Annotated in this window: 100 protein-coding genes (1 of these 100 only partly in view); 69 read left to right on the top strand and 31 right to left on the bottom strand. The window is 69.4% G+C overall.

Annotated features, from left to right (window positions below; all coding sequences use genetic code 11):
* Positions 1-122: 122 nt before the first annotated feature.
* The 3 genes from C0010_RS03970 to C0010_RS03960 form a co-directional block, all read right to left on the bottom strand.
* The gene (locus C0010_RS03970) at positions 123-1,541 is read right to left on the bottom strand and encodes a rhamnulokinase (protein ID WP_105565767.1); all 1,419 of its coding nucleotides are present in this window, start codon (positions 1,539-1,541) and stop codon (positions 123-125) included.
* Positions 1,542-1,723: 182 nt separating this feature from the next.
* Positions 1,724-3,772 (bottom strand): bifunctional aldolase/short-chain dehydrogenase, encoded by a 2,049-nt coding sequence (locus C0010_RS03965; RefSeq protein WP_105565766.1) that lies wholly within the window; start codon positions 3,770-3,772, stop codon positions 1,724-1,726.
* A 185-nt stretch (positions 3,773-3,957) separates the two neighbouring features.
* A complete protein-coding gene (locus tag C0010_RS03960; RefSeq protein ID WP_105565765.1) occupies positions 3,958-4,719 on the bottom strand; it encodes a DeoR/GlpR family DNA-binding transcription regulator in 762 nt (253 codons plus the stop codon).
* Between the two features lie 464 nt (positions 4,720-5,183).
* On the opposite strand from C0010_RS03960, the gene nagB reads away from it, so the two are divergent.
* The 3 genes from nagB to C0010_RS03945 all read left to right on the top strand — a co-directional run bounded on the left by nagB (position 5,184) and on the right by C0010_RS03945 (position 8,024).
* A complete protein-coding gene (nagB, locus tag C0010_RS03955; protein WP_105565764.1) occupies positions 5,184-5,954 on the top strand; it encodes a glucosamine-6-phosphate deaminase in 771 nt (256 codons plus the stop codon).
* Positions 5,942-7,087: an N-acetylglucosamine-6-phosphate deacetylase gene (locus tag C0010_RS03950; RefSeq protein ID WP_105565763.1), complete on the top strand. Its 1,146-nt coding sequence runs from the start codon at positions 5,942-5,944 to the stop codon at positions 7,085-7,087. The genes nagB and C0010_RS03950 overlap by 13 nt, the downstream gene beginning before the upstream one ends.
* Before the next feature lie 217 nt (positions 7,088-7,304).
* The gene (locus C0010_RS03945) at positions 7,305-8,024 is read left to right on the top strand and encodes a copper homeostasis protein CutC (RefSeq protein ID WP_105565762.1); all 720 of its coding nucleotides are present in this window, start codon (positions 7,305-7,307) and stop codon (positions 8,022-8,024) included.
* 267 nt (positions 8,025-8,291) lie between these two features.
* Here the strand turns inward: C0010_RS03945 and C0010_RS03940 are convergent, their stop codons facing one another.
* Positions 8,292-9,077, bottom strand: coding sequence for an IclR family transcriptional regulator (locus C0010_RS03940; protein ID WP_105565761.1), 786 nt, complete (start codon positions 9,075-9,077; stop codon positions 8,292-8,294).
* A gap of 30 nt (positions 9,078-9,107) precedes the next feature.
* Entirely contained in the window at positions 9,108-11,414 is a 2,307-nt protein-coding gene (locus tag C0010_RS03935) for an FAD-dependent oxidoreductase (RefSeq protein WP_105565760.1), read from the bottom strand.
* A 217-nt stretch (positions 11,415-11,631) separates the two neighbouring features.
* On the opposite strand from C0010_RS03935, the gene C0010_RS03930 reads away from it, so the two are divergent.
* Both C0010_RS03930 and C0010_RS03925 read left to right on the top strand, forming a co-directional pair.
* Positions 11,632-12,876 (top strand): MFS transporter, encoded by a 1,245-nt coding sequence (locus C0010_RS03930; protein WP_198410792.1) that lies wholly within the window; start codon positions 11,632-11,634, stop codon positions 12,874-12,876.
* The gene (locus C0010_RS03925; RefSeq protein ID WP_158685277.1) at positions 12,876-13,865 is read left to right on the top strand and encodes an NAD-dependent epimerase/dehydratase family protein; all 990 of its coding nucleotides are present in this window, start codon (positions 12,876-12,878) and stop codon (positions 13,863-13,865) included. Before C0010_RS03930 ends, C0010_RS03925 begins: the two co-directional genes overlap by 1 nt.
* 61 nt (positions 13,866-13,926) lie before the next feature.
* Here the strand turns inward: C0010_RS03925 and C0010_RS03920 are convergent, their stop codons facing one another.
* Positions 13,927-14,943, bottom strand: coding sequence for a LacI family DNA-binding transcriptional regulator (locus C0010_RS03920; protein ID WP_105565757.1), 1,017 nt, complete (start codon positions 14,941-14,943; stop codon positions 13,927-13,929).
* Between the two features lie 135 nt (positions 14,944-15,078).
* On the opposite strand from C0010_RS03920, the gene C0010_RS03915 reads away from it, so the two are divergent.
* The 3 genes from C0010_RS03915 to C0010_RS03905 are packed head-to-tail and all read left to right on the top strand — an operon-like array spanning position 15,079 to position 18,361.
* On the top strand, positions 15,079-15,786 hold the full coding sequence (locus tag C0010_RS03915; protein WP_105565922.1) for a ThuA domain-containing protein: 708 nt from the start codon (positions 15,079-15,081) through the stop codon (positions 15,784-15,786).
* Positions 15,759-16,847, top strand: a complete 1,089-nt coding sequence (locus C0010_RS03910) for a Gfo/Idh/MocA family protein (RefSeq protein ID WP_105565756.1) — start codon at positions 15,759-15,761, stop codon at positions 16,845-16,847. Before C0010_RS03915 ends, C0010_RS03910 begins: the two co-directional genes overlap by 28 nt.
* Entirely contained in the window at positions 16,844-18,361 is a 1,518-nt protein-coding gene (locus C0010_RS03905; RefSeq protein WP_105565755.1) for an alpha-N-arabinofuranosidase, read from the top strand. Before C0010_RS03910 ends, C0010_RS03905 begins: the two co-directional genes overlap by 4 nt.
* Positions 18,362-18,520: 159 nt before the next feature.
* Here C0010_RS03905 and rhaI read toward each other — a convergent pair whose 3' ends face one another.
* The 4 genes from rhaI to C0010_RS03885 all read right to left on the bottom strand — a co-directional run bounded on the left by rhaI (position 18,521) and on the right by C0010_RS03885 (position 23,794).
* Positions 18,521-19,684 carry an L-rhamnose isomerase gene (gene rhaI / locus C0010_RS03900; RefSeq protein ID WP_105565754.1) on the bottom strand — a complete coding sequence of 388 codons (1,164 nt, stop codon included), beginning with the start codon at positions 19,682-19,684 and terminating at the stop codon, positions 18,521-18,523.
* A 239-nt stretch (positions 19,685-19,923) separates the two neighbouring features.
* The gene (locus C0010_RS03895) at positions 19,924-20,910 is read right to left on the bottom strand and encodes a LacI family DNA-binding transcriptional regulator (RefSeq protein ID WP_105565753.1); all 987 of its coding nucleotides are present in this window, start codon (positions 20,908-20,910) and stop codon (positions 19,924-19,926) included.
* A 131-nt stretch (positions 20,911-21,041) separates the two neighbouring features.
* The gene (locus C0010_RS03890; protein WP_232531711.1) at positions 21,042-22,322 is read right to left on the bottom strand and encodes an MFS transporter; all 1,281 of its coding nucleotides are present in this window, start codon (positions 22,320-22,322) and stop codon (positions 21,042-21,044) included.
* A 362-nt stretch (positions 22,323-22,684) separates the two neighbouring features.
* Entirely contained in the window at positions 22,685-23,794 is a 1,110-nt protein-coding gene (locus C0010_RS03885; protein WP_105565752.1) for a 5-methyltetrahydropteroyltriglutamate--homocysteine S-methyltransferase, read from the bottom strand.
* 381 nt (positions 23,795-24,175) lie between these two features.
* Between C0010_RS03885 and C0010_RS03880 the strand changes: the two genes are divergently transcribed.
* The 3 genes from C0010_RS03880 to C0010_RS03870 all read left to right on the top strand — a co-directional run bounded on the left by C0010_RS03880 (position 24,176) and on the right by C0010_RS03870 (position 27,613).
* Positions 24,176-25,024 (top strand): alpha/beta fold hydrolase, encoded by an 849-nt coding sequence (locus C0010_RS03880; protein WP_105565751.1) that lies wholly within the window; start codon positions 24,176-24,178, stop codon positions 25,022-25,024.
* A gap of 205 nt (positions 25,025-25,229) precedes the next feature.
* Positions 25,230-26,279 carry a lipoate--protein ligase family protein gene (locus tag C0010_RS03875; protein WP_105565750.1) on the top strand — a complete coding sequence of 350 codons (1,050 nt, stop codon included), beginning with the start codon at positions 25,230-25,232 and terminating at the stop codon, positions 26,277-26,279.
* A 206-nt stretch (positions 26,280-26,485) separates the two neighbouring features.
* Positions 26,486-27,613 carry an AI-2E family transporter gene (locus C0010_RS03870; protein WP_232531722.1) on the top strand — a complete coding sequence of 376 codons (1,128 nt, stop codon included), beginning with the start codon at positions 26,486-26,488 and terminating at the stop codon, positions 27,611-27,613.
* 106 nt (positions 27,614-27,719) lie between these two features.
* Here the strand turns inward: C0010_RS03870 and C0010_RS03865 are convergent, their stop codons facing one another.
* Together C0010_RS03865 and C0010_RS03860 are read right to left on the bottom strand one after the other, a co-directional pair.
* Complete coding sequence (locus C0010_RS03865; RefSeq protein ID WP_105565748.1) at positions 27,720-28,283, bottom strand: hypothetical protein; 564 nt, start codon at positions 28,281-28,283, stop codon at positions 27,720-27,722.
* Entirely contained in the window at positions 28,280-28,756 is a 477-nt protein-coding gene (locus tag C0010_RS03860) for a hypothetical protein (RefSeq protein WP_105565747.1), read from the bottom strand. The genes C0010_RS03865 and C0010_RS03860 overlap by 4 nt, the downstream gene beginning before the upstream one ends.
* 174 nt (positions 28,757-28,930) lie before the next feature.
* On the opposite strand from C0010_RS03860, the gene C0010_RS03855 reads away from it, so the two are divergent.
* From C0010_RS03855 to C0010_RS03835, 5 genes are all read left to right on the top strand, one after another.
* Positions 28,931-29,350, top strand: coding sequence for a hypothetical protein (locus C0010_RS03855; RefSeq protein ID WP_158685274.1), 420 nt, complete (start codon positions 28,931-28,933; stop codon positions 29,348-29,350).
* Between the two features lie 56 nt (positions 29,351-29,406).
* Positions 29,407-30,753 carry a hypothetical protein gene (locus C0010_RS03850; RefSeq protein ID WP_105565745.1) on the top strand — a complete coding sequence of 449 codons (1,347 nt, stop codon included), beginning with the start codon at positions 29,407-29,409 and terminating at the stop codon, positions 30,751-30,753.
* Between the two features lie 184 nt (positions 30,754-30,937).
* Positions 30,938-32,125, top strand: a complete 1,188-nt coding sequence (locus C0010_RS03845) for a hypothetical protein (protein WP_105565744.1) — start codon at positions 30,938-30,940, stop codon at positions 32,123-32,125.
* Positions 32,122-34,335 carry a hypothetical protein gene (locus C0010_RS03840; protein ID WP_105565743.1) on the top strand — a complete coding sequence of 738 codons (2,214 nt, stop codon included), beginning with the start codon at positions 32,122-32,124 and terminating at the stop codon, positions 34,333-34,335. Before C0010_RS03845 ends, C0010_RS03840 begins: the two co-directional genes overlap by 4 nt.
* Entirely contained in the window at positions 34,329-35,681 is a 1,353-nt protein-coding gene (locus C0010_RS03835) for a CHAT domain-containing protein (RefSeq protein WP_105565742.1), read from the top strand. Before C0010_RS03840 ends, C0010_RS03835 begins: the two co-directional genes overlap by 7 nt.
* An 8-nt stretch (positions 35,682-35,689) precedes the next feature.
* Here the strand turns inward: C0010_RS03835 and pgm are convergent, their stop codons facing one another.
* A complete protein-coding gene (pgm, locus tag C0010_RS03830; RefSeq protein WP_105565741.1) occupies positions 35,690-37,330 on the bottom strand; it encodes a phosphoglucomutase (alpha-D-glucose-1,6-bisphosphate-dependent) in 1,641 nt (546 codons plus the stop codon).
* Positions 37,331-37,406: 76 nt separating this feature from the next.
* Between pgm and pheA the strand changes: the two genes are divergently transcribed.
* Positions 37,407-38,360 (top strand): prephenate dehydratase, encoded by a 954-nt coding sequence (pheA, locus tag C0010_RS03825; protein ID WP_105565740.1) that lies wholly within the window; start codon positions 37,407-37,409, stop codon positions 38,358-38,360.
* Positions 38,361-38,533: 173 nt separating this feature from the next.
* A complete protein-coding gene (locus C0010_RS03820; protein WP_105565739.1) occupies positions 38,534-39,169 on the top strand; it encodes a TNT domain-containing protein in 636 nt (211 codons plus the stop codon).
* 1 nt (position 39,170) lies between these two features.
* Here the strand turns inward: C0010_RS03820 and C0010_RS03815 are convergent, their stop codons facing one another.
* The 4 genes from C0010_RS03815 to C0010_RS03800 all read right to left on the bottom strand — a co-directional run bounded on the left by C0010_RS03815 (position 39,171) and on the right by C0010_RS03800 (position 42,761).
* Positions 39,171-40,103 (bottom strand): acetate and sugar kinases/Hsc70/actin family protein, encoded by a 933-nt coding sequence (locus C0010_RS03815; protein WP_105565738.1) that lies wholly within the window; start codon positions 40,101-40,103, stop codon positions 39,171-39,173.
* 75 nt (positions 40,104-40,178) lie between these two features.
* Positions 40,179-40,766: a hypothetical protein gene (locus C0010_RS03810; protein WP_105565737.1), complete on the bottom strand. Its 588-nt coding sequence runs from the start codon at positions 40,764-40,766 to the stop codon at positions 40,179-40,181.
* Positions 40,767-40,987: 221 nt separating this feature from the next.
* The gene (locus C0010_RS03805) at positions 40,988-41,719 is read right to left on the bottom strand and encodes a hypothetical protein (RefSeq protein WP_105565736.1); all 732 of its coding nucleotides are present in this window, start codon (positions 41,717-41,719) and stop codon (positions 40,988-40,990) included.
* Between the two features lie 106 nt (positions 41,720-41,825).
* Entirely contained in the window at positions 41,826-42,761 is a 936-nt protein-coding gene (locus tag C0010_RS03800; RefSeq protein WP_105565735.1) for a hypothetical protein, read from the bottom strand.
* Positions 42,762-42,974: 213 nt separating this feature from the next.
* On the opposite strand from C0010_RS03800, the gene C0010_RS03795 reads away from it, so the two are divergent.
* From C0010_RS03795 to C0010_RS03725, 15 genes are all read left to right on the top strand, one after another.
* On the top strand, positions 42,975-44,183 hold the full coding sequence (locus C0010_RS03795; protein WP_105565734.1) for a CaiB/BaiF CoA transferase family protein: 1,209 nt from the start codon (positions 42,975-42,977) through the stop codon (positions 44,181-44,183).
* Positions 44,180-45,307, top strand: a complete 1,128-nt coding sequence (locus C0010_RS03790) for an ABC transporter substrate-binding protein (RefSeq protein ID WP_105565733.1) — start codon at positions 44,180-44,182, stop codon at positions 45,305-45,307. The genes C0010_RS03795 and C0010_RS03790 overlap by 4 nt, the downstream gene beginning before the upstream one ends.
* An 88-nt stretch (positions 45,308-45,395) precedes the next feature.
* Positions 45,396-45,869: a MaoC family dehydratase gene (locus C0010_RS03785; RefSeq protein ID WP_174150244.1), complete on the top strand. Its 474-nt coding sequence runs from the start codon at positions 45,396-45,398 to the stop codon at positions 45,867-45,869.
* An 11-nt stretch (positions 45,870-45,880) separates the two neighbouring features.
* Positions 45,881-46,930 (top strand): LacI family DNA-binding transcriptional regulator, encoded by a 1,050-nt coding sequence (locus C0010_RS03780; RefSeq protein WP_105565732.1) that lies wholly within the window; start codon positions 45,881-45,883, stop codon positions 46,928-46,930.
* A gap of 36 nt (positions 46,931-46,966) precedes the next feature.
* Positions 46,967-47,821 (top strand): amidohydrolase family protein, encoded by an 855-nt coding sequence (locus C0010_RS03775; protein WP_105565919.1) that lies wholly within the window; start codon positions 46,967-46,969, stop codon positions 47,819-47,821.
* Positions 47,822-47,966: 145 nt separating this feature from the next.
* The gene (locus C0010_RS03770; protein ID WP_105565731.1) at positions 47,967-49,277 is read left to right on the top strand and encodes an ABC transporter substrate-binding protein; all 1,311 of its coding nucleotides are present in this window, start codon (positions 47,967-47,969) and stop codon (positions 49,275-49,277) included.
* A 96-nt stretch (positions 49,278-49,373) separates the two neighbouring features.
* Positions 49,374-50,327, top strand: coding sequence for a carbohydrate ABC transporter permease (locus C0010_RS03765; protein WP_105565730.1), 954 nt, complete (start codon positions 49,374-49,376; stop codon positions 50,325-50,327).
* Positions 50,327-51,253, top strand: a complete 927-nt coding sequence (locus C0010_RS03760; protein WP_105565729.1) for a carbohydrate ABC transporter permease — start codon at positions 50,327-50,329, stop codon at positions 51,251-51,253. The genes C0010_RS03765 and C0010_RS03760 overlap by 1 nt, the downstream gene beginning before the upstream one ends.
* A gap of 170 nt (positions 51,254-51,423) precedes the next feature.
* Complete coding sequence (locus tag C0010_RS03755; RefSeq protein WP_232531710.1) at positions 51,424-52,440, top strand: Gfo/Idh/MocA family protein; 1,017 nt, start codon at positions 51,424-51,426, stop codon at positions 52,438-52,440.
* Positions 52,437-52,790 (top strand): L-rhamnose mutarotase, encoded by a 354-nt coding sequence (locus tag C0010_RS03750; RefSeq protein WP_105565727.1) that lies wholly within the window; start codon positions 52,437-52,439, stop codon positions 52,788-52,790. Before C0010_RS03755 ends, C0010_RS03750 begins: the two co-directional genes overlap by 4 nt.
* A gap of 9 nt (positions 52,791-52,799) precedes the next feature.
* Positions 52,800-53,495, top strand: a complete 696-nt coding sequence (locus C0010_RS03745) for a FadR/GntR family transcriptional regulator (RefSeq protein WP_105565726.1) — start codon at positions 52,800-52,802, stop codon at positions 53,493-53,495.
* A gap of 74 nt (positions 53,496-53,569) precedes the next feature.
* Positions 53,570-54,406: a fumarylacetoacetate hydrolase family protein gene (locus C0010_RS03740; protein ID WP_105565725.1), complete on the top strand. Its 837-nt coding sequence runs from the start codon at positions 53,570-53,572 to the stop codon at positions 54,404-54,406.
* The gene (locus tag C0010_RS03735; RefSeq protein WP_105565724.1) at positions 54,403-55,149 is read left to right on the top strand and encodes an SDR family NAD(P)-dependent oxidoreductase; all 747 of its coding nucleotides are present in this window, start codon (positions 54,403-54,405) and stop codon (positions 55,147-55,149) included. The genes C0010_RS03740 and C0010_RS03735 overlap by 4 nt, the downstream gene beginning before the upstream one ends.
* A 160-nt stretch (positions 55,150-55,309) precedes the next feature.
* A complete protein-coding gene (locus tag C0010_RS03730; protein WP_105565723.1) occupies positions 55,310-56,521 on the top strand; it encodes an aminotransferase class V-fold PLP-dependent enzyme in 1,212 nt (403 codons plus the stop codon).
* A 25-nt stretch (positions 56,522-56,546) separates the two neighbouring features.
* Complete coding sequence (locus C0010_RS03725; protein ID WP_105565722.1) at positions 56,547-58,049, top strand: Na+/H+ antiporter NhaC family protein; 1,503 nt, start codon at positions 56,547-56,549, stop codon at positions 58,047-58,049.
* A 232-nt stretch (positions 58,050-58,281) separates the two neighbouring features.
* On the opposite strand, the gene C0010_RS03720 is transcribed toward C0010_RS03725, so the two are convergent.
* From C0010_RS03720 to C0010_RS14875, 4 genes are all read right to left on the bottom strand, one after another.
* The gene (locus C0010_RS03720; protein ID WP_105565721.1) at positions 58,282-59,259 is read right to left on the bottom strand and encodes an aldo/keto reductase; all 978 of its coding nucleotides are present in this window, start codon (positions 59,257-59,259) and stop codon (positions 58,282-58,284) included.
* Complete coding sequence (locus tag C0010_RS03715) at positions 59,252-60,532, bottom strand: L-fuconate dehydratase (protein ID WP_105565720.1); 1,281 nt, start codon at positions 60,530-60,532, stop codon at positions 59,252-59,254. The genes C0010_RS03720 and C0010_RS03715 overlap by 8 nt, the downstream gene beginning before the upstream one ends.
* Positions 60,533-60,862: 330 nt before the next feature.
* Positions 60,863-61,711, bottom strand: coding sequence for a hypothetical protein (locus tag C0010_RS03710; protein ID WP_105565719.1), 849 nt, complete (start codon positions 61,709-61,711; stop codon positions 60,863-60,865).
* Between the two features lie 11 nt (positions 61,712-61,722).
* Entirely contained in the window at positions 61,723-62,115 is a 393-nt protein-coding gene (locus C0010_RS14875; RefSeq protein WP_158685269.1) for a hypothetical protein, read from the bottom strand.
* Positions 62,116-62,549: 434 nt separating this feature from the next.
* On the opposite strand from C0010_RS14875, the gene C0010_RS03705 reads away from it, so the two are divergent.
* Positions 62,550-63,560, top strand: coding sequence for a hypothetical protein (locus C0010_RS03705; protein ID WP_105565718.1), 1,011 nt, complete (start codon positions 62,550-62,552; stop codon positions 63,558-63,560).
* Between the two features lie 153 nt (positions 63,561-63,713).
* Here C0010_RS03705 and C0010_RS03700 read toward each other — a convergent pair whose 3' ends face one another.
* Complete coding sequence (locus tag C0010_RS03700; RefSeq protein ID WP_232531709.1) at positions 63,714-64,763, bottom strand: LLM class flavin-dependent oxidoreductase; 1,050 nt, start codon at positions 64,761-64,763, stop codon at positions 63,714-63,716.
* Positions 64,764-64,932: 169 nt separating this feature from the next.
* Here C0010_RS03700 and C0010_RS03695 point away from each other — a divergent pair, with 169 nt between their 5' ends.
* Complete coding sequence (locus C0010_RS03695) at positions 64,933-66,741, top strand: cation:proton antiporter (protein ID WP_105565716.1); 1,809 nt, start codon at positions 64,933-64,935, stop codon at positions 66,739-66,741.
* 375 nt (positions 66,742-67,116) lie between these two features.
* On the opposite strand, the gene C0010_RS03690 is transcribed toward C0010_RS03695, so the two are convergent.
* Together C0010_RS03690 and C0010_RS03685 are read right to left on the bottom strand one after the other, a co-directional pair.
* Positions 67,117-68,565, bottom strand: a complete 1,449-nt coding sequence (locus tag C0010_RS03690; protein ID WP_105565715.1) for a dicarboxylate/amino acid:cation symporter — start codon at positions 68,563-68,565, stop codon at positions 67,117-67,119.
* 93 nt (positions 68,566-68,658) lie between these two features.
* On the bottom strand, positions 68,659-70,812 hold the full coding sequence (locus tag C0010_RS03685) for an acyltransferase family protein (RefSeq protein WP_105565714.1): 2,154 nt from the start codon (positions 70,810-70,812) through the stop codon (positions 68,659-68,661).
* Between the two features lie 278 nt (positions 70,813-71,090).
* Between C0010_RS03685 and C0010_RS03680 the strand changes: the two genes are divergently transcribed.
* From C0010_RS03680 to C0010_RS03640, 9 genes are all read left to right on the top strand, one after another.
* Positions 71,091-72,119 (top strand): DctP family TRAP transporter solute-binding subunit, encoded by a 1,029-nt coding sequence (locus C0010_RS03680; RefSeq protein WP_105565713.1) that lies wholly within the window; start codon positions 71,091-71,093, stop codon positions 72,117-72,119.
* Positions 72,116-72,625: a TRAP transporter small permease gene (locus tag C0010_RS03675; protein ID WP_105565712.1), complete on the top strand. Its 510-nt coding sequence runs from the start codon at positions 72,116-72,118 to the stop codon at positions 72,623-72,625. The genes C0010_RS03680 and C0010_RS03675 overlap by 4 nt, the downstream gene beginning before the upstream one ends.
* Positions 72,625-73,905 (top strand): TRAP transporter large permease, encoded by a 1,281-nt coding sequence (locus C0010_RS03670; protein WP_105565711.1) that lies wholly within the window; start codon positions 72,625-72,627, stop codon positions 73,903-73,905. The genes C0010_RS03675 and C0010_RS03670 overlap by 1 nt, the downstream gene beginning before the upstream one ends.
* Before the next feature lie 401 nt (positions 73,906-74,306).
* Complete coding sequence (locus C0010_RS03665; protein ID WP_105565710.1) at positions 74,307-75,485, top strand: endo-1,4-beta-xylanase; 1,179 nt, start codon at positions 74,307-74,309, stop codon at positions 75,483-75,485.
* Positions 75,486-75,672: 187 nt separating this feature from the next.
* Positions 75,673-76,953 (top strand): ATP-binding protein, encoded by a 1,281-nt coding sequence (locus C0010_RS03660; protein WP_105565918.1) that lies wholly within the window; start codon positions 75,673-75,675, stop codon positions 76,951-76,953.
* On the top strand, positions 76,895-77,296 hold the full coding sequence (locus tag C0010_RS03655) for an endo-1,4-beta-xylanase (RefSeq protein WP_332835777.1): 402 nt from the start codon (positions 76,895-76,897) through the stop codon (positions 77,294-77,296). The genes C0010_RS03660 and C0010_RS03655 overlap by 59 nt, the downstream gene beginning before the upstream one ends.
* A 186-nt stretch (positions 77,297-77,482) precedes the next feature.
* Positions 77,483-78,799 carry an ABC transporter substrate-binding protein gene (locus tag C0010_RS03650; RefSeq protein WP_158685263.1) on the top strand — a complete coding sequence of 439 codons (1,317 nt, stop codon included), beginning with the start codon at positions 77,483-77,485 and terminating at the stop codon, positions 78,797-78,799.
* Between the two features lie 86 nt (positions 78,800-78,885).
* A complete protein-coding gene (locus C0010_RS03645) occupies positions 78,886-79,764 on the top strand; it encodes a carbohydrate ABC transporter permease (protein ID WP_105565707.1) in 879 nt (292 codons plus the stop codon).
* Complete coding sequence (locus tag C0010_RS03640) at positions 79,758-80,669, top strand: carbohydrate ABC transporter permease (RefSeq protein ID WP_105565706.1); 912 nt, start codon at positions 79,758-79,760, stop codon at positions 80,667-80,669. Before C0010_RS03645 ends, C0010_RS03640 begins: the two co-directional genes overlap by 7 nt.
* Positions 80,670-80,671: 2 nt before the next feature.
* Here the strand turns inward: C0010_RS03640 and C0010_RS03635 are convergent, their stop codons facing one another.
* On the bottom strand, positions 80,672-81,535 hold the full coding sequence (locus C0010_RS03635; protein ID WP_105565705.1) for an AraC family transcriptional regulator: 864 nt from the start codon (positions 81,533-81,535) through the stop codon (positions 80,672-80,674).
* Between the two features lie 93 nt (positions 81,536-81,628).
* On the opposite strand from C0010_RS03635, the gene C0010_RS03630 reads away from it, so the two are divergent.
* The 14 genes from C0010_RS03630 to C0010_RS03565 all read left to right on the top strand — a co-directional run bounded on the left by C0010_RS03630 (position 81,629) and on the right by C0010_RS03565 (position 98,982).
* Positions 81,629-84,853, top strand: coding sequence for a DUF5107 domain-containing protein (locus C0010_RS03630; RefSeq protein WP_105565704.1), 3,225 nt, complete (start codon positions 81,629-81,631; stop codon positions 84,851-84,853).
* The gene (locus tag C0010_RS03625) at positions 84,850-86,160 is read left to right on the top strand and encodes a cellulase-like family protein (protein WP_105565703.1); all 1,311 of its coding nucleotides are present in this window, start codon (positions 84,850-84,852) and stop codon (positions 86,158-86,160) included. The genes C0010_RS03630 and C0010_RS03625 overlap by 4 nt, the downstream gene beginning before the upstream one ends.
* Positions 86,161-86,577: 417 nt before the next feature.
* A complete protein-coding gene (locus tag C0010_RS03620) occupies positions 86,578-87,465 on the top strand; it encodes a GntR family transcriptional regulator (protein WP_105565702.1) in 888 nt (295 codons plus the stop codon).
* Positions 87,462-88,481 (top strand): NAD(P)-dependent oxidoreductase, encoded by a 1,020-nt coding sequence (locus C0010_RS03615; protein WP_105565701.1) that lies wholly within the window; start codon positions 87,462-87,464, stop codon positions 88,479-88,481. The genes C0010_RS03620 and C0010_RS03615 overlap by 4 nt, the downstream gene beginning before the upstream one ends.
* Positions 88,478-90,073, top strand: coding sequence for an FGGY family carbohydrate kinase (locus C0010_RS03610; protein WP_105565700.1), 1,596 nt, complete (start codon positions 88,478-88,480; stop codon positions 90,071-90,073). Before C0010_RS03615 ends, C0010_RS03610 begins: the two co-directional genes overlap by 4 nt.
* Before the next feature lie 24 nt (positions 90,074-90,097).
* Positions 90,098-90,982 (top strand): 3-hydroxy-5-phosphonooxypentane-2,4-dione thiolase, encoded by an 885-nt coding sequence (gene lsrF, locus C0010_RS03605; RefSeq protein WP_105565699.1) that lies wholly within the window; start codon positions 90,098-90,100, stop codon positions 90,980-90,982.
* On the top strand, positions 90,979-91,347 hold the full coding sequence (locus tag C0010_RS03600; RefSeq protein WP_158685260.1) for a cupin domain-containing protein: 369 nt from the start codon (positions 90,979-90,981) through the stop codon (positions 91,345-91,347). The genes lsrF and C0010_RS03600 overlap by 4 nt, the downstream gene beginning before the upstream one ends.
* Complete coding sequence (locus C0010_RS03595; protein WP_105565697.1) at positions 91,344-92,351, top strand: ABC transporter permease; 1,008 nt, start codon at positions 91,344-91,346, stop codon at positions 92,349-92,351. The genes C0010_RS03600 and C0010_RS03595 overlap by 4 nt, the downstream gene beginning before the upstream one ends.
* Before the next feature lie 61 nt (positions 92,352-92,412).
* Entirely contained in the window at positions 92,413-93,699 is a 1,287-nt protein-coding gene (locus C0010_RS03590) for a sugar ABC transporter substrate-binding protein (protein ID WP_105565696.1), read from the top strand.
* Between the two features lie 8 nt (positions 93,700-93,707).
* The gene (locus C0010_RS03585; RefSeq protein ID WP_105565695.1) at positions 93,708-95,246 is read left to right on the top strand and encodes a sugar ABC transporter ATP-binding protein; all 1,539 of its coding nucleotides are present in this window, start codon (positions 93,708-93,710) and stop codon (positions 95,244-95,246) included.
* A 44-nt stretch (positions 95,247-95,290) separates the two neighbouring features.
* Positions 95,291-95,791 (top strand): VOC family protein, encoded by a 501-nt coding sequence (locus C0010_RS03580; protein ID WP_105565694.1) that lies wholly within the window; start codon positions 95,291-95,293, stop codon positions 95,789-95,791.
* A complete protein-coding gene (locus tag C0010_RS03575) occupies positions 95,788-97,137 on the top strand; it encodes an ABC transporter substrate-binding protein (RefSeq protein WP_158685258.1) in 1,350 nt (449 codons plus the stop codon). The genes C0010_RS03580 and C0010_RS03575 overlap by 4 nt, the downstream gene beginning before the upstream one ends.
* A gap of 22 nt (positions 97,138-97,159) precedes the next feature.
* On the top strand, positions 97,160-98,074 hold the full coding sequence (locus tag C0010_RS03570; protein WP_105565692.1) for a carbohydrate ABC transporter permease: 915 nt from the start codon (positions 97,160-97,162) through the stop codon (positions 98,072-98,074).
* Positions 98,075-98,202: 128 nt separating this feature from the next.
* Positions 98,203-98,982, top strand: coding sequence for a carbohydrate ABC transporter permease (locus tag C0010_RS03565; protein ID WP_105565691.1), 780 nt, complete (start codon positions 98,203-98,205; stop codon positions 98,980-98,982).
* 227 nt (positions 98,983-99,209) lie between these two features.
* Here the strand turns inward: C0010_RS03565 and C0010_RS03560 are convergent, their stop codons facing one another.
* The gene (locus C0010_RS03560) at positions 99,210-99,494 is read right to left on the bottom strand and encodes a helix-turn-helix domain-containing protein (RefSeq protein WP_105565690.1); all 285 of its coding nucleotides are present in this window, start codon (positions 99,492-99,494) and stop codon (positions 99,210-99,212) included.
* 328 nt (positions 99,495-99,822) lie between these two features.
* Between C0010_RS03560 and C0010_RS03555 the strand changes: the two genes are divergently transcribed.
* The 4 genes from C0010_RS03555 to C0010_RS03540 are packed head-to-tail and all read left to right on the top strand — an operon-like array spanning position 99,823 to position 104,177.
* Positions 99,823-100,809, top strand: a complete 987-nt coding sequence (locus C0010_RS03555; RefSeq protein ID WP_158685618.1) for a hypothetical protein — start codon at positions 99,823-99,825, stop codon at positions 100,807-100,809.
* A 57-nt stretch (positions 100,810-100,866) separates the two neighbouring features.
* Positions 100,867-101,193, top strand: a complete 327-nt coding sequence (locus C0010_RS03550; protein ID WP_105565688.1) for a nucleotide pyrophosphohydrolase — start codon at positions 100,867-100,869, stop codon at positions 101,191-101,193.
* Positions 101,180-102,970 (top strand): DUF2075 domain-containing protein, encoded by a 1,791-nt coding sequence (locus tag C0010_RS03545; RefSeq protein WP_105565687.1) that lies wholly within the window; start codon positions 101,180-101,182, stop codon positions 102,968-102,970. The genes C0010_RS03550 and C0010_RS03545 overlap by 14 nt, the downstream gene beginning before the upstream one ends.
* Positions 102,960-104,177, top strand: a complete 1,218-nt coding sequence (locus C0010_RS03540; RefSeq protein ID WP_105565686.1) for a hypothetical protein — start codon at positions 102,960-102,962, stop codon at positions 104,175-104,177. Before C0010_RS03545 ends, C0010_RS03540 begins: the two co-directional genes overlap by 11 nt.
* A 101-nt stretch (positions 104,178-104,278) precedes the next feature.
* On the opposite strand, the gene C0010_RS14870 is transcribed toward C0010_RS03540, so the two are convergent.
* Together C0010_RS14870 and C0010_RS03535 are read right to left on the bottom strand one after the other, a co-directional pair.
* On the bottom strand, positions 104,279-104,620 hold the full coding sequence (locus tag C0010_RS14870) for a hypothetical protein (protein ID WP_158685255.1): 342 nt from the start codon (positions 104,618-104,620) through the stop codon (positions 104,279-104,281).
* A gap of 125 nt (positions 104,621-104,745) precedes the next feature.
* Positions 104,746-105,570: a DeoR/GlpR family DNA-binding transcription regulator gene (locus tag C0010_RS03535; protein ID WP_105565685.1), complete on the bottom strand. Its 825-nt coding sequence runs from the start codon at positions 105,568-105,570 to the stop codon at positions 104,746-104,748.
* Between the two features lie 169 nt (positions 105,571-105,739).
* On the opposite strand from C0010_RS03535, the gene C0010_RS03530 reads away from it, so the two are divergent.
* The 6 genes from C0010_RS03530 (at position 105,740) to C0010_RS03505 (ending at position 112,107) form a co-directional block, all read left to right on the top strand.
* Positions 105,740-107,014, top strand: a complete 1,275-nt coding sequence (locus C0010_RS03530; RefSeq protein WP_105565684.1) for an ABC transporter substrate-binding protein — start codon at positions 105,740-105,742, stop codon at positions 107,012-107,014.
* A 93-nt stretch (positions 107,015-107,107) separates the two neighbouring features.
* Positions 107,108-107,968 (top strand): carbohydrate ABC transporter permease, encoded by an 861-nt coding sequence (locus C0010_RS03525; protein WP_232531707.1) that lies wholly within the window; start codon positions 107,108-107,110, stop codon positions 107,966-107,968.
* A gap of 3 nt (positions 107,969-107,971) precedes the next feature.
* Positions 107,972-108,880, top strand: coding sequence for a carbohydrate ABC transporter permease (locus tag C0010_RS03520; RefSeq protein ID WP_105565682.1), 909 nt, complete (start codon positions 107,972-107,974; stop codon positions 108,878-108,880).
* A gap of 28 nt (positions 108,881-108,908) precedes the next feature.
* Positions 108,909-109,814, top strand: a complete 906-nt coding sequence (locus C0010_RS03515) for a ketose-bisphosphate aldolase (protein WP_105565681.1) — start codon at positions 108,909-108,911, stop codon at positions 109,812-109,814.
* Positions 109,814-111,076 (top strand): ADP-dependent glucokinase/phosphofructokinase, encoded by a 1,263-nt coding sequence (locus C0010_RS03510; protein WP_105565680.1) that lies wholly within the window; start codon positions 109,814-109,816, stop codon positions 111,074-111,076. Before C0010_RS03515 ends, C0010_RS03510 begins: the two co-directional genes overlap by 1 nt.
* Positions 111,077-111,117: 41 nt before the next feature.
* Positions 111,118-112,107, top strand: a complete 990-nt coding sequence (locus C0010_RS03505; protein WP_105565679.1) for a hypothetical protein — start codon at positions 111,118-111,120, stop codon at positions 112,105-112,107.
* 73 nt (positions 112,108-112,180) lie between these two features.
* Here the strand turns inward: C0010_RS03505 and C0010_RS03500 are convergent, their stop codons facing one another.
* The 3 genes from C0010_RS03500 to C0010_RS03490 form a co-directional block, all read right to left on the bottom strand.
* Complete coding sequence (locus C0010_RS03500) at positions 112,181-112,774, bottom strand: PIN domain-containing protein (protein ID WP_158685253.1); 594 nt, start codon at positions 112,772-112,774, stop codon at positions 112,181-112,183.
* 39 nt (positions 112,775-112,813) lie between these two features.
* A complete protein-coding gene (locus C0010_RS03495) occupies positions 112,814-113,257 on the bottom strand; it encodes a helix-turn-helix domain-containing protein (protein ID WP_105565677.1) in 444 nt (147 codons plus the stop codon).
* Between the two features lie 208 nt (positions 113,258-113,465).
* Complete coding sequence (locus tag C0010_RS03490) at positions 113,466-114,626, bottom strand: ROK family transcriptional regulator (RefSeq protein WP_158685251.1); 1,161 nt, start codon at positions 114,624-114,626, stop codon at positions 113,466-113,468.
* A gap of 173 nt (positions 114,627-114,799) precedes the next feature.
* Between C0010_RS03490 and C0010_RS03485 the strand changes: the two genes are divergently transcribed.
* On the top strand, positions 114,800-115,085 hold the 5' end (the start) of the coding sequence (locus C0010_RS03485) for a peptide ABC transporter substrate-binding protein (protein ID WP_105565675.1). The gene runs 1,526 nt beyond the window's last position; only the first 286 of its 1,812 coding nucleotides appear in the window; the start codon lies at positions 114,800-114,802; its stop codon lies off the right edge, out of view.

Raw genomic sequence — 115,085 nt, 5'->3', positions numbered from 1 at the left:
GGAGGCAGGTGGGCCGCCGCCCGGCGCGGGAGGATTTGTGCCGTTGTCGACGCTCGGTGCCTCTGACGCCGACAACGGCACAAATTCGCTTCGGGCATGGCCCGCCGTCGCGGGTACTCGGCCTACGCTCGAGGCGCGTACCGCCGCGGCTCGAACGTCGCGGCGACGACGGCGCGGAGCTCGTCGAGGCCGCCCGAGACGATGCCGGCGGCGCGGGCCTGCACCAGCAGGTTTCCGACGGCGGTCGCCTCGACGGGGCCCGCCTCGACGGCGATCCCCGAGCGGTCGGCGGTGAGCTGGCAGAGCAGCTCGTTGAGCGAGCCGCCGCCGACGATGTGGATCGTCTCGACGTCGATGCCGCTGAGCTCGCTCGCCGTGCGCACGGCGCCCGCGAACGCCTCGGCGAGGCTCTCGACGATCGCGCGGGCGAACTCCGGCTTGGTCTGCGGCACGGGCAGGCCGCGCTCGCCCAGCCACGCCGTGATCCGGCCGGGCATGCCGCCGGCGGGCATGAAGACCGGGTCGTTCGCGTCGAAGACGCCCACCGGGCCGTCGACGCGGGCAGCCTCGGCCAGGAGCGCCGGCAGGTCGATCTTCTCGCCCTCCTCGCGCTCCCACTCCCGGATGGTCTCGCTCAGGATCCAGAGGCCCATCACGTTGTGCAGGAACCGGGTGCGGCCGTCGACGCCGCCCTCGTTCGTGAAGTTCGCCTCTCGGGCGGCGTCCGTGAGCACGGGGCTCTCGGTCTCGACGCCGACGAGGCCCCACGTGCCGCACGAGATGTAGGCGGCGCGGTCGGCCCTCATCGGCACGGCCGCCACGGCCGAGGCCGTGTCGTGCGAGCCGACGGCGACGACGGGCGCCGATCCACCGAGCTCCGCCGCGACGTGCGGCAGCAGTTGCCCGACGGTGTCGCCGGGCTGTACGAGGCGCGGCAGGATGCGCTCCGGCACGCCGAGCCGCGCCGCGAGCTCGACGTCCCACCGCTTCGTCGTGACGTCGAGCAGGCCGGTCGTCGAGGCGTTCGTCGCCTCCGCGACCTTCTCGCCCGTGAGCAGCCACCCGAACAGATCCGGGATCAGAAGCATCGCGTCTGCTGCGTCGAGCAGGCCGTCCTCGCGCTCGCAGGCGAGCTGGTAGAGCGTGTTGAAGGGCAGGAACTGCAGGCCGTTGCGCCGGTACAGCGCCTCGAAGGGCGCGACGGCGTGCACGGCCTCGACGCCCCGGGCAGTGCGCCCGTCGCGGTAGTGCATGGGCGTGCCGAGCATCCGGTCGCCGCGCATCAGCGCGTAGTCGACGGCCCACGAGTCGACGCCGATCGAGGCGATGTCGTCGGCGCCGCGGAACGCCTCGCGCAGGCCCGCGAGGGCGCCGCGGTAGAGGGAGAACAGGTCCCACTGCATGCCCGTGGGCGTCGTCAGCGGGTCGTTCGGGAAGCGGCCGACGGTGTCCATCCGGATCTGACCGCCCTCGAAGCGGCCGACGATCACGCGGCCGCTGGTGGCGCCGAGGTCGACGGCGGCGACGGAACCTGAAGTCATGAGTGCACCTTAGGGGAGAAGAAGGGGGCAGCGGCCGAGACGCGGGGTCGTCGGCCGCCGCCGGGAGGAGGGGCGTCGCGCTGCCCGGTGCGGCTCAGCCCGGTGCGGCGGGCTCGGGCTCGGCGACGCGCCCTGATCGGTCGTGTCCGAGCGGCCGGGCGCCCCGACCGTTCGGACACCGGCTACCGGACGAACGCCTGCGCGACGCCCGAGTCGACCGGGATGTGCAGGCCGGTCGTGCGGCTGAGCTCCGGGCCCGTCAGCACGTACACGGCGTCGGCGACGTTCTCGGGAACGACCTCGCGCTTGAGGATCGTGCGGTTCGCGTAGAACTGGCCGAGGTCCTCTTCCTTGACGCCGTAGGTCGCGGCGCGGTTCGCGCCCCAGCCGGACGAGAAGATGCCCGAGCCGCGCACGACGCCGTCGGGGTTGATGCCGTTCACGCGCACGCCGTGCTCGCCGAGCTCGACGGCCAGCAGGCGCACCTGGTGGGCCTGGTCGGCCTTCGTCGCCGAATAGGCGATGTTGTTCGGGCCGGCGAAGACCGAGTTCTTCGACGAGATGTAGATGATGTCGCCGCCGAGGCCCTGGTCGATGAGCACCTTCGCGGCGGCCTTCGAGACGAGGAACGAGCCCTTCGCCATCACGTCGTGCTGCAGGTCCCAGTCCTTCTCGGTGGTCTCGAGCAACGGCTTCGACAGCGACAGGCCGGCGTTGTTGACGACGAGGTCGACGCCGCCGAAGGCGAGCACGGCCTCGTTCAGGGCGGCCTGCACGGCCGCCTCGTCGGCGACGTTGGCCGCGACGCCGATCGCGACGTCGGTGCTGCCGAGCTCCGCCGCGGCGGCCTGCGCCTTGGCGAGGTCGAGGTCGGCGATGATGACGCAGGCACCCTCCTTCGCGAGACGAGTCGCGATGGCCTTGCCGATGCCGGATGCGGCGCCCGTCACGAACGCGATGCGACCGGCGTGGCTCTTCGGCTTCGGCATGCGCTGCAGCTTGGCCTCTTCGAGCGCCCAGTACTCGATCCGGAACTTCTCCTCGTCGGAGATGGGCGCGTAGGTCGAGAGCGCCTCGGCGCCGCGCATCACGTTGATCGCGTTGACGTAGAACTCGCCGGCGACGCGGGCGGTCTGCTTGTTCTTGCCGTAGCTGAACATGCCGACGCCGGGGATGAGCACGATGAGCGGGTCGGCGCCGCGCATAGCGGGGCTGTCGTCGGTCGCGTACGCGTCGTAGTAGGCGGCGTAGTCGGCGCGGTACTGCTCGTGCAGCTCCTTGAGGCGGGCGATCGAGTCGTCGATCGACGCGTCGGCCGGCAGGTCGAGGACGAGCGGCTTGACCTTCGTGCGCAGGAAGTGGTCGGGGCAGCTCGTGCCGAGCTCGGCCAGGGCGGGGGCCTTCTCGCTCGCGAGGAAGTCGGTGACGACCTCGGCGTCGGTGAAGTGGCCGACCATCGGGGCGTCCTGCGACGCGATGCCGCGGATCGTCGCGGCCAGCGCGGCGGCCTTGGCGCGGCGCTCGGCCTCGGGGAGGGCCTCGTAGCCGGCGCGGACGCCGCCGAAGGGCTCAGCCCTGCCGTTCTCGGCGATGTACTTCGCGGCGGTGTCGATGATCCAGAGCGAGTTCTTCTCGCTCTCCTCGCTCGTCTCGCCCCACGCGGTGATGCCGTGGCCGCCGAGGACCGTGCCGATCGCCTGCGGGTTGGCCTTCTTGATCTCGCTGATGTCGAGGCCCAGCTGGAAGCCGGGGCGGCGCCACGGCACCCACACGACCTTGTCGCCGAAGATCTTCTTCGTGAGCTCCTCGCCGTCGGCGGCGGTCGCAATGGCGATGCCGCTGTCGGGGTGCAGGTGGTCGACGTGCGCGGCGTCGACGAGGCCGTGCATGGCGGTGTCGATCGAGGGGGCGGCGCCGCCCTTGCCGTGCAGGCAGTAGTCGAACGCGGCGACCATCTCGTCCTCGCGGTCGATGCCGGGGTAGACGTCGACGAGCGCGCGCATTCGGTCGAGGCGGAGCACCGCGAGGCCCTTCTCCTGCAGCGTGCCGAGGTCGCCGCCCGAGCCCTTCACCCACATCAGCTCGACGGGCTCGCCCGTGACGGGGTCCGTCTCGGTGCCCTTCGCCGACGTGTTGCCGCCCGCGTAGTTCGTGTTCTTCGGGTCGGACCCGAGCCGGTTGCTGCGCGCGATCAGATCGGCGACGGCGGGGTTGGTCGATGCTTCGCTCATGATGCTCCCTGTTCGATTGTGTTGATTCTTACAAGAACTAACGCGATGTGCAAGAGGGCGGTCTGAGTGTGAGGGCGCCCGGGTGGACCCCTCACGTGTGCCCGATTGTGGGTGTGCGGCGGGCAGACCCACTTCTGGCGGCACCTGAGCGGGGCGGCGGCACCTGGGCGGGACCGTCGGCGGGGCTACCGGATGTCGACGAGCGCGCGGAACGGGTCGAGGCGGGCGTCGTCGGGGTCGAGCTCCGTGACGAGGGTGTCGATCTGCGCCGCCTCGAACGCCGCGGCGACGGAGCGGCCGCCGAGCTTGGCGGAGTCGATCAGGAGCAGCACGCGCGAGCTGCGCCGTGCGAAGACCTGCTTGACCTCGCTCTCGTCGAGCGAGGTCTCGCTCGTGCCGAGCTCGGCGTCGAACCCGCTCGACGAGTGCACGAACGCCTGGTAGAGCATCGATTCCGCGCCGCGGCAGGCGATGGGCCCGACGAGGCTCCCCGTCGACGGCTCCGGTTCGCCGCCCGTCAGCACGGCCCGCCCGGCGTGGCTCTGGCGCAGGGTCGCGTAGTTGTCGACGGAGTTCGTGACGATCGACAGCTTCGGCCGCGCGTCCAGGTGTGCGGCGAGCGTGCCGACCGTGCTGGAGGCGTCGAACGCGACGGCCCCGGATGTCGGTAGCAGTTCGAGCGCCTTCCGCGCGATCACCTGCTTCGCGCGGGGCCGGCGGGCGCGGCGCTCGCCGAAGTCGCGCGGCCGCTCGACGGCGACGGCGCCGCCGCGCACGCGCCGCAGCTGACCCGCGAGCTCGAGGTCGTCGAGGTCGCGGCGCACCGTCATCTCCGAGACGTCGAGTTCCGCGGCCAGCTCGGCGAGGCGCGCGGACCCCTCGGCCTCGATCGCCGCCATGATCGCGGCGCGGCGCTGCTCGCCGTCGACCGTGCGGTTCGTCGCCATCTCGCCCCTCGCCCGTTGGTGTTCGTTCCTGTGATGTTTTCCACCGTACGTCACATCATCCGGATCCGGTGCCGTCGGCGGTTCGGGTCGCCCGTGCACAGCGCAGTCGATCCGGTGCTCGGCCGGTCGCCGCGGCGCGGAACCCCGCGGGTGTCCAGCGGCCGGGTCGACGGATCTCCTGCGTTGTGCACGCCGGTGCCGTGGGAAGAAGCCGCGGCCTGCTCGGATCGCGGGGCGTCGGGGAGCGGGGGCGAGACTGCGCGGTGGGTGTCCAAGCCGTGCAGAGCGCAGTCGATCCGGCGCCCGGCCGGTCGGCGCGGCGCGGAACCCTGCGGGTGTCCAGGAGGGCGGGTCGACGGATCTCCTGCGCTGCGCACGCGTGCAGCGTGAGCCCCCGCGCCTCGTCGACGCCGATCCGTGCTCTGGTCTAGACCAGAGGTGCTCCGACGCGCTAGGCTCATCACATGCAGGTCATCGTCGTGGAGAACGCACAGGCCGTCGGCGAGTATGTCGCCGACACGATCATCCGGCGCATTGAGAAGGGCGTCCTGAAGGTGCTCGGCGTCGCCACGGGCTCGTCGCCCGTTCCGGTGTACGAGGCGCTCGAGCGGCGCGGCGTTCCGTCGCCCCAGACGCTCAAGGCGTTCGCGCTCGACGAGTACGTCGGGCTGCCGAAGGCGCACCCCGAGAGCTACCACTCGGTCATCGAGCGCGACGTGACGCGCCGCCTCGGCCTCGACCCCGCGAACGTGCGCGTGCCGGAGGGAGACTCCGACGACATCGAGCACGCCGGCGCGCGCTACGAGCAGGCGATCCGCGAGGCCGGCGGGGTCGACCTGCAGATCCTCGGCATCGGCGCGACCGGCCACATCGGCTTCAACGAGCCGACGTCGTCGCTCTCCTCGCGCACCCGGATCAAGACGCTGACGCCGCAGACCCGCAAGGACAACGCGCGCTTCTTCGACTCGCCCGACGAGGTGCCCCAGCACTGCCTGACGCAGGGACTCGGCACGATCATGGACGCCCGCGAGGTCGTGCTCGTCGCGCACGGCGCGAGCAAGGCCGACGCCGTCGCGGCGGCGATCGAGGGCCCCGTCTCGAGCATGTGCCCCGGCTCGGTGCTGCAGTTCCACGAGAACGCCTCCTTCGTCGTCGACGAGGCGGCGGCCGCGAAGCTGACCCTGCGCGAGTACTACGATTTCACGGTGCAGAACCGGCCGGAATGGCAGCGGTGACCGGCGTGCGCACGCTCATCCGGAACGTGCGCGCCGTCGGCGGGCCCCGTCCCGTCGACGAGGCGGCGCCCGGCTGGCTGCTGCTCGCGGGTGACGCCGCCGAGGCGGCCGGCGAGGGCGAGCCGGGCGACGTCACCGCCGACCGCACGATCGATGCCCGCGGCGGCTTCGCGACCCCCGGCTTCGTCGACATCCACACCCACGGCGGTGGCGGGCACAGCAACGAGGGCGGCGCCGACGAGATCCTCGCCGCCGCGGCCGCCCACCGCACGCGCGGCACCACCCGCTCGGTCGTCAGCCTCGTCTGCGCGCCCGTCGACGCGCTCGAGCGCAACCTGCGCATCATCGCCGGGCTCGCCCGCGAGCACGACCACATCCTCGGCAGCCACCTCGAGGGCCCGTTCCTCGCCGAGGCGCGCTGCGGGGCGCATGACACCGCCTTCATGATCGATCCGACCCCGGATGTCGTCGAGCGGCTGATCGAGGCGGCCGACGGCACGCTGCGCCAGATCACGCTCGACCCGCGCCGCCCCGGTTCGCTCGACGCCATCCGGAGGCTGCGCGCGGCGGGCGTCGCCGTGGCGGTCGGCCACACCGAGGCGAGCTACGAGGAGGCGTCCGCGGCGTTCGACGCCGGCGCCACCTTGCTGACCCACGCGTTCAACGCGATGCCCGGCCTGAACCACAGGGCGCCGGGCCCCGTGCTGGCCGCGGTGGACCGATCCGACGTCGTGCTCGAACTGATCCTCGACGGCATGCACGTCGACGAGCGGCTGGCGGCACGGCTGTTTCAGATGGCGCCTGGTCGCATCGCCCTCGTCACCGACGCCATGGACGCGGCGGTCGGCGAGGACGGCGCGTACGTGCTGGGCGGCCTCGACGTCGACGTGCACGAGGGGCGTGCCGTGATCGCCGGCACCGATACGCTCGCCGGTTCGACGCTCGACCAGGCGACGGCGCTGCGCATCGCGATCGGTGCGGGCATCGCCCCGGATGCCGCGGTCGCGGCGCTGACATCGACGCCCGCCCGCGCGCTCGGCGAGGCGGCGCCCGCCCTCGAGATGGGCGCCGCGGCGCCGGGCGGCGTGCTCGTCTTCGACGCGGACTGGTCGCTTCGCGAGGTCGTGGCCTGAGGCGGCCGCCGCGGCCATCCCGAGGGGGCGGTGACATGACGGCACCCGCACCGACCCTGCGGGCGTCGGGACCCGCACGGTCGGCAGCGCCCGCGCGTCGGGCGGGCCGACCCTGCGGGGAGACGCCCGTTCGGCGGGCATCGGGGCCCACCGGTTCATACTGAAGGCGCGCAGGGCGCCGCACCTCCCCATCCGCTCGTTCACACTCGGAGGATTCATGACAGCGTTCGAACTCGCGGTGCAGGACGCGCACGGAGCCGCGGTCGCTCAGCGCGTCGGCGCCGATCGGATGGAGTTGGCCACCGCCCTGTCGACGGGAGGGCTGACGCCGTCGGCGGCGCTCATCGAGCGCGCCGTCGCGACGGGCGTCGAGGTGCACGTGCTCGTGCGGCCGCGCGAGGGCGGGTTCGACTACGACGCTGCGGAGCGCGAACTGATCGTCGCGGACGTGGGCCGCGCCGTCGGCTTCGGCGCCGCCGGCGTCGTCATCGGCGGGCTGCGCGCCGGCGCCGTCGATGCCGACCTCGTGCGCGATGCGCTGGTCGCCGCGGGTGGCCGCGAGGTCACCTTCCACAGGGCGTTCGACCAACTCGCCGACCCCTGTTCCGCACTCGAGCAGCTCGTCGGCCTCGGCGTGACGCGCGTGCTGACATCCGGCGCCGCACCTTCCGCCGCCGACGCACTCGCGGCGCTGCGCGGCCTCGTCGAGCGGGCGGCCGGGCGCATCCAGATCATGGCGGGCGCCGGAGTGACGTCGGCGAACGCGGCGGAGATCGCCGCGACGGGCGTCGATGCCGTGCATGCCTCGGCGAAGCGCACCGTCACCGAGCGGCTCGCGGTGTCGCTCGGCGCCGCGGCGGCGGCCGGCACCGTCTCGTACGCGACGACGGACGAGCGGGAAGCCGCGGCGCTGCGCGGGATCCTGAAGCCCGGCTGAGGTTCGGCGGGTCGCAGTGCGCTCCGCACCGTCCGGATGCGTACCGTCGTCGACGTCCGGAGGGTGTGACGTCGATCACGATGTAGGCGTGCGGTCGACGGGTGCGGTGTCTTCTGGCCGGCCGGCGGGGCTCGTGTCGTCGGCCCGCGCCGTGCGGATTCGTACCGTCGTCGGTGTCCGGAGTCTGAAACGTCGACGACGCCGCAATCGTGTGCTCGGCGAGGGAGGCCCGCGGTACGGATCAGGCGGCTGACCCGCGCCCGCCCGTCAGGACGCGCTGCGCGGCGCGATGGCGGTGATGAGGCCGAGCCCGACGCTGATGCGGTCGGCGGCCTCGATGACGTCCTCCGTCAGCGCGTCCAGGCCGGCTTCGCGCATGAGGGACAGTCGCCCCGAGACGGAGATGGCCGCCACGACGCCGCCGTGCGCGCCGCGGATCGGAGCGGCGACGCACACGCGGCCGAGCGCGAGCTCCTGGTCCTCCAGGGCGGAGCCCTTCCGCACGACCCGGGCGATCTCCTGCGTGAGCGCGTCGTGCGACGCGATCGTGTGCTCGGTGTAGGCGGGCAGGTCGCCGAGGAGCTCGCGGCGCTCGGCGTCGTCGGTGCCGATCAGGAGGCACTTGCCGAGCGCGGACGCGTGCAGGGGCTGGCCCATGCCGACCATCGAGTGGTCCTTGCGCGCGTGCGCACCCTCGAAATGGCTGAGGTAGATGAGCTGGTCGCCGTCGCGGGTCGCGACGTTGGCGCTGAACCCCGTGCGGTGCGCGAGCTCCTGCGCGATCGCGCGCGACTGCCGGTAGACGGGCGACTGGTTGAGCCCCTCGCTCGCGAGCCGCAGCACCGTCGTGCCGATCGCGTACCCGGCGCCGTCCGGCTCCTTGGCGACGTAGCCCAGTTCGGTGAGCGTGGCGAGCAGACGGGTGATCGTCGACGGACCGAGGCCCGTCGCGCGGGCGATGTCGGAGCCGCGCATCGACCCCGATGCCGAGCCGCCGATCGCCGCGAGCACCGAGGCCGCGCGGGCGAACCCCTGCTGAACTTCACCCGCCATGTCGACCTCCGCCGCCCAGCCTATCGCCCGTCACCGCCACGGCATCGTCACCGATCGGCCGCTCGGCTCGCCGAACGCGCGCACGGCGCACAGGGTGACGTACGGCGACCCGTTGGTGCGCGAGACGCGGATCCGCAGCGCATCCGCCTCGACCGCGGCGAAGTCATGGATGCGGTGGCGGTGGCGATTGTCGGTCACGGACGCGAGGTTCCGCCAGGTGCCGTCCACGCGCGCCTCGACGACGTAGTCGGCCGGGAGTTCGGGCATCGTGCGGAACGGGGTGCGGTGGTGATGCAGGTTGATGAGGTCCTCGTCGACATCGTCGTTCCAGACGAGGCGCACCGAGCTCAGCGCGACGGGGGCTTCCCACTCGAGGTCGACCCCTTGGGGCGCCGCCAGGAGCTCGTCGGCCGAGACGGGCTCGCTCGACCACAGGTGCGGCCCGCCGAAGGGGCGCAGTACGCCGTCGGTGACGGAGGAAGGGTCGTACGCACGGGTCGCCGGTTCGACCTGCAGCGCGAACGATCGGCGCCGGAGCATCCGGGCGTTCCAATCGGTCACCGGCTGGCGCTCCGCCTCCGGGATCTGATCGTCGAAGGCCTGATCAGAGGTCAGCTTGCGGCCCATGGCGAGCACGCCGTACGGCCGCTCGTCGGTCAGGACCAGGCCGACGTGCGGGTTCGCTCGGACGACGACCACGGCCTGCGCGATCTCGTCATCAGGGCGCCAGGAGAACGCGGCGGATGCGAGGGTCGCGCCGGCGGCGAGCTCGACGGTCGTCGAGGCGAGCCGGCGCACGGGCACGGCGTTCTGGCCCCGACCCGTGTGCCACAGCTCGACCCCGAGGCGAGTGTCGGACGACGCCCGCACGTCGAACGTGATCGCGTCGATACCCGGGTCGGCGGGAACCAGCACCGCGACGTCGCGGTCGAGGGCGAAGGCGTCGCCGGTCGCGTGGGGGCGCGTCGTCACGGAGCCCAGCGTCGAGGTCGCCGTGACGGCTGCCAGGCGGGCGACGTCGTCGGGGTCGGAGCGCCGCACGCCGATGACGGGGGCGTCCTCGCGCAGCAGCGTGCACTGCAGCTCGTCGAGGCGATCGCGCCCCACGGCCCTGGGTGAGACGCCGCGGGCGGCCGCGATGGAAGCCGCCGTGCCCACGGCCTGCCCCTGCGTCGCGCACGTCGCCATGACGCGGGTCGAGCCGAACGCCACGTGCGACGCGGAGATGTTCCGCCCGGCGAAGAGCAGGTTCCCGACGTCGCGGGAGTAGAGGGATCGGTAGGGGATCGCGTAGGTGCCGTCGCTGTAGTGCTGCTTTGCGCCCACGGACTCGGCGTACACGCCCTCGACGGGGTGCAGGTCGATCGACCAGCCGCCGAACGCGACGGCGTCGTCGAAGGGCGTCTGGTTCACGATGTCGTGCTGCGTCAGGGTGTAGTCGCCCCACAGGCGGCGGTACTCGCGCTTGCCGGGCACGGAGCCGACCCATTCCAGCGTGAGGTTGTCAGCGTCGAAATCGCCGGAGTTCTTGATGTGATCCCAGATGCCGAACACGACGGCCCACAGCTCGTCGCGGATCCGTTCGTTGTCGTGGACCGTGTCGATCTCGCCTCCCCACTCGATCCACCAATAGTCGCAGCCGTTGTCGCCGGTCCGGATGATCCGGTTGCGGGGGATCGAGGTCTTCAGGATGTCCTTCGCGATGAGCGGGGGGACGAACGGCACGGGGCGGCCCGCGTCCTTCGTGTAGAAGAACATCGAACTGCCGAGCAGTTCCCGGTCGGCGACCTCGGGCGCCCACGGCTCGTCGTACTCGCTCCGTGCCTCGCGGCCGATGCGAGATGCGGCGCCTGCGAGGTGCGCCACCGTGCCGTCGCCGGTGCAGTCGATGAAGACGGGGGCCTCGAACCGCGTCGTGATCTCGCTGCCCATCGTCCAGCCCGTCACGGAGCGGATCAGCGGCCCGTCGTTCGACGGGCCGCCCATCTCGATCTCGCGGACGTCGGTGTTGAGGAACAGGCTCACGCCCGGTTCCGCGCGAACGGCGTCGAGGACGACCTGATCCCAGTAGTGCGGGTTGCCCTCCGGGTTGCGGTACTGGTTCTCGAGGAACAGCTCGCCCATCAGTCCCGTCTCGCGCGCGAAGCGCTGGGTGCCGTGCGCCGTCGCACCCACGACCCAGACGCGCACTTCGCTCGACGAGTTCCCGCCCAGCACGGGCCGATTCGTCACGAGCGCGACGTGCGACCCCAGCCGTGCGGCCGAGACGGCCGCCGTCACCCCGGCGAGTCCCCCTCCGATGACCACGATGTCGTACTGCTGTGTACGGTGCTGCATTGCTTCCACCTCGCCGGTTGTTTTCGCCCAACGATAGAGTACGTTCGCTCAGTGCACCAAGTCTTGCAATGAGTGGTACGCTCTCGAAAGCTTCTGGACAACGATGTAAGGGAAGAACATGGACCCGAATGCCGCGACCGGCGGTGCTTCAGCGCTCGCCACATCGAGCGACGTTCTCAGTGACGACGCTCGACGCGCACGACTTCGAAAAGTGATCATGGCGGCGGGAGTCGGCCATTTCGTGGAGTGGTTCGACTTCGGCCTCTACGGAACGCTCGCTTCGGTCATCGCGATCCACTTCTTCAAAGAGGGTGATCCGCAAGCGGCGCTTCTGTCGTCGTTCGCCGTGTTCGGCGCTGGCTTCATCATGCGGCCGCTCGGCGGCCTCTTCTTCGGCTCGATGGGCGACCGTGTGGGGCGGAAGAACACGCTCGCGCTCGTGATCCTGATCACGTCGGGAGCCACGCTGGTTATGGGGTTGCTGCCGACATGGCAGCAGGTCGGGATCATCGCACCGATTCTGCTCGTGATCGTTCGCCTCGTGCAGGGGTTCGCCGCGGGCGGGGAATCGAGCGGTGCCACGACGCTCCTGGCCGAATATGCGCCGTCGAATCGGCGGGGGTTCGTGTCGAGCTTCGTCGATGTGTTCGGCTTCATGGCCTTCGTCTTCGGTGCGGGGCTCGTGCTGCTGTTCACGCTCACGCTGGGTTCCGAGGCTCTCGAATCCTGGGGCTGGCGTGCGATGTTCGCGCTTGCCTTGCCGCTCGGCGTCTCAGGCTTGTACCTGCGCCGGCGGCTCGAGGACACGCCGGAGTTCCAAGCCATCAAAGCGAAGGGTGAGGTGACGAAGTCGCCGCTGCGCACCTCGCTCAGCCGCTGGTGGAAGGCTCTGCTGTTCTGCGTCGGCTTCGTCGTACTCAAGTCGGTCGGGCACTGGATCCTCCAGACTTTCATGCCGTCCTACTTGCAGACCGACCTCGGGTACGACCAGACGACGAGCTACGCAGTCACGGTCATCGGCCTGCTGGCGATCTCGGCGCTCGTTCCGCTGTTCGGGCTCGCGAGCGATCGGTTCGGGCGTCGGCCGATCATGCTGATCGGCGTCGTCGGCTTCGTCGTACTCACCTACCCGTCGCTCATGCTGATGGGCGCCGGCTCGTTCGCGGCGGCTGCGGTGGCAATGGTGCTCCTCGGCGTGTTCATGGCGGCGTACGACGGTGCCATGAGCGCGGCGATGACTGAACTCTTTCCGACCAACGTGCGCTACGGCTCGATGGCGATCGCGTATAACGTGGCCGTCGCGGCGTTCGGAGGGATCACGCCCTGGTTCTCGCAGAGTCTGATCGGTTGGACCGGAAATCCGTATGCTCCGGCGTTCTACGTGATGGCGGCCGCGCTCGTCACAGGGATCGTCGTCCTGTTCGCGCGGGAGACGGCGCACGATCCCCTCAAGGAGGCGTAGTGCGCATCGCAGTGACAGGCGCGTCGGGTCGCGTCGGAAGTGCCGTCGTCGATCTGCTTGCCGGAGCCGGGCACAGCGTGCTCGGTCTCGACCTCGTCGCTCCCCGCGAGCCCCGTGAGGGCGTCGAGTATCTCGTCGGCGACCTCGCGCAGCTCGAGCCCGCCGACGAGAGGCTTCGCACAGTGGAAGCCGTCGCGCACCTCGGTGCGCTCATGTCCTGGGAGCCGGCGGATGCGGATCGCCTCTTGCAGCACAATGTGATGGCGACGGCGAGCCTGGTGCGCGCGTTCGAAGGCGGACGCCTGGCGACCTTCGTGCTCGCGAGCACAGGTGAGGTGTACCCGGAGAATAGCCCGCATTACCAGCCTTTGGACGAGAGGCATCCCCGCCGTCCCACGACGTGGTACGGGTTGTCCAAAGTGCTCGCGGAGGAGGTCGTCGAGTTCGCCGGACGCGCGAACGGATGGCGCACGATGGCGCTCCGGTTCGCGCACACTCAGCGCCCAGCGGAACTGCTCGATCCGGACTCGTTCTTCTCGGGTCCGAGGTTCTTCGCGAGCCGGCGGTACCGCAAGGCACTTGCACTCGGAGATGCTGCGCTCGCGGCGCAGCTCGAGCAGTACGCGGACGACGACTCGACGCTCCTCGTCGCTCGCCGCGATGACGGACAACCTGTGCAGATGGGGATCCTCGCGACGGATGACCTCGCGGCCGGAATCGTACTCGCGCTCGAAGCATCGTGGGCGGGCCATGAAGCCGTTGGGCTGGGTCCGGACGACTCGATCGACTTGGGAGAGTTCGCACGAGACCTCGCGGCGGCTGCCGGGCTGAGCGCGGTCGAGGTGATATTGCCGCCGACGGCGCCGAGCTACCTCACGAGCAACGCGAAGGCCAGGGAGATCCTCGGCTTCGCGCAGCGGGTCTCTCGCGAAGAAATGGTGGAAAGGGCCGTGGAGGCGTACGCCGTCCGAGGCTCGACCCGCCGCTGAACCGTGGTGGCAGGTGATCCGAGGTTGTGGATCCGGCGACTGACCGAGGCCTGCGCCGAGCTCACCCCCGCCGCGTCGACCCGCGCTCGACGAGCTCGGTCGGCATCACGACGGCCTCGTCCGTCGTGTCCTCGCCGGAGGCGGCGCGTGCGAGGATCCGTACGGCGGCCGAGGCCATCTCGCGGATCGGCTGCCGGATGGTCGTGAGCGGAGGCTGTACCCAGCGGGCGCCGCGCACATCGTCGAACCCGACCACGAGCACGTCCTCCGGGATGCGGAGCCCGCGGTCGCGCGCCGCGGCGTATGCCCCGATCGCCATCTCGTCGGAGCAGGCGAAGACACCGATCGGGCCCTCGCCGCCCAGTTCGTCGAACGCCGCGCGGCACGCGGCGCGGGCGTCCCGCGCGTTCCACGCGGCGCGCGTGTGGACCCACGGGGCTTCGCGGGCGCGGTCGGCCAGGGCGCGCAGGAACCCGTCGGCGCGGGCGCGCCCGTAGCGGAACGGCGGTGAACCGTCGATCAGGATGAAGCGCCGCGCGCCGCGGGCTATCAGGTGCCGCGCCGCCGCGTCCCCTCCCGCGCTGTCGGTCGTGCGCACGCTCGGCAGCGAGCCGACCGACTCGCCGGGAGGGTCGACGACGACGAGGGGGACGCCCGCCCTCGCCATGGCGTCGACCTGATCCTGCGTGGGAACGATGAGCCCGAGGACCGCGCCGGCAGACCCCCGGGAGCGGATCCGCGTCGTCCAGCTGCGCGCGGGGTCGTCGCGCGCGGCCGTGAGCGCGAGGTCGAAGCCGAGCTCGGCGGCTGTGGTGCGCGCGCCGCCGATGATCTCCTCGGCGTACGGGCCGTCGAAGAAGTCGAGCACGAGGTCGATGAGCAGTGCGGTGCCGCCGCGCGGGCGCCCGCGCACCTCGCCCGCCGCGGAGTACCCGAGCGCCGCCGCCGACCGGAGCACGCGCGCACGCGTGTCGACGCGCATCTCGCCGCGCCCGCGCAGGGCCCGCGAAGCCGTCGCCGCGCTCACGCCGGCGCCGGCGGCGACGTCGGCGAGCGTGGGGCGGGGCGACGACGTCATCCGGCTATTTTTGCGCAATGCGTGCGTGCTTCGCGACACGGCGGTGCCACGCTGGGGTCGGAGCACATGATCGCCGATGCGAGGGAGCAGGACGATGACGACGAACCGGATGCGCACGACCGCGGGAGTGCGACGATGACGGCCCGCAGGGCCCTCGTCGTGCGCGGCGGCTGGGAGGGCCACCACCCGGTCGAGGCGACCGAACTGTTCCTGCCGTTCCTGTCGGAGCAGGGCTTCGAGGTGCGGGTCGAGGAGTCGAACGAGATCTATGCCGACGCCGACGAGATGACCCGCACCGACCTCGTCGTGCAGTGCGTGACGATGTCGGAGATCTCGCGCGAGGCCGTGATGGGCCTGCGCGCCGCCGTCGAGGGCGGCACGGGCCTCGCGGGCTGGCACGGCGGCATCGCCGATTCGTACCGCGCGAACTCCGACTACCTGCAGCTCGTCGGCGGACAGTTCGCGACGCATCCGGCGAAGCATCCGGATGCCCGCGAGGGCGGCCCCGCCGACAACTACCTGCCCCACACGATCGACATCACCGAGCTCGGGCGCGCGCACGAGATCACGGCGGGCATCGACGACTTCGCGCTCGACACCGAGCAGTACTGGGTGCTGGCCGACGACCTGAACGACGTGCTGGCGACGACCACGCACCCCACCCAGCCGTACCACCCGTGGCACCGGCCGATCACCTCGCCGGCCGTCTGGACCCGGCAGTGGGGGCGCGGGCGCGTGTTCGTCGCGACGCCGGGCCACGAGCCGGATGTGCTGCGCAACGAGAACGTGCGCACGATCATCGAGAGGGGAATGCTGTGGGCCAGCCGCACGGAATCGGCATAATCGGGCTCGGTGTCATCTCACGCCAGTACCTCGACACGCTCGCGGAGCATCCGGGCGTCCGCATCGTCGCGACGGCCGACCTCGATCCCGCGCGGGCGGAGGAGGCGGCGGCACAGGTACCCGGGTGCCGCGCACTCACGGTCGACGAGCTGATCGCCGACCCCGCCGTCGAGACGATCATCAACCTCACGATCCCCGCGGCACACGCCGAGGTCGCCCTCGCCGCGCTCGCCGCAGGCAAGAGCGTGTTCGGCGAGAAGCCCCTCGCGACGACGATGCCGGATGCCAGGAGCGTCATCGCCGCGGCCGGCCCCGGATGGGTCGGATCGGCACCCGACACCGTGCTCGGCACCGGGGTGCAGACGGCGCGCGCCGTCGTCGACACCGGCGGCATCGGCCGCCCCGTCTCCGCCGTCGCGACCTGGGTGTCGCCGGGGCATGAGGCGTGGCACCCGCACCCCGACTTCTACTACCGCGAGGGCGGCGGCCCGTTGCTCGACATGGGGCCGTACTACCTGACGACGCTGTTCCACCTGCTCGGGCCGGTCGCGCGCGTGACCGGCGCATCGTCGCGCCCGCGCGCGACGCGCACGATCGGCTCCGGCCCGCGCGCCGGCGAGACGATCCCCGTGGAGGTCGACACCCACGTCACGGGCGTGCTCGAGCATGTCGGCGGTGCGGTCTCGACCGTGACGTTCAGTTTCGACGCGGCGGGAACCGATGCGGCGCCGCTCGAGATCCACGGCGAGACGGGCACGCTGTCAGTGCCGGACCCGAACCACTTCGACGGCGACGTGCGCGTGCGGCGGCCCGGCGACAAGGAGTGGTCGCCGGTTGCCGAGCGCGCCGGGTACGAGGGCGCAGGGCGCGGCATCGGCATCGTCGACCGCCTCCGCACGGGAGCGGGCGGCGCGACGGGCGAGATCGCCCTGCACGTGCTCGAGATCATGACCGCCCTCGGGGACTCGGCGCGCACCGGCCGCCGCATCGAGCTCACGACGGCGCCCGAGCGCCCGGCCCTCGTTCCGTTCACCCCCATCGCATCCTGGAGAACTGCATGACCGCTACGGTGCACGCGATCGTCGACCTCGACGTCACCGGCCACCGCATCAACCGCCACATCTACGGCCACTTCGCCGAGCACCTCGGCCGCTGCATCTACGACGGCTTCTGGGTGGGCGAGGATTCGGAGATCCTGAACGTCCGCGGCATCCGGAGCGATATCGTCGAGGCGCTGCGGGCCCTGAACATCCCGAACCTGCGCTGGCCGGGCGGCTGCTTCGCCGACACGTACCACTGGCGCGACGGCATCGGACCACGTGACGAGCGCCCGCGCATCGCGAACACGAACTGGGGCGACGTCGTCGAGAACAACCACTTCGGCACGCACGAGTTCATGGACCTGTGCGAGATGCTCGGCGCCGACGCGTACGTGAACGGCAACGTCGCGAGCGGCACGGTGCAGGAGATGGCCGAGTGGGTCGAGTACCTGACGCGCGGCGACGACAGCCCGATGGCGCGCCTGCGCCGCGAGAACGGCCGCGACGAGCCGTGGGACGTGCCGTTCTGGGGCATCGGCAACGAGCCGTGGGGCTGCGGCGGCAACATGACGGCCGAGTACTACGCCAACGAGGCGCGCCGTTATGGCCACTTCTCGCGCGGGCACGGCGAGAACAAGGTGACCCGGATCGCGGCGGGCGCCTCCGATGACGACCTGAACTGGACGCGTGCGCTGATGAGCTCGGCCGCCGACTGCGCGGGCTGCATGACCGGCGGCGACCTGCCCTACGAGGCGATCACGTTCCACTACTACACGCACTCCGGCGAGGGGATCAACACGGAGGACGCGACGCGCTTCACCGACGAGCAGCACTACGGCACCATCGCGCACGCGGCCGACATCGACCGCGTCATCCGGGGCCACGTCGCCGTCATGGACTCGTACGACCCGAACGACCGGATGAGCCTCATCTGCGACGAGTGGGGCACCTGGTGGAACGTGGAGGAGGGTACGAACCCCGGCTTCCTGTTCCAGCAGAACACGGTGCGCGACGCCCTCGTCGCTGGCATTCACTTCGACATCTTCCACAAGCACGCCCGCCGCATCTCGATGGCGAACATCGCGCAGACGGTCAACGTGCTGCAGGCGATGGTGCTCACCGATGGCGAGAGCCTCGTGCTGACGCCGACGTACCACGTGTTCGAGATGAACAAGGGGCACCAGGATGCCCTGCAGTTGGCGACGCACCTGCGCGAGACCCCGACCCGCACCGTCGGCAAGAAGGAGCTCGAGCTCGTGTCGATGTCGGCGTCGGCGAAGGGCGACACGGCGCTCATCTCGCTCACGAACGTCTCGGTCGACGAGGAATGCACCGCGACAGTCGACCTGCGCGGCCGCGAGGCCCGCGTCGCCCGCGCCCGCGTGCTGACGGGCGACGGGGCCGACGCGTACAACGACGCAGAGACCCCGGATCGCGTGGCGCCGCGCGCGCTCGACGCCGTCGTGCGCGACGGTGTGCTCACCGCGACGCTCCCGCCCCACGCGTTCGCGACCGTGGAGCTCGAACTGGCGTAGCGCGCGGCCGGCGGGGGCGGCCGGTATCCGGATGCATTTGTGCCGTTGTCGACGGATGACGCGCGAAACGTCGACAACGGCACAAATCCGTCGCGCCGGTGGTGCGTCCAGGGGGGGGCTCGCTGCTGATGCAGCGAGCCCCCTCCGTCGTCGTGGTGCTTACGCGCCCCAGCCGGCCTGGGTGCCGCCGACGCGCTCGGCCTCGATCTTCTCCTGGTAGCCGGAGTCGAGGAAGGCCTGCATCGGGTCGGCGGGGAGGCCGCGGCCGGCTCGCCACTCGGCGAGCTGCGGGCGCACGTCGGTGTAGAACGCGTCCATGAACACCTGGTTCGCGGCGAGAACGTCGCCCGAGACCTGCGCGGCGCGCAGGGCCTCGGTGTCGACGAGCAGCGCGCGAGCCGTCATCTCCTGCACGTTCAGAACCGACCGGATCTGGCCGAGGATCTTGTTCTCGACGTTGTGGCACTGGTCGAGCATGAACTGGACATCCGGGTTGTTCAGGCCGCCGCCGCGGACGACCTCGAACACGATGCGGAACAGCTGGAACGGGTCGGCCGCTCCCACGATCAGGTCGTCGTCGGCGTAGAAGCGGCTGTTGAAGTCGAACGAGCCGAGCTTGCCGAGGCGCAGCAGCTGCATCACGATGAACTCGATGTTCGTGCCGGGGGCGTGGTGGCCCGTGTCGAGGCACACGAGCGCGCGGTCGCCGAGCGCCGAGACCTGGGCGTACGAGGTGCCCCAGTCGGGAACGTCGGTGTGGTAGAACGACGGCTCGAAGAACTTGTACTCGAGCACGAGGCGCTGGTCGTCGCTCAGGCGGGCGTAGATCGTCTCCAGCGACTCGTGCAGGCGGTCCTGGCGGCCGCGCATATCGGCCTGGCCCGGGTAGTTCGAGCCCTCGGCGAGCCAGATCTTCAGGTCGCGCGAGCCCGTGGCGTCCATCACGTCGATGCATTCGAGGTGGTGGTCGATCGCCTTGCGGCGGATCTTGGCGTCCTCGTGCGTCAGCGCGCCGAACTTGTAGTCGTCGTCCTGGAACGTGTTCGAGTTGATCGTGCCGAGCTGCACGCCGTGGTCCTCGGCGTGCTTGCGCAGGTCGTCGAAGTCGCTCTTGTCCCACGGGATGTGCAGCGCCACCGTCGGCGCAAGGCCCGTGAGCTTGTGCACCTGCGAGGCGTCGGCGACCTTCTCGAAGGGGTCGCGCGGGGTGCCGGGCGTGCCGAACACCTTGAAGCGCGTGCCGGAGTTGCCGAACGCCCAGCTGGGCAGCTCGATGGCCTGCGCCTCGAGCGCGGCCAGGTTGTCGGGGGTCAGTGTGCTCATGACCAATCGCCTTTCGCGGGGTGTGCAAGCGGGCGCACGCCCGCGTGATGCTATGAATCGTTTCATTGCACGAGCGATTCGTCAACTGCTGGCGGCCGACTCGAACAATATCGGTCAGCCCGCGCTGCGCCGCAGGCATGCGGGCGCACCGGATCCGCCTCGGCAGGAGGAGCTCCCGGATGCGGCCGTGCGAGGCAGCCGGCCCGCCGCGGCGGGGGCCGGCCCGTGCCAGGGCGGGCTCAGCCGCCCGTCGACTCCCGCACGACGAGCTCGGGGTCGAACCGGATGTCCTGCGCCGCCGCTTTCGGGTCGGCCAGCAGCCTCATGGCGGTCTCGCCGATGAGGCGGGCCGGTTGCCGGATGGACGAGAACGGCACGACCGCCGACGACGCGAAGTCGATGTCGTCGTAGCCGATCAGCGCGATGTCGTCGGGGACGCGCACGTTCCCGCCCATCACGAACGCCTGCAGCGCACCCATCGCGAGCAGGTCGTTCGCCGCGAACACGGCGTCGGGACGCTCGCCCCTGGCGACGATCTCCTGCCCGGCCGCGCGCCCCTCGAGCACCGTCAGGGCGGGGCGCTCGAGCACCTCCAGCCGGGAATCCGGGACCTCGGCGACCGCGCGCCGTGCGCCCTCGAGGCGGTCGGCGACCTGGTGCAGCGACGCCGGTCCGCCGATGTATGCGATGCGGCGCCGACCGCGTTCGAGCAGGTGACGCACGGCGAGGTAGCCGCCCCGCGCGTCGTCGCTCGAGACGGAGGACAGCCCCGAGCCGGGCGCCGAACGGTCGACGAGCACGACGGACGTGCCCTGCTCCCGCATCCGGATGAGGTGGTCGACCTCCTGGCCGACGGGCGAGACGAGCACGCCCCAGACGCGCTGCTGCCCGAAGAGGTCGAGGTATTCGGCCTCGCGATCGGCCTGCTCGCCGCTGTTCCCGACGAGCACCGACAGGTTGTGGCGGGCGGCCTCGTCCTCCGCGCCGCGCGAGAGCTCGGCGTAGAAGGGGTTCGCGGAGTCGAGCACGACGAGCCCGACGAAGCGGCTGTTGCCCGCACGCAGCTGGCGCGCCGCGTCGTTGCGCACGTAGCCCAGCTCGGCCACGGCGGCGCGCACCCGCTCGGCGGTCGCCTCGGCCACGACATCCGGCCGGTTCAGCACGTTCGACACCGTGCCCAGCGAGACCCCCGCGCGTTCCGCGACCTCGCGGATGCTCACCGCCATGCGCGCCCCTCCTTCAGCTTCCTGGAATCGTATCGGTCACCCGCGACGCCGCCGCGCACGGCCCGCCGCTCCGCCGTTCCCGGCGCGATCGGTCGGATCCGCCGCTCCGCGTCCTCGTGCGGCACGTCCCCTCAGCGCCCGTCGCGCTGGTCGGGCAACCGGATGGCGGTGGTGTCGTCGACCGCGAGCAGGAACCGGTGCGCGGGCGCGCGGTGCACGCGGCCCGAAGCGATCATCCAGCCGATGCCGATCAGGCACGCGACGAGGGCCCCGACGGCGCCGACCATGATCGCCGCGCGCGGGCCCCAGGAGTCGGCGACCCAGCCCACGAGGGGAGCCCCCAGCGGGGTGCCGCCCATCAGGATCGCCATGTAGATCGCCATCACGCGGCCGCGCACCTCTGGCGGCGTCGTCGTCTGCACGTAGCCGTTCGCGGTCGTCAGCGTCGTCACGGTCGAGAAGCCCACGCCGATCAGCAGCACGGCGTACGCCCAGTAGTTCGGCATGGCCGCCGACACCGCCGCGATCACGGCGAACGCGCCCGTCGCCGCGACCACCACGCGGAAGCGCGCCCTGGCCCGCCGCGCGGCCAGGAGCGCGCCGGCGAGCGAGCCGATCGCGAGCACCGAGCTGAGCAGGCCGAAGCCGTCGGCCTCGCGCCCGAACTCGATCGCCATCGTCGAGGCGTAGATCGGGAAGTTCATGGCGAGGGCGCCCAACAGCAGGATGATCGTGAAGACCACCATGAGGTCGGGCCGCGTGGCCGCGTAGCGGAAGCCGTCGGCGAGGCGGCCTCCGCTGCCGCGCTTCGGGCGCGGCTGCAGCTCGCCGGGCCGGATGACCGCGAGCGCGACGAGCATCGCCAGGAACGTGCCGGCGTCGATCAGGAACACCCAGCCGGATCCGAGCACCTCGATGAGCACGCCCGCGGCGGCCGGCCCGATCATCCGGGCCGAGTTGAACGAAGCCGAGTTGAGGGCGATCGCGTTCGAGGCGAGGCCGCTGCCGACGATATCGGAGACGAACGTCTGGCGCGCGGGGTTGTCGACGGCCGTGAAGATGCCGGTCAGCAGGGCGAACCCGTACATGAGATGAAGCGTCATGGTGCCGGTGACGAGCATCACGCCGATCGCGATCGATGACACGCCCAGCAGCGTCTGCGTCAGCATCAGCAGGCGGCGGCGGTCGAACCGGTCGACGACCCAGCCGGTGACGGCGACGAGCAGTAGGGGCGGGGCGAACCGGATGGCGAGGGTCAGGCCCATGGCGCCCGCATTGTTGTTCGTCAGCTCGGTGAGGACGACCCAGCTCAGCGCGGTCGACTGCATCCAATTGCCGACGTTCGACACGAGAGCGCCGGCGAACCACGCGCGGTAGTTGAACGACGCGAGAGAGCGGAACATCTGGCTCATGACGCGCCGCCGCGGGACATCCGGCCGGGGGAGCGGCGGCCGGGATGCGAAGTCATTTGCTGTTCACTTTACTCCCGCGTCGCGGCGCGCGGCAGGTCGGAGCGGTCCGCACCGCACCGACCGGCCGCGCATTCTCGAGGAGATTCCGCATCATCGAGGAGGTTTTCGCGGGTTCTCTCCTCGGTATTGCTGTTCCTCCTCGAACCTGCCGTGCGGCTCGCACCGCGCACGCTCCCGCCGGCCGCGCACTTTCGAGGAGATTCCGCATCATCGAGGAGGTTTTCGCGGATTCTCTCCTCAGTGTTGCTGTTCTTCCTCGAACCTGCCGGGGAGTCCGTGCCCGGCGCCGGGCGGGCGCCCGGCTACTGCCAGATCTCCGCGGCGATGTCGACGACGTGGCGCACCTTCGCCCATTGCTGCTCCTCGCTGAGGAGGTTGCCCTCCTCCGTCGAGGCGAAACCGCACTGCGGGCTCAGCGCGAGCTGGTTGAGGTCGGCGAACTGCGCCGCCTCCGCGACGCGCTGCTTGATCTCGTCGACCGGCTCGAGCTCGGCGGCCTTCGACGTGACCAGGCCCAGCACGACCGTCTGCTCGCCCGGCTCGAGGAACCGCAGCGGTTCGAAGCCGCCGGCGCGCTCGCTGTCGTACTCGAGGAAGTAGGCGTCGTACGGCACCGTGAACAGGTGCTCCGCGATCGGCTCGTACCCTCCGGACGAGATCCAGGTCGAGCGGAAGTTGCCGCGGCAGATGTGGGTGCCGACGACGAGGTCTTCCGGCTTGTCCGCGAGCACCCGGGTGAGGATCGACGCGTAGCGCTCGCCCAGCCCGTCGGTCTCGATGCCTCGTTCGTTCTTCGCGCGGTCGAGCTCGTCCTGGCTGCACAGGTACGCCCATGCGGTGTCGTCGAGCTGCAGGTACCGCGCGCCGGCGTCGTAGAAGGCCCGGATGGCGTCGCGGTACGCCTGCACGAGGTCGTCGATGTAGTCGGCGCGGGTCTCGTACTCGCTCGCGGTCAGGTTCTGCGGCTCGACGCGGAAGTCGAGCACGGTCGGTGACGGCAGGGAGAACTTCGGCTGCACCCCGGCCGCCTCGGCCACCGGCTTGAGCGCGCGCCAGTGCTCGAGCATCGGGTGCTCGGAGAACCCGATGCGGCCGTTCACCTGCACGGCCTTCTGCTTGGTCTGCGCGCCCTGGAACGGCAGGCCGTGGTCGGTTTCGATGATGTCGACGCCGTCGAGGCCGCCGAAGAAGTCGAAGTGCCACCACGAGCGGCGGAACTCGCCGTCGGTGGCCAGCTGCAGGCCGGCGTCGGCCTGCTTGCGCACGAGCGCCGCGATCTCGTCGTCCTCGACCCGGCGCAGCGCGGCGGCGTCGAGCTCGCCCTCTGCGAACGCGGCGCGGGCGGTCTTGATGGCGTCGGGGCGCAGGAACGAGCCGACGATGTCTGCACGATAGGGAGGGTTCACGCTCATGTCGTCAACCGTACGCCCGCGCGCGCGACGGCTCGACCCGGGCGTAAGACGGGGCAACGCGCGGGCCGCCGCGCTAAGGGGTGTCACTCAATTCGGGCCGTAGCGAGCGCCCACCGCCCCACCACGCGCTGCTTCGCATCGCGCGGAGCCTCTCGGGCGGCGTGGGCCCGGGTCGCTGTGTGCCTGGTCGCTGGGCCGGGGAGGGAAGCGGGCTCCGCCCGCCGACCGACGAGAACGACGCGAGCAGGTGCACGCGATTGAGCGAGGAACGAGAATGCTCGCATTCTCGTGACGAGCGATTGAGCGTCGAGGCGCGAAGCGCCGAGCACAGCGGCCAGCGCAGGAGGTCGGAATTGTGAGACATGCCCTAGCCTTGCGGGCATGCCCGAGTTCGTCGATGACCACGGCGTCACGATCGTCTATGACGTGTACGAGGCGACTGCGCCGCGCGGCGTCGTGCACCTGCTGCATGGGGTCGGCGAGCACGCGGGTCGCTACCGCCACGTCGCCGAGGCGCTCACGGATGCGGGCTTCACGGTGTACGCAGACGACCACCGCGGCCACGGCCGCACGGGCATGAAGCAGCATGGCGCGGGCGAGAAGCTCGGCCGCCTCGGCACGGGAGGGCACAGGGCGGCCGTCGCCGCCGCCGGCCGCATGGGCGAGATCGCCCGGGCCGAGAGCCCAGGGCTTCCCCTCATCCTGTTCGGGCACTCGTGGGGGTCCTTCCTCGCGCAGCTGCTGCTGAATGAGCATCCGGATGCCTACGACGGGCTGGTGCTGACCGGCTCGGCCCTGCGCGTGCCCGGCGGCCTGAACTCCGGAGACCTCAATGCGCCGTGGCGCGGGCGCGGCGCCCACGGCCTCGAGTGGCTGTCGACGGATCCGGAGGTGTGGCGGTCGTTCCGCGACGACCCGCTCACGACCGAGGTGCCGCTCGCGAGACTGTTCGGCCTGCGGGAAGCGGCGCGCCTCTTCGGCCGCCCGGCGCGCGGCATCGCGGCGACGAAAGACGTGCCCGTGCTGCTGCAGGTCGGTTCGGAGGACACGGTCGGCGGCCCTCGTTCGGTGCACCGCCTCGCGCAGGCCTACCGCGAGCGATCGGGGTTCACCGACGTCACGACCCGCGTCTACCCGGGCGCGCGGCACGAGCTCCACAACGACGACAGCTGGCCGGCGGCCCGCGCCGATCTCATCGCCTGGCTGCAGCGCCGCTTCCCCGAGGCCTGACGGCCCCATCGGGGAGGCGCCTCGCAGGCGCAACTGTTGCCCATCCGGCGCCGTGCTGAGGGCAACAGCTGCGACCGCGAGGGGTGCGGGCGTTTCCGGGTGGCACCTGTTGTCCATCCGGGGCTGTGCTGGGGGCGACAGCTGCGACCGCGACCGGGCCCCTACCCGGGGCCGCGCCTCCCGCCGCCCGCGTAACCTGGGGAGCATGCACGGTGAGTTCAAGGTCCCAGGGGGAAAGCTCGTTGTCGTCGACCTCGAGGTCGCAGACGGGAAGATCGCGGACTTCCACCTGGCGGGCGACTTCTTCCTCGAACCCGACGACGCGCTGCTCGACATCAACGCGGCTGTGAACGGGATGCCCGAGACGGCCGATGTCGCGCAGATCGCGGGCGCCGTGCGCGCCGCCCTGCCGGAAGACGTGCAGATGCTCGGCTTCACGCCCGAATCCGTCGGCACGGCCGTGCGGCGCGCGCTCGTGACGGCATCCGGATGGCGCGACTTCGACTGGCAGATCATCGACGACCCCGCCGTCTCGCCCATGATGAACCTCGCCCTCGACGAGGTGCTCACCGAGCGCGTCGGCGACGGGCGCCGCCAGCCCACCCTGCGGATCTGGGAGTGGGACGAGTCGGCCGTCGTGATCGGCTCCTTCCAGTCGTACCGGAACGAGGTCGACCCGGACGGCGCGCGCAAGCACGGCTTCCAGGTCGTGCGCCGAATCTCGGGCGGCGGCGCGATGCTGATGGGCGCCGGCCAGATCATCACGTACTCGCTGTACGTGCCGTCTTCGCTCGTCGCGGGCCTGACGTTCGCCGATTCGTACGCCTTCCTCGACGATTGGGTGCTGCAGGCGCTGCACGGCGTCGGGATCGCGGCGACCTACCAGGGCCTCAACGACATCACGAGCCCGCAGGGCAAGATCGGCGGGGCCGCGCAGAAGCGCCTCGCCAACGGCGGCGTGCTCCACCACGCCACGCTCAGCTACGACATCGACGGCCAGATGATGACGGAGGTGCTCCGGATCGGCCGCGAGAAGCTCAGCGACAAGGGCACGACGTCCGCGGCCAAGCGCGTCGACCCCATCCGGAGCCAGACGGGCATGAGCCGGAGGGCGATCCTCGACGAGTTCGCGAAGACGTTCCGCGGCTACACGGGTGCCGTCGACGGCAGCGTCACGGATGAGGAATACGCGGCCGCGGAGGAGCTCGTGCGCACCAAGTTCTCGACGGAGCGCTGGCTGCACCGCGTGCCCTGAGGCGCCGTCGGCGCGCCTCGAGCACGATGTCGGCCGGGATATGCCCGGGCGCGACCGGTTGCCGGCCGGTGCATACCGCTCGGAGTATAGGTCGCCGGGGTGCCCGGGGACGCCAGGCGGATGCACAGCTTCGATGCCGTGCGAATGTCGCCGTTCGCGGGCAGGATGGAGCCATGTTCCGCAAGAGCCGACCGACGCTTCCCGCAATGCCGGCGCCGCAGCCGCCCAAGCAGAGCCCAGGAGGGGCCGCGTGGTCCGACGGCCTCGGGCTGCTCGCCATCCGGGCCGTGCAGATCATCGCCGTCGTGGTGCTCGTCGCCGGGGCGATCTGGGGGATGCGCTATCTGACGGTCGTCGTGATCCCTGTGATCCTGGCGATCGTGTTCGCCGCGGCATTCGAACCGCTGATGCGCATGATGCGTCGCGCGATGCCGGCCGCGCTCGCGACCGTGATCGCGCTGCTGGGCGTCGTCGTCGTGATCGGCGGCATCGGCTGGCTCGTCGTGCGCGCCGTGATCGACGAGGCGCCCGAGCTCTACCGCAGCGCGCAGGAGGGCGTCGCCCAGATCATCGCGTGGGTCGAGCACCTGCCGTTCGGGATCGACCCGGCTCAGCTCGAGGAGTGGTGGCAGACGGCACAGGACCTCCTGTTCAGCTCGAGCGTGGGCTCGGCGGTCGGCAGCGGCGCGCTCGCGGGCGTCGGGGCCCTCGCGTCGTTCGTCACCGGCTTCGTGCTGATGGTCGTCATCCTGTTCTTCTTCCTGAAGGACGGGCCGGAGATCTGGGCCTTCCTCACTCGCCCGTTCGAAGGAGAGTGGTACGACCGCATGCAACGGGTCGGCACGAAGACCGTCGACACTCTGGGCGCGTACGTGCGCGGAACGGCGGCCGTCGCAGCGGTCGACGCCATCGGCATCGGCATCGGCCTGTGGATCCTGCAGGTGCCGCTGTGGTTCCCGCTCATGCTCGTCGTCTTCCTGCTCGCCTTCATCCCGATCGTCGGCGCGACGCTCGCCGGCGTGCTGGGTGCGCTCGTCGCGCTCGTGGACGGCGGCATCGTGAAGGCGCTCATCGTCGTCGCGATCGTGATCGTCGTCAACCAGCTCGAGGGCAATTTCCTGCAGCCGGTTCTGATGGGTCGAGCGCTCAAGCTGCACGCACTGGCCATCCTGATCGCCCTGACCATCGGCACTGTGCTGTCGGGCATCGTGGGAGCCGTGCTCGCGGTGCCGATCGCCGCCGTGATCTGGGGCGTCATCCAGGTGTGGGACGGCCCCGACCTCCCCGCGAAGTGGGCGCGCAAGAAGAAGCGACCGCAGCACGTCGAGGCATAGCGACCGCCCGCGGCCGAACGCCACTGCCCCGCACGCGATCGCGTGCGGGGCAGTGGCGTTCGGCGCCCGCTCCGGGTACCCGACGCCGGGACCGGCGCCGCGGGCGTCAGCTCCCGAGCGGCCTGCCGGTCGTATCCGTCGACGCCCGCGTGTCGAGCACGTACGCCTGCGGGTGGCCCGGCAAGTACCGCACGACGACCCGGTCCGCGAAGGCGAGCATCTCGTCTTCCGGGTACGACTGCGCCGTGAAGAAGCTGTAGGAGAGCACGTACGTCTGGCCGTCCTCGGCGGTGAAGCGGACGTAGTCGGAGTCGATCGACTCGGCCTCGACCTCCACGCCGTTGGCATAGATGTAGGCGCCGGTGACCGGCCCGAAGATCAGGCTCGCGAGCCCGACGATGCCGCCGCCGAGGACGACGATCGAGAGCAGGCCGAAGAACCAGCGCCGCACGATCGAGAGCGGGCCGGGGCCGCTCGGGGCGTCACCGACGGGCAGCCCGCGCTCCATCCGGATGCGGCGGAGGGCGGCGCTGTGCGTGTCGCCGCTGGACGTCTTGAACGTCAGCGCCAGCAGCCCGAACGACCCGAATGCGGCGATGAACACGAACGCATACCCGTGGGTGGCGGGCATGTTCACGAGCCAGATGACGGTGTCGAGCACCTCGTTCATCGTGCGTCCCCCTCAGCGGCCATCTCGACCCGGTCGCGGTGCGACGGGTCGTAGCGAACCGGCACCATCGCGCCCGGCTGCACACCCGTGACGGTGAATGGATCGAAAAGCCCGCGCAAGTACGCGACGAACCGATCGCCGTCGCGCGGGGCGACCTCGAGGTACACGTCGTACTGCGGCACGTCGTTGATGGTGACGCCCGTGCGCTGGATCTCGATCACCTCGCCCATCGCGACGCGCGTGCGCAGCGCCCGGCCGCCGCCCGCTCCGCCCCTCCCCAGGCCGACGGCGGACAGGAGCATGCTGATCAGTCCCCACGCGACGCCGACGAAGATGATCCCCGTCTCGGGGTTGCCGCTGAGGAACGGCACGAGCGACTCGCGCTGGTCGACGCTCGTGAGCCCCTCGTACACCCAGATCGCGACGACGGCGCCGAGCGCCAGCCATACGATCCGAACCACCCACCTGAACATGGCGGCTCCTTTCATCCGGACCGAGCCTATGGCGCCCCGCGCGCACCCGGTCACAGATCGGGGCGGTGGGCTTCCGGGATGCCGGAGGCGGGGCATACCTGTGATCGGGAGCGGGGCGGCCCCCATAGCGTTGTCACGAGCGATCGCTCGATCATTCCCGCAACGGAGGATGCCATGGGACTTTTCAACCGCAAGTCGATGGAACAGCGCCAGGACGACGCGATGAGGACGGCCGAGAAGATCGGCCAGGGCAAGGGCTTCGTCGGGCGCATGACGAAGATGGTGATGGGCTCGGAGTTCACGGACAGCGTCGGCAGCGCGGTGAGCTCGGCGCGCACCGGCGAACAGTTCGCGGCGCTCGTGCAGGCGGGTGCGCCGACGCAGCAGGTCACACTGACGCAGGTCGCCGACATGGGCGCCAGCGTGAACGACAACCCGCTGGTCGCGCTCGTGTTCGAGTTCGGCGGGCAGCCGGTGCAGTTGCAGGCGATGGTCTCGCGCCTGCAGGTTCCGCGACCGGGCGACCGGGTGATCGTCGCGCAGGATCCGTCGAACGGCCAGCTGGTGTACGGCGGCCTCGCGCCCGCTGCGTAGCGGAGCCGCCGATCGGGCGGGCCGCAGTCGGCCGAAAGCGCCATATTCTTGCTTGAGTGACGGGTGAGTTCGCGCCGCGGGCGCAGGTCGTGGCCGATGCGTGGCTCGCGCTGGGCGGGGGAGTCGAGGCGCTCAGCAACGCGGGCGGCCTCCCCCTGGCCCGCACGACGAAGCTGATCCTCGATCCGCTCGTGGTGCGCCCGACGCAGCGCCCCCACCTCGCGCGGGCCCTGCTCGCACCGGATGCGGCTGCCGAACTGACCGAGAGAATCACGGCGGCCGCGGGTGACCTGAGGGCGACATCCGGGTGGTTCGCGTGTATGAAGAAGCAGCGCAGGGCGCGCCGGATCACGGCGGGGAACCCGCAGGAGAAGTACTTCCAGAGGGCGTACGAGCTCGCGCGCATGCACGGCGAGCCGGGCGATGGCGCGGACCAGATCGCGGGGGCCGAGGTGGAGGACGTGCACGGCGACGAGCGTGTGGGCGCCGCCGAGCTGCGGGAGTTCCTCAGCGACCCGGGCGTTGCCTCCGCCATCGGCGCGCTGATCGCCGGGGCCTGGAGGGACGGGGCGGAGGCGACTGCCGCCGACCCAACGAGCGTCCCCGCTGCGCGCGACGCGGTGCGGGATGAGCGGGCGGGCGCCCCGAGCGATGCGGCGCGGGACGGCGCGATCGGCGATGCCCTCATGACCGGCCCCGAAGCCGCGAGCGCCCCGCGTGACGCGGTGCCAGTTGCGCGGTCGGGCACTGGGGACGACAAGCGCATCGACGCCTTCCTCGATGCGTGCGTCACGGGCGACGGGAGCGCGGCCGACCTGGTGCGCGACAGCGCGGGGAGCGCGGCCGGGCGCCGGATGCGCGCGCCCGGCGCCGCGCGCCGGGCCGGCCTGAGCGACCTCGACGCGCCGGTGCCGCCCTCCGTCGGAACCGGGGCGTCGAAGAACGCCCTGCCGAAGCCGTTCGACCGGTCGATCCTGGAGCGTCTGTTCGTGCCGATCGCCTCGCTCGAGGTCGAGGGCACGGCCGAGCTGCGGGGCCTCGTCGAGCGGGAAGCGGCGCGCAGCGCCGAGCCGTGGCAGCTCGGCGACGAAGTCTCGCGCGTCGTGATGGCGGCGGGCGAGCGCGCGGGCGCGATGGACGACGCGACCGAGGCGTCGCGGTGCTTGCGGGCGCGCTGGCGGCGCGAGGGATTCGTGCGGAGGGCCGAACGGCTCGGCGCCGACTCGTCCGAGGGTGCCGCCGAGGCCTTCCTGCGCCGCCTCTGGGCGCGCCTGCACGGTCGCGAGCTGCGCCACCAACCGGTCGAGGCCGACGACGTGTGGGACGTGCTCGACGGCGCGATGCGGTCGGTGATCCTCGACCGCCGCGACCGGGTGAAGGCGGAACTGGCGGTGTCGGCATGACCGTCAGGGGAACCATGCGGGCCGGAGAGCCGCGCGATGGGCGGGCGGGGAGCATCGGACGCGCCGAGCCGCGGGTGTCGACCGCGGGCGGGGCGGTGCGCTGTGCCGATTCGCGGTCGTTCAGCGCCGAGCTCCCTCGTTCCGCGGCGAGTGACGCGCGGCAGGTCGGGATCGGCGGTGCGGAATGATTGTTCGGCGCGACGGCGACGGCTGGCACCTGGGCGAACCGGCGGGCGCGCCCTGGCTGGTCGGCATCGTCGAGGGCGCGGGAGCGACGCTGTGGTGGCCCGTCGAAGGCGGCGCCCCCGGGGCCCTCGTCTGGGACGCGCCCCGGGCATCCGGATGGATCGACGCCGTCTGGCCCGGCACGACCGCGACGCTCGCCGAGGCTGGCGCGTTCGGTGCGGTTTCCGGTGCGCGCGTTGCGGACGAGGCCGCGGGGGCCGGCGAGCGCGGTGCGGCACCGGATGCTGCCGCGCGCGGCGCAGGCGGTGCTGCCGGCGCCGACGCGGGGGCGCCCGGCTCGGACTCGGGCGGGCGCGGCGCGGAAGAGCGCGACGGAGAGCGTCCGTACGGTTCGGGCACCCCGCTCGCCGATGCCGCCAGGCGAGCGGCGCTCGCCGGCTGGCGGGCGGCGTGGTGGCCGGCGTCGCGCGTTGCGGGCATCCCGGCGCTCGACCCGCGCCTGGTCGCCGCGGAGCTCGCGGTGGCGAGGGCCGAACTCGACGGGGCGCTCGACGACGAGGACGCGGCCGCCCGCGCGCTCGCGGGGTTCTCCGCGGCCGTTGCGCGCTTCGGCGAGATCGAGCCCGGAGACGGCACAGGGGCGGACCTCGCCGCCCGTGCGGCCGAACTCCTGGCGGAGCACGGTGCCGAGTTGCCGGGGCCCGCCCTGGCGGAGACCCGCGCCGACGACTTCGCGCTCGCCGCGGCTGGCCGAGCGGCCCCGGCCCCGCTCGCGGCGGGGGAGTCGCCGGTCGACCCGGCCTCCCTGCCGCAGGGCGTCGTCGACCCGGCGGGGGTCGTGGCCTGGAGCGTCGCCATCGGTGCGGGAGGAGCCGTGCTGTCGGTCGCCGTGCCCGCGGCCCCGCAGTTCGGCGACGCAGCTCCGCCCGCGGCCGACCTGCGCGCCCGCGTCGCCGACGCCGAGGTCCCGCTCGCGCGGGGCGGCGACGCGTGGGGCGGCGAGGCGAGCGTGCCCCCGACGTTCCTCGCGCTCCCGCCGGAGCGCCGCGCCGCCGCACTGACCGTCGTCGGTTTCGACCCCGCCGCGCGCGAACCGGGCGGGCGCGGCGTTGCCGACGACCTCATCCGGATCGCCCACGCGCGACTGGCGGCACCCGAATCCGCCTCGGAGCGCGAGGCGCGATGAGCGACGACCTGCAACGGCTGCAGGAGCAGTGCTCCGCGGCGTACGAACGGGGAGGGTACGTCGGGGCGGCGCCGTTCGCCGAGCGCATCATCGCGGCGATCGACCGCTCGCCGCAGCACGGCGCCTGGGCGGCGCTGGTCACGGCGCAGATGCGGTACTTCCTGGCGCGCGCGGCACTCGATCAGGGGAGCAGAGACGCGGCCAGCGGCCACCTCGACGAAGGGTTCCGCGCCGCGGCGACGGCGGAGGAGCTCGGCGACCCGCGCTGGACGCAGCAGCGGCTCCTGCTGCTCGTCTCGCGGGCCGAGCTCCGGATGACCGCGGGCGACGCCGACGGCGCGCTCGCCGACCTCGCCGAGGCGGAGCGTCTCGACGACCTGTCGTCCGCTCCGGACTGGGGCGAGGCGCAGGTGCACATGCGCCTCGCGAAGCAGTACGCGCTGCAGGAGGTCGGCCGCTTCGACGAGTCGCTGCGGCAGGCGCAGATCGCGCTCGAGCTGGCGACCGCCCACGAGCCGAGGCTCGTGCCCGAGGCACTGCAGCGCCTGGCGCTGGTGCGCCGACTGACGGGCGCGGGCGATGAGGGCGACCATCACCTGCACGCAGCCGCCGCGATCGGCGCGACCCAGGACCTCGGCGGGCCCGGTCGCGCGGAGCTCGCGCGAAGCCTCGCGTCGCGCGCGCTGGAGGTCGGCGACCTCGCCGGGGCGGAGCGGCACCTCGACGACGCGGAGCGGGAGTTCTCGGCGGTCGGCGACCTGCGCCGGGCCGCCTACGCCGGCGTCGGCCGGGCCGATGTGCTGCGCCAGCGGCACGAGTTCGACGCGGCGGTCGACGCGGCACTGGCCGCGGTCGAGCGCGCGGCCGAGCTCGGTGAGGGCTCCGCGCAGCTGGAGGGCTGGACGGTCGCGGGAATGGCCCACGACGAGGCGGGGCGCGGCGCGCTCGCGCTCGAGGCGCACGGCCGGGCCCGAGAGATCGCCCAGCGCGAGGGCGACGTGCTGCAGCTCGTGCGCATCGACGTGCGCCGCGGCGCCGCCGCGCTGAACGCGGCGGGCCGGGCCGTGCAGGCGGAGCAGCGGCAGGGGAGCGCGTTCGGGCGCGCGGCTCGGTCGGGGCCCACGGGCAGCGATTCGGCAGTTCCGGATGCCGCCGCGGCGGACGGCGGAGGCGGCGATTGTGCGGCGGGTGGCCGCGGTCCCGCCGATGCGTCGCCTAGCACCGGGGGCGGTGTCGGCCCGGATGACGCGGGTGCGGGCACTGTCGGCGACGTATCTCGAATGGCCGGTGAGCCGGACGCGAGGGCGCGTGCGGCGGGTGGCCGCGGTCCCGCCGATGCGTCGCCTAGCACCGGGGGCGGTGTCGGCCCGGATGGGCCGGGTGCGGGCACTGTCGGAGACGCATCTCGAATGGCCGGTGAGCCGGACGCGAGGGCGCGTGCGGCGGGCGGCTGCGGTCCCGCCGATACGTCGCCTAGCACCGGGGGCGGCGTCGGCCCGGATGGGCCGGGTGCGGGCACTGTCGGAGACGCATCTCGAACGGCCGGTGAGCCCGACCCGAGGGCTCGTGCGGCGGGTGCGACCACCGTCGGTCCGGCGCCGCGCACGTCATCGGACTGTTTCGCCGTGACGGCAGACATCGCCCTGCCGGCGGCCCTCGCGGCCGACGCCATCCGGTTCGACATGGAACCGGGGCCGGTGCGCGAGAGCTGGGCGCGGGAACTCTCGACGCCCCTGACCGACATCGCGCTGCGCGCGCTGACGGGCCTCGGCCGCGCCGACGAGATCGTGGCGCTGCTCGAGTACGCCGCCGCGACAGCCTCGCTCGACCCGGCGCCCCGGGAGGCGGTGGCGGCCGCACCGGTGCCGGGTGGCGCGAGTGCCAGTGCGTCGGCGGTGTCGTGGGGCGGGGAGGGGCTGACGGTTGCGCGTGATCCGGCGCTTCGGGGTGCCGAGGCGGCCGCGCCGCTGCCCGGTGCAGAGGCGCCCACGGAGCCGTTGCCCGGGCAAGCGCCGATGGCCGCACCGAGCGAGGCCGCGCCGGCCGCAGGCGGTCGGGCGGCACCGACCGCGCCGCACGACCGCCTCGACCCGCCGCCGTACGTGCGCACCGACCCCGCCGGCGGGAGCGCGATCGACTGGGCGATCACCGCCGCGCGCGAGCGCTACGGCATCGCGGTCCGCGGCGACGAGGAGGTCGACGCATGGTGACGATGTCGTACCCCGACGCGGCCGAGGTCGTCGCCGACGTCGAGCGGCCGACGGCGCAGCTCAAGTACGTCGACACGGCCGACGCGGGGCTCTGGGTGACCTGGCGGTGGGAGCACGCCGTCGACAAACCGCGCATCTGGGGCATCCGGCCGCAGCAGCTCGCGGGCGCGCTCGCCGCGTTCGAACAGGCGATCCCGGATGCCCAGGGTGCGGAGAGCGTTGACGACGCGCTGCGCCGGTCGTGGGCGGTGTGGGGCGACGTGGAGCGCGAGAAGAGGGTCGCGTACGCGCTCGCGGTCGCGCTGATCCCGCAGGCGCTCGCGGCTGAGGTCAACGGCTTCCTCGCGGCGGGCAGGCGGCCGCACCTGCGCATCCAGTCGTCGCGCTCCCTCGCGTCGGTGCCGTGGCAGGCGCTGCGCGTCGACGAGGGCCTCCGGATGGTGCACGAGGTCGACGTGTCGACGCTCCTGCCGGCGAGCGTGCGGAACGCGCCGCGGCGCCGGGCGTCGGCTTGGGACGCGGCGGCGCCCGTGGTCGCGTCGGTCGACCCCGAGGTCCCTGGGCGCATACCGGGGCTCGGCCCCGTGCTGCGCACGGACGAGCCGATCGTCGCCGACGCCCTCGCGCACCTCGGCGAGCGGCTGGTGGGCGGCCAGCGGCATCCGGTGTCGCGCGAGCAGCTGCGTGAGCGGCTCGGCACCGCTGGCCGCTGGCTGTACGTCGGCCACGTCACGTCCGGGGCCTTCGGCCTCGACACCCGCCTGCACCTCACCGACGGCCCGGCCGCGTGCGGGCGCGCCGACCTGATCGCCGGGGTGCACCGCCCTCTGACGGCGGGCGACATCGTCTTCGGAGACCCGGATGAGCATGCGCGCCCCGACAGCGGCCCGTGGCGGGTGCCGAACCGCGTGGCGCTGATCGCGTGCGCGTCGGGCAGCGACGCGTCGTACGGCGACCCGAGCGGGCTCGTCGGCGCGCTCACGATGCGCGGTGCCGAGGTCGTCACGGCGGCTCGGTGGACGCTGCCGACCGACGTCGGCCTCGAATGGCTCGCGGCGGCGGGGCTCGGACCGGCCGCGACCGAGAGCTCGGCGCCGTTCCACGCATTCGCGCGGGCGGTCGCGGCGGTCAACGCCGCGCACGAGAGCGACGACCCGGTCGCCGCACTCAGCGCCTGGCAGCGGGCCGAGGCCGACGCGTGGGAGCGCACGGGCGACCCCGAGCACACCCCGCTGATCTGGGCCTCGCTCACAACGTCGGTGGCCGGCCTCTGCCGCGCAAAAATGCCGCTAACTGCTCCAGAATCCGAGAATTGGAGCAGTTCGCGGCATATTTGCGCGCTGTGACCGGCGCCCTACGCCCCGAGCACCTTGGCGATGACGGCCTTCGCCTCGGCCTGCACCTCCGCGAGGTGCTCCGGGCCGCACAGGCTCTCGGCGTACAGCTTGTAGACGTCTTCCGTGCCGGATGGGCGGGCGGCGAACCACGACGACGCCGTCTGCACCTTGAGGCCGCCGATCGCGGCACCGTTGCCCGGCGCGTGCGAGAGCTTGGCGGTGATCTCGTCGCCCGCGAGCACGGCGGCGTCGACGTCGTCGGGCGAGAGCGCCTTCAGCGCGGCCTTCTGCTCGGGCGAAGCGGGGGCGTCGACGCGCGCGTAGGCGGAGGCGCCGTGCTCCGCCTCGAGCTCGGCGTAGCGCTGCGACGGTGTCTTGCCGGTGACGGCGGTGATCTCGGCGGCGAGCAGGCACAACAGGATGCCGTCCTTGTCCGTCGTCCAGACGCCGCCGTCCGTGCGCAGGAACGATGCGCCGGCCGACTCCTCGCCGCCGAAGGCGACGGAGCCGTCGAGCAGGCCGGGCACGAACCACTTGAAGCCGACGGGAACCTCGACGAGCGGGCGTTCGAGCGACGCTGCGACGCGGTCGATGATCATCGACGACACGAGCGTCTTGCCGATGCCCGCGTCGGCGCGCCACCCGGGGCGGTGCGAGAACAGGTAGTCGATCGCGACGGCGAGGAAGTGGTTCGGGTTCATCAGGCCCGCGTCGGGCGTGACGATGCCGTGCCGGTCAGCGTCGGCGTCGTTGCCCGTCAGCAGGTCGAACTCGTCGCGCCGCGCGACGAGCGAAGCCATCGCGGAGGGCGACGACGGGTCCATCCGGATCTTCTCGTCCCAGTCCAGGGTCATGAAGCGCCAGGTCGGGTCGACATCCGGGTTCACGACCGTCAGGTCGAGGCCGTACACCTCGGCGATGTGCTGCCAGTACTCAACGGAGGCGCCGCCCATGGGGTCGGCGCCGATGCGCACGTTCGCCGCCTTGATGGCGTCGAGGTCGATGATCGAGGCGAGCCCGCGCACGTAGGCCTCGCGGAAGTCGTAGGTGTCGATCGAGTCGTGGTCGAGGTCGTTGAAGCGCACGCGGCGGACGGCCTCGAGGTCGGCGGCGAGGAGCTGGTTGGCGCGGTCGGCGATCCACGTGGTCGCGTCGGCGTCGGCGGGGCCGCCGTGCGGCGGGTTGTACTTGAAGCCGCCGTCGGTCGGCGGGTTGTGGCTCGGGGTGACGACGATGCCGTCGGCGAGGCCGGGGTCGCTCCCGTCGCGGCCGGCGTTGTGCTCGAGGATCGCGAGGCTGAGCGCCGGGGTGGGCACGTACGAGTCGCGGGAGTCGATGCGCACATCGATGCCGTTCGCGACCAGCACCTCTAGGGCGCTGTGCTCGGCGGGCAGCGACAGGGCGTGTGTGTCGCGGCCGAGGAAGAGGGGGCCGGCGATGCCCTTCTCCGTGCGGTAGTCGACGATCGCCTGCGTCGTCGCGAGGATGTGGTTCTCGTTGAAGCTCGACTTCAGGCTCGACCCTCGGTGCCCGCTCGTGCCGAACTCGACGCGCTGGCTGTCGAACTGCGGGTCGGGCTCGATGTCGTAGTACGCGCCGATCAGCGCGTCGATGTCGGTGAGATCGGATGCCTCAGCTGGCTGTCCTGCGCGGCTCATAGGTCAAGTCTGCCAGCAATCGTTACCTCGCGGTTATGCATTCGGTGATGGTGTGCGGAGGGCTACGATTCTGCGTATGACGAACGATGCCCCGACCCCGCGCACATACAGCTACCTGGGGCCGGCGGGAACGTTCACCGAATCGGCGCTCGAGCAGGTGCCCGAGGCGCGCGGCCAGCGCTGGAAGCCCGTGAGCAACGTCGGCGAGGCTCTCGGCGACGTCGCGAGCGGCGAGAGCGACGCCGCCATGATCGCGATCGAGAACACTGTCGAGGGCGGGGTCTCGAGCGCTCAGGACGCGCTCGCCGAGGTGCCGGGCCTGCGCATCGTCGGCGAGTACCTCGTGCCGGTGTCGTTCGTGCTCGTGGCGCCGCGCGGCACGACGCTCGACCAGGTCACGGATGTCGCGGCGCATCCGGTCGCCTACGCGCAGTGCCTGGAATGGCTGGGCAGGAACGTCACGGGCCACCGCCAGGTGATCGCGGGCAGCAACGTCGCCAGCGCCATCGGCGTGCTCGACGGCACGCTGCCGGCGCAGGCCGCGATCGCGGCGCCCGGCGTCGTCGGCCACTACGACGTCGACGTGCTGGCCGAGAACATCGGCGACAACGAACACGCCGTGACCCGCTTCGTGCTCGTCACCCGCACGGGCACGCCGCCCGAGCCGACCGGCGCCGACAAGACCTCGCTGATCGCGGAGCTGCCCAAGGAGGTCTCGGGCGCCCTCGTCGAGATGCTCGAGCAGTTCGCGACGCGCGGCATCAACCTCAGCCTCATCCAATCGCGCCCGATCGGCGACCGGATGGGCCGGTACCGCTTCGTCATCGACGCCGACGGACACGTGGCCGACGAGCGGATGGCCGACGCCCTGATGGGCCTCAAGCGCTTCAGCCCGCGCGTGACGTTCCTCGGCTCGTATCCGCGCGCCGACCGCCAGATCGTGCAGTACTCCGAGCGGTACAGCGACGCATCGTTCGCCGACGCCCGCGACTGGCTCCGCGGCCTCATCGCGGGCGAACCCGACGCGTAGCCCCGCGAACTCCGGCACACCTCACTTTCGGCTCCTCGCCGCGCGCGTTCGGTGGTCGCCGTCGCAGATGACGCGCCGTCCGGTGCGATTCATCCGCGGAGTTTGAGACCGCGGCGGGGTGGGCAGTTGTCCTCGGAGCGCGACGCGTGCGGATCGGCGACTAGGCTCGGGGCATGTTCGAGACTCTGAGGGACGAGGTGTCGCGACGACAGATCCCGGCCGCGGCGGTCTCGCTGCCCGGTGACGATGCGCCGGCCATGGAAGGCGCACTCCGCCTGCGTCAGAGTGACGCGCAGAACGAGTGGCTGTTCGAGACCGTCGACTACGGCACCGCCTTCCTGCTCGCATTCGCAGCATCCGAAGACGACGCGGGCCAGCTCCTGCTCGACTACCTCGACAAGCCGCTCCCCGACGTCGCCGTGTTCTCCCAGGCCGACGTCGAACAGGCCGTCGGCGAGGCCACGACCCACTGGAGCGACCTCCGCGCTCGCGCGACCGACGGATCCCTCCTCATCGACGTTCCGGCCGGCGTCGTCTTCGATCGCATCGGCGCCCTCGACGGCACCATGCTCTTCCCGTACGGAACGTCCTACGAGGCGCGATCGCTCCCGCCCTTTGGCGCTCTCCCGGCCGGATCCGATCGCCACGCGTTCGTCACCCGCGGAACGATGCGGGTGCGCGTCGACGTCGTGCGGCCCTGGTTCGGCCAGCCGGGCGGCGGCCTGCGGTGCACGCTCGCGCACGACTTCGTCGGGATCCGCGACCTCGTCGCGCACGGCACACTCGAGCGCTTCCGCGTCGACAACTGACTCAGCGGGAGGCGAGCACCTCGTCGGCGATGTCGTCGAGGTCCTTGTCGGCCCACAGGGCGACGCGCACGGCGACAGCATCGCCGAGTGAGAGGCCCCACACTCTCACGACGGACTCTTGCGCGTTGCGATCCTTCCAGGAGATGGTCACGCCGGTCGGTTCCGCTTCGTAGCGGAAACCGGAAGGGAGGTCCTCTCGTCCCACTCCGCGCTTGAATCTCGGAGTGATCACGACCGCGAACATGCGCAGGGCATCATCGAGACGTGTCGCGAATGCCACCGGGCTCAGCTCGGATCGAGAGCTCCGCTCCAGTTCGAACCCGCCCTCGACCGGCACCACGGCGAACCCGACTTCGCCGTCGAAGAGCGCGAAGACTTCGCCGCGACCCTCCGACAATAAGCTCAGGCCGGCTGGGGCGCCGATGCGTTCAGCGAACTGTGCCGCACGCGTTAGTTCGTCGTCCGAGGGCGATGACGTTGCCGTGTCATCTTCGTACCCGGCATCGGCGAGCTTCGCCCGCAGCCAGTCGGGACGATTCTCGGGCGAACGCGGGAACTTCTTCTGATCCGCGAGCCATCTCTGCGGTCCGATCGGTGTGTGCGACCAGGGCTCGCCTTCGTAGTTGTACGTGGTCTCGGCCGTGCCCTCGCGCGTGACGACAAGCTCCATCGAGAACCACGTGCCGCGTTCAGGCTCATACATCGCGCGGCGCAGCTCGCGGCGCGCGAGAACGACGGCCCTCGGTGGGTCGAGCAGCGCGGTCTCGCCGTTCGTGAGCGTGACCGCAGTCGACGTATCCGTGACGCTCCCGACGCTCGAGATCGAGTGCTCTATCCGACTCCATCCATCGGGCGCAGCGGACGCGAACTCCTCGGCCATCTCCGAGCGCAGGCGCATCTCCGCAATCATCGGAGGTTCGTTCGCGTCAGTCATCAACGTTCCCGGAATCCTAGCTTGTTCACGCGATCATCTTCCACCCGCGGACGAGGATAGGGCGCTGCGTCGCCGTTATGCCGTGCGGCCGCGCGACAGGCGCTCCCAGGCCGCGCCGTCGAGCTCGGCGTGGGCGGTACGGCCGTCCTTCGTCTCGAGCCAGATGTGCACGCGGTGCGCCTCGCGATCCTCCATCGACTGCAGGATCATCTTGCCGCTTCCGACCTGCCCCGAGATCTCCGGGATCTCGGGCAGGGTGCCGTCGCGCAGCTGCGCCGCGTACCTGTCGAAGGCGGAGTGATCGGAGAACCGTGCCACGCGGCCGTTGTGCAGGCGCGATCCGGTCTGGGAGTCGACCCACGACGTGGACTTCGCCACCGCGAACCAGGTGCAGAAGAGCCCGAAGAAGAGGCAGAACGCGCCGATGAGCACGATGCCGAAGAGCGCGCCCCCGGAACCGTTCAACCACGGGCGGCGCAGATTGCGCGCTTCGGGGAGGTTGCTGAAGTGCTCCCAGAGCGCAGGCGCGCTGAGCGCGATTGCGAGCGCCGCGATCAGGAAGATCGCGGCCGCGATTGCGAACCCCCGGCGCCTCTTCGGATCCGCGACCTGGCGGAATCGCTGCGGCTGCGCCTGCAGATAGGCTCGCTCGATCTCCTGCACGGTCGAACTCCTCCGGATGGGGTATGTCGGCTCAGCGTAGCGAAGGTCTCCGGCCGTTCCTCCCCCCTCACCCTCGCGTCCGGGGCCCTCCGCGCCAGCAGCTCAATCATCGGGAAGGCAGCGCCGCCTCGGCGATGCGGTCGAGATCGGTGCCTGCCCGGGCGTCGCCGCGTGAGCGAACTGAACTGCGGGCGAGGGATCGCGATTCGCGGGCCAGGTCGTCAGCGGCGGCCTCGCGGATCGGCCGGGCGGAAGTGCTCCAACGGCGTACGCCGCCCGGAACTGAAGGCCTCGATCGATTCTTCCTCCGTCGCGGTCGACGATGCGAACAGCGCACCCTCGTCAGCGCCGACGTAGATCGTGCCGCCGCCGCGCACGGCATGCGACACCGCGACGCCTCCGATCGCAGGAACCTCGCGATGCGCAAGCGGCGCGTCTGCGGGAGCCATCCGCCGCCAGAGCTCCGTCCCGACCGCCACCAGGCGATTGAGATCCGGTGCCTCGTCCTCGTCACCGGCCTCCGCGAGCTTCGCCCGCAACCAGTCGGGGCGGTTCTCGGGCGAACGCGGGAACCTCTTCTGGTCTGCGACGAACACGCCCGCGTCGACACCCGCGGGCTCGAAAACGGGCTCACCGTCGAAGTCGAACGACGCTGCGACGCTCGCCGGGGCCGTCACGGTGATATCGGCCGTGAACCACGTGCCCTTGCCGTCTACGTACATCACCGCACGCAGGCGCTCGAGAGGCCCGTCGACCTCATCCGGCGCGAAATCGAGCTGAGTCGTTCCACCACGCGTGATCTCGAATCGCGTGTCCTCCACGACAGCGGTCATCTCGGCGTGGAGCACGAGTCGCTCCCAGCCCGGTTCGACAGCTGCGACCAGATGACGACTGATCTCGTCGACGAGATCTCCTTGCGCGACGATCGCCGGTTCACGGGTGTGATCGCTCATTCACGAACTCCTTGCGATGCCGAGATCGAGTGTTCGAGCACTGTCCACCGGCGCGCACGGTGCTGGTCCGTATCGGCGGAAGATCGCACGATTTGGGCGGGACGGCTCATCGCGGCGCCCCCACCACGTCGCCGATCTCGTCGAGGCCCGTCTCCGCCCACAGCGCTACGCGCACGGCCTTCGCCCCGGGCATCGAGAGCCCCCACACGCGGACGGTGCGCGCTCGGCCCTCGTCGTCGGTCCAGGACACCGAGACGTCCCTCGGCGTCGTCTCGAAGCGGACATGCGGCGGGAGGGCGTCGGGAGTGCATGCCGCCGAGCCCGCCGGATACAGGTCGGCCGCCATCAGCCGCATCGCATCGTCGAGGCGCGTGGCGAACGCCACGGATGCGGGCGTTCCGCGACTGGCGAACTGCAGTTCGAACCCGCCTTCGGTCGGGATCACGGCGTAGCCGACCTCGCCGTCCGAGAGCTCGACGATCCTGTCACGAAGCGGCCTGCTCGGCATCAGGCCCGTGCCGAACGCGAGCCTCTCACCGAAACGGGCCGCTTCCGTCAGGGTGTCGTCCACGAGTGATGAGCCCACCGGAGGAGTTCGGCCGGAGCCGAGCGCCATGAGCTTCGCGTGCAGCCAGTCGGGCCGGTGCTCGGGGGACCGCGGGAACCGCTGCTGATCGGCGAGCCACAGGCGCGGCACGAGGGCGGCGAAGTCGCGCGGAGGGTTGTCGTAGTCGTACTTCGCCTCGGCGCTGCCATCGCTCCCCACGACGAGCTCCATCGAGAACCACGTGCCTCGATCCCGCCGGTACAGCGCCCGGCGCAGCCTGGAGAGCGGAATCGCGGTGCCGGATGGCGCGGCGAGCGACCGGTCGTCGGCGCCCGCGAGCTCGGCCGTCACGAGCGCGTCCGTGACCCCGCCGACGCTGGCCGCAGACAGGACGATGCGCACCCACCCTGCCGGCGCGACCGCGACGAGTTCCGCGGCGATCGCGGCTCGCAGCTCCGCCTCGACGATCATCGGGGGCTCGTCCGTCTCGGCCATGGGGCTCCTCGCGTCGGTGTGCACTCGCCGCTCCATCCTGCACCCCGCGCCTGATTCCTGGAAAAGCGGTGACGTCGGCATCGGGCCGGTCTCGCCGCTGGCCCGATGTCCGTCGCGCGTGGGCGCACGGTGCCTCTTCGGAACTCATTGCGCGTCTCGACCGGATACGGCTATGGTGTGAACAAACGTTTGAGCACGGTCGAAGGAGACGAGATGCCCGACCACACCGGCGTCGACCCGGCGCCCGCCGCGCCTCGGCCCGCCGCGAACGACCTCCCGCTCGAGGGCGTGCTGGTGCTCGACTTCAGCCAGTTCCTCGCGGGGCCCGTCGCCGCCCTGCGGCTCGCCGACCTGGGCGCGCGCGTTATCAAGATCGAGCGGCCGGGCGCGGGCGACATCGGCCGCACCCTCGCCTTCGCCGGTCGCACCTTCGAGGGCGACACGATGTCGTTCCACGCGATGAACCGCAATAAGGAGTCGATCGCCGCCGACCTCAAGCGACCCGCCGACCTCGCGTACGTGAAGGAGCTCGTCGCGCGGGCCGATGTCATCGTCGAGAACTTCCGCCCCGGCGTGATGAAGCGCATCGGGCTCGACTACGACGCGGTGCGCGAGATCAACCCCGCGATCGTCTACGCGAGCGCGACCGGCTACGGCACATCCGGGCCGTGGGCATCGCGCCCCGGCCAGGACCTCCTCGCCCAGAGCATCTCCGGACTGCCGTGGCTGAACGGCGCGGGCGACGCGACCGGGCCCGTGCCGGTCGGCCTCTCGATCGCCGACCACCTGCTCAGCTGCCACATCGCGCAGGGGGTCACGGCCCTGCTCGTGCGCCGCTACCGCACGGGCCGCGGCGGGCTCGTCGAGACGAGCCTCCTCGAGTCGATGCTCGACCTGCAGTTCGAGCTGCTCACGACGAAGCTCAACGACGACTCGATCCGGGTCGACCGCCGCGGCACCCATTCGGCGCACGCGTTCCTCGGCGCGCCCTACGGCACGTACCCGACCAGCGACGGCTACCTCGCGATCGCCATGAACCCCATCCCGAAGCTCGGCGAGCTGCTCGAGCTCCCGGCGCTCGTGGCCATGACCGATCCGGATGACGCCTGGTCGCATCAAGGCGAGATCGAGGCCGCGCTCGCCGAGCGCCTCCTCGAGCGCACGACCGACGAGTGGCTCGCGGTGCTCGACGCCGCCGATGTGTGGTGCGCCCCCGTGCTCACGCTCGACGAGCTCGTCGAGCACGAAGGCTTCGACGCGATCGCCATGACGCAGGAGATCAGCCGCGACGGCCGCGCGCTGCGCACGACCCGTTCGCCGCTGCGCGTCGACGGTGAGCGCCTCACGTCACCGCGCGGCGCCCCGCGCCTGGGTGAGCACTCCGACGCGGTCCGCGCCGAGTTCGAGGGGAGCGCGGGATGACCACGCTGCGCGGCATCACCTGGGATCACCCGCGGGGGTACGACTGCGTCGTCGCCGCCTCGACCGAGTACGCGCGCGCCACGGGGGTCGTCGTCGAGTGGGAGAAGCACCCGCTCAGCGCCTTCGAAGCGGCGCCGATCGGGGAGCTCGCCTCTCGATACGACCTGATCGTGCTCGACCATCCGCACATCCCCGAGGCCGTGGCGCTCAGCGCGCTCGCGCCGCTCGACGGCGCCGGCCACGATGACGAGCTCGCGGCGCTCGCCGCAGACTCCGTCGGCCCCGGCCACGCGACCTATGCGTATGCGGGGCACCAGTGGGGCCTCGCGACCGACTCGGCGGCGCAGGTCGCCCTCGTCCGCCCCGACCTGCTGCCCGAGGCGCCGACGGAATGGGACGATGTGTTCGCTCTCGCCCGCCAGGGGCGCGTGCTGTGGCCCTGCAATCCGGTGCACGCACTGTCGAGCCTCGTGACGCTGGCAGCCAACGCGGGCGCAACGCCGGGCTCTGAGCCCGGAGTGTTCCTGCAGGAGGAGCCCGCCCGCGCGGCGCTCGAGCTGATGCATCGCCTCGTCGAGCTGGTTCCGAGTGACAACCTCGATCAGAACCCCATCGACGTCGCCGAGACGCTCGCGACGAGCGAACGGTACGCGTATTCGCCGATCGCGTACGGCTATGTCAACTACTCGCGCGCAGGCTTCCGCGCGCACCGCATCCGGTGCGCCGACATCCCGCGCGGCCCGCGCGGCGTCGCGGGCTCGCAGATCGGCGGCGCCGGCATCGCGGTCTCGGCCTCGGCGGGTGATGTCGACGAGGCGCGAGCCTTCGCGATCTGGCTCGCGTCGCCCGACGTGCAGCGCGGGGTCTATTCCGCCAACGGCGGCCAGCCCGGCTACGCCGCCGCGTGGGACGACGACCGCCTCAACGCCGAGACGCTCGACTTCTTCCGTGGCACGCGCGCGACGCTCGAGGGTGCGAGCGTGCGGCCGCGCTTCCCCGGTTGGCCAGAGTTCCAGCGCCGCGCGGGGGAATGGACGAACGCCGCGCTGCGCGGGCGGATGACCGACGACGAGCTGCTGCGCCGCCTGTCGGGCGCCGCGGGCGAGTTCCTGGTGGATCCGTGACTGCTCCGCATCCGCGCCGCAGCGGCGCGAGGCCGGCCGAAAGAAGCCGGCTGACCCGATTCGGCCCGGCAAACGAGGGAGGTATCCGATGATCACGCAGGACCGCTGGTTCGAGGACTACGAGGTCGGCGAGACCCGCACGACGGTCGGCCGCACCGTCACGGAGGCCGACATCGTGCTGCACGCCGGCCAGACCGGCGACTTCTTCCCGCACCACATGGACGCCGAGTGGATGGCGACGCAGCCGGCCGGCTCGCGCATCGCGCACGGCACCCTCATCCTGTCGATGGCCGTCGGCATGACCGCCGGCGACATCAACCCGCAGTCGATGAGCTACGGCTACGACCGCATCCGGTTCATCGGCCCCGTCTTCATCGGCGACACGATCACCGTCACGGCGGAGATCACTGAGAAGGCGCCGCACCGCAAGCGCCCGGATGGCGTGGGCTACGTGCACGAGCTCGTCACGGTGCGCAATCAGCGCGGCGAGACGGTCCTCGCGCTCACCCACCTCTACCTGGTGAATCGCCGCGCATCCGGCCACACCGACGCGCCGAAGTAGCATCGAGCATCATGGCCACACTCAGCGATGTCGCCGCCCGCGCGGGCGTCTCGGTCTCCGCCGTCTCGCGCGTGCTGAGCAACGCGCCGGATGCGAGGGTCGGCGACGAGACCCGTGAGCGCATCCTGCGCGCGGCAGAGGAGCTCTCCTACCGCCCGAACCACGCGGCGCGCGCCCTCAAGCTGTCGCGCACCAACGTGGTCGCCCTGATCGTGCCCGACCTGACGAATGCGCTGTTCACCGAGCTGATGCGCGGCGTCGACGACGAAGCGGCGCGCCACGGCTACACCGTGATGCTCGCGCGCGCCGAGCGCATCGAGGAAGACCCGGAGGCGCTGCGCCGGATGATCGGGGAGGGTCGCGTCGACGGCGTGCTGCTGCACCCGGGCGACGCGCCGGATGAGGACGCGCTTCGGCCCGTGCTCGAGGGCGGGCTCCCCGTTCTCGTCATCAACGCGCCCGGCCCCGAGGGCACCGCCTCGGTTGCGCTCGACGACGCCGAAGGCGCCGCCGTCGCGACCCGGCACCTCCTCGGCCTCGGCCACCGCCGCATCGGCTTCCTCGGCGGATCGGAGGCGAGCCCGACCGCCCCGCGCCGCGAGGCCGGGTACGCCGCGGCGCTCGCCGAGGCCGGGGTCGCGCTCGACGAGTCGATCGTCACCCGCATCGGCTACGTGCCCCGCGCGGGCGGCGAGGCGCTCGCCGCCGTGATGGACGCGGCCGAGCCGCCCACCGCCGTTGTCGTCGCGAACGTCAACGCCGCGATCGGCGCGCTGCTCGAGGCCCGCCGCCGCGGCATCGCGGTGCCGGAGGAGCTGTCGATCGTCACGATCCACGACGCGTGGACCGCCGAGAGCACCTGGCCCCCGCTGACCGCCGTGAGGATGCCGCAGTACGAGATGGGGCAGGCGGCCATGCGCCGCCTCGTCGCCCGCCTCGGCGACGGGCGGTCGGGCGGCCCCCGCGCCGAGCCCGCCGGGCCCGAACAGACTCTGATCGACGAGCCGGCGCCGCTCCTGATCATCCGGGAATCGACGGCCCCGCCGGCCGTCTGGGGCTGAGAACCGCACCAACTCAACGACGAGAGGATGCACGACATGACCGTCATCGACGCGCACCAGCACGTGTGGGATCCGGCCCGCGCTGACTATGACTGGCTCGAGAACGAGCCGGGCGCGATCAACCGCGCCATCGAGCTGCCCGAGCTGCTTCCCGAGCTGCGGCTGGCGGGCGTCGAGCGCGTCGTGCAGGTGCAGTCGGCCGACAACGTCGAAGACACGCGGCTGATGCGCGAGTCGGCGGCCGCGCACGCCGAGGTCGCGGCGATCGTCGGCTACGCGCCGCTCGAGCGCCCCGAAGAGACGGCCCGCATCGCCGAGTCGTGGCGCGGCGACTCGCTGATGGTCGGCGTGCGGAACCTGATCCACAACATCCCGGATGCCGACTGGCTGCTGCGCCCCGAGGTGGACGAGGGGCTCGGGGTGCTCGAGCGCGCGGGGCTCGCCTTCGACCTCGTCGCGGTGCTGCCACGGCACCTCGAGCTCGTGCCGATCCTGTCCGAGCGCCACCCCGACCTGCGCATCGTGATCGACCACCTCGGCAAGCCGCCGATCGGGGCGGATGCGGATCAGCCGTGGCGCGGCCTGATCGCGAGGGCGGCCGAGAACCCGAACGTGTACGGCAAGGCCAGCGGTCTGTACTCGGCCGTCGGCGAGCCGGGCGACTGGACGACCGATGCCATCCGGCCCGTGTTCGATCACGCCGTCGACGTCTTCGGGCCCGAGCGCCTGATGTACGGCGGCGACTGGCCGATCTCGCTGCTCGCCGGCGGCTACACCCGCGTCTGGGAGGGCCTCGCCCCGCTGTTCGCGTCGCTCGCGCCGGCGGAGCGCGAGCGCGTGCTCGGCGGCACGGCCGCGGAGTTCTACCGCATCGATCCGGCGCGACTGTAGCGCCCCGCGGACACGATCGGATAAACATCCGACGTTTTATGCTCAAACGATTGACTGCCGCATCCGGCTCCACTAGCGTGGCCCACGTCACGACGGTGCCGACGGCACCACAGCGCACGAGAGCTCGTACTCAAGGGAGAGTGTGATGAAGTCCAGCAGGCTGTTGATCGGCGGCGTTCTCGCCGCGACCGTTGCCCTCGCGGGCTGTTCCAGCGGGGGAGGCGAGGCCGCCGCACCCGAGCAGACGGACTCGGGCGGCCCCATCACGGTGTGGGTCGACCCGCCCCGCGTGCCGGCAGCGGAGGCCTTCAAGGAGGCCCACCCCGACATCGAGATCGAGATCACCCAGATCGACGGAACCGTGGGCGGCCAGACGGTGCGCCAGGCGTTCGCGAACTTCGACGAGGCGGGCGAGGGCTGGCCCGACGCGATCTTCTTCCCGACCAACGACGACATCGCGTGGGCGACGAGCTCGATCAGCAATTACGCGGCCGACCTGAGCGAGCTGATGCCGGATGTCGTCGAGGGCTACGACGAAGCCGTGCTGTCGTTCTGCGACATCGACGGCACGATCCGGTGCCTGCGCAACGACGCGGCCCCCGACGTGCTCTGGTACGACACGAAGTTCTTCGCTGAGAACGGCTACGAGGCGCCGACGACGTGGGAGGGCTACGCCGAGCTCGCCGTCACGATCGCCGAGGAGCACCCCGGCAAGATCTCGGGCATGCTCGGCGACGCGTACGCCGTGAACCGCTACCTGCAGGCGGCGAACTGCCCGACGAACGAGCGCGTCAGCGAGACGGAGGCGCGCATCGATCTGGAGGCCGATGGCTGCGGCAAGATGATCGACCTGCTGGCGAAGATGCAGGAGGCGGGCGCCCTGTCGAACCAGGGCATCTTCGACGGCGACGCCGCCGAGGCGGGCCAGAACATGGTGATGAGCCCCGGCGCGGTGTGGTGGGGCAACTACCTCTACCGCGACACCTGGGGCGTGCCGGAGGGGACGATCACGGCGACGACGCCGCTCGCCTGGGAGGGCGACTCGGAGCCCACGACCGGCAACGAGGGCGGCGGCCTGTGGGGCCTGTCGTCGCACATCACGGGCGCGCAGCTCGAGAACGCGATCACCTTCATGGAGTTCGTCGCAACCGACCCTGCGTGGCAGGTCGAGCTGTCGACGGGCCTGCCCGGCTACGGCCCGGTGCAGGATGCGTGGCTCGAGAACGTCGAGGAGGACGGCTACTTCGCCGACATCGAGGGCAGTCAGGCGGCGTTCAAGGAGTCGCTCGGTGCCGTCGCCCCGTACGACTACATGATGTACGACACCGGGTCGGTGTGGACGCAGACCGTCCCGCCGACGCTGATCGACGGCGGGAGCATCGAAGACGCGATCGCGGCCTTCGGCGAAGAGCTCACCAATCAGGCCGAATCGGTCGGCTACACCGTCACGCATTAGGGCTCGACCGCTCCGGATGCCCGCGGCGCATGCCGCCCGGGCATCCCGAGCCGGGACCACCGCAATCACACGACGCACGACACGGAAGCGGCATCGATGTCGGAGACCACGACCCTCTTGACCGGGAACAAGCGCGCCCCGCTGGGGCGCTCGCGCGCCAGGCGCGCCGAGGCGATCGGCGCGTGGACGCTCCTCGCGCCCTACGCCGTGCTGTTCCTCATCGGCGCCGCGATCCCGATCGGGTATGCGTTCGTCACGAGCCTGCAGAAGGCGCCGACGCCCGTCGACCCGACAACCGGATTCGGCGGCCTCGACTCGTTCGTCACGGTCGTCACCGATCACCGGTTCTGGTCGACGTTCCAGAACATCGCGATCGTGATGGCGATCTGGCTGCCGATCATGGTGCTCGGCATCGTCGGCCTCGCGCTGCTGCTGCACGCGAGCCCGAACCGCTTCGGCGGCGCGATGCGCTTCATCTACTACATCCCCGGCGCGCTCGGCGGCATCGCCAACTTCGTGCTCTGGGTATACCTGCTCGACCCGCAGCGCTCGCCGATCGCCTTCCTCTGGCAGGGCATGGGGGCGAGCTCGTTCAAAGAGGTCGTCACGCCGGGCAACATGCCGGGCATCCTGACCGCGATGCTCTTCTTCCAGGGCGTCGGCACCTGGATCATCGTCGTCAACGGCGGCCTGAACGGCATCCCGGAGGAGGTGCTCGAGGCGGCGAAGCTCGACGGCGCGAACGCGTGGCAGCTGGCATGGCGCGTGAAGCTCCCGATCATCCGGCCGTGGATCGGCTACGCCGCCCTCATGAACATCGCGTACGGCTTCCAGCTGTTCCTCGAGCCGTACCTGTTGAGGCAGATCTCGTCGGGTGCGATACCGCCCGAATGGGCGCCGACGCAGCTCGGCTACGCCTTCGCGTTCACGAACCGCGACTTCCCGGCGGCCGCGGCGATGTCGATCATCCTGCTGCTGATCACACTGGCGATCGGATGGGTGATCGTGCGCAAGAGCGGACTGTTCGGCGAAGACGAGAGGGGCAACTGATGAGCACCGCCGCACCCCGCAACCGCACGGCCGCCGCGTCAGCCGGCCGCTACGGGCGAATCGTGACGATGGTGGTCGTCGCCGCGTTCTTCCTGCTGCCGATCCTCGGCTTCGTGATGCTGATCTTCCAGAGCGAGGAGGGACTGCGCTCGGGGGAGGGCGGGCTGTTCGGCATCGGCGCGCTCAGCTGGGAGAACGTCGTCTACAGCTGGAACGAGCTGTCGAAGTTCGGGCCGGGCGATGGGCACGTGTTCCAGCGCTGGCTGCTGAACTCGGTCGTGGTCGCGACGAGCGGCACGATCATCGCGGTGGTCGCGGCGATCCCGGCCGGGTACGCGTTCGCGCGACTGCGGTTCCGGTTCCGGAAGGCGTTCCTGTTCGTCACACTGCTGGCGATGGTGATGCCCAACACCGTGCTGGTGATCCCGATCTTCCTCGAGGTGAACGCGATCGGCGCGATCGGTCAGCTCTGGCCCGTCGCGGTGATCATGGGCTTCTTCCCGTTCGGCGTCTACCTGGCGTACATCCACTTCATGACGACGATGCCGCACGAGCTCCTCGAGGCCGCGCGCATCGACGGCCTCGGCGAGGTGAAGACGTTCTTCCAGATCGGGGTGCCTCTCGCGAAGCAGGCGATCGCGCTCGTGGCGTTCTTCTCGTTCGTCGCGAACTGGATCAACTTCTTCCTGCCGCTGGCGCTGCTCACCTCGAGCCAGGAGAACAAGCTGATCTCGATCGGCATCCAGGAGCTCATCGGCGCCAGCCCGATGTTCAACGCGACGGTGGCCGCCGGCCTCGACGTGAAGCTCTACCTGCCGCAGCTCGCGCTCGCGACGGTCGTGTCGATGCTGCCGCTGATGGCGATGTTCCTCGGCGCGCAGCGCTTCCTCGTCAAGGGTCAGACGGTCGGGGCGGTGAAGGGGTGATGCGGTCGAGCGGGGCGATTCCGGATGGCGCGGATCGCAATGCCCGGGGCGCCGGTGCCCGCGCGGCTCGAGCCGCCGGCGCGGACGACGCCGAGGGCGGCGGGGCACGCCCAGAGCGCACGCTCAGGGCGGGCTACGACGGGAGGCTCCCCGAGCGCCCGCGTCCGATCGTGATCGTCGGCGCCGGCGGGATCGTACGCGACGCGCACCTCCCCGCCTACCGCAAGGCGGGCTTTCCGGTCTGGGGCATCGTCGACATCGATGAGGGGAAGGCCAGGGCGCTGGCGGCCGAGTACGGCATCCGGAACGTCTTCTCGTCGGCGGCCGACGCCGTCGCCGCAGCGCCCGCCGACGCCGTTTATGACCTGGCGCTGATGCCGGAGCACGTGCCTCCAACGCTCGAGGCGCTCCCCGAGGGCGCGCCCGTCCTCATCCAGAAGCCGCTCGGCCACTCGTACGCCGAGGGTGCGGCCCTGCGCGAGCTGTGCGACCGACGCGGCCTCGTCGCCGCAGTGAACACGCAGCTGCGCTTCGCGCCCTACATCGCCGAGGCGCGCCGGATGATCGCGGCAGGTGCCATCGGCGAGGTGTACGACGCCGAGCTGCGCGTGAGCGTGACGACGCCGTGGGAGATGTTCCCGCAGGTGTTCGGGCTGCCCCGGCTCGAGTTCACGATGCACTCGGTCCACTACCTCGACCTGTTCCGCTCGTTCTTCGGGGAGCCCAGCGGCGTGAGCGCCGCGACAGTGCGGCATCCGGAGAAGCCCGACGTCGCGACCACGCGCTCGAGCGTGATCCTGCGCTACCGCGACCGGCCCCTGCGCGCCGTCATCTCGACGAACCACGACCACGACTTCGGCGGCGAGCACGAAGAGAGCTTCGTGAAGTTCGAGGGCACCGAGGGAGCGATCCGTGCGCAGATGGGCCTGCTGCTCGACTACCCGGAGGGCGGCCCCGACCGCCTGCAGTTCGCGCGCCACTGCGGCGGGTGGCACGACGTGCCGTTCGACGGCTCGTGGTTCCCCGACGCGTTCATCGGGTCGATGGGCGTGCTGCAGCGCTTCGCGTGCGGCGAGATCGACGAGATGCCGACGTCGGTCGACGACGTGCTGAGGACGATGGCCGTTGTTGAGGCGGCCTATCGTTCGGAGGACATCGAGGGAATCGACCCGGAGGGGATCACATGAAGCGCGTCGCCAGCGTCATCGGCCTGCCGCCCGAGAACCGCGAGGAGTACGAGCGCTACCACGCCGCCGTCTGGCCGGGTGTGCTCGCGGCGATCGAGGCCGCCGGCATCCGGAACTATTCGATCTTCCGCCACGGCGACCTGCTGTTCTCCTACTTCGAGTACGTCGGCGACGACTACGAGGGTGACATGGCACGGATGGCGGAGGACCCGACGACCCGCGAATGGTGGGCGGTGCAGGAGCCGCTCCAGCGACAGCTGCCCGGTACGCCCGACGGGGAGTGGTGGATGCCGATCGACGAGGTGTTCCACCACGACGGCGGTTCCGCCGACCCCGCCGGGCGGCCATAGGGTGATGTCATGGCGGTGACGGACGACGCGATTCTGGGTATCAAGGACATGATCGTGTCCGGCAAGGTGAAGCCCGGCGGCAAGCTGCCGCCCGAGAAGGATCTCAGCGAGCAGCTCGGGCTCTCGCGCAGCTCGTTGCGGGAGGCGGTCAAGGCGCTCGAGGTCATCCGGGTGCTCGACGTGCGACGCGGCGATGGCACCTACGTCACGAGCCTCGAGCCGGCGATGCTGCTCGAGGCGATGAGCTTCGTCGTCGAGCTGCATCAGGATGACTCGGTGCTCGAGCTGTTCGAGGTGCGCCGTATGCTCGAGCCGGACGCCGTCGCGCTGGCCGCGGGCAAAGCCACAGCTGAGCAGGTTGCCGAGATGCAGCAGACGCTCGCGACTGTCGACGAGCAGACCTCCGTCGAGGAGCTCGTCGCGCATGACACCGAGTTCCACGCACGGCTCGCCGCCGCGAGCGGCAACGGCTACCTCGCGAGCCTGCTCGAATCGCTGTCGAGCCGCACCGTGCGGGCGCGCGTGTGGCGCGGCATCACGGAGGGTGGCTCGACCCGCCGCACGATCGACGAGCACCGGGGCATCCTCGAGGCCGTCGAGCGCGGCGACGCCGAGCTCGCGCGGGCGCTCATGCTCGCGCACATCTCGGGAGTCGAGCAGTGGCTGCGTGCGGCACCGTTCGATCCGGAAACATCCGACCAATAGGGGCCGGATCGGGTTAGACTGACGATGTGGCGGTACTGTCGCCGCTTAACATCGGATGTATGGAGGGCGTATCAATGAGGTTCGCACGTATCGGCGAGGAGGGCCGCGAGCGGCCCGTCGCCATCGCTGACGGGAAGGCGTACGACCTGGCGCCTGTCACCGCCGACATCGACGGGGCGTTCCTCGCCGGCGGCACCGACCGGGCGGCGGCCGCGCTCGCCGCGGGCGAGCTGGCGGAGGTGTCGACCGACGGCGTGCGGATCGGGGCGCCCATCGCCCGCCCCAGCGCCATCTACTGCGTCGGCATGAACTACGCGGCGCACGCGGCCGAGTCGGGCGCGGAGCCCCCGGAGAACCTCGTGATGTTCACGAAGGCGCCGAACACGGTCTCGGGCCCGTACGACGAGGTGCCGATCCCGCGCGGCAGCGCGAAGACCGACTGGGAGGTCGAGCTCGCGATCGTCGTCGGCACGCGCGCCAGCTACCTCGACAGCGAAGCCGAGGCGCTCGAGCACATCGCCGGCTTCACGGTCGCGAACGACCTCTCGGAGCGCGAGTGGCAGCTCGAGATCTCGGGCGGCCAGTGGGGCAAGGGCAAGTCGGCGCCGCGGTTCTCGCCGCTCGGGCCCGAGCTGGTGACGCCGGATGAGGTCGACTTCGGGAACCTGCGTCTGCGCAGCTGGGTCAACGGCGAACCGCGTCAGGATTCGAACACGAGCGACCTGATCTTCGGGGTGCCGTACATCGTGTGGCACCTCTCGCAGTTCCTGGCGCTCGAGCCCGGCGACGTGATCATGACGGGCACGCCGCAGGGTGTCGCGCTCTCGGGCCGCTTCCCGTACCTCGCTGCTGGCGACGTCGTCGAGGTCGAGGTAGAGGGCCTCGGCAAGCAGCGGCAGGTGTTCGCATGAGCGGCTCGATGGACGGGCTCGTCGCGGTCGTGACGGGCGGCGCATCCGGCATCGGCGCGGCCGTGGTCGATCGCCTGCGGGAGGAGGGCGCCCGCGTGGCGATCTTCGACCGCGAGGTGCCGGAAGGCATGGCCGACGCGTACCGCGTCGACGTGGGTGACGACGAGACGGTGCGCGCGGGCGTCGCGCAGGTCGCCGCCGACTTCGGCGGTATCGACATCGTCGTGAACAACGCCGGCATCGGCGCGCAGGGAACGATCGAGGCGAACGGCGACGCCGAGTGGGCGCGCGTGTTCGACGTGAACGTGACAGGCATGGTGCGCGTGGCGCGCGCGGCGCTGCCGTGGCTGCGGAAGTCGCGGGCTGCGGCGATCGTGAACACCAGCTCGGTGGCCGCGACGGTGGGCCTGCAGGAGCGCGCGCTGTACGGGGCGAGCAAGGGCGCGGTGCTGGCCCTGACGCTGCACATGGCGACCGATCACCTGCGCGAGGGCATCCGCGTGAACTGCGTGAACCCCGGCACCGCCGACACCCCGTGGGTGGGTCGGCTTCTCGACAGCGCCGACGACCCGGCGGCAGAGCGCGCGGCGCTGAACGCGCGCCAGCCGCACGGCCGTTTGGTGAAGCCGGAGGAGGTCGCCGACGCGATCGCCTACCTCGCCAGCCCGAGAGCCGGCTCGACGACGGGCGTCGCCCTCGCGGTCGACGGCGGCATGGACAGCCTCCGCCCCCGTCCGGCGTAGGCGCGGCGCGCTGGCGCCCGCCTCCGTCGCGCCTACCTGATCGGGGTGCGTTCTTCTGCGCCGAACCGCGGGAATCGCAATTGTCCACTGTCGTTCGTCCGATGGCGAAGGCCAGTGCGTTGGTGCGTCGTCAGTGGCGCACAGTAGGGAGAGATCTCAGATGGGCAACACCGGAACCGGCGAGCTTCTGGTCGCGGACGGGCGGCCGGCAGCGGACCTGTGGTCCTTGGACCCGACGGTCGCGCACCTGAACCATGGGTCGTACGGAGCGCCGCCACGATTCGTGCTCGAGCGCGAGACGCAGCTGCGCGACGAGATGAACGCCGACGCGGACGCCTGGTGGCGTGGGCTCGACGGTCGTGTCGCGTCCGCTCGCGAGCGCGTCGCTGCGTGGCTCGGCGCGCCGATCGACGCCACCGCTTTGGTCGCGAACGCCTCCGCCGGGGCCGCCGTCGTGCTCGCATCGCTCGATTTCCGCAGCGAGGATGTCGTGCTCGTCACCGACCACAACTATGGTGCGGTCGCGATGGCGGCGCGTCGTCGCGCTCGCTCCGCGGGCGCTCGCGTCGTCACATTGCAGGTGCCTCTGAACGCGGATGACTCGGAGATCGTCGAGCTGTTCCGACAGCACATCGCCGAGACGCCTCGTCTGAAGATGGTCCTGGTCGATCAGGTCACCTCGCCGACGGGCATGGTCTTTCCCGTCGCCGACATCGCCGCCCTGTGCCGTTCGGCGGGCGTGGAGCTCCTCGTCGACGGCGCGCACGGGCCAGGCCAGATCGCGCGCCCGACGGAGGGCCTCGAGGGCGCCTACTGGGTCGGCAATCTGCACAAGTGGGGGCTCACTCCGCGGGGAACGGGCGTGCTCGTGGCGAACCCGTTGCTGCCGGCGGACCGCCAGCGTCTGTTCCCGTCGATCGACTCCTGGGGCAGCATGAACCCGTTTCCGCAGCGGTTCGACCTGCAGGGAACGCTGGACTACAGCCCGTGGCTCGCGGTCCCCGCGGCAATCGACGGCGTCGAGGAGCGCATCGGCTGGAATCGCTACCGCGAGCACCTCGCGCAGTTGGCAACGGCAGCGCAGGCGGCCGTGGCAGACATCTGGGGAGCAGAGCTCACCGACCTGCCTCGGAATCCGGCTCCGTCCCTCCGGCTGGTCCCGCTGCCGGACGGGATGGTGACGAACGAGGCGCAGGCCCACGACCTCCGCGACCGGATCGCCGCGGACGCGAACGCCGCCGTGGCCATCACGTCGCACAACGGCCGAGGCTTCGTGCGGCTGTCCGCACAGGTCTACAACACGTTGGACGACTACGTCCGCTTCGCAGAGTCATGGAACCCGGGTCGTCGCCGCGCGGCAACCGCGCAGTGAGCGCAGGCGAACTCGGAAGAGAGGAATGATGATGTCCCAGGATTCACAGGCGGTTGCGCCGGGGGAATACACGCAGGCGATGAGCGTGAAACCGCTGAAGCGCAAGGTTCGATTCGTGCACGCGGTGCTGCCGATGGCGCTGCTGCTCGTGTTCATCACCTTCGGCATGATCGTCGGCCCGATGGTGTTCGGGCTCGCGAGTTGGCCGCTCGAGTTCACGTTCCTGCTCGCCGCGCTCTGCACGATCCTGATGCTCTTCTCGCTCGGCGCGGACTTCGCGACGGTTCAGGACGCGATCGTCAAGCGCACGAGCACGGCAGTTCCGGCGATCCTGATGCTGATGGCCATCGGCCTGCTCATCGGTTCGTGGACGGCGTCGGGAACCATCCCGTACCTGGTGTACTACGGCATGCAGCTCATCGACCCGCACTGGTTGTACCTGATCGCGTTCGTGCTGACGTCAGCATTCTCCCTCGCGACGGGCACGTCCTGGGGCTCGGCCGGCACGATCGGTGTCGTGCTCGTCGCCATCGGCGCGGCGTCCGACGCGAACCTCGGAATGCTCGCGGCCGCCGTCATCTCGGGCGCGTACTTCGGCGACAAGATGTCCCCGCTCTCCGACACGACCGTCATGGCGTCGATGGGTGCACGGGTGCCGATCTACGACCACATCCGCTCCATGGTCAACACCACGGGGCCGGCGTATCTGGCGGCGGTCATCGTCTACGTCGTCGCGGGGATCGCCGCGCCGAGTCGGGGCGCAGACGTCGAGAGCCTCATCCGGCCGACCGTCGATGCGCTCGGGTCGTCGTTCGACCTGTCGTTCGTCGTCCTGGCGCCCTTGGTCGTCGTGGTCATCGGCGCGATCTGGCGCAAGCCGCCGCTGCCGACGCTGTTGATCTCGAGCGCTGTCGCCGCGATCATCGCCGTCGCCATGCAGGGCTTCACCTTCACCGACATGGTGACCGCACTGATCAACGGCGTGACCAACGACATCCTGCCGAACGAGATCACCAATGAGGCAGGGCTGGCGATCGTGGAGCGCGGCGGCCTGTATTCCATGGCGAGTGCCGTGCTCATCACGCTCACCGTGTTCATGTTCATCGGGTCGATGGACGTCATCGATGCTGTCGGACGCATCGTCCGGACCGTGTTCGCAGGTGTGCGGAGCCGGCCGGCGACGATCATCGCGTCGCTCGTGTCGTCGTCGGTTGTGAACCTCAGCACGTCGAACCAGTACGCCACGGCGTTCATCGTGGGCGAGGTCTTCGGGCCGAAGTACGACGAGGCGGGGATCCCCCGAAAGGTGCTCTCTCGCTCGATCGAGGACTACGGCACGGCCTTCGAACCGATGGTCCCGTGGACCACCACGGGGGTGTACATGGTCGCGACGCTGGGGGTCGCATACGCCGATTACGTGCCCTACATGTTCATGCAGTTCGGCATCTTGGTCATGGCGCCGCTGCTTGCGATCACCGGTATCGGCTGCTTCTACAAAGAGGCGCGGCGAAACGCGACGGCAGCGTAGCCGCGGGCGCGAGCGCCGACGCCGACATCACAGAACCGCGGGTCTCCGGGTCACCGGGTCTCCGCGGTTCTGTGCGTCACGGCCTCGTGCCCAACGCAGCCAGTTCCCATGGCGCGGGCGCCAGCGTGCCCGCCCTTCCGGGGCTCCGAGCGTTGGTCCGGCGAAAAGCGACTGCACACGGCGGCGGGGTGTCGGGCGTTGGTCGCCCGGCGCCCCGCCAGTTCGTCCGCGCCTATGGGGTCAGGCCGTGTGCCTCCAGGTCGGCCCAGAGGGCTGTAGGGATGGGAAGTCCCATCCAGTCGGCATTCTGGCGGATCTGGGCGGCCCGGCTGCTGCCCGAGACGACGCTGCGCACCTGCGGCAGGCGCGGCGTGTACTGCAGTGCGGCCGCGGGGAGCGGCACGCCGTGGGCGCGGCACACCGCGGCGATGCGGCTCGCACGGTCGATCAGCTCCGCGGGGGCCGCGCCGTACTCGTAGCGCGGGTTGTCGGCCGGGTCGTCGCTCGACAGCAGGCCGGAGTTGAACACCGACGCCGTGACGATCGACGTGCCCGTCCGCTCGCACGCGGGCACGACGTCGGCCAGCGCAGGCTGCTCCAGCAGTGTGAGCCGGCCGGCGACCATGAGCGCATCGAGGGCTCCGGATGACGCGCCGAGCGCGAGCGCCGTCGGATCCATCGAGCCGAGACCCGAAGCCGCGATCACGCCCTCCGTCTTCAGATCGCCGAGCGCCTGCGTGCCCGAGGCGAGGTTGCGCTCGAGGTCGTCGGAGCGCTCGGGGTCGTGGAGGTACACGAGGTCGATGCGGTCGAGGCCCATTCGTTCGAGCGACTCGTCGATCGAACGGCGCACGCCGTCGGCACTGAAGTCCCACTGCCGTCGCGTCACGGCCGGCACGTGGAACGCGTTGTCGAGGTCGAGCTCGTTCTCACCCCCGGGGTTCGGCACGAGCAGGCGCCCGGCCTTCGTCGACAGTACGTACTCGTCGCGCGGCTTCGTCTGCAGGAATGCACCGAGGCGCCGCTCCGACAGGCCGAGGCCGTAGTGCGGGGCCGTGTCGTAGTACCGGATGCCCGCGTCCCACGCAGCCTCGAGCACGCCCCACGCCTGCTCCTCGGGCAGCACGCGATGCATGTTCCCGAGGCTCGAGGCGCCGTAGCCGAGCTCCGGCAGGGACAGGTCGGTGCGCGGTGAGAGCGGGTCAGCCATGGAACTCGTACTCCTCGCGGCTCGCGGCGTGCATCTCCATGCCGTTGCCCGGCGCCGTCGGGGCGCGGTATGCGCCGCCGCGGACGTCCGTCGGGGTCACGAAGTGCTCGTGCAGGTGGTCCACGAACTCGATCACGCGCCCCTCGGTCGTCCCGGTCACGGCGACGAAGTCGAACATCGACATGTGCTGCACAGCCTCGCAGAGGCCGACGCCTCCGGCGTGCGGGCACACCGGCACGCCGAACTTGGCGGCGAGCAGCAGGATGGCGATGTTCTCGTTGACGCCTGCGACGCGGGTCGCATCGATCTGCAGCACGTTGAGCGCCTCGGCCTGCAGGAACTGCTTGAACATCACGCGCCCGCCGGAGTGCTCGCCCGTCGCGATCGGGATCGGTGCGATGCCCTTCGCGATCGCCGCGTGCCCGAGCACGTCATCCGGGCTCGTGGGCTCTTCGATCCACGCAGGGTCGAACTGCTTCAGGTGCGACATCCACTCGATCGCCTCGTCCACGTCCCAGCGCTGGTTCGCGTCGGTGCCGATCCGGATGCCGGGGCCGACCGCCGCGCGCGCGATGCCCATGCGCCGGATGTCGTCGTCGAGGCTTCCGCCGACCTTGAGCTTGATCATGGAGAAGCCGTCGGCGACCGCCTCGCGGCAGAGGCGCTCGAGCTTCTCGTCGGAATAGCCGAGCCAGCCGGGCGTGGTGGTGTACGCGGGGTAGCCGCGCTCGAGCAGCTCCGCCTCGCGCTCGGTGCGGCCGGGAACGGCTGCGCGCAGGATGTCGAGGGCCTCGTCGCGCGTGAGCGCGTCGGTGAGGTAGCGGAAGTCGACGAGGTCGACGATCTCCTCCGGGCTCATCCGGGAGAGCAGTTGCCAGAGCGGCAGGCCGGCGCGCTTGGCCTTGAGATCCCAGAGGGCGTTCACCACGGCGCCGATCGCCATGTGCATGACGCCCTTCTCGGGGCCGAGCCAGCGCAGCTGCGAATCCCACACCAGATCGCGCCAGGTCGCGCCCATGTCGTCGAGGAGCTCCTCGGCATTCCGCCCGACGAGGTATGCCTCGAGCGCCCGGATGGCGCTGACCTGCACGTCGGTGCCTCGCCCGATCGTGAACACGAAGCCGTGGCCGCTGTGCCCGTCGTCGGCGTCGGTGATGATCTCGACGTACGCCGCCGAGTAGTCGGGGTCGGGGTTCATCGCGTCCGACCCGTCGAGGTGCTCCGACGTGGGAAAGCGGATGTCCGTCGTGGCGACGGCGGTGATGGTGCTCAACGTGGCTCCCTTGCTTGCGTACCCTCGAGCCTAAACATCCGATGTCTTTTGGTCAATCGTTTGATCGCCTGAGGTTCGCCGAGCGGAGCGCGCGTTGGCCGAACGGGACCCGCCTCTCTCCCGGCGCGAAGGTGCGACGCGTGTTCCCCAGGAGAAGTTGGGCCGCAGTCGCAGACGACGCGCCATCCGGTGCGCTTTGTCCGCGGAGTCTGCGACTGCGGCGGATGTGGACGGGCTTGCTGCTCGGCGCGCGCCGGCGAGCGACCATCGAGACGCGCATGATTCGCCGTGCGGCGCGGAGTTGCGTCCCCTTTGGGGGATTGCCCGGGGTCAGCAGGCGGGGCCGGACGGGTTCTCGGCGCAGGTCTGCGCGACGAGCGCGGTGTCGGCCGTGACGGCGCGGACGCTCGTCGTCGCGGCGGGGGAGCGCACGAGGCCTGTGACCGGGATCGTTCCGTAGCCGACGAACTCGACCGTCGCGCTTGAGAGCACGTTCGCCGTGATCGTGTACTTGCCGCGCTCGGAGTAGGCGTGGCTCGTGCTCGTCGCCGTGAATTCCGCTTGGCCCAGGTCGTCCCACGTCGCGGTGGCGGCGTCGACCTCGACGGCCGTGCCGTCGCCGTAGTCGATCTCGAGCAGCTCCGGCACGAAGCTCACCGTCACGTCGAACCCGAGCAGGCTGCCGGATGAGCTGCTCGGCGCCGACGGGACGACGACGTTGAGCGGCATGCCCACGATCCCGACCCCGTCTGGTTCGCTCGTGATCGTCGGGGTCGGCGGCGCGAAGGAGAGCACGTCGCTCGCGTGGACGACCGTGGGCGGCTCGGGTTCGTCGGGTTCGTCCTCGGTTTCGTCATCATCGTCACCGTCCGGGCACACGAGGAAGACGCTCGATTCCCACACGCAGAAAGGCGTGTTCACCGGATCGTTGCCGCCATTGTCGCCCGTGCCGTCACCACCGCCGCCGCCGTTGCCGTCGCTGTTGGGGTCGTCGTGCGTCGGCGGGCGGGGGTCGTCGGGAGGGTCGGGCAGCCACGTGTCGTCGACCGTGACAGTGACGTCGTCGCCGGTGTTGTCGGTGTCGCAGTTCGAACCAGGGTAGATTCCACCGCAGCCGCCGAGTAACGAGACGGAATAGGCAGGACCGGCTGGTGCAACGGAGATTGCAAGGGCCGCCATGGCACCGAGGACTAGTTTCCGCACGACGGGCCTTGGTCGCGTCCAGTCATGTTCGACACGGTCAATCCCGTGGGCGTTCTGGAAGATTCGACGAGGGTGACCGCTACGGACTGAACGTTGGGACGATCCGGTGCAACCACTGAGTCACCCGACTCATTGAGTATCTCGACGCCCGATACATCGAGGCAGACATACGCTTCAATAGCTTCGCTGGCGTCGCCGGACTGTGCGAGCTCAAACAAGGTAACTGTGGACTCGCCGGACCGTGAAGCACGCTCCGCGTGCGCGTTCGAGAAGGCTTCCCGTTCATCGGCAAGTGCCTGGCCAGTGAGCCAATCGAACACTGGCTCAGCGGTGCTCGGGTCGCCGAAGTTGACCGCATTCGTGGCCTCGATGTAACTCACGTACGTGTCTCTCGCGGCCACTAGTACCTGTTCATCCGAACTGAACCTTTCCGATTCATCGCCCGGTTCTGACACGACATCGGTTGCACAGCCAGCGAGCGCTGCGAGCCCGATACCGCTCATGGCAATGAGCGCGCGCGTTATCCGAGTGCTCTTATTAGTCGACGCGTCGGGTCTCTGGCGACGGCTCCCCATCAAGCGCTCGTTGTCACGTCCATACCTCATGCCCGGCATCGCACTATTGATCCACGCGCGCCCCGCACCGCCTGTCGTCTGGGACGACCGGGGGCAGACGGTGCGGGGCTCGGAAACGCGCATGTCGCCACGCTAGTCAGACACGGCGCCGTCGATGCGGTTATCCACAGGGCAATCCGCCGAACGCACGTTGTCCCCAGCCACAGAAGCGCGGATCCGGCGGCGGATAGTCTGGGCGCGTGCCCGACTCCCCAGATCCCGCCGAGCCGGTCGACGCGGGCGTGCCGGCCCAGCCGGGGCCGACCGCGTCGGTACCGGCACCCGTCAGCCGCGACGGCGACATCTGGCTCGTCGGCCCGGGGCTGCCGCCGACCTGGCGCCTGGCCGTGTGGGCGGGCGACGGCGCGACGCTCTGGTGGGACGCGGGGGACCCCGACGCGCGCTTCGGCGCGATCGTCACCGATGCCGCGACGGCGAGGGCGTGGATCGGCGAGGCCTGCGGGTCGGAGCTCGTGGGCGTGCTGTCGTCCGAGGCGGAATCGGCAGAGGTCGCGATCACTCCCGACGCGGTCTTCTTCCCGGCGGCGCGCGATGCCGCCCTCGCTCGGTGGCGGCAGGCGTGGTGGCCCGCGTCGCGCGAGCGCCTCATCCCTCCGCTCGACCCGCGGCTGCTCGCCGCCGAACTGGCAGATGCGCTCCGCATCTTGGAGCCGATCAGCTCGGACGCCCCGACCCGCGCGGCGCTCGAGCAGCTGGCGGCCACGCGGCGGCGCTTCGGAACGGCGCCGGTCGATCGGCCCCTGTACCGCGCGCCCGACCGCACCCGTGCGCCGCTCTCGGGAACGGTCGCCGTCGACCTCAGCCGGGTGGCGAACGGCGTCGCGGATGCGGCCGCGGAGGCGCGGTGGCACATCGTGTTCCGCGGCGCGTTCCCTCACATCGTCGTCGAGCTGCTGGCGGCACCACGCTTCGCGAACGCTGCGCCTCTCGAGCCCGACCTGCACGCGAGCTTCGCCGACGCCGCGGTGAAGCTCACCCTCGAAGGCGACGCGTGGCGGGCCGAGCAGCCCGTTCCCCTCACCATGCTCACGAGCCCTCCGGCTGACCGGACGCTCGTCCTCTGGGTTCCCGGAACGGACACGCAGCGGGCACAGGCGGATGCGGCCGAGCTCATCCGGGTCGCCCGCGCGCGCCTCATCGCCCCGACGTCGCCCTCGGAGCGGGACGCCGCGGCGCGCGCGATCCAGTAGCGGGCGTTCGAACGGCGCGAATGCGCCGTCGTCGATCAGGAGGTGCGGCCGAGGAAGTACGCGTCGACCAGCCGCGAAGGGTGCGGCAGCACTTGGCCGTCGTACGTGACTTCGCGCTAGGGGCGCTTCGTGGGCGGCCGGATCCGCCCCGCCTCACATCGCGGCGGCGAGCAGCTCCAGCGTCTGGCCGCGGCCGCCGATGCCGTCGAGGGGCTCGCCCTCGTACGCGCCGGCGGTTGCGCCGAGCATGATCTCCTCGACGCCGTGGGTCGTGGCGAAGGTCGTCAGCTGCTCTGCCACGGCATCCGGGGTGCCGACGAACCAGCGCTGCTTGTTCTGGTCGATGAGCGACTGCTCGAGCGCGTCCGACGGGGAGGCGAGCACCTCGTCGATCGTCTCGATCGGGCGCATCGGCTTGTTCGAGCGCAGGCGCGCGAACTGGCGCAGCTGCGGCAGCGCGCGCTCGTCGGCCTCCTTCTGCGTGGGCGCGACGATCACGTTCGCGGTGACGAAGCTCCGCGGCTCGGGGCGCTCCTCGGTCGCGGTGAAGTTCGTGCGGTACAGCGCCATGGCGCGCTCGAGGCCGTCGCCCGCGAAGTGGTTCGCGAAGACATAGGGCAGGCCGAGCTGGGCCGCCAACTGCGCGGAGTAGTCGCTGGAGCCGAGCAGCCAGACATCCGGGCTGCCATCGGCCGCGGGCGTCGCGCGCACCTGGTACTCGCCGCCGTTGACGAAGCGCACCTGCGCGCCCTCGGGGCTCGCGAGCGCCATGATGTCGGCGATGTGGTCGGGGAAGCGCTCGACCTCGCTCGTCGCACCCGATCGGCGCAGCAGCGACGTGATCACCTGGTCGCTGCCGGGCGCGCGGCCGATGCCGACGTCGACGCGGCCGGGCGCCATCGCCTCCAGGGCGGCGAACTGCTCGGCGACGATGAGGGGCGCGTGGTTCGGCAGCATGACGCCGCCCGAACCGAGCCGGATGCGCTCGGTCACCCCGATAGCGCCCGCGATCAGCACGGCGGGCGAGGTCGAAGCGACGGCCGCCATGTTGTGGTGCTCCGCGAACCAGTAGCGCCGGTAGCCGAGTTCGTCGGCGCGACGGGCGAGCGCCATCGACGCGGCGATCGCCTGGGAGCTGGTCTGACCGGTGCGCACCGGCACCAGGTCGAGAACGGAAAGGGCGGGGCTAGCGGTCTCGGTCACCCCGGGTGCAACGCGCGGTGCCGGGGTTTCATTCCGGATGGGCGGTGACCCGCGACTCTCCGCGTCTCCGGCGCGTCCGTTCTCGCCCGCAGGGGAAAAGCCGGGCGTATGCGGACTCGGCGAGCCCTCACCCGGGCCGTGGCCCCACCCGCCCCGGTAATCTCGACACATGGGCGTCGAGCTGTTCATCGTGCTGGCAGGGGCCGTGGCGGTCGCGGGATTCGCCCGATGGCGGGGATGGCCGGCGCCGCTGCTCGTGACGGGTGCCGCCCTCGTCGTGTCGATGTTGCCGTTCATCCCCGAGATCAGCGTCGACGGCCACCTCCTGCTGAACCTCACGCTGCCCCCGCTGCTGTACTCGGCCGCGCTCGATTCGTCGTTCATCAGCTTCAAGCGCTCGCTGCCGCACATCCGGAGGCTCGGCATCGGGCTCGTCCTCGTGACCGCCGTCATCGTCGGCGTCGTGGCGTGGCTGATCATGCCGGAGCTGACCTTCGCCGGCGCGCTGCTGCTCGGCGCGATCGTCGGCCCGCCCGACGCCGTGTCGGCGGCGGCGATCGGCCGCAAGCTCGGCCTGCCGCGCCGCGTCATGAACGTGATGAGCGGCGAGAGCCTCATCAACGACGCCACCTCGCTGACGCTCGTGCGCGTCTTCGCGGCGATCGTCGCCGGCGCGACAGTGACGGTCTGGCAGGGCATCTGGGAGTTCGTACTCGCGGTGCTCGTCGGCGTCGCCTTCGGGCTCGTCGCCGGCTACCTGCTGCACTGGCTCCGGATGATCTCGTCCGACACCATCGTGAGCGCCACGTTCGGGCTGCTCATTCCGTTCGGGGTATATGCGCTCGCGGAGGAGTTCCATGGCTCGGGCGTGCTCGCCGTCGTCGCCATGGGGCTGTACGTCGGCTACAACGCGCCGAAGACGAACTACTCGACGCGCCAGCACGACGAGCCGCTGTGGAAGTCGGTCGACTTCCTGCTCGAGAGCTTCGTCTTCGCCTACATCGGCCTGCAGCTGCCCGGCGTGCTCGCCGAGCTGTTCGGTTCGCACGGCTCGACCATCGTCTGGCTGTCGATCGCGGTGCTGCTGACGGTCATCGCCATCCGGCCCGTGTTCGTCTTCGCCTCGTATGCGTGGGGCCAGATGTGGCAGAAGTGGCGCCTGCTGCGCTTCAAGCACGCCCGCGAGGAGCTGCGGAAGCACCCGGATGCCCGACGAGCGCGAGCCGTGCGCGCCCGGCTCGAGAGGGTCAAGGGCGCCAAGGGCGGGCCGGAGCCGACGAAGGAGGCGCTCCGACGACGCCTCCTCGAGCCGCCGCTGTCGCGGCGGGAGCGCGTCGTCATCTCGTGGGCGGGAATGCGCGGCGTCGTGACGCTCGCGATGGCGGCCGCCCTGCCCGACCTCACGGAGCACGAGATGCCCTACGGCAACGTCGAGGCCGTCATCGCCGTGGCCTTCGTCGTCACGGTCGGCACGCTGCTGCTGCAGGGGCTGACGCTGCCGTGGCTCATCCGGACGCTCGGCGTCTCGGCCGACGAGGAGCGCGCGAACGACCTGCGCGAGGTCGAGCGCGTGCGGCGCATCAGCAAGGACGCAGGGCTGGAGTTCCTGCGCAAGCGGCAGGAGAAGTGGGTCTCGGAGTACGGCGAGGAGGCGCGCGACCAGTTCAACAACTTCTCGCGCGGGCTGCTGCGCGTGCAGCGTGACACCGTGCGGGCCGAGCGCGAGGCCGAGACCGAGGAGATCGAGATCGGCGAGCTCGAGAAGATCGCCCGCAAGCAGGAGAAGCTGTACGCCCACCGGGCCGCGGCCAAGGAGTTCGAGGAGCTCTCGCGCGGCTGGATCGAGGTGCGCCGCCAGGTGCTGATGGAGCAGTGCCGGGTCGGCAACGTCAGCGAGGAGGTCATGCGCGACCTCTTCGTCGCGATGGACGCCGAGGAGCTCGCGCTCGACACCCGGACGCGGTTCCGGGAGGAGTGAGAGGCGCCGGTCGTCCGCTCGCCGCGCGGTGCCGCCGCGGCACAACGCAGTCAATTCTCGGGGTGGACGGAGCGGCCGTCGCACCGTTCCAGGCGGTCGGCCCAAAGGGGCGGCCGGATCGACTGCGTTGGGTTCGTGCGCGGCCGGTGACGTCAGCGTGCGGCACCGGCTGGCCATCCGTAAGGTGCACGACGCTGCCTGGACGCAACGCAGTCAATTCTCGGCGTGGATGGGGCGATGACCGCGCCGCTCCGAGCTACCGGGCTGGCGGGGCGGTCGTATCGACTGCGTTGTGTCGCGGCCCAGCGCCCGCACGCGACAGCGCCCTGCCGGATCCCAGGGATCCGGCAGGGCGCCAGTCGCTCCGCGTGAAACCTACTTCGAGGTGCGCTCCGCCTCTTCGAGCTTCTCGACCTCGGTCTCCACGTCATCCGGCGACGTGTGGCCGTCGGTCGACGACTCGTCGACAGGCTCCTCGTCGTCCTCGCTGAAGGGAAGGCCCTCGCGCTTGGCGTTGTACAGGTCGAGGTTCAGGATGCCCTCGCGCTTGGCGACGATCGCCGGAACGAGCGCCTGGCCCGTGACGTTGAGCGCGGTGCGGCCCATGTCGAGGATCGGGTCGATCGCGAGCAGCAGGCCGACGCCCTCGAGGGGCAGGCCGACGGTCGACAGCGTCAGCGTCAGCATGACGGTCGCGCCGGTGGTGCCGGCGGTCGCGGCCGAGCCGATGATCGAGACGAAGGCGATCAGCAGGTAGTCGACGACACCCATGTCGATGCCGAAGAACTGCGCGACGAAGATCGCGGCGATCGCCGGGTAGATGGCGGCGCAGCCGTCCATCTTCGTCGTCGAGCCGAACGGCACGGCGAACGACGCGTACTCCGTCGGAACGCCGAAGTTCCGCTCCGCGACGCGCTGCGTCAGCGGCAGCGTGCCGAGCGACGAGCGGCTCACGAAGCCGAGCTGCGTCGCGGGCCACACACCCGAGTAGAACTGGCGGATCGACAGGCCGTGCGCCTTCGCCAGCAGCGGGTAGACGACGAGGAAGACGATCAGCAGGCCCGCGTACACCGCGACGACGAACCAGATCAGCGAGGTCAGCTTCTCCCAGCCGTACACGACGACCGCGTTGCCGATGAGGCCCAGGGTGCCGATGGGGGCGATCCGGATGATCCACCAGACCACCCGCTGGATCACCTTGAGCAGCGATTCGGTGAAGACCAGGAACGGCTCGGCCTTGCGGCCGGCGCGCAGCGCGGCGAGGCCGACGACGATCGAGATCACGATGATCTGCAGGATGTTGAAGCTCACGCCGCCCGAGAAGTCACCGTTCTCGTCGACGCCGCCCGAGACGCCCAGGCCCAGGAAGTTCTGCGGGATGAGGCCCTGCAGGAAGCCGACCCACGAGCCGTGCGACGAGGGGTCACCCGTCTCGAGGCCCGCACCGGCGCGGTCGCCGGGCCGGATGACGAGGCCGAGCGTGATGCCGATGGCCACAGCGATGGCCGCCGTGATGGCGAACCACAGGATGGTCTGGCCGGCCAGGCGCGCGGCGTTCTGCACGCGGCGCAGGTTGGAAATGCTCGCGACGATCGCCGTGAACACCAGCGGCACGACGGCCGCGCGCAGGATCGTGACGTACGCGTCACCGACGATCCCGAGGGTCTCGGAGAGCGGGTTCGAGGTCTCGCCATTGGCGCCCAGGGCGCGGGCGACGAGGCCCAGCGCGATGCCGAGGATCAGCGCGGCGATGACCTGGAAGCCGAAATTGGCGTAGAACGGGCGCTTCTTGCGCGCCCTCGTGGTTGTTGCGGAGGAAGACATATCCCCATCAAACCCATAGGAACCTGCGCATATTCCCGCTGTTACGCCCGGAGTCGGGTGAGCGGCGCCGGATGACGCGGTGCGCCCGCCCCCTCAGTCGCTCGGCAGCTCCTCCTCGAGCTCCTTGCCGAGCGCCGGGGCGACGTGCTCGACCCACAGGCGGTTCAGGTGCGAGTCGTCGACGTAGAGGGGGGTGTCGCCCGCGAAGAGCGGGCAGTCGTCCTCGACGCACACGAAGGGCTCGGTGTCGACGTAGCTGGCGCCGGCCTTGACGACCTCGTGCGCCGTGATGTCGTTGCTGCGCTTCTCGATGCTCTCGCCGTTCACCACGCAGCCCTCCTGCGTGGCGTTCGGCGCCTCGACGCAGTCCTGCGGGGTCGCGTCGGGGCGGGCGGGCACGTCGCCCAGCGAGACGACCCTGCCGGCGACGCCCTGGTAGAACTCCATGGCGTCGGCGACCGCGGCGCGCCACTGCTCGTCGATCGATTCGCCGTCGCGCTCCTGCATATTCAGCATGCCGCGGGCAGACAGCACCACGGCATCCGGCTGCAGTTCTTCGACCGACTCGCGCGTGAAGTCGCGGAAGTCGTTGCAGTTCGAGGGGTCGCGGTCGGCGTCTTGGATCACGGGGTAGGCCGCGCATGCCAGCTTGACGTACACCGCGACCTGGAAGCCGTGCTGCTTGCCGATCACGTCGAGCGCCGGTGCCCACATGGCCGCGTGCGAGTCGCCGATGAGGGCGATCGTCGTGTCGGCTTCCGGGTCGCCGTACCGGCAGATCTCGGTCTCCGTCTCGCCCTCGCCGGCGTAGCAGTCGGCCGAGACGAGGTCGGTCCACTTGGCGTCGCGCAGCGTCTCGCCGTCGTAGTCGGGCGGGATGGGGGCGCCCTCCTCCGCGACCTCGACGGCCTCCTCGAGGTCCTCCTCGACGGCCTCCGGGTCCTCCGTCGGGGTGAGCTCCTGGTAGCCGTGCTCGTCGAAGTACTCGGCGGCGGCGGCCCGCTCGTTGTTGAGGCGGTGCACGCCCCACGTCGACGCCGTGAACGCCGTGGCGAGCACGAGCACCACGCTCAGCGGCCAGAGCCACAGCGTGCGCTTGTTGCCCGAGAAGATCGGCACCCTCTTCTCCTGGAACGGCCGTTCGACGAAGCGGAACGTGAGCGCCGCCAGGCCGACCGAGATGCCGATCGTCAGCCCCGCCTGTTGCAGGAACGGCGCCGAAGCGGGCATCACCTGCTGCACCGCGAGCGCAACGGGCCAGTGCCACAGGTACAGCGAGAACGAGATGTCGCCGATGTAGCGCACCGGCCGCCACGACAGGGCGCGGCCGATGAGGGTCTCGGGGCCGGATGCCAGCAGCAGCGCCGTGCCGACGACCGGAACCAGCGCGAGCGAGCCGGGGAACGGCGTCGTCTCATCGAACGCGAACACCGCGTACGCGATCAGCGCGATGCCGGCGATGCTCGTCACGTGCCGCCAGCGCGAGCGCAGCGGCCCCGCAATCACGCAGGCGAGCACGGCGCCGACCATCAGCTCGTACGCGCGGGCGGGTGTGTTGAAGTAGGCGGCCTGCGGGTCGGCGCCCGTGAACCAGATCGACCAGGCCAGCGAGACCACGAGCAGCAGGCCCGCGAGCAGGGCGAAGGTGCGCTTCCGGATGCGCGGCACGAGCGCCAGCACCACTAGAGGCCAGAGCAGGTAGAACTGCTCCTCGACGGCGAGCGACCAGTAGTGCTGGAAGAAGCTCGGCGCATCGGTCGAGAAGTAGTCGGTCTCCTGGGCCGCGAAGCCCCAGTTCGAGAGGAAGAACGCCGACCACACCGAATCCTCGGTGGTCTGCGCGAGCCGCGCCATCGGCAGGAACAGGGCGGCATAGGCCAGCACGAGCACCGTGACGGCCGTGGCGGCCGGCAGGATGCGCCGCGCGCGCCGGATGTAGAACTGGCTAATCGAGACCGTGCCGGTCTTCGAGACCTCGCGCAGCAGCAGCTGGGTGATCAGGAAGCCCGAGATCACGAAGAAGATGTCGACACCGACGAACCCGCCCTCGAAACCCGTGAGGTGCACGTGGGCGAGCACGACGAGCCCGACGGCGAGGGCGCGCATGCCCTGGATGTCGGGGCGGAAGTGGGGGTTCGCCGACTTCTTCGCGGCGTCGGGCCCGCCCTTGGTCGCCGCGGGCGCAGGGACGTGCGCCGCCGTGGTCTCGTCGGACGACGGCGCCGAGGTATCGCTCAGCGAGGCCATACCTCCGATTGTAGTTATCGTTTTGTGATCTAACTGGGTGTCGGGGTTCGTGCGGGTGGGTGAGCCGACGCATTGCCGCGCCGCTCCGCCGCTACGGCCAGGGCTCTCGTGGTCGCCAGGCGGCGTGGGGCTCACTGTGGGCAGATGGCGACTCCCGACCGACTGCGTTCCTGACACTTGTGCGTCGCGGGTGACCGCGGCATACTTGCGTGAGCAAACGATTGTTCACGCAAGATCAAACGATTGCTCACCAGCATTCAGTTCGAAGGAGAACGTCTATGAATCGCACGCGTGGAATCTCGATGACCGCACTCGCCGGTGCAGCACTGCTCGCTCTGACCGGGTGCGTCGGCGGTCAGGTCGACACCTCTTCCGACGAGGCCCCGGGCAGTGAGCAGGATGCGGATGCCCGCGTGCTGCGGCTCGCGCACACCTACGAGCCCTCGCACCCGTTCGAGACCTGTGGTGTCGCGGCGATCAACGAGTCGTTGTCGGGCTCCGGGCTGCAAATCGAGTCGTACCCGTCGTCGCAGCTGGGAAGCGAGGCGGAGGCGCTCGAGCAGGTCGCCTCCGGCAGTCTCGATGCGACCTTCGCCGGGGCGGCTTTCCTCGGCACCTGGTACGAAGACGCGGGCGTGCTCGATGCCCCGTATCTGTTCGACGACGTCGACAGCTTCTTCGCGAACATCGATTCCGACGCGATCCAAGAGATCTGGGACGGCCTCGAAGAGAAGTCGGGCCTTGCGGTCGAGTCGAGCTGGTACTTCGGCACGCGCCAGGTGTCGGCGAACAAGCCGGTTCGCGAGCCAGCCGATCTCGCGGGCGTCAAGCTGCGCACCCCCGACGCGCCCCTGTACATCACGGGTATCGGCGACATGGGCGGCACAGCGACCCCGATGGCGCTCGACGAGGTCTACACGAGCCTGCAGCAGGGGGCCATCGACGGCCAGGAGGCGCCCGTTCCGAACTTCGACTCGATGGGCCTCGCCGAGGTGCAGGACTACGTGAACCTGACGGGCCACATCGTGCAGGCGTCGAACGTCGTGACCAGCAGCGACCTGCTCGAGTCCTTCTCCGACGACGAGCTCGCGGCGTGGGAGACGGCGCTGGACACCGGCAAGGAAGCGGCGCAGGAGTGCATCCTCGATGAGGAGCAGGAGATCGTCGAGAAGTGGAAGGCCGACGGCACCGTCGAGGTCGTCGAAGACGTCGACACGGCCGCCTTCGCCGAGTCGGTGCGCAGCCAGCTCCCCGATCAGGTCTCGTTCGGCGAGCTCTACACGAAGATCGTCGAGTCGCAGAAGTGACGAGGCTCCTCGCGGCGCTGTCGACGGTCGAGAAGGTCGTCTCCTGCGCTCTGCTCGGCGGCCTGCTGGTGTCGGTCATGCTCCAGGTCGTCAGTAGGTACGTCTTCCGAGCGCCGTTGCCCTGGACCGATGAGGTCTCGCGCTTCCTGCTCGTGTGGCTGACGTTCATCGCCGCCGCGTACGTGATGTCGGAGCGGATGCACGTGACCGTCGACCTCGCGCTCGCAAAGCTCGGCGTCCGCGCCGTCGCGGCCGTCGACACGATCGCAACGATCGTCGTGGTCGCCGCGGCGGGCGTGATGACGGTCGCCGGCGTCATCCTGATCCGCGAGACGGCCGGCGTTCTCGCGCCTGCGACGCAGTTCCCGATGCCGGTCGTGTACTCGGCGGGGGCCGTCGGGTTCGGGCTCATCGCCCTGCACGGCATCGCCACGATCGTGCAGAACGTCCGCGACCCGAGGAGCGTGCCCGGCACCGCGGAGAGCCTCGAGGAGGGCGGTCTCTGATGACGCTCGCACTCATGGTCGTCGCCGTCCTCGTGCTCCTCGCGATCCGCGTGCCCGTCGCGTTCGCCCTCCTCGTCCCGTCGCTCGTCTACATCACCGTCACGCCAGGGGTGTCGATCGACGTCGCGATGCAGCAGACGCTCTCCGGCGTGAACAGCTTCCCGATCCTCGCCGTGCCGATGTTCATCCTCCTCGGCAACATCGCCAACGAATCGGGCATCACCGACCGGATGTACTCGGCTGCGGTCGCGTTCCTCGGCCACCTGCGCGGGAGCCTCGGCTATGTCAATATCGCGACGAGCTTCGGCTTCTCGTGGATGAGCGGCGCCGCGATCGCGGACGCCGCGGCGATGGGGCGGGTGCAGGTGCCGCAGATGGTCAAGCGCGGGTACCCCGCCGGCTTCAGCGTGGGCCTGACCGGTGCCTCCAGCCTGATCGCTCCGATCATCCCTCCGTCGATCGCCGCGATCGTGTACGCCGTGACGGCGGGCCTCTCCGTCGGGGCGATGTTCGTCGTCGGCATCGTGCCCGCCGTGATGCTCCTCATCGCGCTGTGCGTGATGGTCTGGTGGACGCTCCGCAAGCGCGACGACCTGCGAGGGGAGCGCGCGACCTGGGGTGCGCGCGGCCGTGCACTCGCCGCCGCGATCGCGCCTGCGGGCGCCGCGATCGTCATCCTCGGGAGCATCCTCGCGGGGATCGCGACGCCGACCGAAGCCGCCGGCCTCGGGGTCGTGTACGTGTTGATCCTCGCGATCGTGTACAAGAAGCTGACCTGGCAGAGCCTCGCCAAGAGCTTCGTGCAGACAGCGCAGACGTCGGGGTCTGTGCTCCTGATCGTCGCGACCGCGGCCCTGTTCGGGTGGGTGCTCGCCCGTGAGCGCGCCCCGCAGGTGGCGGCCGAGGCGATGCTCGAGATCACGACCTACACGGTCGTGTTCCTGATCATCGTCAACGTGCTGCTGCTGGTCGTCGGCGCGCTGCTCGAATCGACGTCGGCGATCCTGATCCTCGTGCCCGTGCTCGCACCGGTCGCGGAGACATTCGGAGTCGACCCGTATCACTTCGCCGCGATCGTGATCTTCAACCTGCTGCTCGGCCTCCTGACGCCGCCGGTCGGGATGGTGCTGTTCGTGCTCTCGTCGACGACGGGTTACAAGGTGTCGACCATCATCCGCGGGGTATTGCCGTTCTTCATTCCGATGCTCCTCGTGCTGCTGCTCGTCACCTTCGTCCCGGTGCTGAGCACGGGGCTGCCGGCGCTGCTCGGGTACGTGTAGGGCCCGCTCGGGCGCCTCGACGGCAGCGCGCCTCGCCGAAGACAGGGCGCTGTTGCCACCCCAACGGTGCTACGGCCTCAGAAGTCGCACCCGTCTGTAGTTATCGTTTCGTGACGATCGCGGTCGACGTCCGTACGCGGCGGGAATCGGTGTCGACCGCCGGTGTCGCTACGACCCCCGCCTCGCGCGTGATTCCGCGCTTCACGAGGGCGCCGCGGAGGGGCTGGAGCGGGGCGTCGCATAGATCGTTATCGATATCGTTTTCCAGCGCACAACGACGCACATCCCGCAAGGCCTTGTCGGCGCCGCGAACGCTCGCTAGCATCCGGTTTGTTGTCCCGTACAACATTCGCTCGATGATGAGACGCCCGACGCCGATGTCGGGCAGGGAAGGTGCAGGAATGCGCAAGATGATCAAGACCGCTCTCGTGGCGGGTGCCGCCCTCGGCCTGCTCGCCAGCGGGTCGGCCGCGGCCACGGCGGCGCCGGCGGAGCAGCCCCCGGGGCTCGAGAAGCTCGACTCGCTGCGGGAGGCGGCGCCCGACGGCCTCCGCATCGGCGGTGCCGCGGCCGGCGGCGGGCACCACGGCGACGCCGGCTACCCCGACCCGTTCACCTACGACGAGGAGTACCGCGACCTGCTGGCCAAGGAGTTCTCGTCGCTCACGCCCGAGAACCAGCTCAAGTGGGACCACCTGCGCCCGAGCCAGGACGAGTACGACTTCGCTGACGCCGACGCGATCGTCGAGTTCGCGGAGCAGAACGGCCAGGTCGTGCGCGGCCACACCCTCTTCTGGCACAGCCAGAACCCCGCGTGGCTCGAGGAGGGCGACTTCACCGACGAGGAGCTGCGCGAGATCCTGCACGACCACATCACCACCGTCGTCGGCCGGTACGCCGGGCGCATCGACCAGTGGGAGGTCGCGAACGAGATCTTCAACGACGACGGCACGCTCCGGATGGAGGACAACATCTGGCTGCGCGAGCTCGGCACCGGCATCATCGCCGACGCGTTCGAGTGGGCGCACGAGGCCGACCCCACCGCGACGCTGTTCTTCAACGACTACAACGTCGAGGGCATCAACCCGAAGACCGATGCGTACTACGCGCTGATCAGCGACCTGCTCGACCAGGGCGTGCCGGTCGGCGGCTTCGGCCTGCAGTCGCACCTCGGCACGATGTACGGCTACGACCCTACGCTGCCCGAGAACCTCGCCCGCTTCGGCGACCTCGGCCTGAAGACCGCGATCACCGAGCTCGACGTGCGCATGCAGCTCGACGGCGCCGAGCCGACGCCCGAGCAGGAGGCGGAGCAGGACGAGTTCTTCCGCTTCGTGCTCGACTCCTGCATCGCGGAGGAGAGCTGCGACTCGTTCACGGTCTGGGGCGCATCCGACCAGTACTCGTGGGTGCCGGTCACCTTCGAGGGCCAGGGCTCGGCTACCCCCTGGGCGGCCGACCTCGAGCGCAAGAGCGCGTACTGCACGCTGCAGGAGGGCCTGGTCGTCTCGACCCCCGGCGGCGAGCAGCGCTTCGGCAAGCACCCGGCGTACGAGGAGTGCCGCGACCTGCTGAGCTGATGTAGGGGAGCGCGGAACCTGCGGCCCGTCTCCGGTGCCGCCCCGGATGGGGTGGGGCTGGGGCGGGCCGTTGGTCGTTGGCGGGGGCTGCGTCTTTGTCGAGATGTTCAATAGAAAGCTGTCGAGACGTTCAGTAGAAACTTGTGGAGGTGTTCAGTAGCGTGCTGTCGAGATGTACAGTGATCGCATGGCTGACACATACTCTCGCCGCGTCATTGATGCGGAGCTCGACGAGCTCCAGCCACTGTTGCCGGCCGTGTCGTTGCAGGGCCCGAAGGGTGTTGGAAAGACTGCGACCGCGTCGCGGCGCGTGCGCGGCATTATCGACCTGAGCGATGATGCGGCTCGCGAAGCGCTTGCAGCCGATCCGGCGCGGCTCACGCGCGAGCTGGGGCCGGTCCTAATCGATGAGTGGCAGCGGTTGCCTCAGGTGTGGGACATGGTGAAGCGCGCTGTCGACGGCGGCGCCGCGGATGGAGCATTCATTCTCGCCGGGTCATCCGCGCCGCGGGGTGCGAGCATCCACTCCGGCGCCGGACGGATCGTGCCGATGCAGATGCGACCGCTGTCCTTGGCCGAGCGCGGTCTGGTTGCTCCTTCCGTGAGTCTGGCGACATTGCTCGATGGCGCGGGAGACACCCCGATTCATGGGGAGAGCGAACTCGGTCTACCGGACTACGTCGAAGAGATCACAGCATCTGGGTTCCCCGGTATCCGAACCCGTCCGGAGCGTGCGCGCGAAAGGGCGCTGGACGCCTATCTCGACTACGTCGTGGAGCGCGAGTTCCCCGAACAGGGGTACCCCGTGCGGAAGCCGCAGACACTGCGTGCTTGGCTGCGTGCGTATGCCGGAGCGACCTCACAGACGACTGCGTACTCGAAGATCCTGGCCGCCGCGACGGAAGACAAGTCCTCGCAGCCCACACGTGCGACGACGCTGAGCTACCGCGACGCGCTTGCAGGGCTCCATCTCCTGGATCCGGTGGAACCCTGGCAACCCGTTGGTGCAAGTGTGAAGAACCTCGTCACGGCGCCCAAGCACCACCTGGCGGACCCTGCGCTGGCCGTGCGCCTGATCGGGTTGAACAGATCCCGTGTTCTGCGCGGTGAGCAAGGGACAGTGGACATCGCTTCGGGGACTCTGCTGGGGGCACTGTTCGAAGACCTCGTGACACTGAGTCTCCGCACATACGCGCAGGCGGCCGATGCGCGCGTCGCGCACCTCCGCACTCACGACGGAGGACGACACGAGGTCGATCTGCTCGTCGAGGGCCGAGACGGACGCGTGGTTGCGATCGAGGTGAAGGTCTCCCCTTCGGTCGACAAGGACGACGTGAAGCACCTGAACTGGCTGCATCGTCAGATCGGAGATCGCCTCGCCGACAAACTGGTCGTCACCACGGGGCCGCATGCATATCGGCGCGAGGACGGCGTTGCCGTCGTCCCGGCAGCGCTGCTGGGGCCGTGAACAGCGAATCGCGCACGGCGGGCGGCCTCCGCGCGACGATCCTCGGGCGCCGGCGATGCTGCGAGTCGAAGCGGGTCCCGCGGCATGCACCTCGAAGATGCTCGACTCGTGCATCGCGGAGTCCAGCTGCGACTCGTTCACGGTCTGGGGCGCATCCGACCAGTACTCGTGGGTGCCGGTCACCTTCGAGGGTCAGGGCTCGGCCACCCCGTGGACGGGCGCGCTCGAGCGCAAGAGCGCGTACTGCACGCTGCAGGAGGGCCTGGTCGTCTCGACCCCCGGTGGCGAGCAGCGCTTCGCGAAACACGCCGCGTACGAGGAGTGCCGCGACCTGCTGAGCTGATGTAGGGGGAGTGCGGTGCCTGCGGCCCGCCCCCGGTGCCGCCCCGGATGGGGTGGGGCTGGGGGCGGGCCGTAGTTCCGTCCAGGTTTCCGGATGAACGTGCCATGTGACGCGGCTTCCAGTGCCCGTAGATTCGAGCCCAGCCCTGAACGAGGGGTGACACAGCGAGCGCGCGAAGGAGCGTCTATGTCCATGTCTCGAACGAGCAGGAAGTGGCTTGCAGGGGCTGCGACCGGAGTTTCCCTCGCGGTCGTGCTCACCGGATGCTCCGGGGGAAGCGAAGGCGGAAGCGGGGGTGACGGCCCGGTCGAGCTCACCTTCCAATCCTGGGTCCCGAACATCGACCAGGCCGTCGACGCGTACAACGCAGCGCACGACGACGTGCACGTCACGCTGGAGACCGTGACGGCCGGGCCCGACGGCGGCTACGCCACGATGCAGTCCGCTGTGCAGGCGGGCAACGCCGCCGACGTCGCTCAGATCGGCTACGACGCGATCCCCGACTTCCTCATCAACGACGCCCTCGAAGACATCACTGAGTACGTCTCCGACGACGCGGACCTCTTCACGGAATGGCAGTGGCAGACCGGCGTCTTCGACGGTGCCGTCTACTCGGTGCCCCAGGCGTCCGGCCCGCTCGGCCAATTCTACCGCGCCGACGTCTTCGAGGACCTCGGCATCGAGTACCCCGAGACCTGGGACGAGTTCTACGAGGCAGCTAAGGTCGTGCGCGAGGACGACCGCTACATCGCTGCGTTCGCGTTCAACCAGGCACCATGGATGATCGGGCTCGCCGAGCAGAGCGGCGCGACCTGGTTCACGCCGGAGAACGACGCCTGGACCGTCGACATCGCGAGCGACGAGACGATGCGGATGGCCGAGTTCTGGCAGAAGCTGATCGACGAGGACCTCGTCAAGGTCGAGGCGGACATGTCGAACGAGTGGAACGCCGACATCCAGGAGGGCGAGATCCTCACGTGGATCTCCGGCTCATGGGCCGACGCGATCTTGCGCGGCACGGCGCCCGAGACGTCCGGTGCGTGGGCCGTCGGCGCAGTTCCGCAGTGGAACGCCGGCGAGAACGTATCAGCGACGTGGGGCGGTGGCTCCGCGAGCGCCGTGCTCAAGGGCTCCGAGCACCCGAAGGAGGCGGCAGAGTTCGCCGTGTGGCTGAACTCCGACCCGGAGAGCGTGAGCATCCTGACCGAGGTCGGTGCCGGATGGCCTGCGATCGCCGATACGTCCGCGATCGCATCGCTGCAGGATGCCCCGGAGGTGTTCGAGTTCTACGGCGGCCAGGACATCTGGGACGTGTTCGCCGAGTCGGACAAAGCTGTCGACACATCGTGGACGTGGCCCCCACTGTCGTCGACCCTGTTCTCAAGCCTGACGGACAACGTCAAGTCGGCGGTCGACAACGGCACGCCGATTGCGGACGCCTACGTCGCGACGCAGGACGACATGCTCTCGGCGCTCGACGAGCGCGGGATCGCCGTCAATTGAACACTGGCACGCAGGCGGCGGTCGGAAGCGACCGGCGCCTGCGGCCGGGAGGACCCGCATTGTCTACTCGCACTCGCACTCGTCGCATGCCGCGCGCCATCTGGGTGCTCGTGCTGCCGTTCGTCGTGATGTTCACGGCGTTCTTCGTGGCTCCGATCGTCTACGCGGTCGTGCAGAGCCTGTTCGCAACCGAGAGCTCCGGCCTCGGGTTCGGCCCGCCGGAGACGACGTTCGTGCTCTTCGGAAACTACGTACGCGCGTTCTCCGAGCCGACCTTCGTCGCCAGCCTTCTGCGCCTGGTCGCCTTCTCGGCCATCTTGGTGCCGATGATGGTGCTGACGGCGTTGGTGCTCGCGCTGCTGCTCGACTCGGGCAGGGCCCGCTTCCCGAAGGTGTTCCGCGTGTTCGCCTTCGCGCCGTACGGTGTTCCCGGAGTGATCGCGACCCTGCTCTGGGGCTTCCTCTACGTGCCGGCGACGAGCCCCGTTCTGCAGGTCCTCGACGCGTGGGGCATCAGCATCGACCCGCTCTCGGGCGACGTCGTGCTGTTGTCGATCGCGAACATCTCGCTGTGGGTGTTCGCGGGGTACAACATGGTGATCCTGGCCTCGGCGCTCGATGCGATCCCGGCGGAGTTGTACGAGGCCGCGCGCGTCGACGGGGCGTCCGCCTGGCACACGATCTGGCACATCAAGCTGCCTCTTGTGCGGCCTTCGATCATCCTGGTCACGGTCTTCACGATCATCGGCACGCTGCAACTCTTCGTCGAGCCGCTCGTGCTCCAGCCGTTGACCACGGCCATCGGCTCGACGTATACGCCGAACCTCGCGGCGTACAACCAGGCCTTCTCGCAGGGCAACCCGAACCTCGCGGCAGCGATGGCTGTCGTCGTCGCCCTCCTCGGCTTCGTGGTGTCGTTCGGATTCCTGCGCGTCGTGAACCGGAAGGGGAACCGCGCATGGTGAGTTCCAACCGCAACTCGACGACCCTCGTGGTGCTCGGCCGGCCGGAGGCGCCGCGTCGCCGCCGCGCGTTCGAGCCCGGCTCGGTGGTCGTCAATTTCGCGCTCGTGATCGCGGCGGTCTACTTCGCGCTTCCGCTCGTGTGGGTGCTCATCGCGGCGACGAAGTCTCCCGGGGACCTCTTCGGCACCTTCGGCCTGTGGTTCTCCGACAGCCCGCAGGCTTGGGCGAACCTGCAGGCTCTGTTCACGCAGGACGGCGGAATCTTCACTCGCTGGCTCGTGAACAGCGTCATCTACTCGGGCGCCGGCGCGCTCGTCGCAATGATCCTCGCCGCCGCGTGCGGGTACGCGATCGCCAAGTTCCCGTTCCGCGGGCGCGAGACGCTCTTCAGCATCATCCTGGGCGGTGTGCTGGTGCCGGCGACCGTCATCGCGCTGCCGCTCTACTTCCTCATGAACGAGGTCGGGCTCGTCGGCACGTACTGGTCGGTGCTGCTGCCGAGCATGGTGAGCCCTTTCGGCGTCTACCTGGCGCGCATTCATGCGACCTCATCGGTGCCGGATGAGGTGATCGAAGCCGCCCGCCTCGACGGTGCCGGTGAGATCCGGATCTTCTCGACGATCGCGACGCGCATGATGATGCCGGCGATGGTGACGATCTTCCTCTTCCAGTTCGTCACCATCTGGAACAATTACCTGCTCCCGCTCGTGATGCTCGACGAGACGACGACGTTCCCGGTGACCCTCGGCCTGACTCTCTGGAACGGTCAGACGCAGCGCGATCCGATGTTCTACGCGCTCGTGGTTGCGGGGTCGGCGGTCTCCGTCATCCTGCTCGTCGTGCTGATGTCGAGCCTGCAGCGCTTTTGGCGCGCAGACCTGACGGCCGGCGCGACGAAGGGCTGACGTCACCCCTTCCGCATCTCGCGATAAGCGCGCGGGCTCATGCCGTGAGTGCGGCTGAACTGGCGGGAGAAGTAGAAGGGGTCGTCGCGGCCGACGGCGCGGGCGATCTCGGCAACTGTCATGTCGGTGGTGTCGAGCAGTGTTCGGGCGCGGGCCATCTTGAGGCCGTTGTGGTGGGCGAGCACGCCACCGCCGGTGGCGTCGCGGAACAGCGCCGCGAGGTGCGACGGTGAAACGCCCACGAGGGCTGCGAGCTCGGGAACCTGCACCTGGCTGTCGACGCGTTCCTCGAGGTACCGCATCGCGCGCTCGAGCGGCGTGCCCTCGTGGGGGAGCACGCGATCGGCCGCAAGCAGTGTGAAGAGGTTCCACGCGAGCCCTGACGCGGCCACGATGCGTGCGGGGGTCGTGTCGCGCGAGAGCGAGACGGCGATCTCGTCGAGCACCGCAGTGACGCGCTCCGGGGCGCGCAGCCCGAGCGTGCGTGCGCCAGGGCGGATGCCAGCGGCCTCCACGAGCTCCGCAACGTCCGTACCGCGCACATGGCACCACCAGATCGTCCAGGGGGAGTCATTGTCGGCGCCATAGGCGTGGGGAGTGCCGCCGGGGATGATCAACGCCGTGCCGCGAGTGACTCGGGTGCGGGCGCCGTCGATCTCGACCCAGCCGGAGCCCGAGCCGCACACGATCACGATGGTCTCTCGGGCGCCGGTCGGCCGGTGCCTGCCATGGTGCCGCGCGACGGGGAAGTATCCGGCATCGGTGACGAGCATCCGCCGCGTGACGGGGCGATTGAGGGCCTGCTCGACAAGGGGGCGCGGCAGCACGCTGAGGCGCTGCCGTTCGAAGCCGTCGGCGATCTCCATGGCTCCAGTCTGGCACGTGCTGTCAGCGGAACGTCCAGGTCGACGGCGACATCCCCCATGTCGGCGCCGCGGATGCCTGCCTAGCGTTGGAGGGTGACGAACGAAGCGCGCGCGAGCCGGATCATTCTTCCCGACGCACCCCAGGACCAGGCCGAGGCCCTCGCGGCGGGCGGGGTCGCCTGTTGGAGCGAGCCGCTGACGATCGACACCTACGAACCGGGCGACCCCGACCCGTACCCGCAGTTCCTGGACCGCCGCGTGTACCAGGGCTCGAGCGGCCGGATCTACCCGCTCCCGATCATCGACTCCGTCTCGCACGAGAAGCGCCCGCGGGAATGGCAGGCGATCCACCTCGAGAACGCCTACGTGCGCCTCACGCTGCTGCCGGATCTCGGCGGTCGGATCCACATCGGCTACGACAAGGTCGCCGGGTACGACTTCCTCTACCGCAACAACGTCATCAAGCCGGCACTCGTCGGCGTCACGGGGCCGTGGATCTCCGGCGGCATCGAGTTCAACTGGCCGCAGCACCATCGGCCGGCGACGTTCCTGCCGACTCAGACGCATATCGAGCGCGAGGGCGACGGCTCCGTCGTCGTATGGCACAGCGACCTCGACCCTCTGCAGCGCATGCGCGGCACCCACGGCGTGCGCTTGCGCCCCGGCTCGAGCGTGCTCGAGGTCGACGTCACCCTGCACAACCGCACCGATGTTCCGCAGACGTTCCTCTGGTGGGCCAACGTCGCCGCTCGCGCGCACGAGCGCTACCAGTCGTTCTTCCCGGACGACGTGGCGTACGTCGCCGACCACGCCCGTCGCGCGATCACGGCGTTCCCGCACGCGGACCGCCCCTACTACGGCGTCGACTACCCGGCGCTCGCAGCGGAGCGCGAGGGCGCGGACCGCATCGATTTCTACAGCAACATTCCGGTGCCGAGCTCGTACATGATCACCGACACCGACGGTGCGTTCTTCGGTGGGTACGACCACGCCGCCGACGCCGGCTTCGTGCACTGGGCCGACCGCTCGATCTCGCCGGGGAAGAAGCAGTGGACGTGGGGCGACGGGCCGATCGGTCGTGCATGGGACGACCAGCTCACGGACGGCGACGGCCCCTATGTCGAGCTCATGGCGGGCGTATACACCGACAACCAGCCCGACTTCGCGTGGCTCCTGCCGGGCGAGACGAAGCGGTTCCGGCAGACGTGGTTCCCCGTGCACAGCACCGGCCCGATCCGCCAGGCGACGCCGGATGCGGCGGTCGGCGTGCGGATGGACGGCGCCGTCGCGCACGTCACGGCGATCGCCACGGCGCGACGACCCGGAGCAGTCATCGAGCTGAAGCGCGACGCCGAGTCGCTCGCGGTTTGGCACGCCGACCTGGCTCCGGATGCGCCGTTCACGGCGGACGTCGAGTCCGGCCCGGAGCCCGGGCTCAGCCTCACCGTGAGCCACGGCGGTGAGGACCTCGTGCGCTGGTCGGCCCGCGCCGAACGGGCGCCGGAACCCTGGGTCGCGACGGCCCCGGATGAACCGGGGCGGACCGACTCGAACGACGAGCTGGTCGTGACCGCGACGCACCTCGCGCAGTACCGCCACCCGAACCGATCGCCGATCCCGTACCTGCACGAGGCGCTGGAGCGCGATCCGGGCGACTCCCGGGCGCTGACCGCGCTCGGCGCTTGGCGCCTTCGCCGCGGGGAGTACGCCGCGGCGCGGGAAGCGCTCGAGCGTGCGGTCGCGCGCTTGACCCGGCGCAACCTCAACCCGCGTGATGGCGAGGCGCACTACCTGCTCGCCCTCGCGTGCGAGCGACTCGGAGAAGCTGATGCAGCCGACCGCGCGTTCGGCAAGGCCGCGTGGAACGCCGCCTGGGCTGCCCCGTCCCACCTCGGGCGCGCGCGGATCGCGCTGCGAGCGGGGCGACGGAACGCGGCCGTCGAGCACGCGTGCCTCGCGGCAGGCATTCCGGAGGCGGAGCGCATCGCTGCGATCGCCCTCGGGCGGCTGGAAGAGCAGCTCCCCGCGCTGCTCCAGGCGGACCCGCTCGATCCGGTGCTGCGCGCCCTCGACGGCGGCGAGCCGCTCGACGCGCGCGCGGCGTTGGACGTCGGCTGCGAGCTCGCCCGGGCGGGGGCATTCGCGCTCGCCCTCGAGGTGACCGCATCGGAGGTCCGCGGCGTGCCTGCGGCCGGGCTGGGCGGCCCCATTCGGCACTACCTGCGCGCCGCGTGGCACGACGCTCTCGGGCAGCCCGAGGCCGCGGCGGCCGAGCGGGCGGCGGCACGTCGGGCGCCGCGGGCGCTCGCGTTCCCCGCGGGGCTCGACCAGCTCGACGCTCTCGTGGCGGCGCGGCGGGCCGATCCTGACGACACGGTGGCAGCGGGCCTCCTCGGCATGTGGCTGCTCGATGCGGGCCGCAGTGACAACGCACGGGAGGCACTCCGGAGTGCCGCGAGCGGGGACGACCCCGTCGACTGGCGCAACCTGGCGATCGCGCTCGAAGCGACGGGCGACCAGGAGGGGGCGGACGGCGCCCTCGCCCGGGCGCTCGCGCTGCGCCCGGATGCTCGGCTCGTGTTCGAGCGCGACGTGCTGGCCGAGGGCCGGGGCATCCGGGGCGAGAAGCGCTTGGCCAGGATGCTCGCGCACGAATCGCTGCTGCTCGAGCGCGACGACCTGGCGGTGCGCTTCGTCGAGCTTTTGATCGGGGCCGGGCGTCACGAGGAGGCGCTCACGATTCTGCGCGGCCGCCGGTTCCGACCGTTCGAGGGAGGCGAAGGCCGCGTGATCGCCGCGTTCGACAGAGCTGAGTGCGCCGTCGCCGCCGAGCTCATCGGAACCGACCCGGGCCGCGCCGCCCGGACCCTCGAGCAGGGCTTCGCGCCGCCGGCGAACCTGGGGGAGGGCCGCCATCCGGCCGAACGCCCGGTCGAGCGGTACGTGCTGCTCGGGCGGGCGCGCGCCGCCGCGGGCGACGCCGAAGGCGCGCTCAGCGCGTGGCGGGAAGCCGTCGCGCCGACACCGCTCGCGGTCGCGCCGCGCGCGGTCGGCGAGCACACCTACTGGGAGGGCGTCGCGCGCCTCGAGCTCGGCGACGTCGAAGGGGCGGCGGCCGCGTGGCGCGCGCTCGACGAGCGTGCCGCCGCGCTGCGCGAATCGGGCGACCGCGTCGACCACTTCGAGACCTCCCATCCGGAGCTGTCCGCGTTCAGCTCCGACACGGCGGGCAGCCGTGGCGTGCGGGCGGACGAGCTGGAACAGTGGGCCGAGCGAGGCCGGGGCGCCACCGCGGCTCGGGAAGGAGCCCTCCGATGACGGCAGAACGGTATCTGGGCGCCGGCGCCATGGAGGATCAGGCAGGCGGCCTGACGGGAGCGATCCCGGCGCATCTTCCGGCGCGCCTGGCGATCACCCTCTGGGACTTCTCCTGGTACACGCAGGCGGGGCCGGGGCAGCCGTACGCCGACCTCGAGGCTGCCGTCGCGGACGCAGCGTCGCTCGGCTACAACGCCATCCGCATCTGCGCGGCGCCGATGCTGCTGTTCGGCGGTCTTGGCCTCGACGAGATGGCGGCAGGCCTCGAGATCGAGGGCCTCGGGGTCGCGCCGAGCGGCCACTATGGGCAGCGCACGAGGTGGTACGACACCCCGGGCGGCTACCGCGTCGACATGTACCGGCGCACGCTGGAGCTGTTCGAGGCCGCGCGCCGACACGGCATGGTCGTGCTGCTTGCCAGCTGGGAGTACCAACAGTCGCCTGCCTTCGCCGCGTCGCCCCGCTGGTTCGAGGCGATCGACGCGGTGCCGCTCGAGGCGAGGTACGACGCGCTTGCTGGGGCGTGGGACCGGATGATCGCCTGGCTCACGGATCACGGCCACCGCGAGTCGATCGCGCTGGTCGAGCTGCACAACGAGGTCGACTTCTCGATCCTCCCGTTCATCGGCGACCCCTCCGGCCGCGCGGCGGTCACGCGTCTGCGCGAGTCGCATCCGGATCTGCTCGTGACCGCCAGCTACGGCAAACCGCCGCACCTGGCGATGCACCAGGTGCCGGGCGAGCTCGGCGCCGCGCAGCTCCACGTCTACAGCTACGGCGTGCTCGACGAGCTGCAGAAGCGCATCGACATCCGATCTGAGGGAACCGAGGGCTTCCCGAACCAGGCGCTGCGGGCGCTCCTGCGACCCGACGCGCCGTCGGTCGCCGAGTATGGCCGCCCCGCCAGCTGGAAGATGCGCGCGACCGTCGTCACCAACCAGATGATCTACGGCTACGACTGGGTTGATCCGGAGGCGTGGGATGCGTGGCTGAACGAGCACTACGCGCCGTTCGCCGAGGTGATGGCGCGCGAGATCGAATCGCGCGTGATCGCGATCGCGGAATGGGCCCGCTGGCGCGGCGTGCCGGCCCTGGTGGGCGAGGGATGGATCGGCTACACCCCGCTCCATGGCGGTTTCGAGGAAGGCGAGGTGGGCCGAGGCCTGGCGGAGCACGGCATCCGCACCGCGCTGGAACGCGGTGTGTGGGGCGTGATCCTCGGCTCGAACGCGGCCCCGCACCACCCGATGTGGGAGCTGCGGGAGTGGCAAGTGGGAATGAATGCGGAGATCCTCGCAGTGAGGTGATCCGGCGCCGCGCTTGAGGTCACGTCGAACCCGCGACAGCGCGATGTGAGGCAGCGCTCGCGGCTGGTCGTGAACTGCATGTCGCGCGCCCACCGTGCGAATTCGTCGGATCGCACCGTCGGTGACGACCCACCTCGATTGAAGGCAACGCGCGTGGCCAAGTGTCGCCGACTTGTCTGGTCGAGCTCTTCGATCTCGACGGGACTCGGTGCGCCCTTATCGCTCGCGACGACACGCGCTCGGGTAAAAACACCAGATCATGAGGATATTCGTCAACAACTCAAGCTTCCGTGACTTTCGTAGCACTTGTCTCTAGTCGAAGTACAAGTTCGTCGCCACGATAGGTACAAGCCGCCGGCAGCAGAGTTGCTGCCTATCGACATCCAGGCGGGTTCGTATCGATGGAGAGACGAAGCTGTGACGTTGCCTGTTGCCGAGCTTGATCGTGCGTCCGGAGCGCCGATCTGGTTCCAGATCATGCGTGCAATCGAGTCGTCGGTTGCCGAGGGCGTGTGGCGTGAGGGGGACAAACTCCCGAGCGAACACGCACTGTGCGCACATTTCGATGTGTCTCGGACGACCGTGCGCGAAGCGCTGTCGCACCTTGAGACGGCTGGCATCGTGACCCGCAGCCAGGGCAAGGGCGCGTTCGTCGCACACTTGCCAGGACCGTCTTCGTGGACTCTTCCGTCGGCACCGAGTCTCCTCGGCGAGTACAGCGAGGATGGACGCAGCGCGCTGACTTCGACCATCTTGCGTTCGGGCATCGAGCCGCTGCCGTCGTGGGCGGCAGCTGTCGTCGGTCGCGGCGAGGCAGGAGAACCCGACGGGTACGGGTTCGTCCTAGAGCGTGTGCGCGCGATCGGTGCGCGCACGGCCGTGCACGTCGTCAATTACATGCCGCGTCGCTTTGCGGGCCTGGTCCCGGACCTGCGCGAACCACGGGCGAGCCTGTACAACGCGGTGACTCGTGTCGCGGGAGTGCGCATCGCCCGCATGCACCGGACCATCGAAGCAGCGGTCGCGGATCGGACCCTTGCGCCGTTGCTCGAAGTGGAGATCGGGCATCCGATCGTCGTCGTTGAGGCCGTCGCGTACGACGGCGACGGCACTCCGATCGACTTTTCACGTGCCTCCGTGCGTACGGACCGCTTGCGCGTCAGCGTCGATACCGGTTTCGACTCAGCAGGCATGTCTGGGGCCGACGCCGCGGGGCACTATCCGCGTGCCCGTGAAGCGGTGCGACCGCAACCGCACCGGAGATCGAACACCACCGCGATCACCTCGAAGGAGCACATCTCGTGACAAAGAAACGGATCCTCATCATCGGCGACAGTTACATGAGCGCCGACACGTTCCACACGGCATTCCGGGCTCGCGGGCTCGATGCAGATGTCGAGACCGTGGTTCCGGCATCGCCGACCATCGACACCTCGACGATCCGCGAGTTCGAAGGCGACCCAGCGCAGGTGGCGCGTCTCGTGTCGGGGTACGAAGTCGTCGTACTGCATGCAGCGCCGGTGACTGCTGCGGTTCTCGACGCCGCCCCGGAACTGCGCCTCGTGGGCTGTGCGCGGGGCGGCCCCGTGAACATCGACATCAGCGCAGCGAAGAGCCGGGGCGTCAGCGTTACGACGACGCCCGGCAAGAACGCCGATGCCGTGGCAGACCTCACGATCGGGTTCCTCATCTCATTACTGCGAAATGTTCCCGCTTCGCTTCGCGATGTCGATGATCGGATTCGTGCTGGACGGCCGCTCGCCGAATCGACCTTCGAGGGCGCCCGTTGGTTCGGTCGCGAGCTGAGCACGACCACGCTCGGGCTTGTGGGGTACGGCAACGTGGCGCGCCTCGTCGCCGCGCGGGCACGCGCTCTCGGCACAAGGGTGATCGCTTACGACCCGTTCGTCGATGCATCGACGATCGCCGATGCGGAGATCCTCGGCGATTTGAACGAACTCTTCGCTAAGTCCGACGTGGTCAGCGTGCACGCACGCGCAACCGCCGACAACCGCGGCATGGTCGCGGCCGAGCAGTTCCGGGCGATGCCACGCGGCAGCTTGTTCATCAACACTGCGCGTGAGTCCCTGGTCGACGAACACGATCTCTTGGCGGCGCTCACTTCCGGGCAACTCGGCGGCGCGGCTCTTGACGTGAATGAGCCAGACGGTCCGTGGCGCGAACTCGTTGCGCTGCCGAACCTCGTATTGACGCCTCACCTCGCGGGGGCGACTCACGAAACGCTCCGACGAGGCGCCGAAATGCTCGCGTCGGAAGTCGAAGCTTTCCTGGCCGGCGACGCACTCAGGTGGGAAAGATGACTGAGCCCGTCTTTCTGGCCATCGATGCCGGCACCGGGTCTGCCCGAGCACTGGCATTCGACGCAGACGGCCGCCTCGTCGCCCAATCCCAATACGAATGGGCGCATGCGGCAGTTGACGGTCACCCCGGCGGCACAGCATTCGATACGGAGCAGGGATGGATCGCGGTCTCCGCTGCCATCCGTGATGTCACTCGCGCCATCGCCGGCGATTACTCGGTCGCCAGCGTCGCGGCATCCAGCATGCGGGAAGGGCTCGTGCTCTATGACAGCTCAGGCGCCGAGCTCTGGGCCTGCCCGAACACGGATGGGCGCGCGCGTCGCGAAGCTGATGAGTTGCTCGCCGAAGGGACGGCAGATGAGATCTATCGCGTCGCCGGCGATTGGGTCTCGATCACTGCGCCGGCTCGCATCCGGTGGATCGCTCGGCACGAGCCCGAGTTGTTGGCACGGACTGCGCACCTCGGCATGCTCAGTGATTGGGTCGTCACGCGGTTGACCGGCGAGTTCAGCACGGAGCCGACATGCGGATCGAGTTCGGCATTGTTCGATCTTTCGAAACGCGACTGGTCGCGCACGCTCGCCGAGCTCATCGGCATCGACGCGGGCATTTTGCCCACGGTTGCCGAGTGCGGGGAACGCATCGGTTCGGTCACGCCAGTGGCCGCTGCGTCAACCGGGCTACCCGTAGGAACGCCGGTCATCGCGGGCGGTGCAGATACGCAGCTCGCGCTGCACGGAATCTCGGCGCAACAGGGCCGGCCCACGATCGTCGGCGGCACTTTCTGGCAGACGACGAGCGTCAGTGACAGGCCGCTCATCGACCCGGAGCGCCGCTTGCGCACGCTGTGCCATGTCGAACCCGGGACATGGATGATCGAGGGCATCGGGTTCCTGAGTGGATTGGCGATGCGCTGGTTTCGCGACGCGTTCTGCCCTGACGCCGTGGCCTCGGCGCGAGCCACCGACGCGTCGGCGTTCGCTGTCATGGAGGAGTGGGCCGCCCAGGTCCCGCCCGGGGCGAACGGGGTGCTCGCCCTGCTCTCCGACACGATGCAGGCCGACGCTTGGCACCACACCGCGCCGACGTTCACGGGGTTCGACATCACCGATCAAGGCGCGACGGGCAGAGGTGCGTTCATTCGATCGATCGAGGAAGCCGCGGCGTACGTCGCTCGAGACCACATCCGGATCCTTGCCGAAATCACCTCCGGCGCAGCAACCGCCACCGGAGAGGTCACGTTCACTGGCGGGTCGAGCTCCGGGAAGCTGTGGCCCGAGGTCATCGCCGGAGCGACGGGACTTCAGGTTCGAGTGACCCCTGCGCCGGAGGCAACCTCTTATGGGGCTGCACGCCTTGCGGCGAAGGGCGTCGGCGCTGAGCTTGCGCCGATGTCCTCGACTGAGCGGACGATCGCGGCGAGCGAGTACGACATCGCTCAGTACAAGCGGGCATCCGCGAGATGGCGCCGGGCGTACGAGGGGTCCCGAGGGCTCCCTGCGGCCGGAATCAACCCACTGTTCGTGCCGCCTGGCGCCGCGCGTCGTGGCACCACACATTTCACAACACCCACGGTCAGCGCTTCGCGCTGACCGCCACGGAAGGAAACCCGACTCATGGCTGATCTCGAGGGAAATCGCGAAGCTAAGACGTTTGCGCCGCAGACACCGCTCGCAACGTTCTCGCATGCGGTGCGCGGCGCGTCGAATCTCGACTGGGGGATGCAACACCGGCTCTCACGAATTCTGAACCCAGACACCGGGCGCACCGTGATGCTGGCGTTCGATCACGGCTACTTCCAAGGGCCCACACGCGGTCTCGAGCGCATCGACCTCGGAATCGCGCCTCTCGAGTCGCAGGCCGACGCACTGATGTGTACGCGGGGTGCCCTGCGCACATCGATTCCGCCCGCTACCCGGGCCGGGCTGGTGCTGCGTGCGTCTGGAGGCCCATCGATCCTGAAGGAGCTGTCGGACGAGCACACGGCCATGTCAATGAATGATGCCGTTCGCATCGGAGCCGACGCCGTGGCCGTACAAGTGTTCGTCGGTGGACAGCACGAATCACGCAGTGTGCGGAATCTCACTTCGCTCGTGGACGCGGGGTACGACGTAGGTATTCCCGTGCTCGGCGTGACGGCGGTGGGCAAGGAACTCACGCGCGACGCTCGATACCTCGGCCTGGCGACGCGCATCATCGCTGAGCTCGGTGCGCAGATCGTGAAGACCTACTACTGCGACGAAGGTTTCGAAGACGTGGTCGCCGGCTGCCCGGTTCCCGTCATCATGGCTGGCGGCAAGAAGCTCCCCGAGCTGGAGGCGCTGACGATGGCGAGCCGCGCCGTCCGTGCGGGCGCCGCGGGCGTCGACATGGGAAGGAACATCTTCCAGAGCAACAACCCCGCGGCGATGCTGAATGCAGTGCGCGCGGTCGTACACAGCAACGTCGAACCGGAAGAGGCGTACGAGCTCTTCCGCGCGGCGGCCGGAGCATCCTCGTGAGCGCCGACGTCCTGCGCCCGGCCGACGCCGAGTTGCGCTTCGGCGACTGGGGGCCGGCCTACCTGTCGAAGACCGAAGATGCCGCTTTCGGCACCGTCGTGCTGCGGCCGGGTGACGAATTCGGCAATCACCTGCACGAACATCACACGGAATCCTTCGTTGCACTCGAAGGCGAGGCCGAGGTATGGATCGATCGAACCCGCTGCACAACGCTGCGCGCAGGTGAGATTCTGCACGCCAATCCCGGGGAGGAGCACTTCCTGAGGAACGTCGCCGGGAGCGTCTTCCGGGCAGTGTTCGTGAAGACTCCCTGGGTCGACGGCGACAAGGTCGAACGTCCCTGGCAGCCGAAGAGCGACCGATGAACGGGGCCACGAGCACAACGCTGACTGCGAGCGTCGCCGTGCAGCGGGGGCGAGCCGACAAGGGGGCGAGACTGCGCTCGCAGTTGGTGTTCCTCGCCCCGATCGTCGCGTTGCTCGTTCTCATCGTGTTCTTCGCGATCGCCACACCGACATTCTTGACGGCGGCGAACTTCCAGAACCTCGTCCGTCAGATGGCCGTGCTCCTGGTCGTCGCGCTCGGCGCAACGTACGTCGTGCTCATCGGCAGCATCGATCTGTCGATCGGTTCGATCGTGACGCTCACCGGCGTGAGCGCCGCGATGCTGACGACCGCGCTGGGGCCGTGGGGTGCCGCGCTCGGATTCGTCGTCGGGCTGCTCTGCGGGCTCATCAACGGAATCGTGCACGTCTACGTGAAAGTGCCGAGCTTCATCGTCACCCTGGGGACGATGTTCGTGTTCGCCGGTATCGCCCTTATCGTGACCGGCGGACGACCCCAGGCACTGCGCTCGCCCGAACTGAGCGCCCTGTTCGGTGGCACGCTCTTCGGCGTCGTTCCGACGATCGCGCTCTGGGCGCTCTTGGCACTCGTCGTCGCCGTTGTCATCGAAAGGCTGCTCGTGTTCGGGTACCGGGCGCGTGCCGTCGGCGACAATGAGACGGTCGCGAAGCTGTCGGGTATCGATGTGCGCCGCGTGAAGCTCACAGCGTTCGTGCTCTCCGGTGTGTTCGCCTCGTTCGCCGGGCTGCTGCTCATGGTCCGTACGAATTCCGCATCGGGCAGCATGGGCGACCCCTTCCTGATGGAAGCTCTCGCCGCCATCCTGCTCGGCGGGACATCGCTCATGGGGGGAGTCGGCGGTCCGTCGCGCACCGTGCTCGGCGTGCTCGTCATCTCTGTGCTCAGCAACGGGATGAACCTCGCCAGCGTCGATCCGTTCCAGCAGCAGACCATCAAGGGCGTCGTTCTCATCGCGGCCGTCGCCGTCACCCTCAACCGACGCGAACTCTCGAGCGTCAAGTAGTCGGTCGCATCGGCGCGAGGCCGCCGCCGTCGTTCAATTCACGCACACAAGGAAGTGTCACATGAACAACTCAATCCGCCGTACAACGGCTGCACTTGCGGCAACCGCCGCCCTGACCGTTTCAATCATCGGCTGCACGCCCGAGGGTTCCGATGCCCCGGCAGATCCCGACGCACCCACCGTCATGATCCAGGTGCCGACCATGGACAATTCGTACTGGGCCGACGTCATCAAAGGGGCAGAAGCGGCCGCAGAAGAGCTCGGAATCAACTCCGACGTGCAGGTCTATGGCCAATCCATCGACACGCAGCTGAGCCAGATCCAGCAGGCAGGCTCTAAGGGCGTCGATATGGCGATGGTCTTCGCGCAGGACCAGGCATCGTCGCCCACGCTGATCCAAGCGGCGACCGATCAGGGCATCTACGTCACCAACGTGTTCTCGAACCAGCCGTGGTCCACGCCGCGTGAAGCGGATTACGACGATCACTACGTCGGCTATTTTCTGCCGGACAACGTGCAGGACTCGTACAACATGGCCACATCCGTGCTCGACCAGATCGGCGGGGAAGGTGAAGTTCTGCACATCACGGGCACGCCAGGGAACACGACTTCCGATGAGCGCCAACTAGGCGTGGACCGTGCGCTCGAAGAGTTCCCCGGAGTGGAACTCGTCGGTCGGGAAAGCGGCGGAGAAAGTCGGGTCGATACACAGCCCGTGATAGAAGACCTCCTGACCGCGCATCCAGACGTGAAGGCCGTGATCTGCCACAACGACGACTCGGCGATCGCCGTGATCAACGCACTCCGTGAGCGGGGCATGTCCGAGGTCAAAGTTGGTGGCATCGACGCCATCGAAGAGTTCCTCGATGACATGAGTGCGGGAGGCAACGCGGCCGCGACCGTCGCGATCCACGGGGCATGGTTCGGCGGCTACAACGTGGTCCGACTTTACGACGCGTTCGAGGGGGAGAAGTACTCTGCGTCCGAGTCGATGATGTTCCAGGACTCGCTCACGATCGATACCGGCGACGCTGCTGGCGAGTACCAGTCGGTGGTGTATGACGCAGACCCGCTGCCCTTCGACTGGTCGGCGATGTCGCGCGCCGTCTCCGGCGACGACTGGGATACGCAGGTCCCGCTTCTGCCGATCGAGCCCGAAGACTACTGGGGTCGCATTGATCAGCCAGCGCCGAGCGGCTACGCGCTCCCCGATGACCTCGCCACGGAACTCGCTGACGGGTCCGTCGAGTCGACCGGTGCGACTTATCTCGAACACGCCGCGTCGAATCCGCTCGGCAGCGTCATTGCGCTGACGCGGGCGGGCGAATCGTCCCTCGGGCAGAAGTAGGAGTCATCGTGACTCAGCTGACGACGCCCTCGCGCACAGAACCGGTGCCGCGACTGGCGGCGCGTGGCGTCGGGAAGGTGTTCGACACGACTCGTGTGCTCGACGACGTCTCGATCGAGATTTCGGCGGGCGAGATCGTCGGGCTCATCGGTGAGAACGGCGCTGGCAAATCGACGCTTATGGACATCATGTGCGGCGTGCTCGAGCCAACGGACGGCGCCATCCTCGTCGACGGTGAGGAAACGGCGCTCGATACGCTGATCGACGGCGCGGCGCGAGGCATCTTCCGAGTGTTTCAGGAGCAGAGCCTCGTTGCGCGCCTCTCCGTCGCCGTGAATCTGTGCCTTGGTGCCGAGGCGAGGTTCAGCACCGGAGGCGTGTTCAGGGCGTCGCGAGCGAGGCAGCATGCTCGCTCATTGCTGACCGAGCTCGGTCTTGATTATGACGTCGATCGCCCGGTGGGTGAGTACTCGTTCGGCGAACGGCAACTCCTCGAGATCGCTCGCGCAATCTCGCTCTCGCGCATCTTCCAGACCTCGCATCCGGTGATCCTCATGGACGAGCCGACGGCGGCGCTGTCTGGCACCGAGCTCGAGATCTTCTTCGCGCTGCTCGAGCGTCTCCGCGCAGCAGGAACAGGGTTCGTGTTCGTGTCGCACCGGCTTCCCGAACTGCTGCAGTACTCCGACCGGTTGTACGTGCTCAAGGACGGGGCGTTGGTCGACGAGGTCACGCCCAGCACGACGGAGGCTGAACTGCATCTACTCATGGTCGGTCGCGAGCGGGCAGACGATGTGTACCAGAAATCACGCCAAACGGGTCCGTCTGAGACCGTGCGATTGGACGCTTCGGAGATCGCATCCACCGGGCTGCAGCCGACGGACCTCCGCGTGCACGCCGGCGAGATCGTCGGAGTCGGAGGGCTGCTCGGCTCGGGGAAGAACCAATTGGCGGCGGCGCTGTTCGGCGCCGCCGCGTCGACGGGGTCCGTGATCGTTGATGGCGTCGAGATGCGTCATCGCATTGCTTCGCGTGTGAAAGCACGTATGGGCTACATACCTCTGCACCGGCACGCGGAGGGAGCCAGCCTGGGCTTATCCGTCTCCGACAACGTGAACGAGGTGAGCCTTGGCCGTCGGGCCGGGCTCGACATCCGACGGCGTCAACGAGAAGCAGCGGAAGCGCGCACCTGGACCGACCGACTCCGAGTTCGCATGCGGTCCGTGGATCAGCCCGTGCGCACCTTGTCGGGGGGAAACCAGCAGAAGGTCGTTTTTGCGAAGTGGTTGTCCCAAGGCGCCGAGGTGATCCTCGCTGACAACCCCACCCGTGGTGTCGACGCCGGCGCAAAGGAAGAGATCTACGAACTTCTTCGGGACCTCACCGAGCAGGGCGCCGCCGTGCTGCTCGTCAGTGACGACCTTCTCGAGCTGATCGGGTTGTCAGACCGGATCCTGCTCATGCACGACGGCGCTGTCACAGGAGAGATCGCCTCGCCCAAAGAACGACCGGCCCGTGAAGAGGCCGTCGTGGCGCTCATGGTCTGAACACCGACACACAACTCAACCGTCCAACGCGACTAGGAGACAAGATGACCGACAACACCGAACACAAGCACACCATCAGCCAGATCTGCATCGTCGTGCGAGACCTCGAGCGCTCGATGAAGGAGTACAGCGAGCGCCTGGGCTGGGGCCCCTGGAAAGTCTTCGAGTACAAGGCTCCGTTCCTGCACCACACTCACCTTCGCGGTGAGGAAGCAGACTTCACAATGAACGCAGCCGAAACGATGGTCGGCGGCCTTGGATTCGAGCTGATCCAGCCCACGGGAGGCGCGTCGATCTATCAGGAGTACCTCGACGAGCACGGCGAGGGCGTGCAGCACATCGCGGTCATGAAGCACGACGCTGATGCGGCCGCGGGCCTCGTCGCTGATCTCGCCGCACCAAAGGTGATGGGAGGTCGCACAGCCGACACCATCGAGTTCTATTACCTCGACACCCGGCCTGAGCTCGGCGTCGTTATCGAAAGCGGTAGCGGACACGCCATCGACATCGAGCCGACCCGCGTCGTCGATTACAGGAAAGCGTGAGCGCGCCACAAGGGCGACGCTCATCAGCAACAGAGAAGGGGCGGAAGATGACTGTGCAACGGGGCAAGTTGTCGAAGAAGCTGTTCGCGGCGTCGGCGATCACAGCTGGTGTCGTGTTCATCGCGGGATGCGGCGGATCGCCGTCGGCAAACGACGGTGGCGGTACGCTCAGCGTGCTCATCGCCGCGCCGCAAGAAGGCGCGGGCAAGATCCTCGAGCAGAAGTTCGAAGAGACGCACGACGTCGAGGTCGAGGTCGAGGTTGTGCCGTACGACCAGATCCAGTCGAAGGTGACCCTCGACGCGCAGTCCGGCACGAGCGCGTACGACGTGATCCAGTACTGGTATCCGACCGTTGGTGCGCTCGCCGAGGCCGGCGCGCTCGCCGACATCACGGACTGGGTTGAGGGCGATGGCGACATCGATCAGCCCGACTTCATCGACGCGGTGTACCAGCCGTACACCCAGTACGACGGCAAGACCTATGGACTCCCGATCGACGGCGACACGCACGTGCTCTTCTACAACAAGGAGATCTTCGAGCGCAACGGCGTCGAGGTCCCCACCACGTGGGACGAATATGCCGACGTCGCACGCACCATCACAGAGAACGAAAGTGGTGATGGCGTGTACGGCACAGCGCTCCTCGGATCGAAGAGCGCCTTCAATATCGGGTCATCGTTCTTCAATCGGATGGCGACGATGTCCAGCGATCCGATCGACCCGGCGATGCCGCAGTTGGACAGTGATGTCGCGGTCGACGCGGCTCAGGCCATGCTCGATGTGTCTGAATATGCACTCCCCAGCCCGCTCGAGATCGGGTTCGAGCAGGCGCTTCCGCAGTTTCTTTCGGGGAAGGTCGGCATGATCGAGTTCTGGACTGATCTGGGAGTGTTCGCGCAGGATCCGGAGCAGTCGCAGATTGTTGACGGCTGGGGCGTCGCGCCGCTTCCGGTGGGGCCAGAAGGGTCGGTCTCGGGCGCCCTCAACGCCGGATGGGCGATGGGGATCAGCCCGAACGCGGCCGATGAGGAGCTCGCGAAGGAATTCGTGGCCTTTGCGTCGTCGTCGGAGACGAACGAGATGCTGATCACCACGACGGGCTCGGGGATCGACCCGACGCGTTCTTCGACGCTCGAGAGCAAGGATTACGCGGAGCTCGTTCCCGAGGTGGCCGAGGTGAACAAGGAGGTGCTGCCGAACGCTCAGTCATGGCCGACCAGCCCCGCCGCACCTGAAATGATCCAACTGCTCGGAGACAACCTCGCCTTGATGTTGCAGGGCAAGGCGACTGCTGAGGAAGCCGTCACCGCGACATGGGACGCCTGGCAGCCTCTCGCGGAATGACGCATCTACTCCAGGAGGATTCATGACTGTGGGCACCCGACAGGCCGTCCGGCGTCGCACGAACCGGACGGCCTGGGCGGGGCGGGCGATGCTCGTCCCAGCCGTCGCTGCAGTGTGCATCGTCGCGGTGTATCCGCTGGTGTTCAGCGTGGCGGCATCGTTCTCAGAATCGAATCTTGGCCAGCAGTTCACGGAGTGGGTCGGCGGTGCGAACTACGCGGCGATTCTCGCTGACGGCGTCACGGTGCCGTCTCTCGCGCGATCCGCGGCGTTCGCATTCGCCTCAGCATTGCTGGCACTCATCGCCGGGTTCATCGTGGCTCTGTGCCTCGACGCCGCCGTGCGATCTGGGCGGGTGATCCGGGTATTACTACTGCTTCCTCTGATGACTCCGCCCGTGATGGCTGGCGTGATCTGGCGACTGATCTTGGCGCCCACTGGCGGTCTGGTCAACAACGTCATTCAGACAGTGGCGCCGGATGCCGAACCGGTGCTGTTCCTCGGATCGAGTCCGTCCGCGATGATCTCCTTGATCGTTGTTGATGCCTGGCAGTGGGCACCGTTCTGCGCGCTGTTGGTCTTTGCGGCACTTCAGACCTTGCCGTCGGAGGTATACGAAGCGGCGCAGGTCGACGGCGCGGGCGTGCTGCAGGTTTTCCGGCGCATCACGCTCCCGCTTGTCCTGCCCGCGCTGCTCACGACGCTTCTGTTGAAGGTCGTGGTCTCTTTCAAGGTCTTCGACCTGGTGTTCGTCATGACCAACGGCGGCCCGGGATTCGACACCACGGTGTCGAGCTATGAGATCTACCGGACGGCGTTCCAGGCCTTCGATATTGGCACGGCGGCGGCACAGACCGTTGTTTTCCTGGTTCTCGTCACCATCGTGATCGTGCCGCTCAACGCCGCACGCCGACATGCTCAGAAAGGCGCATCGTGACAATCGCCCCGAGTTCAGTTCGCCCCGAGGCTGACGACACTCGCTCGGTCGTGCTTCCACATGGGCGCCGTCCGAGTGTGAGACGGGCGGGCGGCGCCTCACGCTCGGTCCGTACCGTCAAGTGGATTGTGATCGCCGTCGCAGTCGCCATGGCCGTCACGCCGATCCTGTATCTGCTGGCGACGTCGTTCAAATCACCCGACGACATCCTGTCGACGAGAATCCTTCCCGCGCGCTTCGCGGTGGAGAACTGGGTCTCGGCGATGGCCAATTGGCCGATCTTCACTTACCTCGGCAACTCACTGCTAGTCGCAACCGTCGCAGTCGTGGTGGCGCTCGTCATTGCCATTCCAGCGAACTATGCGATTGCACGCCTCGGCGTGGGGAGCAGTCAAACACTGCTGCTCATCGTGTCGGCGTACATCGCTCCGCCTGTCGTTGCGATCGTGCCGCTCTTCCTGCTCGTGCGCACTGTTGGTTTGATGAACTCTCCGATGGGGCTCGGGCTCATCGAAGGATTGATGCTGACGCCCGTGGCCGTCTGGCTTCTCGACGGGTTCTTCCGGAGCATCCCGGTGGAGATCGACGAGGCAGCACAGCTCGACGGTTGCGGGCCTGTTCGCACGCTGGTGTTCGTGTTGATTCCCCTGATCGCTCCGGGGCTCGCCGCCGTCGGCATCATCGTCTTCATTCTGGTCTACAACGACTTCCTTGTTCCGCTGCTGCTCACGCAGAGCGGCAGCGCGCAGACACTTCCTGTCGGCATCGCACTCATGCAAGGCGGTCGCGAGGTGATGTTCGGCCAGATGGCGGCCGCGTGCCTCACCGGCATCGTTCCCGTCTACTTGCTTGCACTCTTTGCCCAACGGTGGCTCATCGGAGGCCTCACACAGGGCAGCGTGAAGTGATGTGGAGGGTTCGTCGGCTCATCTCTCCCGGGGCGTGGAACTCCTGCTCGAGGCGCGGATGAGCATGGAGCGTAGCGAACGTCGACGAGGTATGTGAGGCGCCGTCGAAAGGTGATCCGGTTCGACCCAGCCCACGCTGCCGGGGTCCGCGTCACATTGAGCCATCGTTCAGCCTGAACTTCGTTGGCGCGCGCGGCCCGTCCCGTCGTCGGAAGGGTCGTGCCGGGCTATCGCCGCGCGGTCCGCGACCTTCGCGCATCCGGCCGATCCGTCGCGAACATCCCTGAAGTGACGCCGTCGAGCAGATCGCCGGCGGTCGTTTCCAGCGCCTCGGCGATACGCACGAGGGAGGACACGTTCATCATCGCCCGCCCGTTCTCATAGCTGCGGATGTTCGACGAGTCGATCTCGCTGGCGACCGCGAGCTGATCCTGGGTCATCGAACGACGCCGGCGCAGTTCCGCGATACGCGCGCCGATATGCGCGGCGGCAGGGGACGGAACGCGAGGCATCAGACAAGCGTCGTCGGCACCGGTGGCCTGCGCCAGAGCGCATGTCACCGGGTATAAGTACACTGGCCGACGCGCGGCCGAACAGCGACTCCGTCAAGCGGCGCATCACGGACGTGAGTCCGCACGAGGTAGCCAACGCGATCCGGTCGATTCGGCTTGACAAGCCGAACCTTGATGATGACGAGGTGGACCGCGAAGCCGTTCGTTGCTTCGGTGGGCAACGAGTGACGGCCGCATTCGCTGAACACCTGCGCACGGCGCGTTCGCTGCTTGTCCGGGCCAACTGAGCAGTGGCGCAGGTTGAGCAAACGGCGAGTCAGGGAACCTGATGCCTGACCGGGATGAGGTCGAGATCGCGATTGCGTGGCAGGAGTACGTCGACCGCCACAAGGCAGAGCCGACGAACAGTGACAGCTCAGACACAGAAGCCGCGGACCTGTACCGGTGGATGTGGCGTATTCGGCAGATGTCAAAGGAGAATGGGCTCGCGGAAGCAGCAGCTCGGCGCCTCGACGTGCTCTGTCCATCGTGGCGTGCTCAACCCAGCCGTCGTACGCCGCAACGGGAGCATCGTGAGTTCGCGCGTGCATATCGAGACTTCGTGGAGCGGACCGAGCGACTCCCCTGGGCGCGGAGCATGGACGAGCGCGATCGCGAGCTTGCGCAGTGGTTCGTTGGAGCGAAACAAGCTCTCAAAAGCGGTGAGCTGTCTCCCGAAATCATCGGTGCGATCGAAGAGTTCATCCCGAACTGGACGCGCACCAGGTACCCATTCCTCGAGCACAGTCAGTACCGCGAGCGCGACCCCGGCAGAACTCTGGCAAACGCAGTCAAGCGGGCAAGCGCTCCTGCCTATCTGGTCGCGCTCGACACCGTAGACGAGGATGACGTGCTGCAGATCGAGCGCATTGCGACCTTCATCGCCGTGCACGATAGGTTGCCGGAGCTCGGTGCCGCTGGCACAGAGGGCGGGCTCGCTACTTGGCTCACCCGATGTGTCGCCGAGGCAGGGATCGAACTGGGCGAGCGGTTGGACTACACGTTTCCCGAGTGGCGTGAGAAGTACGGGGCCGATGCAGCAGTGCCGTCGCCGGAGCGAAGCGACGAGGAAACCCGAGATGAGCAGGAGAGCGCGATGACGCATGGTACCTATCGTCCCGACGGAGGACGCGTACTGATCGAGTACATCGACTCGCGTGATGAGTTGGACGCTCTCGACCTTGTCGTGCTGTCCACAGACAAGGCTCACCCGGGTCTGGCGCTCGACGATCCGAACACATTCGCGCGGCGCGTGCTTGAACGCCGTTCGGCATAGACCATCCATTGGGCCCGTCTCGAACAGGGTGTCCGAGCCCGCCGCTACACTGACCCCGTGTCGATCGAAGCCGTCCAGCGGGAACTGAGGGAGTTCGTGGCCGAGCGTGACTGGGCGCAGTTCCACTCGCCGGGAAACCTCGCTAAGTCGATCTCGATCGAGGCGGCAGAGTTGCTAGAGCACTTCCAATGGGGCGAGCTGGCCGACCACGAACGCGCCGAAGTGCTCGACGAGCTCGCGGATGTTCTGACATACTGCTTCCTGCTCGCCGACCGGCTCGATGCGGACCCCACCGAGATCATTCGCACCAAGCTCGCCAAGACGCGCGGGAAGTACCCGGTTGAGAAGGCGCGGGGGCGGAGCGCGAAGTATGACGAGCTTTGAGATCAGCGGCGGTCCGTTCACGGCGACTGCGATCGAAGCGCTCGGAGGTGGTGGGAGCCGGCTCGCCAACTGGCCCGTCGTCTACGTGCTGAACGACGACAAATCTGTGTACGTGGGCGAGACGCTCAATGCGGCGAAGCGGATGCGCCAGCACCGCGACCCGAAGTCACGCAACCGCACGATGAGGCAATACCGGATCGTGCTCGACGAGCGGTTCAACAAGTCCGCCTGCCTCGATCTCGAGTCTCAGCTCATCCGGTACTTCAGCGGCGATGGCGAGCGCCAAGTGCGCAATCGCAACGACGGTGTGACCGACGCCGATTACTTCGAGCGCGAGTCGTATCAGCAGACGTTCGACGACGTGTTCGAACAGCTCCGTGAGGAGGGGCTGTTCAAGAAGACTCGGCACGAGATCGAGAACAGTGACATGTTCAAGCTCTCGCCATTCAAGGCGCTCGAGCCGGGGCAGCGTGCCGCGGTCGAGAGCATTCTGGAGGCGCTGTTCGAGGAGCTGCCCGCCAATGACGGTGGACAGCATGCCACAGTGGCCGTGCATTCGACCACTTCGGTGGTGCAGGGCGCGGCGGGCACGGGTAAGACGATCGTCGCGATCTACCTGATCAAGCTTCTGTGCGACATCGGAGCGGCCGACGACATCGATGCGTTCGAGGCTGACTCCGTGTTCTCGGACTTCTTCATGCGCGGATACCGGGAGAAGGCACGCGGGCTCAAGATCGGGTTCGTCGTCCCGCAGCAATCACTCCGCGAGACGGTGAAGCGAGTGTTCAGACGGACGCCTGGGCTCCATGCATCGATGGTTCTCACGCCGTGGGATCTAGAGAAGCACGAAGAAGAGTTCGACCTGCTCGCCGTGGACGAGGCGCACCGCCTGAATCGACGGGCGAGCCAGGCCCACCCCACGCTGACGACCCGCTTCGGCGCTGTGAACACTGCGCTGTTCGGGCGGGACGACTACGAGCTGACGCAGGTCGACTGGGTGAAGCGGAAGAGCAAGCACCAGATCTTCTTCGTCGACAACGGGCAGACCGTGCGGCCGGCGGACGTGACGCAGGAGACGCAGCGCGCGCTGATCGCGGAAGCGAAGAACGAGCACCGGTACCACCAGCTGATGACGCAGATGCGAGTGAAGGCCGGAACCGACTACGTCTCGTACGTGCGTGACCTGGTGTCGGGCAAGCGCCCGGCGCCCGTGGACATGGGCGAGTACGACTTCCGGTTCTTCGACTCGGTGACCGAGATGCGCAACGCGATCGCCGGCCGCGAGGCGGAGGTCGGTCTGTCGCGCATGCTGGCCGGGTACGGGTACAAGTGGGTGTCTCGCCACCACCCGGAACAGCACGACATCGTGATCGGCGACGATTTCGCGATGAGTTGGAACCGCACGGCGAAGGACTGGATCAATTCGCCGACGTCGGCGGATGAAGTCGGGTCGATTCACACGGTGCAGGGGTACGACCTCAACTACGCCGGGGTGATCATCGGGCCCGAGCTGACGTGGGACGCGGAAGCTCAGCGGATCGTGGTCGACCGTGCGAAGTACTTCGATACGAAGGGGAAGCAGAGCAGCCCCAAGTTCGGGATCATAACGACTGATGAGGACCTCATCGAGCTGGTCGTGAACATCTATGTCGTGCTGATGACGCGGGGGATGCGCGGGACGTACTTCTGGGTGCATGACCCGGCGCTGCGGGCGGTGCTGGGGGGACCACCACTGAGACACGGGTCGCCTCGCGATGAAGGAGAGTATGCGCACTGAAAGCGATTTGCAGGGCGAGGCAGAGGAAAAGTCGAAGCGCCCAGGGCCATTTGATGAGGCAACCGCTCGACTCGCGTTGATCCTCGGAGGCGGCGTCGTGATCGTTCTCGTCGCGATGGCCACCATAATTTCGGCGGGGAGCACGTCACGCGCGGATATTGGCGGATCGCTGCCCGCGGTACTGGTTGCCGTAGGCGAGCTGGCGACGAAAAACGGATGGGCGATCCTCGGTATCAGCGTTGCGTTGTTGGGGATCGCCGTCACCGTCGTTGCGATCCTCGGGCTGCGGGATCCCGACGAGGATGCCAAGGTTCGGCGCACCGCGATTATCGATGTCGCAGACCATGCTGTGCAGGTGGCGCTCGCGCTGGTGGGAGCAATCGCCGTTGCTGCGGCGCTCGCCACGCTTGTAGAGATGCTTGTGACGATGCCCGCGGCCCGGTCGGGCGTGCCGTTCGCCGACTTGACGATGTTCGCGGCGGCAGTGCTGATCGGGGCACTGGTTCTTGCCGCTCGGAAGCGATTCCTGCTCTTCTCACAATCGGAAGCGGACGCACTTGCTTCAGCGCGGGAGGGCCTGAACGACGAGGAGACGGCGATGCTCGAGCTGATCGCACAGCGGGACGCGGCGCTCCACGCGGCGACGGATGGCGGCCGCGCCCCGGGGCAGGTGCGGACCGTGGCTTTCGCGACGGCGAGCACCTTCGGCTTTGCCGCCTACGCGTCCGTGATCGCCGCCATGGTCGGATGGCTCGCATTCGACGTCCGAGGGCTACACCTGCTCGTGTACACCCTGGTGTTCCTCGGGCTTCTGCTTCTCCAGGTCTTGCTGATGGTGTGCCTACTCCTATCGACGAAAAGCACCACGCTCACGAGCACGTCCAAGTGGGCTCGCAATGGCACGCGCGTCGGCATGGTCGTGACGGGAGCGTTGGCGTCGCTGTTGATGCCGATTCTGGTATCCACGCAAACAGCAGGTTTGTTCGAGCCTCCCGGTCTTTCGGCCGCAACAGCGCTGATGGTCCTCGTCGCGGCGATCCCGTGTGTGTTTCGCGCGGGCAGGGGATCCTGGGGAACCGTGGCAGAGTGGTCGGCGCGCAAAGTGCTCGAGAAGCAGATCATCAGTGTTCGTCAGCGCAAGGATGAGCTTGAGAAGCAGGGACGGAGTGACCGTCGACGTGACAACGAGGTCGACGGGCGGAACTAGCGCGTCAGCGTGCCAAGAACGCGCACGCTGACGCCAATCTGCACATGCGGAACGGGGTTGCGTGCTGTCCGGCGACCGGGCGCTGAAGGACGGCCTGTGAGTCATCCGCGTGAGCGATCGCGAACCCGTCGATCTCTCGAAACTGGGGACGCCGGCCCGCCTTCGGGAACGAGGTCGAGCGCGCGCCGGGATGCAGTCATGTTGGTGCACCACCGGATGCGCGTCAATGACAGCACACACACCGGGGCGTGATCGAACATCACGCCGTGACGCGCATCGTCGCTCCATCCGGGGATCTTGCGGTGACGGGCGCCGGCGAGCGTGAACTCCAGCTGATCAATTTCGATCGTCAATGCGATACCGATGCGCGGCATAAATGTGCGTGACGCGTGGTTGCGGCGGACGAGGTCGTGGGTCGCCTCGTTCTTGATGTTGAGGCTCATACAACAGTTCTACCCTCGAGCGGCTTTCGTCTACCATGCCCGTTGCCGCAGGCGCTGCTGCCCGTCGCCGCGCCAGTAGAGTGCTGTCGCGCTCGCTCGCGCAAGACGAACGTGCGCAGCGCTGGCTACTCGGCCCCGGCGACGACCACCTCGACCCCGGCGCCCTCCAGCGCCTCCCACAGCCGCCCATCCGGTTCGCGGTCGGTCACGAAGTAGTCCGCGTGCTCGAGCCCGCCGATGCGGGCGAACAGGCGGTGGTCGAACTTCGAGCTGTCGGCGAGCACGGCGACCTTGTTCGCGTGGCTCATCATCTCGGCCATCATGGCTGAGTCGCCGAGGTTGCTCGTGCTGTAGCCGTCGGCTGAGACGGCGCCGACGGCGATGATCGCGATGTCGGCCTGCACGTCCATCGCGGGGCCGCCGTGCGTGGGGCGGAAGCTCACCGGGCCCGTCGTCGCCTGCGTCACGGTGCGGACCGAGCCGCCGAAGAGGAAGAGCTCGCGGAGCGCCGTGGCCGGCACCTCGGCGGGAAACACGAGGCTGTTCGTGGCGATGGTGAGGTCTCGGTGGTCGCGCAGGTGGCGGCCGAAGGCCATCGTCGTCGTGCCGGCGTTCACGAAGATGACGGAGCCGTCGGAGACGAGACCCGCCGCAGCGGCGCCGATCGCATCCTTCTCGGTGACCCGGATACGCAGGCGCACGCCGAGGCCCTGGTCGGGCGGCGCCCCGAGGTCGTTGCTCACCGCGCCGCCGTGCGTGCGGATCAGCTTCCCCTCGGTGCTCAACTGGTCGAGGTCGCGCCTGACGGTGTCGATCGATACGCCGAACTCCTCGGCCAGGCCTGCGACCGTCACTTGGCCGTGCGTGGCGACGTATGCGGCCAGGTCGGCCTTCCGCCCGGCGGGAAGTTGCCGATCTTTGCGTTTTTCTTGCGGCCCTGCGCTTGCCATCCTGCGTGCTCCCCTCTGAGATTCGCTGCCGAATCCCGCAGGAACCCGGACAACTCGCGGTTGCCAGCCTACTTGACATCCGGCTCGCCGCACGGTTTCATGCATGTAGCGGCGAAAAACAGCAGGAACCAGCAAACTGCCGCAGCATCACTTGGGCAAGGGAGCTCACATGTCACACAAGCGAAGGATCCTTCTCGGGGCGTCGGCAGTTGCGGCGGCTTCCCTGGCGCTCACCGGTTGTGGGGGCGGCGGTGGGGGCGAGGTCGACGCCGACGGCAACGTCGTCATCGAGTTCGCCCAGTGGTGGGAGCCCGAACTGCCGGATGGCGCCCTCCGGGGCCTGATGGACGAGTTCGAGGCCGAGAACCCCGGCATCAAGGTGGAACTGCTCAGCGGCCCGTACGCATCCACGCGCGAGCAGCTCGTGGCCGGCTCGGCCTCGGGCACGATGCCGGATGTCCTCGGGCTCGACGGCGCGTGGGTGAACGACTTCGCGAAGCAGGGGAGCATCGCGAACCTGAGCGACCTGATGTCGGAGCACGACTACGACGACAGCCAGCTCGCGTCGCAGGTCGCGGTCGACGGGGCCACCTACATGGTGCCGGCCGTCAACTTCGTCTACCCGCTCTACACCAACGACGACCTGCTCGCCGATGCCGGCGTCGACGCGCCGCCGTCGACCCGCACCGAGTTCGCCGACGCCGCCCGCGCCATCACCGAGCAGGGCGACGCGGCCGGAACCGCGATGCCGCTCTCGCTCGAGACGCCGAGCGGCATGCAGAACCAGGTGATGTCGTGGCTCTGGGCATCCGGCGGCTCGATGCTGAAGGACGGCAAGCCGGACCTGCTGAACCAGGGCGTGAAGGACACGATCACGTATCTGGACGACCTGTACCAGGACGAGGTCTTCTCGCCCGGCGCCTTCACGATGAAGGAGCAGGACATGGTCGAGGAGTTCAGCAACGGCCGCGTCGGCATGATGATCGACTCGCTCGCGCACCTCACGACCATCCGGGAGGCGAACCCCGACCTGAACTTCAGCATCAGCGCGCTGCCCGCGGAGGACGGCTACGAGGGTGAGCGGGGCATCCCGTATGCGTCGTGGGGCCTCGGCGTCTCGTCGAGCACCGAGAACCCGGAAGAGGCGTGGAAGCTGTTCGAGTTCCTGATGAGCCAGGACGCGAACGCACAGTTGTCGTCGATGGCGAAGGCGTTCCCCGGCAACACCGAGTCGGTGCCCGACTTCCTCGAAGACGACGAGCTGATGGCCCAGGCGTTCGAGATCTATCAGGCGGGCTACCCGGCGAACGAGTTCACGGGCCTCCCCGTCGCGGAGGAGCTGATGCGCCAGATGGACGAGCAGTTCCAGTCGATGCTGCAGGGCGACATCACGGTCGACGAGATGCTCGAGAACACGCAGGAATCCTGGTCGGCGGAGTTCTAGACGATGTCGCTGGTCACAGAGCGCCGGGGGCGAGCAGGCTCGCCCGCCCCCGGCGCCACCCCGCCCCGACGCAAGGGGAGCGGAGCGCCGGGCGTGCCCCGCACCGCACCGTTCCTCTACGTCGGCCCCACCGTCATCCTGATCGGTGTGCTCCTGGTCGTTCCGGTCGTCACCGTGATCGGGTACTCGCTCTTCAACAACGTCATCACCAACCCGACCCCCCAGTTCGTCGGCTTCGACCACTACCAGGAGCTGCTGACCGACACGGGCTTCTACAAGGCGATCGGGAACACGCTCGTCTTCACCGTCGTGAGCGTCGCGGCGCACTTCGTGATCGGGCTCGCGTTCGCGCTGCTGCTGAACTCCCCGCTCATGGGCCGCACGACGACGGCGATCTACCGCAGCATCTACGTGCTGCCGTGGCTGTTCACCGTCGCGATCGTCGCGGTGCTGTGGCGGCTGCTGCTGAACCCGAACGGCGTCGTGAACTATCTGCTCGGCTTCGTCGGGGGAGGCGCGACCGAATGGCTCAGCGACCCGGCGCTCGCGCTCGGCACCGTGACGTTCATCAACATCTGGGCCGGCTACCCGTTCTTCATGGTGAGCCTGCTCGCCGGCCTGCAGGGCATCTCGGCCGACCTCTACGAGGCCGCGCGCGTCGACGGCGCGAACACGTGGCAGCGTTTCACGGCCGTCACCCTGCCGAGCCTGCGGCCCGTGATCGTCAGCATGGCGCTGCTCGACCTGATCTGGACCTCGCAGCAGTTCGCCCTCATCTGGATGACCACGGGCGGCGGGCCGATCGACGCGACCGAGCTCGTGAGCACGTTCACCTACAAGCTCGCCTTCACGAACTACGAGTTCGGCGCCGCATCCGCGGCCGCCGTGATCGTGCTCGTGCTGTCGATGATCCTCGCCGTGTTCTACGTGCGGCACCAGCGGTCGAAGGAGTAACGCATGACTTTCACCGATGCTCCGCTCGCGACGCAGACGCTCGTCACGAAGAAGCCCGTCGCCCGCCGCCCCGTCACGCAGAAGGCCCGGCGCCGCACCGCGAAGATCCTCACGGGGATCGGCCTGTTCCTCGGCGCGCTGTTCGCCGGCCTGCCCGTGCTCTGGATGCTGTCGAGCTCGTTCAAGTCGAACTCGCAGATCTTCGAGAACCCGCCGCGGCTGATCACCGAGACGTTCAGCCTCGACGCGTACGTGTCGATCTTCACCGACCCGGTGAAGATGCGGTTCTTCTTCAACAGCTACGTCGTCGCCATCCTGGTCGTGGTCTGCACGCTCTTCGTCGCGCTGCTCGCGGCGTACGCGTTCAGCCGGTTCGACTTCCCCGGCAAGCACATCCTGAACGTCGTCATCATCAGCGTGCAGGCGGTGCCGCCGATCACGCTGCTGATCCCGTACTTCGGGCTGATCGTGGTGCTCGGCCTGTACAACACGTACGCGGGGCTCGTGCTCACCTACATGGTGTTCACGCTCCCGTACGCCGTGATCATGCTGACCGGGTACTTCAACTCGATCCCGAAGGAGCTCGACGAGGCCGTGCGCGTCGACGGCGGCGGAACCTGGACGGCGCTCTGGCGCATCCTCGTCCCCGTCGCGACCCCGGGCATCGTCTCCGCCGGCATGTACACCTTCGTGCTCGCGTGGAACGAGTACCTCTTCGCCCTGACGCTGACCCGCACGATCGACATGCGCACTGTCCCGATCGGCATCCAGCTGCTCATGGGGCAGCACTCGTACGAGTGGAACGAAATGATGGCGATGAGCATCGTCGGTTCGATCCCCGTCCTCGTGCTGTTCCTCTTCTTCCAGCGCTACTTCATCGGCGGCCTCACCGCCGGTTCCGTGAAGAGCTGACCAGCCACCCTTCAAAGGAGAAAATCAAGTGCTCATTTCCGGACACGACCTGCTCGACGTCGCCCACAAGAACGATTTCGCGATCCCGGCGTTCAACGTCGCCGACTACCACATGTTCAACGGACTGATCGAGATCAGCGAGAAGAAGAACTCGCCGGTCATCATCGCGATCCACCCCAACGAGGTGAACCTGCTCGGGTTCGACGTGCTGCGCGCCATCCGGGAGCGCCTGCACCGCTCGCCCGTGCCCGCCACGATCCACTGGGACCACGGCGCCACGAGCGAGCAGATGATCGCGGCCGTGCAGGGCGGGTTCACCTCGGTGATGCTCGACGCGTCGGCCGAGCCGTTCGACGAGAACATCGCGAAGACGAAGGCGGCGGTCGACATCGCGCACCCGGTGGGCGTCTCGGTCGAGGGCGAGCTGGGTACGATCGGCAAGATGGAGACCGCAGACGGCGGCATCATCTACACCGACCCGGCCGACGCCAAGACGTTCATCGAGCGCACGGGCGTCGACTCGTTGGCCGTCGCGATCGGCACGCGGCACGGCATCTACCCCGCCGACATCAAGCCCGAGCTGAAGCTCGACCTGCTCCGCGAGATCAAGGAGACGGTCGGCATCCCGCTCGTGCTGCACGGCGGTTCGAACAACCCGGATGACGAGATCGGCGAGGCCGCCCGCAGCGGCGTCAACAAGATCAACATCTCGAGCGACGTGAAGGTCGCGTTCTTCACGAAGATGCGCGAGGTCCTGCAGGACCAGAGCGCGCGCGAGCCCGACGGGATCATGCCGCCGGCGGTCGAGGCCATGCAGGCCGTTGCGGCGCAGAAGATCGACCTGTTCGGCGCGACGGGGAAGGCGTCGCTGTACACGCGCCCCGCCGCGTACAAGGTCGACCTGTTCGGCGCCGGTCAGGGCGAAACGTACTGATGGCGCCGTCCGAGCTCTTCGGGGGCGGCGCACGCACCGTCGCCCCCGGGGAGATCGTCCTCGGGCTGCAGGGGACGGTCGATTACGAGATCGCGTGGGACGGGGCGGTCGTCGACGCGCTCGTCGAGGAGCACGCGATCTCGGCCGACGAGATCGACCCGGACATCCGGATCGTCGACGAGCGGACGCTGCTGATCTCGGTTCTCGCCTTTCTCGCAACGGGGGAGGGCGGCGAGCGCCACGCGGAGTCGTCGGACATCGTCGAGGCCTTCGCGGCGCGGTTCCCGAAGGAGATCACCCTCGGGGGCACCTGCGTCCGTGCCGGTCTCGCGCTGCGCGAGGTCGGGATCCCGTCGCTGCTGCACCTCGTGAGCACCGACGCGAATGTGCGCAGGCTGCTCCCGGATGACTGCGAGGTCATCACCAGCGCGACGCACGACACGCTCGACCCGCACCTGATCATCCAGTTCCGGCCCGGCGACGCGGCGCGCGTCGGCGGCCGCGAGTACGTCGTGCGCGAAGCCAACCGCCTGATCGTCGCGGACGACCCGCCGGCGGAGAACCTCGTGCTGAGCGCCGAGCTCGCCGACCGCGTGCGCCGGTCGCGCGTGTTCCTGGTGTCGGGGTTCAACACGATCGCCGATCCGGGCATCCTGCGCGCCCGCCTCGACGAGGTGCGGGAGATCGCGGCAGGGGCTCCGGATGACGGGATGGTCGTGTACGAAGACGCCGGGTTCCACGACAGGGAGCACCAACCGGCCGTCGCCGCGGCGATCGGCCCCGTCGTCGACGTGTTCAGCCTGAACGAGGACGAACTGCAGTCGCGGCTCGGGCGCCGCATCGACCTGCGCAGCGCGGCGGACGTCGCGGGCGCGATGCGCGAACTGCGGGTGCTCGTGCCCGACCCGACGCTCGTCGTGCACACCCGGTACTGGACGCTCGTGTGGGCGACGCCGAGGCACGCCGGCGAGCTCGAGCGCGTGGCGCGGGCCGCGGACGTCGGGAACGCCACCGCCGCGGGGCGGTACGCCCACGGCGACCGGATCACGGCGGAGAGGATCGACGCGATCGCCCGCGGGCCGCGGCAGGAGGGGAGCCTCCCGTTCGCGCGTGCGCTGGAGGCGGAGCTGGGCGACCTGTGCCGCTGCCACGCCGGGTTCCTCGTCGACTCGCCCGCGCCCACGACGATCGGGCTCGGCGATACGTTCATCGGGGGCCTGATCGGTTCGCTCGCGACCGCACCGTCGCCGATCCGGAGCTGAGGGGCACAGGCGGGGTCGCCCCGGAACCGAAGGAGCAGACGATGACGACTACGCCGATCGTGCTGGGGCCGAACCAGCCCCCGGCGCGCCCGTACCGAGGCGGCGCGGGCATCCGGGCCCTGCGCGGTCGGGGCTCGGATGACCCGTTCGCGCCGGAGGACTTCGTCGCGTCGACGACGTGCACCTTCGGGTCGGACGTCGTCGGGCTGACGACCCTGCCGAACGGCGTGCTGCTCCGCGACGCGATCGAGGCGGACCCTGACGCCTGGCTCGGTGCGGACCACGTGGCGCGCTTCGGCGCCGACACGGGGCTGCTCGTAAAGATCCTGCACACAGGGGAGCGGCTCTTCAACCACGTGCATCCCGGCGCGGACTTCGCGCGGCGCCACCTCGGCGCGCCCCACGGCAAGACGGAGAGCTGGCTGATCGTCGACACGGGCGGGCGCGACGCCGGCGACGTCTGGCTGGGCTTCGCGCGTGACGTGACGGTCGCCGAGCTCGAGGCCTGGTTCGAGCGGCAGGACTCCGGCGAGATGCTCGAGGCGCTGAACCACATCCGGGTGCGCGCGGGTGACTACGTGCACGTGCCCGCGGGAACCCCGCACTCGATCGGCGAGGGCATCACGATGGTCGAGCTGCAGGAGCCGGTCGACCTCTCGGTCATCCTCGAGTACGCGCCGTTCCCCGCCCTCGACCGGGAAGCCGCGCTCCTCGGCCTGCCGGTCGAGACCGCGCTCGCCGCAGCGTCGACCGGGCGGACGACGCCGAGTCAGCTGCGCGAGCTGCACGGCCGGGCCGCCGACGGTGCGTTCCTGCCGGCCGAGGCGCAGCGGTTCTACCGCGCCGAGAGGGTCCGCGGCGGCGACGTACTCGACGCCGGGTTCAGCGTGGTGGTCGTGCTCGACGGGGCCGGGAGCATCGGCGGCGTCGACGTCGCGCGAGGGTCGACCGTTGTCGTGCCGTTCGCCGCGGGGGAGCTGACGGTCGGCGGGGACGTTGGTGCGGTGCGGTGCCGGCCGCCGGTGGCGTGAGTGTGTGGGCCGAACGCGGCGTCGACCGAGGCGGAACGTGGCGCCCGGCCCGCGTGCGCGCCCGGTGCACGGCTCAGCGGGTGACGTCGGTTGCGTCGGCGAGAACGCGTAGATGTCCCTCGACGACGTCGGCGAACATCGGACACTGCGCGTGACGCAGCGCGTCACTCAGAGTGCGCTCCCGGCGTGCGGTGCCTTCTTCCCGTTTGCCGTTCCAGTAGAGTGCCTGGTCGCGTGTGACGTCCCGCACCGCTTGGGGGGCGTTGCGCTCGATGAGCATGAAGAAGGTGTCCGGCGAGTACACGTCGTACGGCCGTTCCGCTGCGCCCTCGAAGTCCCGGAGGTTGTCGGTAAGGAGCACGTCGGCACCCGTAGATACCGCCGCATTGTGAACATGTGAGTCGTGCCGGTCGCGAAGCTGGGTTTCCGAACCGCCGGCCCAGTCGTCGGACACCTCGTCGAAGTATGTGGAGAAGATGCGCGTGCGCTTCTCTCTCATCGCGCCGTCCGCGTTCGGATGCCGTAGCCGCCAGGCTCGATTCGCTTCGTCGACGACGTCTCCTGACGTCCATAGTGAGAACATCTCGACGCGAAGTCGCAGTTGGAAGAGCCAGTCGTACTGGGTTCTGCTCCCCAGCACGTTCGCGTCGACGAAGACCCGGTGCATGTCGTTCAGGCTACGGAGCACCACTGACGTTCCCTGAGCTCAGTCGTCCTCGGGGAACTCCTCGTCGATCCCACGAAGTGCAACGAGAGCACGGCGCTGCTCTTCTCGGCGGCGGGCGACGAAATCGACCACGTCTCGGTGAGCGAAGCGATGATGCGTGCCGACTTTGTGGCTGGGGATCTCGCCCTGCTCGACGAGCTTCATGAGGGTCGGGCGCGAGATGCCGATCAACTGCGATGCCGTGCGCGTGGTGAGTTCGTCCGGAGTCGAACGGATGGACAGAGAACCCTGCGTGACGCCGGAGAGCACGAAGCTGACGAGTTCGGCGAGTTCGGCGGGAAGCTCGACTTCGGTGGCATCGTCGAGGACGACCTTCGTGCCGACGATTCTTCGGTCGCGGACGGTCTCGACAACGGTCCGTGCCTCTTCGCGCACCTGGTCCTCGATGAGGATCGCACCGGGCTCGAGTAGCTGGGTCGGCATGCTGCGCAGCTCCTTAATCGCATTGGTATCGAAGCGGCGCTGAGGGGTGAGTGTCGCCGTCTGTGCGCTTCAGCGTACGTGGTTTCACTTATAACTGCAACCGTGGCGATGAGGTGTGAGGGAGCGGGAGGTCTCTGGAAGGTGGAAAGTCGGCGGCCTGGAGAGGAAATATCGGAGCCGTTGGCACCGCAGGGTATCGGCCGCCGTCTCAAGGGCCGCTGGCTCCTCCGCCGGACCCGTGTGTCAGCCGCGCCAGCAGCTCATTGACCTCCCGCGCAACGCCCACGAGCGCGGCGTCTGCCCCGAGCGCCGCTGGGGCAATGGTGAGGTCCCGCGTCATCAACGGGTGCGAGCCCTCGTAGATCTCGCTGCGAAGGGCGGACATGAACGGCTCGAGCGACGTCAGCGCACCGCTCACATACAGCGCGCTCGGGTTGAAGAAGTTGACGACGGCGCACAGCACCTCGCCGAGATGGTGGCCGGATTCCCTCGCCAGCCGTGTGGCGACGGGGTGGGCGTCGCGCACCAGCGCGAGCACTTCGGTGGTCGAGTCGGCGTCGACGCCTTCCTCTCGCAACAGGCGGACGAGCGCGGCGCCCGAGGCGACCGTCTCGAGGCAACCGCGATTCCCACACGAGCACTGGCGGTCGTGCGCGGCCGAGACTCTGGTGTGTGTGATGTCGCCAGCGACTCCCGCCGCCCCGCGGTAGATCTGCCCGTCGATCACGATGCCTGCGCCGATGGCCGTGCCGGCCTTCACTGTGATCGAGGCGGTCGCCGACGGTGAATGCGCGAAGTGCTCGCCGATCGCCATCGCGTTCGCGTCGTTCTCGATCGCCGCAGGAACGCCGGCGATCTCGCTCAACAACGCGCTGATGTCGACGTCCGCCCATCCGGGCATGCGCGACGGGCTCACGACGCCGCGCGTGTCCGAATCGACGGGGCCGGGGAGGGCGATGCCGACGCCGGCCAGCGGTGCGGCACCGGCCATCCGGCGCAATTCCTCGATGCACGCGGTGAGCACGGAGCGAGGGCCGTCGCTCATCGTGACCGGGATCTCCGCGCTGCTGTCGAGAGGCTTGCCGCGCGGCACGACGGCCAGGCGCGCGTGGGCGCCGCCGAGGTCGATCGCTCCGATCAGGTCGGCGTCGCCCGCGAGCCGGAGTTCTTTCGCGCGGCGACCTCCCGTCGAGCCGCGAGCCTCACCTTCTTCGATCAGGCGCTGGGCCAACAGGGACTGCACGTGCTGCGACACCGTCGAGGGCGACAGGCTCAGGATCTGTGAGATCTCGCGGCGCGAACGAGCGCGGCCCGACCCGATCACGGCGAGTACGTGGTTCTCGGCCGTGCTGTTGCTGGTGCGCGTCATGGGTGCCCCCTCGCAGCGATACTTCGTGCGCATCGACTTCTTACGGTACCGGATTAACTTATTCGTGACACTTAATACTATTGGCGGATGAACTTTGTTCGGCTACCGTAGGAGCGGATCTGCTCCACACGCCCATCCCGTGCGACGCCGCGCGGGTATCACCAGGAGGACACATGCGAGCGAACATCGCATCCCGCGGCCGCAGGGCCGCACTGACCACGCTCGGCGCCATCGCGGCGGTCGGTCTCATCGCCGGATGCTCGGGAGGAGCGGGCGGCGCCGCGACCGGCGGCGATACGAGTGAGGTCAACTACGCCCTGCCGGCCAACGCGACCCCGAACTGGATGATTCCGCTCGCCACCGCCGGCAAGATGACGTCGCACAACTCTGCGATGATCCGCTCGCTGTACGAGCCGCTCATCGCGTACGACGGTTCGGCGGGCGACACCGTCGACCGCG

It is taken from the genome of Microbacterium halophytorum, assembly GCF_002970975.1.
GTDB lineage: Bacteria > Actinomycetota > Actinomycetes > Actinomycetales > Microbacteriaceae > Microbacterium > Microbacterium halophytorum.
The sequence above is the reverse complement of the archived record's forward strand: the minus strand, read 5'-3'. Positions and strand labels throughout refer to the sequence as shown.

Excerpts from the sequence above, each read along its gene's own strand:
- C0010_RS03970 (WP_105565767.1), bottom strand. The coding sequence starts at position 1,541 with ATGACTTCAGGTTCCGTCGCCGCCGTCGACCTCGGCGCCACCAGCGGC.
- C0010_RS03965 (WP_105565766.1), bottom strand. The coding sequence starts at position 3,772 with ATGAGCGAAGCATCGACCAACCCCGCCGTCGCCGATCTGATCGCGCGC.
- C0010_RS03960 (WP_105565765.1), bottom strand. The coding sequence starts at position 4,719 with ATGGCGACGAACCGCACGGTCGACGGCGAGCAGCGCCGCGCCGCGATC.
- nagB (WP_105565764.1), top strand. The coding sequence starts at position 5,184 with ATGCAGGTCATCGTCGTGGAGAACGCACAGGCCGTCGGCGAGTATGTC.
- C0010_RS03950 (WP_105565763.1), top strand. The coding sequence starts at position 5,942 with ATGGCAGCGGTGACCGGCGTGCGCACGCTCATCCGGAACGTGCGCGCC.
- C0010_RS03945 (WP_105565762.1), top strand. The coding sequence starts at position 7,305 with ATGACAGCGTTCGAACTCGCGGTGCAGGACGCGCACGGAGCCGCGGTC.
- C0010_RS03940 (WP_105565761.1), bottom strand. The coding sequence starts at position 9,077 with ATGGCGGGTGAAGTTCAGCAGGGGTTCGCCCGCGCGGCCTCGGTGCTC.
- C0010_RS03935 (WP_105565760.1), bottom strand. The coding sequence starts at position 11,414 with ATGCAGCACCGTACACAGCAGTACGACATCGTGGTCATCGGAGGGGGA.
- C0010_RS03930 (WP_198410792.1), top strand. The coding sequence starts at position 11,632 with ATGGCGGCGGGAGTCGGCCATTTCGTGGAGTGGTTCGACTTCGGCCTC.
- C0010_RS03920 (WP_105565757.1), bottom strand. The coding sequence starts at position 14,943 with ATGACGTCGTCGCCCCGCCCCACGCTCGCCGACGTCGCCGCCGGCGCC.
- C0010_RS03915 (WP_105565922.1), top strand. The coding sequence starts at position 15,079 with ATGACGGCCCGCAGGGCCCTCGTCGTGCGCGGCGGCTGGGAGGGCCAC.
- C0010_RS03905 (WP_105565755.1), top strand. The coding sequence starts at position 16,844 with ATGACCGCTACGGTGCACGCGATCGTCGACCTCGACGTCACCGGCCAC.
- rhaI (WP_105565754.1), bottom strand. The coding sequence starts at position 19,684 with ATGAGCACACTGACCCCCGACAACCTGGCCGCGCTCGAGGCGCAGGCC.
- C0010_RS03895 (WP_105565753.1), bottom strand. The coding sequence starts at position 20,910 with ATGGCGGTGAGCATCCGCGAGGTCGCGGAACGCGCGGGGGTCTCGCTG.
- C0010_RS03890 (WP_232531711.1), bottom strand. The coding sequence starts at position 22,322 with ATGAGCCAGATGTTCCGCTCTCTCGCGTCGTTCAACTACCGCGCGTGG.
- C0010_RS03885 (WP_105565752.1), bottom strand. The coding sequence starts at position 23,794 with ATGAGCGTGAACCCTCCCTATCGTGCAGACATCGTCGGCTCGTTCCTG.
- C0010_RS03880 (WP_105565751.1), top strand. The coding sequence starts at position 24,176 with ATGCCCGAGTTCGTCGATGACCACGGCGTCACGATCGTCTATGACGTG.
- C0010_RS03875 (WP_105565750.1), top strand. The coding sequence starts at position 25,230 with ATGCACGGTGAGTTCAAGGTCCCAGGGGGAAAGCTCGTTGTCGTCGAC.
- C0010_RS03870 (WP_232531722.1), top strand. The coding sequence starts at position 26,486 with ATGCCGGCGCCGCAGCCGCCCAAGCAGAGCCCAGGAGGGGCCGCGTGG.
- C0010_RS03865 (WP_105565748.1), bottom strand. The coding sequence starts at position 28,283 with ATGAACGAGGTGCTCGACACCGTCATCTGGCTCGTGAACATGCCCGCC.
- C0010_RS03860 (WP_105565747.1), bottom strand. The coding sequence starts at position 28,756 with ATGTTCAGGTGGGTGGTTCGGATCGTATGGCTGGCGCTCGGCGCCGTC.
- C0010_RS03855 (WP_158685274.1), top strand. The coding sequence starts at position 28,931 with ATGGGACTTTTCAACCGCAAGTCGATGGAACAGCGCCAGGACGACGCG.
- C0010_RS03845 (WP_105565744.1), top strand. The coding sequence starts at position 30,938 with ATGATTGTTCGGCGCGACGGCGACGGCTGGCACCTGGGCGAACCGGCG.
- C0010_RS03840 (WP_105565743.1), top strand. The coding sequence starts at position 32,122 with ATGAGCGACGACCTGCAACGGCTGCAGGAGCAGTGCTCCGCGGCGTAC.
- C0010_RS03835 (WP_105565742.1), top strand. The coding sequence starts at position 34,329 with ATGGTGACGATGTCGTACCCCGACGCGGCCGAGGTCGTCGCCGACGTC.
- pgm (WP_105565741.1), bottom strand. The coding sequence starts at position 37,330 with ATGAGCCGCGCAGGACAGCCAGCTGAGGCATCCGATCTCACCGACATC.
- pheA (WP_105565740.1), top strand. The coding sequence starts at position 37,407 with ATGACGAACGATGCCCCGACCCCGCGCACATACAGCTACCTGGGGCCG.
- C0010_RS03820 (WP_105565739.1), top strand. The coding sequence starts at position 38,534 with ATGTTCGAGACTCTGAGGGACGAGGTGTCGCGACGACAGATCCCGGCC.
- C0010_RS03815 (WP_105565738.1), bottom strand. The coding sequence starts at position 40,103 with ATGACTGACGCGAACGAACCTCCGATGATTGCGGAGATGCGCCTGCGC.
- C0010_RS03805 (WP_105565736.1), bottom strand. The coding sequence starts at position 41,719 with ATGAGCGATCACACCCGTGAACCGGCGATCGTCGCGCAAGGAGATCTC.
- C0010_RS03800 (WP_105565735.1), bottom strand. The coding sequence starts at position 42,761 with ATGGCCGAGACGGACGAGCCCCCGATGATCGTCGAGGCGGAGCTGCGA.
- C0010_RS03795 (WP_105565734.1), top strand. The coding sequence starts at position 42,975 with ATGCCCGACCACACCGGCGTCGACCCGGCGCCCGCCGCGCCTCGGCCC.
- C0010_RS03790 (WP_105565733.1), top strand. The coding sequence starts at position 44,180 with ATGACCACGCTGCGCGGCATCACCTGGGATCACCCGCGGGGGTACGAC.
- C0010_RS03785 (WP_174150244.1), top strand. The coding sequence starts at position 45,396 with ATGATCACGCAGGACCGCTGGTTCGAGGACTACGAGGTCGGCGAGACC.
- C0010_RS03780 (WP_105565732.1), top strand. The coding sequence starts at position 45,881 with ATGGCCACACTCAGCGATGTCGCCGCCCGCGCGGGCGTCTCGGTCTCC.
- C0010_RS03775 (WP_105565919.1), top strand. The coding sequence starts at position 46,967 with ATGACCGTCATCGACGCGCACCAGCACGTGTGGGATCCGGCCCGCGCT.
- C0010_RS03770 (WP_105565731.1), top strand. The coding sequence starts at position 47,967 with ATGAAGTCCAGCAGGCTGTTGATCGGCGGCGTTCTCGCCGCGACCGTT.
- C0010_RS03765 (WP_105565730.1), top strand. The coding sequence starts at position 49,374 with ATGTCGGAGACCACGACCCTCTTGACCGGGAACAAGCGCGCCCCGCTG.
- C0010_RS03760 (WP_105565729.1), top strand. The coding sequence starts at position 50,327 with ATGAGCACCGCCGCACCCCGCAACCGCACGGCCGCCGCGTCAGCCGGC.
- C0010_RS03750 (WP_105565727.1), top strand. The coding sequence starts at position 52,437 with ATGAAGCGCGTCGCCAGCGTCATCGGCCTGCCGCCCGAGAACCGCGAG.
- C0010_RS03745 (WP_105565726.1), top strand. The coding sequence starts at position 52,800 with ATGGCGGTGACGGACGACGCGATTCTGGGTATCAAGGACATGATCGTG.
- C0010_RS03740 (WP_105565725.1), top strand. The coding sequence starts at position 53,570 with ATGAGGTTCGCACGTATCGGCGAGGAGGGCCGCGAGCGGCCCGTCGCC.
- C0010_RS03735 (WP_105565724.1), top strand. The coding sequence starts at position 54,403 with ATGAGCGGCTCGATGGACGGGCTCGTCGCGGTCGTGACGGGCGGCGCA.
- C0010_RS03730 (WP_105565723.1), top strand. The coding sequence starts at position 55,310 with ATGGGCAACACCGGAACCGGCGAGCTTCTGGTCGCGGACGGGCGGCCG.
- C0010_RS03725 (WP_105565722.1), top strand. The coding sequence starts at position 56,547 with ATGATGATGTCCCAGGATTCACAGGCGGTTGCGCCGGGGGAATACACG.
- C0010_RS03720 (WP_105565721.1), bottom strand. The coding sequence starts at position 59,259 with ATGGCTGACCCGCTCTCACCGCGCACCGACCTGTCCCTGCCGGAGCTC.
- C0010_RS03710 (WP_105565719.1), bottom strand. The coding sequence starts at position 61,711 with ATGGCGGCCCTTGCAATCTCCGTTGCACCAGCCGGTCCTGCCTATTCC.
- C0010_RS03695 (WP_105565716.1), top strand. The coding sequence starts at position 64,933 with ATGGGCGTCGAGCTGTTCATCGTGCTGGCAGGGGCCGTGGCGGTCGCG.
- C0010_RS03690 (WP_105565715.1), bottom strand. The coding sequence starts at position 68,565 with ATGTCTTCCTCCGCAACAACCACGAGGGCGCGCAAGAAGCGCCCGTTC.
- C0010_RS03685 (WP_105565714.1), bottom strand. The coding sequence starts at position 70,812 with ATGGCCTCGCTGAGCGATACCTCGGCGCCGTCGTCCGACGAGACCACG.
- C0010_RS03680 (WP_105565713.1), top strand. The coding sequence starts at position 71,091 with ATGAATCGCACGCGTGGAATCTCGATGACCGCACTCGCCGGTGCAGCA.
- C0010_RS03670 (WP_105565711.1), top strand. The coding sequence starts at position 72,625 with ATGACGCTCGCACTCATGGTCGTCGCCGTCCTCGTGCTCCTCGCGATC.
- C0010_RS03665 (WP_105565710.1), top strand. The coding sequence starts at position 74,307 with ATGCGCAAGATGATCAAGACCGCTCTCGTGGCGGGTGCCGCCCTCGGC.
- C0010_RS03660 (WP_105565918.1), top strand. The coding sequence starts at position 75,673 with ATGGCTGACACATACTCTCGCCGCGTCATTGATGCGGAGCTCGACGAG.
- C0010_RS03655 (WP_332835777.1), top strand. The coding sequence starts at position 76,895 with ATGCATATCGGCGCGAGGACGGCGTTGCCGTCGTCCCGGCAGCGCTGC.
- C0010_RS03650 (WP_158685263.1), top strand. The coding sequence starts at position 77,483 with ATGTCCATGTCTCGAACGAGCAGGAAGTGGCTTGCAGGGGCTGCGACC.
- C0010_RS03645 (WP_105565707.1), top strand. The coding sequence starts at position 78,886 with ATGCCGCGCGCCATCTGGGTGCTCGTGCTGCCGTTCGTCGTGATGTTC.
- C0010_RS03640 (WP_105565706.1), top strand. The coding sequence starts at position 79,758 with ATGGTGAGTTCCAACCGCAACTCGACGACCCTCGTGGTGCTCGGCCGG.
- C0010_RS03635 (WP_105565705.1), bottom strand. The coding sequence starts at position 81,535 with ATGGAGATCGCCGACGGCTTCGAACGGCAGCGCCTCAGCGTGCTGCCG.
- C0010_RS03625 (WP_105565703.1), top strand. The coding sequence starts at position 84,850 with ATGACGGCAGAACGGTATCTGGGCGCCGGCGCCATGGAGGATCAGGCA.
- C0010_RS03610 (WP_105565700.1), top strand. The coding sequence starts at position 88,478 with ATGACTGAGCCCGTCTTTCTGGCCATCGATGCCGGCACCGGGTCTGCC.
- lsrF (WP_105565699.1), top strand. The coding sequence starts at position 90,098 with ATGGCTGATCTCGAGGGAAATCGCGAAGCTAAGACGTTTGCGCCGCAG.
- C0010_RS03595 (WP_105565697.1), top strand. The coding sequence starts at position 91,344 with ATGAACGGGGCCACGAGCACAACGCTGACTGCGAGCGTCGCCGTGCAG.
- C0010_RS03590 (WP_105565696.1), top strand. The coding sequence starts at position 92,413 with ATGAACAACTCAATCCGCCGTACAACGGCTGCACTTGCGGCAACCGCC.
- C0010_RS03580 (WP_105565694.1), top strand. The coding sequence starts at position 95,291 with ATGACCGACAACACCGAACACAAGCACACCATCAGCCAGATCTGCATC.
- C0010_RS03570 (WP_105565692.1), top strand. The coding sequence starts at position 97,160 with ATGACTGTGGGCACCCGACAGGCCGTCCGGCGTCGCACGAACCGGACG.
- C0010_RS03560 (WP_105565690.1), bottom strand. The coding sequence starts at position 99,494 with ATGCCTCGCGTTCCGTCCCCTGCCGCCGCGCATATCGGCGCGCGTATC.
- C0010_RS03555 (WP_158685618.1), top strand. The coding sequence starts at position 99,823 with ATGCCTGACCGGGATGAGGTCGAGATCGCGATTGCGTGGCAGGAGTAC.
- C0010_RS03545 (WP_105565687.1), top strand. The coding sequence starts at position 101,180 with ATGACGAGCTTTGAGATCAGCGGCGGTCCGTTCACGGCGACTGCGATC.
- C0010_RS03540 (WP_105565686.1), top strand. The coding sequence starts at position 102,960 with ATGCGCACTGAAAGCGATTTGCAGGGCGAGGCAGAGGAAAAGTCGAAG.
- C0010_RS14870 (WP_158685255.1), bottom strand. The coding sequence starts at position 104,620 with ATGAGCCTCAACATCAAGAACGAGGCGACCCACGACCTCGTCCGCCGC.
- C0010_RS03535 (WP_105565685.1), bottom strand. The coding sequence starts at position 105,570 with ATGGCAAGCGCAGGGCCGCAAGAAAAACGCAAAGATCGGCAACTTCCC.
- C0010_RS03530 (WP_105565684.1), top strand. The coding sequence starts at position 105,740 with ATGTCACACAAGCGAAGGATCCTTCTCGGGGCGTCGGCAGTTGCGGCG.
- C0010_RS03520 (WP_105565682.1), top strand. The coding sequence starts at position 107,972 with ATGACTTTCACCGATGCTCCGCTCGCGACGCAGACGCTCGTCACGAAG.
- C0010_RS03510 (WP_105565680.1), top strand. The coding sequence starts at position 109,814 with ATGGCGCCGTCCGAGCTCTTCGGGGGCGGCGCACGCACCGTCGCCCCC.
- C0010_RS03505 (WP_105565679.1), top strand. The coding sequence starts at position 111,118 with ATGACGACTACGCCGATCGTGCTGGGGCCGAACCAGCCCCCGGCGCGC.
- C0010_RS03500 (WP_158685253.1), bottom strand. The coding sequence starts at position 112,774 with ATGCACCGGGTCTTCGTCGACGCGAACGTGCTGGGGAGCAGAACCCAG.
- C0010_RS03495 (WP_105565677.1), bottom strand. The coding sequence starts at position 113,257 with ATGCCGACCCAGCTACTCGAGCCCGGTGCGATCCTCATCGAGGACCAG.
- C0010_RS03490 (WP_158685251.1), bottom strand. The coding sequence starts at position 114,626 with ATGACGCGCACCAGCAACAGCACGGCCGAGAACCACGTACTCGCCGTG.